This window comes from Bradyrhizobium sp. sGM-13 (assembly GCF_018398875.1).
GTDB lineage: Bacteria > Pseudomonadota > Alphaproteobacteria > Rhizobiales > Xanthobacteraceae > Bradyrhizobium.
Genome location: NZ_JAGWDK010000002.1, coordinates 282,944 through 398,286, shown reverse-complemented (window position 1 = coordinate 398,286; position 115,343 = coordinate 282,944). Strand labels below are relative to the sequence as shown.

92 protein-coding genes and 3 pseudogenes (2 of these 95 running past the window's edge) are annotated in these 115,343 nt (G+C 61.6%); 31 read left to right on the top strand and 64 right to left on the bottom strand.

Translation table 11 applies throughout. From position 1 onward, the window contains the following. From KJQ96_RS04290 to KJQ96_RS04195, 20 genes are all read right to left on the bottom strand, one after another. A protein-coding gene (locus KJQ96_RS04290; RefSeq protein WP_213285445.1) for a filamentous haemagglutinin family protein crosses the window boundary here: on the bottom strand, positions 1-9,437 show its 5' portion. Its footprint begins 2,230 nt before the window's first position; only the first 9,437 of its 11,667 coding nucleotides appear in the window; the start codon lies at positions 9,435-9,437; the stop codon falls past the left edge of the window. Positions 9,438-9,680: 243 nt separating this feature from the next. Beyond that, the gene (locus KJQ96_RS04285) at positions 9,681-10,658 is read right to left on the bottom strand and encodes a FecR family protein (protein WP_213285444.1); all 978 of its coding nucleotides are present in this window, start codon (positions 10,656-10,658) and stop codon (positions 9,681-9,683) included. Positions 10,659-10,699: 41 nt separating this feature from the next. Next, complete coding sequence (locus KJQ96_RS04280; protein ID WP_213285443.1) at positions 10,700-11,266, bottom strand: RNA polymerase sigma factor; 567 nt, start codon at positions 11,264-11,266, stop codon at positions 10,700-10,702. A gap of 20 nt (positions 11,267-11,286) precedes the next feature. After that, positions 11,287-11,700: a hypothetical protein gene (locus KJQ96_RS04275; protein WP_213285442.1), complete on the bottom strand. Its 414-nt coding sequence runs from the start codon at positions 11,698-11,700 to the stop codon at positions 11,287-11,289. A gap of 440 nt (positions 11,701-12,140) precedes the next feature. Beyond that, entirely contained in the window at positions 12,141-12,593 is a 453-nt protein-coding gene (locus tag KJQ96_RS40085) for a hypothetical protein (RefSeq protein ID WP_249733714.1), read from the bottom strand. 12 nt (positions 12,594-12,605) lie between these two features. Then, complete coding sequence (locus KJQ96_RS04265) at positions 12,606-13,331, bottom strand: lytic transglycosylase domain-containing protein (protein ID WP_249733713.1); 726 nt, start codon at positions 13,329-13,331, stop codon at positions 12,606-12,608. Between the two features lie 90 nt (positions 13,332-13,421). Then, positions 13,422-13,925, bottom strand: a complete 504-nt coding sequence (locus tag KJQ96_RS04260) for a hypothetical protein (RefSeq protein WP_213285441.1) — start codon at positions 13,923-13,925, stop codon at positions 13,422-13,424. 59 nt (positions 13,926-13,984) lie between these two features. After that, complete coding sequence (locus KJQ96_RS04255; protein ID WP_213285440.1) at positions 13,985-14,506, bottom strand: YbjN domain-containing protein; 522 nt, start codon at positions 14,504-14,506, stop codon at positions 13,985-13,987. Positions 14,507-14,523: 17 nt separating this feature from the next. Next, on the bottom strand, positions 14,524-15,576 hold the full coding sequence (locus KJQ96_RS04250; RefSeq protein ID WP_213285439.1) for a peptidylprolyl isomerase: 1,053 nt from the start codon (positions 15,574-15,576) through the stop codon (positions 14,524-14,526). Then, positions 15,573-16,169, bottom strand: coding sequence for a hypothetical protein (locus KJQ96_RS04245; protein WP_213285438.1), 597 nt, complete (start codon positions 16,167-16,169; stop codon positions 15,573-15,575). Before KJQ96_RS04245 ends, KJQ96_RS04250 begins: the two co-directional genes overlap by 4 nt. A gap of 2 nt (positions 16,170-16,171) precedes the next feature. After that, on the bottom strand, positions 16,172-18,013 hold the full coding sequence (locus KJQ96_RS04240; protein ID WP_213285437.1) for a putative porin: 1,842 nt from the start codon (positions 18,011-18,013) through the stop codon (positions 16,172-16,174). A gap of 54 nt (positions 18,014-18,067) precedes the next feature. Then, positions 18,068-18,829, bottom strand: a complete 762-nt coding sequence (locus tag KJQ96_RS04235; RefSeq protein ID WP_213285436.1) for an energy transducer TonB — start codon at positions 18,827-18,829, stop codon at positions 18,068-18,070. Beyond that, positions 18,826-19,359, bottom strand: a complete 534-nt coding sequence (locus KJQ96_RS04230) for a hypothetical protein (protein ID WP_249733711.1) — start codon at positions 19,357-19,359, stop codon at positions 18,826-18,828. Before KJQ96_RS04230 ends, KJQ96_RS04235 begins: the two co-directional genes overlap by 4 nt. Positions 19,360-19,367: 8 nt before the next feature. Beyond that, positions 19,368-19,772 (bottom strand): biopolymer transporter ExbD, encoded by a 405-nt coding sequence (locus KJQ96_RS04225; protein ID WP_213285435.1) that lies wholly within the window; start codon positions 19,770-19,772, stop codon positions 19,368-19,370. Between the two features lie 5 nt (positions 19,773-19,777). Beyond that, positions 19,778-21,805, bottom strand: coding sequence for a DUF2341 domain-containing protein (locus KJQ96_RS04220; protein ID WP_213285434.1), 2,028 nt, complete (start codon positions 21,803-21,805; stop codon positions 19,778-19,780). Then, the gene (locus tag KJQ96_RS04215) at positions 21,805-23,514 is read right to left on the bottom strand and encodes a ShlB/FhaC/HecB family hemolysin secretion/activation protein (RefSeq protein WP_213285433.1); all 1,710 of its coding nucleotides are present in this window, start codon (positions 23,512-23,514) and stop codon (positions 21,805-21,807) included. The genes KJQ96_RS04220 and KJQ96_RS04215 overlap by 1 nt, the downstream gene beginning before the upstream one ends. A 291-nt stretch (positions 23,515-23,805) precedes the next feature. After that, entirely contained in the window at positions 23,806-24,792 is a 987-nt protein-coding gene (locus tag KJQ96_RS04210) for a FecR domain-containing protein (protein WP_213285432.1), read from the bottom strand. A 423-nt stretch (positions 24,793-25,215) separates the two neighbouring features. Next, entirely contained in the window at positions 25,216-25,758 is a 543-nt protein-coding gene (locus tag KJQ96_RS04205; RefSeq protein WP_213285431.1) for an RNA polymerase sigma factor, read from the bottom strand. A 187-nt stretch (positions 25,759-25,945) separates the two neighbouring features. Next, positions 25,946-26,680, bottom strand: a complete 735-nt coding sequence (locus tag KJQ96_RS04200) for an energy transducer TonB (RefSeq protein ID WP_213285430.1) — start codon at positions 26,678-26,680, stop codon at positions 25,946-25,948. Beyond that, a complete protein-coding gene (locus KJQ96_RS04195; RefSeq protein ID WP_213285429.1) occupies positions 26,677-27,360 on the bottom strand; it encodes an energy transducer TonB in 684 nt (227 codons plus the stop codon). Before KJQ96_RS04195 ends, KJQ96_RS04200 begins: the two co-directional genes overlap by 4 nt. 622 nt (positions 27,361-27,982) lie before the next feature. On the opposite strand from KJQ96_RS04195, the gene KJQ96_RS04190 reads away from it, so the two are divergent. The 3 genes and pseudogenes from KJQ96_RS04190 to KJQ96_RS04180 all read left to right on the top strand — a co-directional run. After that, a complete protein-coding gene (locus tag KJQ96_RS04190; protein WP_213285428.1) occupies positions 27,983-29,137 on the top strand; it encodes a mannosyltransferase family protein in 1,155 nt (384 codons plus the stop codon). A 92-nt stretch (positions 29,138-29,229) separates the two neighbouring features. After that, positions 29,230-31,686, top strand: coding sequence for a hypothetical protein (locus KJQ96_RS04185; RefSeq protein WP_249733709.1), 2,457 nt, complete (start codon positions 29,230-29,232; stop codon positions 31,684-31,686). Positions 31,687-31,726: 40 nt separating this feature from the next. Continuing rightward, positions 31,727-32,082: pseudogene (locus KJQ96_RS04180) on the top strand (ABC transporter permease); the annotation flags it as partial. 278 nt (positions 32,083-32,360) lie between these two features. Here the strand turns inward: KJQ96_RS04180 and KJQ96_RS04175 are convergent. The 3 genes from KJQ96_RS04175 to KJQ96_RS04165 all read right to left on the bottom strand — a co-directional run bounded on the left by KJQ96_RS04175 (position 32,361) and on the right by KJQ96_RS04165 (position 37,195). Continuing rightward, the gene (locus KJQ96_RS04175; protein ID WP_213285515.1) at positions 32,361-35,471 is read right to left on the bottom strand and encodes an efflux RND transporter permease subunit; all 3,111 of its coding nucleotides are present in this window, start codon (positions 35,469-35,471) and stop codon (positions 32,361-32,363) included. Positions 35,472-35,555: 84 nt separating this feature from the next. Next, a complete protein-coding gene (locus KJQ96_RS04170) occupies positions 35,556-36,044 on the bottom strand; it encodes a nuclear transport factor 2 family protein (protein WP_213285427.1) in 489 nt (162 codons plus the stop codon). A 41-nt stretch (positions 36,045-36,085) separates the two neighbouring features. Further along, positions 36,086-37,195: an efflux RND transporter periplasmic adaptor subunit gene (locus KJQ96_RS04165; protein WP_213285426.1), complete on the bottom strand. Its 1,110-nt coding sequence runs from the start codon at positions 37,193-37,195 to the stop codon at positions 36,086-36,088. A gap of 214 nt (positions 37,196-37,409) precedes the next feature. Between KJQ96_RS04165 and KJQ96_RS04160 the strand changes: the two genes are divergently transcribed. The 3 genes from KJQ96_RS04160 (at position 37,410) to fabF (ending at position 40,364) form a co-directional block, all read left to right on the top strand. Further along, a complete protein-coding gene (locus KJQ96_RS04160) occupies positions 37,410-37,988 on the top strand; it encodes a TetR/AcrR family transcriptional regulator (RefSeq protein WP_213285425.1) in 579 nt (192 codons plus the stop codon). 33 nt (positions 37,989-38,021) lie between these two features. Then, entirely contained in the window at positions 38,022-38,918 is an 897-nt protein-coding gene (locus tag KJQ96_RS04155; RefSeq protein ID WP_213285424.1) for an alpha/beta fold hydrolase, read from the top strand. Between the two features lie 183 nt (positions 38,919-39,101). Next, a complete protein-coding gene (gene fabF, locus KJQ96_RS04150) occupies positions 39,102-40,364 on the top strand; it encodes a beta-ketoacyl-ACP synthase II (RefSeq protein WP_213285423.1) in 1,263 nt (420 codons plus the stop codon). Positions 40,365-40,596: 232 nt separating this feature from the next. Here the strand turns inward: fabF and KJQ96_RS04145 are convergent, their stop codons facing one another. The 3 genes from KJQ96_RS04145 to KJQ96_RS04135 form a co-directional block, all read right to left on the bottom strand. Then, complete coding sequence (locus KJQ96_RS04145; RefSeq protein ID WP_213285422.1) at positions 40,597-41,772, bottom strand: Gfo/Idh/MocA family protein; 1,176 nt, start codon at positions 41,770-41,772, stop codon at positions 40,597-40,599. Positions 41,773-41,785: 13 nt separating this feature from the next. Further along, positions 41,786-42,841 (bottom strand): sugar phosphate isomerase/epimerase, encoded by a 1,056-nt coding sequence (locus KJQ96_RS04140; RefSeq protein WP_213285421.1) that lies wholly within the window; start codon positions 42,839-42,841, stop codon positions 41,786-41,788. Between the two features lie 311 nt (positions 42,842-43,152). Further along, positions 43,153-43,866, bottom strand: a complete 714-nt coding sequence (locus KJQ96_RS04135; protein ID WP_213285514.1) for a dihydrofolate reductase family protein — start codon at positions 43,864-43,866, stop codon at positions 43,153-43,155. A 509-nt stretch (positions 43,867-44,375) separates the two neighbouring features. Here KJQ96_RS04135 and KJQ96_RS04130 point away from each other — a divergent pair. Further along, a complete protein-coding gene (locus KJQ96_RS04130) occupies positions 44,376-46,781 on the top strand; it encodes a phosphoketolase (protein WP_213285420.1) in 2,406 nt (801 codons plus the stop codon). 34 nt (positions 46,782-46,815) lie between these two features. Further along, the gene (locus KJQ96_RS04125; protein WP_309142361.1) at positions 46,816-47,997 is read left to right on the top strand and encodes an acetate/propionate family kinase; all 1,182 of its coding nucleotides are present in this window, start codon (positions 46,816-46,818) and stop codon (positions 47,995-47,997) included. Between the two features lie 138 nt (positions 47,998-48,135). Here KJQ96_RS04125 and KJQ96_RS04120 read toward each other — a convergent pair whose 3' ends face one another. The 12 genes and pseudogenes from KJQ96_RS04120 to KJQ96_RS04070 form a co-directional block, all read right to left on the bottom strand. Next, positions 48,136-49,392 carry an ABC transporter substrate-binding protein gene (locus KJQ96_RS04120; protein ID WP_213285419.1) on the bottom strand — a complete coding sequence of 419 codons (1,257 nt, stop codon included), beginning with the start codon at positions 49,390-49,392 and terminating at the stop codon, positions 48,136-48,138. 52 nt (positions 49,393-49,444) lie between these two features. Continuing rightward, on the bottom strand, positions 49,445-50,287 hold the full coding sequence (locus KJQ96_RS04115) for a carbohydrate ABC transporter permease (RefSeq protein ID WP_213285418.1): 843 nt from the start codon (positions 50,285-50,287) through the stop codon (positions 49,445-49,447). Then, a complete protein-coding gene (locus KJQ96_RS04110) occupies positions 50,284-51,111 on the bottom strand; it encodes a carbohydrate ABC transporter permease (protein ID WP_249733707.1) in 828 nt (275 codons plus the stop codon). The genes KJQ96_RS04115 and KJQ96_RS04110 overlap by 4 nt, the downstream gene beginning before the upstream one ends. Positions 51,112-51,212: 101 nt before the next feature. Next, entirely contained in the window at positions 51,213-52,334 is a 1,122-nt protein-coding gene (locus KJQ96_RS04105; protein ID WP_213285416.1) for an ABC transporter ATP-binding protein, read from the bottom strand. Further along, positions 52,327-53,613, bottom strand: coding sequence for an alkaline phosphatase family protein (locus KJQ96_RS04100; protein ID WP_213285415.1), 1,287 nt, complete (start codon positions 53,611-53,613; stop codon positions 52,327-52,329). Before KJQ96_RS04100 ends, KJQ96_RS04105 begins: the two co-directional genes overlap by 8 nt. 2 nt (positions 53,614-53,615) lie before the next feature. Then, positions 53,616-54,908 carry a phosphonoacetate hydrolase gene (phnA, locus tag KJQ96_RS04095; RefSeq protein WP_213285414.1) on the bottom strand — a complete coding sequence of 431 codons (1,293 nt, stop codon included), beginning with the start codon at positions 54,906-54,908 and terminating at the stop codon, positions 53,616-53,618. Next, positions 54,895-56,244, bottom strand: a complete 1,350-nt coding sequence (locus tag KJQ96_RS04090; RefSeq protein ID WP_213285413.1) for an amidase — start codon at positions 56,242-56,244, stop codon at positions 54,895-54,897. The genes phnA and KJQ96_RS04090 overlap by 14 nt, the downstream gene beginning before the upstream one ends. Beyond that, positions 56,241-57,140: a branched-chain amino acid ABC transporter permease gene (locus tag KJQ96_RS41720; protein WP_309142365.1), complete on the bottom strand. Its 900-nt coding sequence runs from the start codon at positions 57,138-57,140 to the stop codon at positions 56,241-56,243. Before KJQ96_RS41720 ends, KJQ96_RS04090 begins: the two co-directional genes overlap by 4 nt. 162 nt (positions 57,141-57,302) lie before the next feature. Continuing rightward, positions 57,303-58,157 (bottom strand): annotated as a pseudogene (locus KJQ96_RS41715) (branched-chain amino acid ABC transporter permease); the annotation flags it as partial. A 7-nt stretch (positions 58,158-58,164) separates the two neighbouring features. Further along, on the bottom strand, positions 58,165-58,854 hold the full coding sequence (locus KJQ96_RS04080; RefSeq protein WP_249733705.1) for an ABC transporter ATP-binding protein: 690 nt from the start codon (positions 58,852-58,854) through the stop codon (positions 58,165-58,167). Between the two features lie 10 nt (positions 58,855-58,864). Next, on the bottom strand, positions 58,865-59,686 hold the full coding sequence (locus tag KJQ96_RS04075; protein WP_249733703.1) for an ABC transporter ATP-binding protein: 822 nt from the start codon (positions 59,684-59,686) through the stop codon (positions 58,865-58,867). Further along, a complete protein-coding gene (locus KJQ96_RS04070; RefSeq protein ID WP_213285410.1) occupies positions 59,683-60,885 on the bottom strand; it encodes an ABC transporter substrate-binding protein in 1,203 nt (400 codons plus the stop codon). Before KJQ96_RS04070 ends, KJQ96_RS04075 begins: the two co-directional genes overlap by 4 nt. A gap of 240 nt (positions 60,886-61,125) precedes the next feature. On the opposite strand from KJQ96_RS04070, the gene KJQ96_RS04065 reads away from it, so the two are divergent. Next, the gene (locus KJQ96_RS04065; protein WP_309142364.1) at positions 61,126-62,034 is read left to right on the top strand and encodes a sugar-binding domain-containing protein; all 909 of its coding nucleotides are present in this window, start codon (positions 61,126-61,128) and stop codon (positions 62,032-62,034) included. An 8-nt stretch (positions 62,035-62,042) separates the two neighbouring features. On the opposite strand, the gene phnY is transcribed toward KJQ96_RS04065, so the two are convergent. From phnY to aepX, 5 genes are all read right to left on the bottom strand, one after another. Then, positions 62,043-63,449, bottom strand: coding sequence for a phosphonoacetaldehyde dehydrogenase (phnY, locus tag KJQ96_RS04060; protein WP_249733700.1), 1,407 nt, complete (start codon positions 63,447-63,449; stop codon positions 62,043-62,045). A gap of 23 nt (positions 63,450-63,472) precedes the next feature. Beyond that, on the bottom strand, positions 63,473-64,426 hold the full coding sequence (locus KJQ96_RS04055) for a DMT family transporter (protein WP_213285408.1): 954 nt from the start codon (positions 64,424-64,426) through the stop codon (positions 63,473-63,475). An 18-nt stretch (positions 64,427-64,444) separates the two neighbouring features. Beyond that, positions 64,445-65,611, bottom strand: a complete 1,167-nt coding sequence (aepY, locus tag KJQ96_RS04050; RefSeq protein ID WP_213285407.1) for a phosphonopyruvate decarboxylase — start codon at positions 65,609-65,611, stop codon at positions 64,445-64,447. Positions 65,612-65,743: 132 nt separating this feature from the next. Beyond that, positions 65,744-66,817, bottom strand: a complete 1,074-nt coding sequence (locus KJQ96_RS04045) for a methyltransferase (protein ID WP_213285406.1) — start codon at positions 66,815-66,817, stop codon at positions 65,744-65,746. Positions 66,818-66,871: 54 nt separating this feature from the next. Next, positions 66,872-67,822: a phosphoenolpyruvate mutase gene (gene aepX / locus KJQ96_RS04040; protein ID WP_213285405.1), complete on the bottom strand. Its 951-nt coding sequence runs from the start codon at positions 67,820-67,822 to the stop codon at positions 66,872-66,874. A gap of 373 nt (positions 67,823-68,195) precedes the next feature. On the opposite strand from aepX, the gene KJQ96_RS04035 reads away from it, so the two are divergent. Then, entirely contained in the window at positions 68,196-68,732 is a 537-nt protein-coding gene (locus KJQ96_RS04035; protein WP_213285404.1) for a hypothetical protein, read from the top strand. A gap of 308 nt (positions 68,733-69,040) precedes the next feature. On the opposite strand, the gene KJQ96_RS04030 is transcribed toward KJQ96_RS04035, so the two are convergent. Together KJQ96_RS04030 and KJQ96_RS04025 are read right to left on the bottom strand one after the other, a co-directional pair. Further along, positions 69,041-69,415: a nuclear transport factor 2 family protein gene (locus KJQ96_RS04030; protein WP_213285403.1), complete on the bottom strand. Its 375-nt coding sequence runs from the start codon at positions 69,413-69,415 to the stop codon at positions 69,041-69,043. Positions 69,416-69,434: 19 nt separating this feature from the next. Then, positions 69,435-70,217 (bottom strand): hypothetical protein, encoded by a 783-nt coding sequence (locus tag KJQ96_RS04025; RefSeq protein WP_213285402.1) that lies wholly within the window; start codon positions 70,215-70,217, stop codon positions 69,435-69,437. A gap of 165 nt (positions 70,218-70,382) precedes the next feature. On the opposite strand from KJQ96_RS04025, the gene KJQ96_RS04020 reads away from it, so the two are divergent. Continuing rightward, on the top strand, positions 70,383-70,859 hold the full coding sequence (locus KJQ96_RS04020; RefSeq protein ID WP_249733699.1) for a helix-turn-helix domain-containing protein: 477 nt from the start codon (positions 70,383-70,385) through the stop codon (positions 70,857-70,859). A gap of 63 nt (positions 70,860-70,922) precedes the next feature. On the opposite strand, the gene KJQ96_RS04015 is transcribed toward KJQ96_RS04020, so the two are convergent. Both KJQ96_RS04015 and KJQ96_RS04010 read right to left on the bottom strand, forming a co-directional pair. Further along, positions 70,923-72,284 (bottom strand): NAD(P)H-dependent oxidoreductase, encoded by a 1,362-nt coding sequence (locus KJQ96_RS04015; RefSeq protein WP_213285401.1) that lies wholly within the window; start codon positions 72,282-72,284, stop codon positions 70,923-70,925. 36 nt (positions 72,285-72,320) lie between these two features. Beyond that, positions 72,321-73,208, bottom strand: coding sequence for a LysR substrate-binding domain-containing protein (locus KJQ96_RS04010; RefSeq protein ID WP_213285400.1), 888 nt, complete (start codon positions 73,206-73,208; stop codon positions 72,321-72,323). 176 nt (positions 73,209-73,384) lie between these two features. On the opposite strand from KJQ96_RS04010, the pseudogene KJQ96_RS04005 reads away from it, so the two are divergent. From KJQ96_RS04005 to KJQ96_RS03995, 3 genes and pseudogenes are all read left to right on the top strand, one after another. Next, positions 73,385-74,136: pseudogene (locus KJQ96_RS04005) on the top strand (SDR family NAD(P)-dependent oxidoreductase). 47 nt (positions 74,137-74,183) lie between these two features. Continuing rightward, positions 74,184-75,032, top strand: a complete 849-nt coding sequence (locus KJQ96_RS04000) for a transketolase (RefSeq protein ID WP_213285399.1) — start codon at positions 74,184-74,186, stop codon at positions 75,030-75,032. Further along, positions 75,029-76,042: a transketolase family protein gene (locus KJQ96_RS03995; RefSeq protein ID WP_213285398.1), complete on the top strand. Its 1,014-nt coding sequence runs from the start codon at positions 75,029-75,031 to the stop codon at positions 76,040-76,042. Before KJQ96_RS04000 ends, KJQ96_RS03995 begins: the two co-directional genes overlap by 4 nt. A 117-nt stretch (positions 76,043-76,159) precedes the next feature. On the opposite strand, the gene tenA is transcribed toward KJQ96_RS03995, so the two are convergent. Next, complete coding sequence (gene tenA / locus KJQ96_RS03990; protein WP_213285397.1) at positions 76,160-76,831, bottom strand: thiaminase II; 672 nt, start codon at positions 76,829-76,831, stop codon at positions 76,160-76,162. Between the two features lie 100 nt (positions 76,832-76,931). Between tenA and KJQ96_RS03985 the strand changes: the two genes are divergently transcribed. Beyond that, positions 76,932-78,434 (top strand): AMP nucleosidase, encoded by a 1,503-nt coding sequence (locus KJQ96_RS03985; RefSeq protein ID WP_213285396.1) that lies wholly within the window; start codon positions 76,932-76,934, stop codon positions 78,432-78,434. A gap of 23 nt (positions 78,435-78,457) precedes the next feature. Here KJQ96_RS03985 and upp read toward each other — a convergent pair whose 3' ends face one another. From upp to hutI, 6 genes are all read right to left on the bottom strand, one after another. After that, positions 78,458-79,087, bottom strand: a complete 630-nt coding sequence (upp, locus tag KJQ96_RS03980) for a uracil phosphoribosyltransferase (protein ID WP_028350870.1) — start codon at positions 79,085-79,087, stop codon at positions 78,458-78,460. A gap of 32 nt (positions 79,088-79,119) precedes the next feature. Further along, positions 79,120-80,358, bottom strand: a complete 1,239-nt coding sequence (locus KJQ96_RS03975; RefSeq protein WP_309142360.1) for a URC4/urg3 family protein — start codon at positions 80,356-80,358, stop codon at positions 79,120-79,122. 21 nt (positions 80,359-80,379) lie between these two features. Beyond that, positions 80,380-81,630: a GTP cyclohydrolase II gene (locus KJQ96_RS03970; RefSeq protein WP_213285395.1), complete on the bottom strand. Its 1,251-nt coding sequence runs from the start codon at positions 81,628-81,630 to the stop codon at positions 80,380-80,382. Positions 81,631-81,805: 175 nt separating this feature from the next. Beyond that, complete coding sequence (gene hutU, locus KJQ96_RS03965; RefSeq protein ID WP_213285394.1) at positions 81,806-83,476, bottom strand: urocanate hydratase; 1,671 nt, start codon at positions 83,474-83,476, stop codon at positions 81,806-81,808. Further along, the gene (hutH, locus tag KJQ96_RS03960) at positions 83,473-85,050 is read right to left on the bottom strand and encodes a histidine ammonia-lyase (RefSeq protein ID WP_213285393.1); all 1,578 of its coding nucleotides are present in this window, start codon (positions 85,048-85,050) and stop codon (positions 83,473-83,475) included. The genes hutU and hutH overlap by 4 nt, the downstream gene beginning before the upstream one ends. Then, positions 85,047-86,261, bottom strand: coding sequence for an imidazolonepropionase (gene hutI, locus KJQ96_RS03955; protein ID WP_213285392.1), 1,215 nt, complete (start codon positions 86,259-86,261; stop codon positions 85,047-85,049). Before hutI ends, hutH begins: the two co-directional genes overlap by 4 nt. Positions 86,262-86,346: 85 nt before the next feature. On the opposite strand from hutI, the gene KJQ96_RS03950 reads away from it, so the two are divergent. From KJQ96_RS03950 to KJQ96_RS03905, 10 genes are all read left to right on the top strand, one after another. Further along, the gene (locus tag KJQ96_RS03950; RefSeq protein ID WP_213285391.1) at positions 86,347-87,705 is read left to right on the top strand and encodes a formimidoylglutamate deiminase; all 1,359 of its coding nucleotides are present in this window, start codon (positions 86,347-86,349) and stop codon (positions 87,703-87,705) included. Further along, a complete protein-coding gene (gene hutC / locus KJQ96_RS03945; RefSeq protein WP_213285390.1) occupies positions 87,702-88,454 on the top strand; it encodes a histidine utilization repressor in 753 nt (250 codons plus the stop codon). The genes KJQ96_RS03950 and hutC overlap by 4 nt, the downstream gene beginning before the upstream one ends. 103 nt (positions 88,455-88,557) lie before the next feature. Next, entirely contained in the window at positions 88,558-89,502 is a 945-nt protein-coding gene (locus tag KJQ96_RS03940) for an ABC transporter substrate-binding protein (RefSeq protein WP_213285389.1), read from the top strand. An 88-nt stretch (positions 89,503-89,590) separates the two neighbouring features. Then, positions 89,591-90,364 carry an ABC transporter permease gene (locus KJQ96_RS03935; protein ID WP_213285508.1) on the top strand — a complete coding sequence of 258 codons (774 nt, stop codon included), beginning with the start codon at positions 89,591-89,593 and terminating at the stop codon, positions 90,362-90,364. Then, positions 90,361-91,146 (top strand): ABC transporter ATP-binding protein, encoded by a 786-nt coding sequence (locus tag KJQ96_RS03930; protein WP_213285388.1) that lies wholly within the window; start codon positions 90,361-90,363, stop codon positions 91,144-91,146. The genes KJQ96_RS03935 and KJQ96_RS03930 overlap by 4 nt, the downstream gene beginning before the upstream one ends. A 185-nt stretch (positions 91,147-91,331) precedes the next feature. Beyond that, a complete protein-coding gene (locus KJQ96_RS03925) occupies positions 91,332-92,615 on the top strand; it encodes a cystathionine gamma-synthase family protein (RefSeq protein ID WP_213285387.1) in 1,284 nt (427 codons plus the stop codon). Between the two features lie 99 nt (positions 92,616-92,714). Further along, the gene (locus tag KJQ96_RS03920) at positions 92,715-93,803 is read left to right on the top strand and encodes a mandelate racemase/muconate lactonizing enzyme family protein (RefSeq protein WP_213285386.1); all 1,089 of its coding nucleotides are present in this window, start codon (positions 92,715-92,717) and stop codon (positions 93,801-93,803) included. 417 nt (positions 93,804-94,220) lie between these two features. Further along, positions 94,221-94,673 carry a (2Fe-2S)-binding protein gene (locus KJQ96_RS03915; RefSeq protein ID WP_213285385.1) on the top strand — a complete coding sequence of 151 codons (453 nt, stop codon included), beginning with the start codon at positions 94,221-94,223 and terminating at the stop codon, positions 94,671-94,673. Positions 94,674-94,675: 2 nt separating this feature from the next. Further along, positions 94,676-96,994, top strand: coding sequence for a xanthine dehydrogenase family protein molybdopterin-binding subunit (locus KJQ96_RS03910; protein ID WP_213285384.1), 2,319 nt, complete (start codon positions 94,676-94,678; stop codon positions 96,992-96,994). Positions 96,995-97,047: 53 nt separating this feature from the next. Further along, entirely contained in the window at positions 97,048-97,311 is a 264-nt protein-coding gene (locus KJQ96_RS03905) for a hypothetical protein (RefSeq protein ID WP_213285383.1), read from the top strand. A gap of 78 nt (positions 97,312-97,389) precedes the next feature. Here the strand turns inward: KJQ96_RS03905 and KJQ96_RS03900 are convergent, their stop codons facing one another. The 4 genes from KJQ96_RS03900 to KJQ96_RS41335 all read right to left on the bottom strand — a co-directional run bounded on the left by KJQ96_RS03900 (position 97,390) and on the right by KJQ96_RS41335 (position 102,278). After that, positions 97,390-99,117 carry a methanol/ethanol family PQQ-dependent dehydrogenase gene (locus KJQ96_RS03900; RefSeq protein ID WP_213285382.1) on the bottom strand — a complete coding sequence of 576 codons (1,728 nt, stop codon included), beginning with the start codon at positions 99,115-99,117 and terminating at the stop codon, positions 97,390-97,392. Positions 99,118-99,183: 66 nt separating this feature from the next. Further along, positions 99,184-99,777 (bottom strand): ubiquinol-cytochrome c reductase iron-sulfur subunit, encoded by a 594-nt coding sequence (locus KJQ96_RS03895; protein ID WP_213285381.1) that lies wholly within the window; start codon positions 99,775-99,777, stop codon positions 99,184-99,186. A gap of 1,421 nt (positions 99,778-101,198) precedes the next feature. After that, positions 101,199-102,068, bottom strand: coding sequence for a cytochrome c (locus tag KJQ96_RS03890; RefSeq protein WP_213285380.1), 870 nt, complete (start codon positions 102,066-102,068; stop codon positions 101,199-101,201). Positions 102,069-102,143: 75 nt separating this feature from the next. Beyond that, positions 102,144-102,278 carry a hypothetical protein gene (locus KJQ96_RS41335; RefSeq protein WP_256441595.1) on the bottom strand — a complete coding sequence of 45 codons (135 nt, stop codon included), beginning with the start codon at positions 102,276-102,278 and terminating at the stop codon, positions 102,144-102,146. 356 nt (positions 102,279-102,634) lie between these two features. On the opposite strand from KJQ96_RS41335, the gene KJQ96_RS03885 reads away from it, so the two are divergent. After that, positions 102,635-103,945: an ABC transporter substrate-binding protein gene (locus tag KJQ96_RS03885; RefSeq protein WP_213285379.1), complete on the top strand. Its 1,311-nt coding sequence runs from the start codon at positions 102,635-102,637 to the stop codon at positions 103,943-103,945. A 159-nt stretch (positions 103,946-104,104) separates the two neighbouring features. On the opposite strand, the gene KJQ96_RS03880 is transcribed toward KJQ96_RS03885, so the two are convergent. Then, positions 104,105-105,274, bottom strand: a complete 1,170-nt coding sequence (locus KJQ96_RS03880) for a Gfo/Idh/MocA family protein (RefSeq protein WP_213285378.1) — start codon at positions 105,272-105,274, stop codon at positions 104,105-104,107. 183 nt (positions 105,275-105,457) lie between these two features. Then, the gene (locus KJQ96_RS03875; RefSeq protein ID WP_249733697.1) at positions 105,458-105,880 is read right to left on the bottom strand and encodes a DUF6766 family protein; all 423 of its coding nucleotides are present in this window, start codon (positions 105,878-105,880) and stop codon (positions 105,458-105,460) included. 198 nt (positions 105,881-106,078) lie between these two features. On the opposite strand from KJQ96_RS03875, the gene KJQ96_RS03870 reads away from it, so the two are divergent. Genes KJQ96_RS03870 through KJQ96_RS03850 form a run of 5 tightly spaced genes read left to right on the top strand, consistent with a single transcriptional unit; the run spans position 106,079 to position 111,736 of the window. Beyond that, positions 106,079-106,732 carry a cytochrome c oxidase assembly protein gene (locus KJQ96_RS03870; protein ID WP_213285377.1) on the top strand — a complete coding sequence of 218 codons (654 nt, stop codon included), beginning with the start codon at positions 106,079-106,081 and terminating at the stop codon, positions 106,730-106,732. Positions 106,733-106,791: 59 nt separating this feature from the next. Further along, on the top strand, positions 106,792-107,865 hold the full coding sequence (locus tag KJQ96_RS03865; RefSeq protein WP_213285376.1) for a c-type cytochrome: 1,074 nt from the start codon (positions 106,792-106,794) through the stop codon (positions 107,863-107,865). 38 nt (positions 107,866-107,903) lie between these two features. After that, positions 107,904-108,866: a cytochrome c oxidase subunit II gene (gene coxB / locus KJQ96_RS03860; protein ID WP_213285375.1), complete on the top strand. Its 963-nt coding sequence runs from the start codon at positions 107,904-107,906 to the stop codon at positions 108,864-108,866. Further along, positions 108,867-111,389 (top strand): cytochrome c oxidase subunit I, encoded by a 2,523-nt coding sequence (gene ctaD / locus KJQ96_RS03855; RefSeq protein WP_213285374.1) that lies wholly within the window; start codon positions 108,867-108,869, stop codon positions 111,387-111,389. After that, positions 111,386-111,736: a hypothetical protein gene (locus tag KJQ96_RS03850; RefSeq protein ID WP_213285373.1), complete on the top strand. Its 351-nt coding sequence runs from the start codon at positions 111,386-111,388 to the stop codon at positions 111,734-111,736. The genes ctaD and KJQ96_RS03850 overlap by 4 nt, the downstream gene beginning before the upstream one ends. A gap of 15 nt (positions 111,737-111,751) precedes the next feature. Here KJQ96_RS03850 and KJQ96_RS03845 read toward each other — a convergent pair whose 3' ends face one another. The 4 genes from KJQ96_RS03845 to KJQ96_RS03830 all read right to left on the bottom strand — a co-directional run. After that, a complete protein-coding gene (locus KJQ96_RS03845) occupies positions 111,752-112,948 on the bottom strand; it encodes a fumarylacetoacetate hydrolase family protein (RefSeq protein WP_213285372.1) in 1,197 nt (398 codons plus the stop codon). A gap of 462 nt (positions 112,949-113,410) precedes the next feature. Further along, complete coding sequence (gene gfa, locus KJQ96_RS03840) at positions 113,411-113,980, bottom strand: S-(hydroxymethyl)glutathione synthase (RefSeq protein WP_213285371.1); 570 nt, start codon at positions 113,978-113,980, stop codon at positions 113,411-113,413. Positions 113,981-114,014: 34 nt separating this feature from the next. Then, complete coding sequence (locus tag KJQ96_RS03835; RefSeq protein WP_213285370.1) at positions 114,015-115,121, bottom strand: S-(hydroxymethyl)glutathione dehydrogenase/class III alcohol dehydrogenase; 1,107 nt, start codon at positions 115,119-115,121, stop codon at positions 114,015-114,017. 96 nt (positions 115,122-115,217) lie between these two features. After that, on the bottom strand, positions 115,218-115,343 hold the 3' end of the coding sequence (locus tag KJQ96_RS03830; RefSeq protein WP_309142363.1) for a c-type cytochrome, methanol metabolism-related. 336 nt of this gene lie beyond the right edge of the window; the window shows 126 of its 462 coding nt (coding positions 337-462); its start codon lies beyond the right edge, outside the window; the stop codon is at positions 115,218-115,220.

Below are 115,343 nucleotides of genomic sequence, written 5' to 3'. Positions count from 1 at the left end.
GGATCGAGGAATGTCTGCAGCCGCAGATCGCCGGCGGTGCGCACGTTCAACGTGGCGTCGCCGAGCGAGAGGATTGGCGCGATAGGATAGGTCGTCACCCGTCCGCCGCTCGTGATCTTGACCTCGCGTCCGACCGCGAATTCGCCGGCCTCGATCGTGCCGGCTCCGCGCCCGAGGTAGTAGTAGCCGGCGCGCACGGCACCCCCCGCCTCGACCGTCATGGCGCCGCCGTTGCGCAGCTCGAGGATTTTCTGTTCGGTGGCGGTACGCCCGCCGCGCACACGGCCGTTGGTCGGCACGGCAACCGTCAGGTTGTTAAGATCGCCGCCGGCGTTGATGTCCAGATTGCCGCCGCCGAGGGCGGCGACACCGCGCTGGAAGTTGGTATAGTCGATCCACCAGGAGCTTTGTTCGGCGGGACGATCCGGCAGACCGCTCTGCCAGACTGGCGCGAAAAGGTAGGACGAATTGACCGTCCCCTGCCGCTTCAGCCACTCGGTATAGTGCTGCATCTGCGAGCGATCGGTCGGCAGCGTAACATCGATGTTGCCGCCGGCGGCAACGTGAACATGGCCACCGCCCACGCCGTAGCTGGCGGTTGCCGGCGCGGTCGTGAAATCGCTAAAGACCGTGAGATCGCGCCGGCCGGCGGTGTAGATCGACGCGCCACCCTTCAATTGGATATCGCCGCTTGCCGCTATGTTGATGTCGCCCGTTCCTGTGCGCACCATGGTGGCAGCGCTGGCGGTCGTCTGGACCGGCGGGACAGGCGGCGTCGGCAGCGTGTACGTGGCGAGGATAGCGGTCAGATTGGGAACGATCTTCTGATTGTAGAATAACTTGAAGTTCGCCACCGACATGACGAAGCTGTAGCCGGTCGACGAGGATTGGATGATCTTGTAGCCCTCCGCCGGATTCGTCGAATTCCGCACCAGTGATTTCTCGGCGATAAACTCGGCGAAGAGCTGGTCAAACAGCGCGCGCGCCGGGAACGCATCGAGCCTGCCGACCGCGACGACCGCAGTCGCATTGTCGTTTACCCCGCTATAGCTCGTGATCGGGGTCAACCAGCTTTCCGGAGTGGTTGTGCCGGCGTTGGTATTCGGCGCCGACGAGGGGCTGAAGCCGGTATTGAGATCGATCACCACCGAGTTACGAGTCTGCTGGGCGGGATTCGCTGTGTAGGTAAAGCTCGGCTGTTCCTGCAGCAGGATGCTGCCGGACGTGCCGGCCATGCGCTGCAGAGGATCGGCAGCCTGACCGGACGCCGTCGCGCCGGCGACCAGCGTGTAGGACCACGAGGCCGGCGCAACCGTCTGACCGCCGCCCTGGCTAACGCCCGGGAACAGGTCTGCGTACTTCACGGCATCGCCCGCCCCGCCTGCCATCGTTCCTTTGGCCGCTGCTGAGTTGGCAGCGGCGCTATAGGGCACGTGCAGCGACGAGGCGCGGATATCCTGCAAGACAGTCGGGACAAAAGCGGTCTGTGTCGCGCCGAAGCTCAAACCCAGATAGCGGGTGGGCAAAGCTGTCGTGCTGGTGTAAGCGCTCCAACTCGTCAGGGCCGAGTTACCGCCGCCGCTGTTGAAGCCGCCGTTGAGCAACAGGTTGTAGTCGGCAATGTAGGAATTGGCCTTCGCCACGTAATCGGCATCGAGCGGATCAGCGAAATTGAAGAAGCCGTCGCTGATGCTGCCATTGAGGACGAGATTGCCGCCGGCGCGCAAAGTCAGCACGCCCGGTTCGCCGAAGATGCTGCCGCCGGTGCGGTAGATCATCGTGGTGTGATTGGCCAACAGGTCGCCCTGGCGGCCTGCCACCACGTACGGCTTGTTGAGGATCGGATCGATGGCCATAACGCCGGCAGCGATCGCGCCAGCTTGGTCGACAACGCCCGCAGCCAAGTTCCAGTTCGACTTCAACACGATGTCGCCGGGGTGATTCAATTCCATGCCAGCGCGGGCATGGAAATTGGCCTGTCCCGCCAGGCCGCCGAGTGCGCCGTAAGCAGCCGAGATGTCGAAGTCGCGCACGAACTCCACCAGCGTGCCGGCGCCGTAGTCCGCCAGGACATTCAGCTTGCCCGCGGCCGTTGCGGCAAGATCAAGCTCGGCCTGACCGCTGCCGTTGATGATGACACCGACATAGTTGGAATTGCCCGCGAGTTGAGCGAGATCGAAGCGCTTGTAGCCCTCGAGTACGATCTCGCGCGCGCCAGCGATCGTGCCTGTGAAGGAGACGTTGACGGTGTCGGCGCCCGGCTGCTCGATCACCGGCGCGCGCAAGGTAACCTTGCCACCCTCGCCGCCCGCGACGTCGATCACACCGCCCTGGATATTCAGCGCTCCGCCGGAAATGCCGAGCGTCACCCGGCCCGAACCCAAATGATCCACCGTGTCGGTCGCACTGGCCCGCAGCAGGGCGGCGTTGGTCATGACGAGACCTTGGCCGCCATAGATCGCGATCGCGCCCCCATAGCGCGCACGCGCGTCGATCGTGCCGGCAAGGGTGACAATGCCCTGGTCGGCGGAAAGCGAGAACTCTTCGACCACGGTGGTGCCATCGACGGCCACGTCGCCGGAGCGCACGCGGAAGGCGCGTGATTTCGAGAAGCCTGACTCGTTCAGGCGCTGACTGAGCGCGGCAAAATTCGGCAACGTGGCTATGTCGAGCGAGAAGGACGCGCCGCGCTGGCCGGCGGCGGCCGTTGCCCTGATCGTGCCATCCAGAACCACTTGGCTGCCGTCCGATGCGAGCGCGAGCGTACCCGCCCCACCGCCAACCGGACGCCCGTCGGCGTCGCGCGCCGAGCCGAGATCGAGCGTCGCGCCCGCATTGAGCAGCACCGAACCACCGACCGCGCTCAGCGAAATGCGCCCGGCATCGGCATATTCAGCGACGTCGAAGAACTGCTTGCCGAAGCCGCCGACATCGATAAGCGAGCCCCCCGCGAGAACGACGTCACCATTGGTGGAGGCAAGGTCCACCGCGCCGCCAAGCGCGTCAATGCGACCGTCAAGGGCGACGGAGCGGCCGGTCAAGCTCCAGCGTGCGCCGAGGCTGTCGAGATCGCGCGGCCCGGTGGAACCGCTCGCCGCAACCGTGATTGCACCGGTCGTCGTCACAGATTGACTGGCGCCGCCGCGGCCAGTGAGCACCGGTGTCGAGAAGGTCAGCGTCGCTGCTCCCGCATCGAGCCGACCGTTGCCCTCGCCAACGATGCGCGTCGTGCCCACCAGCATGACAGTGTCGAAGCCGCGCAGCGCTTTCGCACCCTCGCCAAAGGCCAATTCCGCTGCCGTAAGGCTCAGACTGCCGTGACCGGCTCCGGCCGGCTCGGCGAAAGTGCTCGCGGTATTCTCCAGGACCAGCCGATTGCCGGCGACCGAAATCGGATTGGCGCCGTAGCCGACCAGCGCCGCCGCATCGAACGTCACGGCCTTGAGGCCGGACAAGTCGACACCACTGTGGAAGTCGATGCTGGAATAGCTGCGCAGTGTCAGATGCTGCGTGTTGGCGAGCGCGGCCAGTGCTGCGGCATCGATCACCAGGCCACTGCCGCCGCCGAATCCGATGCGGCCCGATGCGAGCGACAGCGCCGCGCCCGACAGTGTCGCCTGGGTGACGGCGGTGCTCCTGGTGGCATCGATCAGCAAAGCCTTACCGCCGTCGATCACGGCGCCGGCGCCGATGGTGACCTGCCCGCCGACGGTGATGTCGACGTTGGTGCGGCGGACCCGCACCGCATCACCATTGGAGACTCGGATCAGGGCGCCCCAGTCCCGTGCCGGCACCACGAAGTCATCGCTCGTGTTGGACGTGCCATTATTGTTGATGGATTGCGGCACCTGGGGCGCTATCACGAGATCGCCCGCGCCAGTCGGCGCATCGCCGCGCGCGGCGATGACGCTGCCGGCGCCGACGTCGATCGTCTCGCTTGCGGCCAGGATGATTTCCGATCCTGTTAACGCCGAGTCGCTGCTGTTGCGCACAATAATATTGTCGGCTGTCACATCCACTCGCAGGCCGCCGGTGTCACCGCTGCGGATACCGCCGACGAGCAGGCTGCCCGCGCCAAAGCCGGACAGATTGACCGCATCGATAACCAGATAGCCGTCGGCACGCAGCGCGCCGGCGTCCTGCCCTGTGCCCAGAATCGCGATCTTCTGTGCCGCAATGTCGACAAGGCCGCCGCGCCCGCCGGCTGCGGCCTGCGAGCGCAACAGGCCGTTCAAGATCAGGTCCTGCGTCGCCTTGAACACCACCGAGCCGCCGTCGATCGGCAGGCGCGGCGTGACGATATTCTGACCGGTGAGCCGATACTGAGTCAGCTTGAAGGCGTCGGAGGCGAAGAACGTGTTGGCGAAAGCTTCGTTGTACTCGCTGTACTTGCGGACGACATCGCCCGACATCACGCGCCAGGACGACGGCAACTGATCATGACTGCCGTCAAGCGCATTGCCGCGATAGCCGGCCATCATCGCGGAGCCGTCGGTCAAGCGAACAGACCTCGGAATCGACGCGCCCTGTGAGCCGCTCACCATCTGCACGGCATAGGCGCCCGGCAGCAACGCGTAGCGTGCCGGCAGCAGCGTGTACCAGCCGGCGGGGATGCCACTGCCGCCATCGAGCCAGATACGATCGCCGCTGCGCAGCGTCGCATCCGGCACACCGATTGTATTGTTCAGCGCCGGTACAATTGCATAGAGGCCCGGCCTCGACAGCACGTTGTGTGAGCCGCCCGGCCCGGGCACGTGCTCCGAAGCATGCAAGTCGCCGCCACCACGAATATCGACCACTGATCCGGCCGCGAGATCAACATTTGGCGCATCGAGGGTGATGCGTTTCTCGGGCAGGCTGGCAATGACCGTTGCCTGTCCTCCGTCTGCCGTAACGATGGTCCAGTTCTCATTATTGCTGAGATTGCCATAGGGTAGAATGAGGCTATCGCCACTGACCGACGTGACGCTGCCGGCGCCGAGTGTCAGCTTCTGGCTCGCCTTGAGCGTGATCTGCCCGAAAGGCGCGCGGAGAATGCCGCCCTGTTCGATCACCGGCGCCTCGAGCGTCAAGGAACCGCCGACCGACAAGGCGAGACCCGCCTCGCCGTTCTGCTGAACAGCGATCTTGTCCGAGGCTTTGATCGTCGCGCTGGTCTGCGACGTCGGATAGACCTGCCCGGCCTTCAACACCAACGTGCCGTCGACGTCGAGCGATGCCCCAAGGCCGAGCCGGAGCGGCGTGAGCCGGATGTCGGATGCCTCCAGCACCGACTGTTCGAAGCCGCGAATGGATGCGCTATTGATGTCGATGAGCGAGGCGGCGAGCGTCAGCGTGCCCGCGCGCGTCGGGTCGCTCGATGACACACCCCGCCACGAAATGTATGGAGCCGACAAGCGTGAGCTGGTGCCGTTGCCGTTGACCAGCGCGCCGGCGATCGAGATCGAGCCTCCGAGCGTGAGGTCCACGTTCTCCAATCGTATTGTCGACGAGGAAGAGAGAGTGAGGTCGGCGAAGCCCGCAGATTGGACAAGTGACGGACGCACGACCAATCCAGGCTGCGCCGCCGCCGTGTCGGACAAAATCAAGGACGCCGACAGCGTTCCCGCGGACAGCGTTAGGGCACCGCCGCGTGCGCCGCCACCTCCGGCATGGCCGCGCCATGTTCCCTCCATCAGGCCCTGCCCGGACACCGAGATGCTGCCGCCATTGCTGGCGAGCGCGACCGTCGCGGTGGAATGCGATCCGAGCGCGCCGGAAAGCGGTAGGTCGATCTCGCCGCTGGCGCCGGAGACATCTATCAGCGAGCCCGCTTGCAACGCGAGGGTCGTTGATGTGAGCGTCACCGAGCCGCCGCCGAGCACGACACCCTCGCGCAGTCCGAAGGCACCCGTCTGGATAACCGGCACGCCATTTGCGACGAGCGCGCCAGTGCCGGTGACAGTCACCGTTCCTGCTGAAACGTTGATTTTCCCAGCGAGTGCCTCCAGCCTGCCCGCGATTTCGATCGCGCCACTGCTGGTGCCCGATGACGCAATCGAGATGCTGCCGCCCACATCGGTTTGAACGATGGCCCCGGCACCGATCGAAATATTGTTGCCGGTGAGCGAGAGCGATGTCGGCTTGAGATCTACGCGCTGTGCGAGTGGCAGGACCACGAGCGGCCCCATGTCGGCGAGCTTCGTGCCCGAGCTGAAGCGGGCAGCGTCCGTCAGGTCCACACTGCGCGCGATCTGCGAGACCGTGACCCCCGCCGGAACGATGATGCTGCCGCCCGCGCCGATTTGCACGGAGCGGAAGCCGCGCTCGGTAAACAACGTCTCTGGCAGACGGAAAGTGTCGGCCGCCGTCGGCGCATCGCCCCCGATCTGCAGGTTCCCAGGCGTCAAAAATGCCAGGGAGCCGCCGGAGCCGGCCGCGTAGCCGCGCAGGTCGGCTTTGGCGAATTCAGCCATATCGATCGTGTTGAGCTGGATCGTGCCGCCGTCGCCGGCTTGCGTCTGCAGCTTGCCGCTCCGATTCTTCAGCCAACCGCCGCCCGAGACATCGAGCACGGCGCCCACATCGAACTGCGCGTTCATGAGCGTGATGGCGCCGCCAGCGACCTGCGGCGCGAGTGCGGCCACGCCGTTGGTCAGTTCGCTGACCCAATGGCCGCTGACGTCAATGGCTCCGGTGGCGCCGAGTTTCACGCTCTCCGCGTGGAGCAGGTTGACCGTGCCGCCGGCTGTGCGGATCGTGCCATCGATGCGGAAGTTCTGCCTGTAACTGTCGACTGAATTGGCGAGCACCGAGAACGTGCTGCGCGGCGTCAGATTGAGGGTCGTACCCTGCGTGAGAGTGAAATCGTCGGAGACATAAAGCTCGATGTTGCGTAGCTCGGATGCAGCCAACACGCCGGAGTCGAGATAAGTGGTGCGCTCCGGAAGAAAACTCGCGCTCGGAGGGGGAGAATACCAGGACCCATCGAGCGCCGCCGTCGCGGTGAAATCCTTCGGCAACGTGACTGGATTGTCGGTGATGATCAGCTTGTCGAGCAGCCACCGCCTGTCGCTGTCGTCCTTGCCGCCGAAGGTCAGCGAGCCCGCCTTGGCGTATTTGCCCGTGGCGGCCTGGCGCTCGCCGACGACAACCCCACCCCAGTAGCTGCCTTCAAGCACAATGCCTTCAGCGGCGTAGAGCTGAATCGAGCCGGCATCGCGGCCTTCCGTGTAACCGCGCTCATAGCGAGCGCCCGTCTTGCCGAACCGGCTCGTCCAGGTTTCCGTGATGCCCCAGCGGTCGTGCGAGCGGGTGAAGCCGCCGGCGAAAGCCACGTAGGCCTGATCGGGTCTGGCGTCTCCGATGTCGTAGATGCGCCCATCGGCCCCGAGCAGTTTGGTGGTTTTGACCCAGCCATCTGCGTAACGCACCGACCCGCCCGACACATCGAGGATAGAACCGGTCCGTGTGACGATGGAGCCAGACGACGAGATGAAGATCGAACCGCCGACCGTCGACAATTCGCCCAAATCGGTCTTGCCGACGCCGATCCAAGCCGACACATCCGCCAGCGGCGTTCCGACCCATGAGCCCGCAGCACCTCCCCAGCTTACGCCAGCCATGGGACCATCGGTGAAAGCACCGCTTTCGCGCCGGTCGACCACGATCTTCTGACCGCGCAGCCACGAGTCGCGATAAAGGACCGAGTCACGCAATTCATTGATGCGCAACTCGGCCTCGACGAAGTTGCGTTCCATTGCGATCGCGATGTCATTCAAGCCGGCGACGCTGAGATAAGCCTCCTCGCCGACATAGATCCGGCTGCCATCACGAACCGGCGTTTCCCCGCTGACGGGCTCATCGGCCAATTGCGCCGCACTGCTCGCGACCACACTGATTGTACCGGCGGGAACGACGACGTTGGCCTGCGATTGAATGTCGATGAGATTGCCACGCAGTTCGACGCGGCCTGGCTTGTAACGCGTGGAAAGCGCCGACAGCTCGATTTCGCTCGCGTCCGAGAGGTCCGGCATGGCCGACGTGACGCTTCCGGGCATCAAGTGTAAACTGCCGGTCTGCCAATACAGAAACGCCGGATCGGTGGCCCCGCTCGAGGCCAGCATGCCGTTGCTGTAGGCGAGCAGCCGGATGGAGCCGTCGCGGTTGTTGAGCGCCGTCGAGGCCGAGAGCAGGCCATTCTGGACGATGCCGCGCGCCATCACGGTGATGTTGCCGTGATTGGCCTCGACGATGCCGTTATTCACGACCTGGTAGCCGACCGCCGCCGCGCGCGCCTCCATCAGGGGAAGGATGATGTCGCGGAGGCTCTGGCCATAAGGCGATTCCGAGTAGAGCGGCGGATTGTTCGGGTTGTTGAGCGGCAGACCCGAGAGCGCTCCCCTCAAATGATCGTAGTTGAACAGCCATGGCATCAGCCCCGTGACGGCGACGTCGAGACCGCGCACGGCGGCCGGGACATCGGACTGGGTGCTTACATTGGTTCTCAGATAGATCTGCTCGCCGGCGGCCATGATCACCTGGCCGTCCTGTGCGCTGACCTGCCCGCTATTGATGACCTTGGGCGCGAACAGCATTACCTTGCCGCCGCTCGCCGCCGCAATCTCGGCGCCGGCTTTAACGACGACGTCACCCGGCGCGCTGGCCGGCATCAAAGGCGCAGGCTGGCCTACCGGGTTGGCCGGATCGGCGGATTTGGTCGTATCGGGAAGGTTCGGGTTGTAATCGCCGAACTGCGGCAGATGCATGTAGCCGACGCTCCCATTGCTGAGAACGATGGACGTATTGATCCCGGCCAGGAACTGCTGGTTCGACAGGCTGAGCGAGGAAGCAACCAAGGTGTTGACGTTGATCTGGCTCGCGCCGCCGAAAATGATGCCATTCTGGTTGATCACGTAGACCTGTCCCTCGGCCTTGATGGAGCCGAGGATCTGGCTCGGTGCGGCGCCAGGATTCGTCACGCGGTTCAACGCGATCCAGTTCTTGGCATCAGCACCGCCGGCGCGTTGGTCGAAATAAAGATCCGTCTCGCGGCCGACGTTGAACTCCTTCCAGGTCAGTATCGCCTTCTGTTCGTTCTGCCTGACCGTGACCTGCGTGCGGCCGCCATTTGTGGACTCAGTCGGCAGATTTGCGCCCTGCCATAATCCTGCACCGCCGTTGGTCGCGCCTGGCGTCGCGCCCGGCATCACCACCAGACCACCCGACCGCAAACCGTTTTGCAACGTGCTCGGCGCGGTCCGAGCGAGATTACGGGCGGCCTGCTGCGCCGCCTGCATGGCCTGAATGGACTGCGTGGCCCGTTTCAGCGAATTAGCCGCCTGCTGCGCGGCCTGCGAGGCCGATTGCGCCGCCGATTGCGCTGCCTGCGACGGCATCGGCGTATGTCCACCCAACGGGCGCGCGTAAGCCTGCGGACTGGCCAACAGCGCCGCCATGCTGACACTCGCGAGCAAGGCCCGATGCAGGAACAAGCGAGTGCGGGCGGAAGACGGGTTGTGGGACATCAGGGACTCTCGCGCGGGGACGAAGGGATGGCAGCGGTCGCAATTACCGTTCTGGTGCCGCGACCTCTGCTTAGATCCCTCTCGAGGGCCGGCACCGAAAACAAAATCCAGACCTTCTGCAGATTGGCCTGCTTACTTTCTTCCGTATTTCGAATATCGACCTGCCACACCCGATCAGCCCAGCAGCACGATACCGCCGGGCAGAGAAGTGACAGATGCACCGAAGACCTGCTGGATCTGGGCAACAACACCATCGACGTTTGCAATCGGGAAGCGCGCATTGAACAATCGACGCCCGAGCGCGGTATTGGTCACGATGATCCGACCGGACCGATAGCGGTTGATTTCCGCGACGGCATCCGCGAGCGGCGTCGACCGAAACACCAGAATGCCGTCTTTCCAGGCGGTTACGACACCAACATCCACCGTCGTAGCTGCGCCCAGCCCGCTGCCGGAATATATGACCTGCGTGCGGGGACGAAGATTGACTGAGCGCTTCCCGATCGCAACCTCGACCGCCCCCACGACGCATGTCGTGCAAACGGTGTCGCGTTCATAGCGCATATTGAAGACAGCATCGGTGGCGGTGACGCGGCCACCTCCCGCGATCACCTCGACGGCGCGACGCAAATCGGGACGCGTAACGATGGCCGCTTCGCCGCCAAGCAGCTCTATACGTTCTGCGTCCCCGTCAGACGAGGCTTTGAGGGCGATGCTCGTGCGGGTATTCAGCTCTATCGACGAACCTCCGGCAAGCACGATGCTGCGCTGCTCGCCTGGCGCGGTCCGATAATCGGCCGCAAGCTCGGACAATGACGGCCAAAGGCCGAGCGGCGGCAGTGCGCCAACGTAAGCCGTAGCCGCCGCGGACGCTGCAAGCGCGCCACCCATAAACGCGCGACGCCCAATATATACTTTCCGTTCAGGAGCAGGGGCGCCGGCCATATGCTCGGCTGCCGGTCCGACAGCCTCCCAAAGCCGGCAGGCACGCGCGAATGCCTCGGCATAGCCGGCCTGCGCCGACCATTCCTTGAAAGCATCAAGATCGGCCGGGCCGGCGTTGCCGACAGCGAAACGCACCACCCAATCGTGCGCCTCACGGTCAATCCTTGTCAGGAAAACCGCTGGATGCTCGGGAATATCTCCAGCCATCGCATATCCAATGTCGCCAGGACCGGGTCTTGCGGAACACATCAGTCGGGATCCCCGTCGGTCTGAGATCCTTTCAGCGGCCTGGGACCGAATCTTTTTGTGACATTTCGTCCAACACGCAACGCGCAATGAGCCAGTGCGTGCTTGAGTTCAATCTCGACAAGACGCTGCGAGACGCCAAGACGCTCGGCTATCGCCCAAAGCTGAATCCCCTCGAGGCGCGATGCCAGCAGGATATCGCGGCGGCGCGGTGTCAACTCCGACAATGCCCTTGCAAGCGCTACGACCTCGGAACGCGCCATCGCGGAGCACTCGGGATCAGGCATATCGTCGATGATGCCAATCGCCATCTTGGCATCCGTGAGCGTGACAAAACTTTTCTCTGCTCTCAGACGCTTCAAGGCGACATTCGCCGCCATTTGCAGCAGATAATTCCTTGGACTGCGAACGACGTCGGCTGGAGCTGCATTCTCAAGCCGCAGCCAGGTCTCATGCAGCACATCGCTGGCAAGCTCGACAGATCCAAAACGCCGCGTCAATCGCGCCCGCAGTTCGTCATAACCGAGCAAAAAGAACCGCCGCAGCGTGTCGCGATTCGAACTGTTCATGGGCGACGCATCCGATGCATCTAACGCGCCGCCGTTGTCGTAACACCGCCACAGCCGGTCGGCTCCCCGTTGGTCCGCGCGAAAATCGCCATTGTGATGGGTTGCGGCAGCTCCGCAGGGGGAGCAGCGCCAATGGATACCCCGCGCAACGCCGCGGCAAATGCATTCTCGCGCATGTCACCATTGGGCGCATCGAGCAATTGTGCGCGCTGTACCGTTCCCGTGGACGCTATCCACAGCTGAAGCAGAAGATCAATGCTGCCTGGCCGGGTTTCGGCATGCGCGCACAATGCCTGCGACACCCGCGCCTGGATCGTCGCAAAGTACGACTGATGGCTTGCACTGGCCGGGCGCGAAGGACCAACTGTGATGGTAAAGCTGTTGGGACCGGTCGCTCGTGCAACGAGACCACTGCCGGTCAGCAATTCCCGCAAAGCGACATCCGGTACAAGTCGCCCCTCAACGGCGTGGGAACGCCGTCCAACGGCCAGCTCGCCATCGTAGTAAAGTTCGAGGCCGGATACGACACTGTAGGTATCGAGCGCGGCCGCAAGCGGCTGGGCGGCAATCGCGAACCGGATCGGACTTCGTGTCTGCGAAACCGCATCGTGACCCGGCAGCGCCAGTCCGACTCCAAATAGCAGCGCACGGCATAACCGAACGCTCCGGCTTTGCGCGGCTACTAGCGCATCCGGTATCACAGCGCATCCTTACATTCACAAGACTACGATCATGGTCCGGCTGAGAACCTTATGGAGCGTGTGTTACATTCGCGTGTCACGCCGAAATCGAGAAAGTGAATCGCCATGTGCTCCGATGATGACGACTTGCTTGTGAAAAATCGCTCGACGATGCGATCGAGGATCGGTCTTTCCTATCGATGCAGTCCCCCCGGCGCGCTGAACACCGGCGGCGCGGGCCGATACGGAACAACCGAAACACCAAAATTCCGACCGTATTGTTGCTGAACGGCCGGGATGTTCACGACGCCTGTCTTGATGTCTGGCGAGCGGGCATCGATCGGCGGAAGGTTCATGACCGGATTGACGCGATCCACCTCCCGCTTGAGTTTCTGGTTGAGACAATCCATCGCCCTGCTTGATCCGGTTTCGACTTCGACGCATCTTTCGGGCTTGACCGGCGCATTCCCTGCACCGCCACCAATGACGACTTCCGGACGCACCGTGACGCGTCCTTCGGGCTTGACAAGTGCATTCGCGGCGCCGCCGCCAATGACGATTTCCGGAAGCACCGTGACGCGCTCTTCGGCCAGCCCTGGCGAGACAAGACCCACGGCGGCAACAAGCGAAAGCATGATCAGCCGCATTGAGATCGCCCCCTACCGCCCTGCCCGGGCCTGCACGACGAGCGCACTGAGCCGCGTGTTGAGTGCTGCGATATTCACCGAACCTATGTGCGAAACGCCCAGGCATTTGCGGCCGCAGCCGCCGCCCCGGGCCGGCTCTCCGAACGTTGCGACGGGAACACTACCTGTCACGGGAAAGCCGCGTGCGGCCAGCTTTGCGCGCACGGCGTGACAATAGTTGACGGAGAGAACGGAAAACCGGGTCTCGCCATGCCCGGCCCGATATTTCATGGCGGCCGTGCAAAGATCACCGCCGGCCAGGCGCCACGCCTTCGCAAGATAGGTCACGCCGTATCGAATATTGGTCTCGGGCACTGCAAGCTCGGCGAGCGAACCCCTGAAGCCGAGCATCGCCGCCGTCGACGGCAATATCTGCATCAAGCCGATTTCGCCGACGCCGCCGATGGCATCGGGATTGTATCCGCTTTCCACCGCCATCACCGCTTCGGCGATTTCCGGCGGCAGGCCGGCCTGCGTGGCTTCCCTTTCGATCAAGGCGCGATAGCGCGCACGCCCGTCGGGCACGCTCGACGGCATCCTGGGCTTTGCGATATCGCCGGCAATATCCTTCGGCGGCTCTGTCGCAGGCGTCGATCGCGCCCGCGGCAACTGATCCGGCGATTCGACGGCGGCAAAACGATCGTCAAACGAGATGGCCGCCGAAACGGTGTCCGCCCTCGCAAACCTTGGCGAGGCCATTACGAGCAACCCCAGCGCGACAACGGCCGATGCTAGTGGCCAAAAGCGCGCCGCGTAGGACGATCGAGGTTGCATGCCGCCCGTCATCCGCTACTTCCCCTCCCGGGACCGGTTTTTCGCGCGAAGCGAAAGACGCAGGCGCAGGGGTTGAAGCATTTCCGGTGGCGGTGCGCCGACGCCACCAGCCATCAGCAACGCGCGCAGTTCGACGCGCATCCCGGCATCATCCATTCCGTCGACTTCGATGCGACTGACTCTGCCGTCGGCCAGAACCCAGGCACGAAGCGCCAACTTCAAAGCTGGTGCATCGGCCGCTCCGCCGCGGCGCATCAGATAGTCCTGGATACGGCGTGCTCCGTCGCTGTCGCCGGCGAGCTGCTGTTCGAACTTTTGCTGCAATTGCCTTGCAAATACCTGCCATGCTTCCGGGACCGCCGTTGCAGACCGGTATTCACCGCTGTCCGCGGCAACGGGCGCCGCCTTCGCCTCGATTCCGGCGGCGATCAAACCCGCCATCGCCGCAACGGGACGGAAGATCGTCTTCCACCACGCAACACGGCGCTTGCCAACGGCGCCGGCTGTCGGCGCCGGCATATTACGTTCAGACTGCATGGAAAGCGCCGCCCCATATACCTTATGTTGAGCCACGCGCGCTACTGCACCGTGGTCGGCGCATCGACCTCAGTAGCGCTCTGGTGCCCGGGCGTCTGCGACACGGGTGACGAGGCTGAACCGTTCTTCGCGGACAACTGACGTAGCTCGTCCCGCAGATATGCAATCAGCTCCTGCACCAGGCGATCCCAGATTTCGATCTGGGCGCGGAGGTAGTCCGGCATCACTCCGCCCGCCACCGAGACATCAAGGCAGAAGACGAGAAATGGCTGGCTGAGTTGCAGGCGTCCGAACCGCCGCGTCGCATTCCAGCGATTGACCAGATCGAGCGGAAGCTCGCCCTGAACCTGAAGGATGGCCGTGAATGCAGCATCGACGAAGCTTCCGTCCGCGTCGGAAAGTTGGTTTCCCGGACGGATATCAAAGGCAAGTCCGCCGGTTGCGGACCGCAGGTACGGGAGCCCGGCAACCGGATCCGTCGCCGTCTCCACGCGATAGCCTACCTGTTGAAGACTTTCGCGAAGACCATCGAGAGTGAGTTTGGTGATGCTGACGTCTGACATTTCATTCTCCGCGTGTGTTATTTCCGGACGCCGTCGAGCAGGTTCGAAAGCGCGAGCTCGTTGAGGATGGGCGGATGCTCCTTGAGCAATTCCGCGAGATAGGCGCGCCGCATCATCGCGGCGTGCTCGCTGCGCATCTGCTGGACCAGTTGCTCGCGCACCTCCGGAAGCGTGCGGGTATAGGCCGCCTTGGTGTCGAGCAGTTTGAGGATGTGCCAGCCGTCTTCGAGGCGAATGGGATCGGACACGCCATTCTTGACCAGCCCGATGACCTGCGTCCTGATCTCCGGCCGGATCTGGTTCTCCGCCAGCCAGCCGAGATCGCCACCGTTCTTTGCCTCACCCTCGGCGCGCGCGATTGCGATGAAGTCGGCATTCAGCGCCTTCAGCCTGGCCTGAATGTCATCCAGCTTCTTTTTCGCCTTATCCTCCGACGCCTTATCGGCGTCCTTCGGGGCAGCAACAAAGATCTGCGCGAGCTGGAACTGGCGCGGCACCAGCAGCGCACTGCGGTTCGCCTCATAGACCTTCTGCAGATCTTCCTCGCCCGGATAATTGTTCGCCGGCGTCGAGACCGATTGCAGGTAGAGCTCGACCAGAGCGTTTTCCCGCACGCGATCAAGCTGGGCCGCGATAGTGGGTCGCTGATCCCATTTTTTGGCGGTCAGCTCCTGCAGCACCAGCCGGTTGGCCAGCAGCATGCGCACGGTCTGGCTGAGCAGTGCGGGATCCTTCGCGAGCGCCGCCTGCTCCCGCACTCCAAGCGCGCCCACATAGGCACGCAGTTCTTCGGCCGAGATGTTGGCATTGCCAACCCGCGCAACGATATCGTCACCGCCGGATGCCTTGGCGGCGGCGACTTGTTGTGTCGCAGTGGTCTGGCCGGCCGGTCCCTGGGGCACCGCCGCCAGAGGTGCCGGCTTCGGCTTGGCCGTGGCTGGCACCGTAGCCGTACGCTGAGGCGCGGGCGCCGGCGCCGTCTGCGCGAGCGCCCCGTTCGGCAGCGACAGGATGGCAGCGGCTGCAATGACGCTCGATTGCAACGCTCTGAAAACGCGGGGAATACTCATGGTGTCGCCTTTTGATCGAGGAGCTTGTCGGTGTAGTCCTGGACGAAGTTCTGCGCGTCGACGCCGCCAACGCCGGTCAGCGGCTCGGTCGCGACGAGCGCGCCGCCTAACGTCAGTTTCTTGTATCGGTTCAGAATTTCCTTGCCCTCGCTGATGAGCTGCACATTCTTGGCCTGGCAGCTCTTGGTGCTGGCTTTGTACGCCGTTGCCTCGCCTTCGAACTTTGCCCGCTCCGCGTCCTTGGCACGAGCAACGTTGGCAGCCTCCTCGTAAGCTGACTTCCATTTCTCCAGCGTCTCGTCGCGCTCGGTGAGACGCTGGTTGAATTCGTCGACCGCCTCGCGATGCTGCTTCTCGAGCTTGCGGGTTTCCGCCTTGGCGGCATCGACCTGCGCCTTCAGGGCGGCCTTTTCCTTCTCAGCCTCGGCGAGTTTCGCCTGCGACGCAGCGCGCTGGTCTTCCAGTTGCCTGGTCTGCATGGTGGCGCTGCGCAATGCCTCGCGCAGGCGATCGTGCTCGGTATCGGCGCGAGCCTCGCCGCAGAACACGGCGGCAGCGAAAAGTAGTACAAGACGTGGGATGCGGGTCTGCATGATCAGAACTTCGCGTTCAGGTCGACTTGCAGGACATCGACGGCATAGGGCACGCCTGCAATGTTGTTGGCGCTCATCCAGCGCAGGCTGGCCCACACATTGTCGCTGAGCCCGACATTGCCGCCGACGAAGTAGCCCTTGAGATTGGTGCCGCCGAGCCCAAAGTCAGAGTCGACGAAGGCGTCGATGGTGGCATCGGACTCCAGATATTTGTAGCCGGCGTGCACGTTCCAATCCCAGAGACGCTTGACCACCTTGTCACCGACGGTGATGCGGGCGAGCCAGCCCTGATTGCCGCCGTTGTAGGGGCCGGGCACATTGGTGGCGATGTCCGGCCCACGGTTGTTAATGGCCAATTGATTCATCAGGCCGCGGTCGAACGCGCTGTTCCAGATGTACTCGCCGTCGAGGACGATGTGCGCCGGATGGAAATGGCCGAGATCGAGCTGCGCGCTGGCAACCACTGGCCGATACTGGCTGACCAGGCCGTAGTATTGATACGGCGAAAGCTGCGTAGTACCGACGAACAACGGAATGTTTCGCAACGTCATATAGGTGTTGCCCTTCTGCGCAAACGACGGCCGACGCAAATCGGTATCGCAGATGTCACTGGCGCTGGTGACTATGCATTCGCTTGAGAGCCGACCCTGCACATTAGTGAAATCGTAATATGCGACCGCAAATCGGAAATTCGATTCGGGGGCGAATCTCGCCGCAAAGCCGGCTTGCCCGCCGAACAGCCACTTGTCGTCGCTGGCGAACTTGGTCGGCACCCCACTGAAGTTGGTGTCAAGATTGATCCCGGCATTCAAGTCGGTGTTGTAGATCGGGAACGCGCCGGCCACGACGAATGGCGTAATGCCTTGCGCGATCTCGTACTTGGCCTGCACGGCGGCACCATCGAACCCGAGATCCCTGTGCCAGACGAGATCGGTCGGCGACCAGAACGGATTATCGAAGCGGCCGACGGAAACCGCCAAATCGTTGTTCCACGCCTGGTACTTCAGGTAGGCGCGATCGAGCCAGAGCGAGTATTTGGAGAAGTTGCCGCCGCTCGCTCCGAATGTCTGGTTGGTAGAAACGGGCGAGTTGTTATCGCCGGTGGCGATGCGCAAACCGGCGCTAAATCCGTTGAACAGATCGGCATCGAGGCCAAGACGAGCCCGGAAGCGAAATCTTTCGCGGTCCTGTGTCGTATTGTAACTCGGAGGGAGATAGGGATTGAGCATGTCGTCAAGGAACGGCGAGCCGGTGTTAGTGGCATTGAAATTCTGCAAAGGTCCGTTTCCAGTGGGAAAGAATTGGCCTTCGTAGCGCGCACGCAGGTCGCCGTAGAAGCGGATGCGCTGCGCCCATTCCGGGTAGGCACCCGGCGAGGCCCAGTTTTCCTTATGTGCCCGGTCCATAACCTCCCGCTTAATGTCTTCACGTAACTGCCGTTTGACAATTTCGGGAACGTAGGTCACGTGCCGCGTGCCGGGCGGCGAGGCTGCCGCCGTCGCAGCATTCGCGGCTTTCGCCGCTTCGTCAGCCCTGGCGCTTGCGCCCTTCGCCGCTTCGCGCGCGACATAGGCCTCGTCGTCCGCCTGCTTGATCAGCGCCTGCGCCTGCTCATCCGTCAGCACGCCCTGCTTCACCAACAGGCTCACGAGATTGATCGTGGCGCTGGGCGACGACGGTTTCGTCTGCAACACCGTGGGCCGCTTGGCATCGGGTTTTTTTGCCGGCCCCCGCCCATCATCCGATGCGGTCTGGCCAAACGACTGTCCGCCGCAGGTGAGCGCGCACAGCGATACGGCTAGCGGCATCAAGCGCCGCCGTACGTCGGATTTCTTCTCAAACATGGATTCCCCAGTCCTCTACCAGTCTCTTCACTCAACGAAATCGTTACAAACGCTTCAGCTTGGCCGTCGCGCGGTCACCCGCGTGACCACCGGCATCGGCATGTCCTTGGGCGGCGGCTCACGCAGCATCAGCCTGCCGAGCACTTCGTCGCGGATAATGGCGTCCAATTCTGCATCGCCGGTCGACGGCGAGATGATTACCCGGGTCACGCGTCCCGACGCGTCGGCCCACAACCGGACCTGGATTTGCGTCGCCATATTCCGGGTCTTTGGATTAGCGCGCAGCGCAGCCGTAGCCTGGTCCGTCACGATCGTGCTGTACCAACCCCATCGGCTGCCGCCGCCTCCGCCGCCGCCGTAAGGATTGCCGCCCACCTTGCTGCCGAGATTGAAGAGATCGCCAGGGCCGACCGCCTTCGCATCGAGCGACAGCGGCCCCGGAGGTTCATCGTTCTTGGCATCCTTGACCGGCTCGTCCTTGGGCTTGTCGACCGGCTTCTCCTCCTTGAACTCCGGCTCGGCCATCTTCGGCTGCTCGATCATCTTCTGTTCGGGCATCGGCTGAGGTGGCGGCGGCGGAGGCGGAGGCGGCGGCACGATGTTGACGACGGTCAGTTCCCGCACCAGCCGCGGCGGCGGCAGATCGTCACCGCGGAGGAAGAACACGGCGACACCGACGAACCCGGCGACCGCCAAAAGCGTAGCGCCGTAGCGAAACAATGCGGCGTGTTTTCCGATCGGACGATATGCGGTCGGCGCCTGCACCTTTGCTTCGCGCGCGGCGGAGGGATCCTGATCTCTCACGGGAGCGTTCATGACGCGGCCTCCAGGAGCACCTTCTCCGAGAGACGTTCGGCCACGTACTGTACGACGAATTTCACGACGGTGTCGAAATCCGCCGTTTCCACGGTGACCCTTGTGTCGGGCTGCGCCTCGATCGCCACGTAATACGTGCATCGGTCAGCCAGGAATTCGACATAGGCGGACCGATCGATCGATAGTCGCGATCCCGGGCATCGCGAGATCAACAGGAGCAGCGGATCGCGCTCGAGCCGGCGATCGGCAATGCGGCTTCGCAGGAGGTCCGCGAGCCTGACCAGCAGCGCCTCGCCGCGAACCGGAAACTGCAGCAGGATGCCGCTTTGCGCGGCATGACCGCGCCCGGCGACCGGCGAGACAGGTTGTAGATCGTTCTTGGCGGCGGCAGCCCGCGAGATCACTTCGTCCGAACAGACCTTATTTTCGTTGGCATACCGGCCAATCGTCCATGACGCATCGTGCAGCCAGGACCACAGTTTCCTGATGCCATTCCTGGCGGCGTCACGCATGTTCATGGCGATGTGCATCAGATCGCTCACTTCACAAGCGGCTTGGTGGCGAGACCAACCTGCGTCAGGCCCACCCGCCCCAGGAGATCGAGCACGTCCATGACGCTCTGGTACTGAGCCTGTGCGTCGCCACGCAGCACCACCGGAAATTCGGGCGTGAGCGCTTTCTGCTGCACCAGGCGCTGTTCGAGCTCGGGCAGCGTGACCGGTATGGTGTCGAGAAAGATCTTGCCGTCATTGGCGACCGTAATTGCCTTGGTCGTCTGCGTCGCAAGGCTCGGCGCCGCCGACGCCTTCGGCAGATTGACCTTCTGGCCCTGCACGGTCGCCGTCGTCATGATGATGAAAATCACCAGCAACACGTAAGCGAGATCCAACATCGGCGTGATGTTGATGTCGTCGTAGGGTTTGCCGCTGTCCTGGAGCTGCATCGCCGTTACTCCGCGGCGACGCGGTGTTCGATCCGGTCGGCCGAGTAGAATTCGGCCATCTTCGTCACGAACTCATCGATGAAGACCTGCATGTCATTGGTCAGGTCCTTGATGCGGGAGATCAGGTAGTTGTAGCCAAACAATGCCGGGATCGCGACGCCGAGACCGGCGACGGTTGCGACCAGCGCTGCCGCAATGCCCGGCGCGATGGCGTTGACGTTGACGTCGCCGCTCGCCGCGATGGCGGCGAACGTGATCATGACGCCGACCACGGTGCCGAGCAGGCCGAGGAACGGTCCGCCGGAGATCGCGATGGTCAGCACCACCATCAGCCGGTTGAGCCGCTGGGTCTCCTTGACATAGCCACTGTCGAGCGCCGCGCGGATCGCTGCGATCGATGCGGCCGAGAGAACCGGCAGGCGCGTGCCGTTCTGGGCGAAGCGGTGGCGGATCTCCGAGGCGCCGAGGTGATAGATACGATACAAGGACGATGCCCGCATGATCTTGGCGTCGGACTCATTCATGCGACCGCCCAAAGTTGCGACATCTTCCGCCTCGCCGCTGTCGAGCATCGTGAGATCCGCCGCGATCTCGCGAAAGCTCTTCATGAAGCGGGCATTGGCCTTGGCCTGCTTGTTCAGATAGGAAGCGCGATCGTACATCACGACCCAACTGACGGCGGCCATGATCACGAGGATGCCGATGACGATCCAGCCGTCGAGCGTCACCGATTTCAGGATCACCGCGAAATAGCCGGAGAGCCAGCTTCCGGTTTCTTCATCCAGGCTGAAGGCGACGAGCTTGGCATGCTCCGGTCCCTGCCCGATCGCGGCAAACTTGATGAAGCCGGCGGGGCGGGCAATCTTCGCGATCTGCAACTCGTCGATATCGCCGACAAAGCCGGCCATTGCGGCGACGGGAGCTACGGGAGCTGAAGCCGGCGCGGCCTCGGATGCGGGGGCAGCAGCATCCGGCGCCGTGCTCCCATCCGCAGCCGGCTGAGACGGGGCTGGAGTCTCAGCGGCTGCGGACGGTGCCGCCGCAGGAGCGGCGGCAGCAGCACCTGGCGTCTCGCCGCCGACCAGCGCGATCGCGTTAAGTGCCGGCAAGGTGGCGGCAAGCGATGCGTACGGCGCACCGTCGAGATAAAGTGCGATCTGACCGCCATTGGCCACGACGGCGACGTGATGCCAGCCGCCCGGGGCAACCGGCGCGCCGGCGGCGCTGCGTTGCGCAGTCCCCGCATTGGTGACCTCGGCGAACAGAATGCCGTTATCCAGTCCGATGACGAGACCGTTGGCGCCATCGCGGCGGCTGTACAGGGCCGCGTTCGGCTGCATGGCGCTGGGCTTGATCCAGGCTGACCAGGTGAACGCGGCGTTATCGCTCAAGGCGAGCGATGGCGATGCCGGCAGAGTCAACAGCGTGCGGCCATCCAGGCGCAGGCCCGTTCCGATCAGGGAGCCGTCCGCCGGCTGGCCGACGGTTTGCGCATTGTTGGCCCAGACGGACGAGTCCAATGCCGGCGTCCCACGCTCGTTGAAATGATAGACGAGCTGCGTGTCGGGATCGTAGGTGCCTTTCGGATCGCTGGTCGCAACCGCTTTCTTGTTGCCGGAATAGAGCCAGATATCGGCCTTGGCGCCGGCCTGCAGGTTCGGCACGGCGACCCAGATCAGGGCCTCGCTGAGCAGCGAGTCATACTTTTCGATGTGATGCTTCAGCGGCGTCTTGTCGTCACCGGCAACGAAGCGCAGGTCGCTGCCGTCATCCTTGGCGTGGCTGAAGCGGAAATTCCCGACATGCAGCCGAATTAGAACTTGAGCGGTGCCGATCGGATCGGTGATATTGGCGCCGGACGCGCTGGCGTCGATGGTGATCTTCTTGCGCAATTGCCATTCGTCATTCCACCACGCTTTGGCCGGCGACAGCGAGAGCGACAGCAGCGCAACAAGTCCGAGCAGCAGGCTCGCCAATGTTTTCGTGCCCGTCCGCCGACCCGCGCAGCCTCGTTGGTCCCATCCCCTGATCATCAGAATTCACCCCAGATTCGGAAATTCACGCGCGGATTTCGCGCTTCGGTGTAGGCTTGGCTCACCATCGGCACGGAATAGACGAGCGTGCCGTTGAGATAGTTGAACATCTTGAAGCGGGCGCCGACGCCGTAGCTCCACACGTCGAATTTCGACTGCTGGTCGGGCAGCGGATGCAGGACGGTGACCGTGCCGGCATCGGTAAACCCGAAGAGGCGCCAGTCGTTGAAGATGGTGAAGCGCGCCTGGCCCTTGCCCGTTTCGTCCGTCATCTGCTTCTGCAAGAGCTCGCCGACGTTGGGGCTGCGCAGTTCGAGGTTGCCGACGACGCCGTTGTCGCCGAGCGTCTCGGACTCCAGATAGCCGCGCACAGTATCGAGGCCGCCGGCGCTGAACTGCTCGCTTGACACCAGCGGTCCGTCGGCGACCTGTCCCTGAACCTTGCCGTAGAGCTGGAAGCCCTCGGGCAGTTCGTGGGTGTGGGATACGTCGACGTTGAAATGGGTGAAGCTCGGCGAGGCGTAGTAGCGCTTGTTGTCAAACGCCACCCAGTCATCGCTCAACGGCCGCAGATTATAGGTGACCCCAGCGTTGAGCTGCGTCGTGAATTTTTCGGTCTGGAAAGTCGCGCCGTAACTGGCGACCACCGGGTAGTAGGTGACCGGAGAGGAAAATCCGTCGCCGCCAAGCTTTACGGTCTGGTCGAAGTGCTTGTAGTCGACGCCAACCGAAAGGGTGTGGAACAGGCTTTCTCGCGCCGGCAGGGTCATCACTGCGCGGCCGCCGAAAATCTGTCCGGGCCCGATCACGTTGGTGCCGCCGACAGTCGCGACATCGCTGCTCGATTTCACCGCATAGAACAGGACATTCAGCCAATCGACGTCCTGCAGCCGGGCAAGGTAGGAGCCGGAAAACACTTCCGCGTCGCCGGGGCGCTGCGGCGCCACCTGGTAGGTGAAGCTCAGGGAGTGGCCGAGTTGCCAGAGGTTGTCGTAATGCACCGTGCTGCTGACGCGCAGCGCCGTGGTGTTCGGAGACTGGCGGTTGTTCAGCTCGACGCTGGCATGCACCGGCACCTTGTCTTCGACATTCAGATCGACATCGACGGTGCCCGGCGTCACGCCGGCCCGCAGCGCCGGCGTCACGCGCCGGTCGGGCCACTGGTTCAGTGCGATGATGTCTTTGGTGACGTTGCCGAAGTTCGGGACCGTGCCCTCTTTAAGAGAGCCCGCCTTGTTTGTTATCTTGGCAAGGTCAAAATAGCGCGAGTTCTTGACCCGAAGCCGCCCGACCCTCAATTCCGTTACTTTGAGGGTGATCATCCTGGAGAGCGCGTTCTGCTGCGGAACGGAGACGCTGACCGTCTGATAGCCCTTGTCATGATAGGCCTTCTCGAGCGCCGCCCGCGCCTTCTCGACATCGTCGGCAGTCTTGTTGGGTCCGAGGAACGGATAGATCGCTTCCTCGATTTCGATCTGCGGGAGCGTCTCGGCGCCCTGGACGGCAAAGTCGTCGATATCGAAACGCTGCACGGTCGCAGCCGGCTGTTGCGGCGAAGCTCGCTCGGTCGACGACGAAGCACTCGTTGGGCTCGACGCACGCCCGGCCGACGCTGCCTTGGCCGCGCACGCCGGATCGGCAGCGACCAGTCCGCCTGCCAGGGTCACCGCGCCTGCCGTCAGGCAAAACAACGCCCTTCCCGCCGGCATATGCCGGCGCGGCCCATCATCATCACAACTTTGCACGGATGCCCGCTCGCCTCCTCAAACGAGTATCGCGACCGCCGCTGCACGCCGCGATCACGCCCCCTCGCTCTAAAGACGACTGGCCGATGGCTAACCCGCAAAACTTTGCGGCGCTCCGGAGAAAAATTAACGACTTTTTTGCAAACGGGTTTCGCGCGCATCACCACCGCTGATTCGCGAGTGGTCGGAGGCTCAACTCGGCCCAAGACGACGACAGATCAGTGAAACAGAGATTGCGAGCCGCAGCTCAGTGGATCAGCCGAGCAATACGACCCCGCCCGGCAGCGAGCGCGCCTGGGCCCCGAACAATTGCTGAACCTGGAGGACGAAGTCGCCGAGCTTATTGATCTGAAACGTGCCGTTGACGACCCGTTGCTTCAGATCCGCATTCGTAATGATGATCTTGCCGGATCGATAGCGATTGACCTCATCCACCACGTCGGCAAGCGTCTGGTCGCGAAAAATCAATAGCCCGCTCTGCCAGGCCGTCACCTGCGCCGGATCGACCGGGACCGAGGCTTCTATTCCACCAGGCGTATAGGAGACCTGCTCCGCCTGGCGAAGCTGCACCACGCGGCCGCCCTGGGCGACGTCTACGCTCCCGTTCAGACAGGTCACGCGGACCATGCCGTCAAGGCAACGCGCCACGAAGTCCGCCTGTTTGGCGGTGATGCGTCCGTTCGCAGCCAGCATGACGAATGGCTTCGGCGAAGTTCGCATCGCGGCCACCGAGGCTTCGCCGGAAATCAACTCGATCTGCGTTTCGTCGGGCGCGGAACGCAATGCGATGCTGGTCTGCGTGTTCAGCTCCAGCGATACATCCGGCGTGACCGCGATCTTGCGCTGCTCGCCCTTGCCGGTACGATAGTCGGCGGACAGCTCCTGCAGCGACGGCCAGAGGCCAAGCGGCGGACGGACAACCACATAGCCCGCGGCGGCCGCAGCGATCGCGCCGCCCAAAAAGGCGCGGCGGGCAATAATTCTGGACGGCAGCCGTTGCGGGGCCAGCACCGCGCCTATGGCATCGGGCCGATCGTCCAGTTCGCCCGCTGCGATACCTGCATGGCGGAAGAGCCGCGCGGCCTTTTTGAAAGCCTCCTCATGGGCGGGACTTTGCTGGCGCCAGCGCTGCAGCGCATCGATATCAGCCCTAGTCGGCGCACCCGTTTTGAGCCGGACCACCCAGTCAAGGGCCTCGTCCAAAAGCGCGTCGCGTTCGGATGTATCGCTCGCCGCGGTCACGATTTATCGTCCATCTGCCGCGCTCGCGAGCCAATGTGCTTAATTGATGGGGCCAATGCCGTCCGACCTCGATATATAGCCAATTCCTGTCAATTTCGAGCACCTTGATGCGCGCTTCGACGATCGCACAATCGGTTGCTTCACGATACGCTCGCTGAACAGGAAGCGACGATCCACGCCCCTGCGCTGGCGGCAACAGACCTCGCTTCAACGGCCCGCGTCATTCCTTCGGAACCTCCCATCCAGCTTGCCGCGGCGGTGCCGTTACATGGCATCTACTCGATAGACGACTGGGCAGCGGCTATCCCGAAGAAAAACCGCAACGAAACAACGCGTCACTCAAATTTACTCGCCGCTTGTTGTCCAATGCCGCCCCGGCTCGTCCGGGACGTGCATCGATCGCGGCGTTTCAGCGCCGGTCGGTCATGATCGGGGGCGCGGGCCGCCAAGGCGACGCTGCAAGGTGTGGTCAAGGCTGTCGGCGCAATGGCCAAGGGCCAGCTTCAGATCGCTCTCGACGGTGCGGATACTCACCTGGAGTCGCGCCGCAACCTCGCGCGCCGACTGGCCTTCGATGGAGATGCTGCGGAGCACTTCGCGCGGCCGCGGCGGCAATTCGGCCAGTGCCCGCTTGAAGGCCTCAATCTCCGATCGCGCCTCGACTATTCTCGCCGGATCGGGTTCGTCGTCGCAAACATCCAATAGCGCATCGATCTCCAACGAACTCACGCGATAGTTCTGGGCTTTTTGCCGGTCCTTCGCGATATTGATGGCGGTGCGGAATATGTAGTCGGTCGGGCTGCGAACCGGCACCGCGTCGGTCACGCGATCCAGCCGCAAGAATGTCTCGTGCAGGGCGTCGTGGGCAAAATCCGACGATCCCAGGCGACGTGTCAGCTTCCTGATCAGCCCGTCGTAATTTTCGACCAACTGTCCGCGCAGCCGAATTCGATTGCTGTCAGCCACGTTGCCCAGGCCCCAAACGCGTTACCATCGTTCCGCTCGCCCCCCGACGATCAGCAGGTCGTAGCGGCGCTGAACTACACATTTATGACGGGAGGAATAACACCTACGAGAGAGCATCAGGCGCGCCAGTTCGCAATCAACGGTGATCTCGCCAACAGACCTGTTCAACTCCCCTACCAGGAGTTGGTCAGGGCGGATCGAACACCAGCTGCACGTGAATGTTCAGACGGTCGGGCAATTCGGGAGGTATCGGCGGCAACGGCTGCGCCCGCCGAATCGTCTCCATCGCCTCCTTGTCGAGCAAGGTCTGACCTGAGCTCGTTCTGACCCAGACGCCGAGAACCTTGCCCTCGCGGCTCATCGAGAACTGCGTATCGACGTTTCCCTGCAGACGCCGCGCACTGGCTGCGGCCGGGTAACGCTGATATTGCGCGACATGCCGCAGCAGCGCCTGCTGGAATTTCACGGCGGCGCTGTCTGCGGGCCCGCTTACCGCCGATGGCGCCGACAGAACGTTCGATGGTGGCGCCTCTGCAGGCGAAAAAGCTCTCGGAACAGGAACCGTCTCATCGGAGGTCGATGGGCTCGGCTCCTTCGAGGATGTGTCGGTACGGCCAGTGACGTCTTGTGCGCTCGAATGCGACGTCGAAGCCGTGACGATCGGCGCAGCATCAGGGCGCGGAAGCAGATGAACCTGCACGACGGAGGCCTGCTGCTGGCCCATCGAGCCTGACGGCGTTTGCAGCCTGATCCAGTATACGCCACCGACGAACAGCAGGGTTGCCAAGGCAGGCACGGTGAAAAGCCGCAAGATTTCTCGCGACGACCACGTTCCGGGCTCGTCCTCATAGGGCGGCGATGTGCTCGGCAGCAACGATGCCGCGCCCTTCTGATTTCGTCTCTGAATCTCGTCGAAGTTCATTGCAGCGATCTTACGACGATAACAACGCGGACCGGCTGCGGCGTGTTCGCCGGCGTCGCCCGGCTGACCGTCACCCCGCGCAGCGCCGCTGCAACCGCCGCGTCGCGGTCACGATCGCCTGTCGACCGAAATAGTTCCGTTCGCTCGATCGTCCTTGCGGAATCGATCCAGAGATCAAGCACTGCACGGTAGCTGCCGTCCCGTGTCCGTGGATTTTTTCGAAGGGCGTTCTGAATATCCATCTGCAGCCTTTGGCTGAAGTCCTGCAGCCCGGCGGCGTCGTCGTTCGTCCCGCGTACCCGCAACGTTCCCAAGGACAGGCTTGACGATCCCAGCGGGATTGCCGGCGGCGTATAGCTGACACCCTCCGCAGATGGAAGGGCGAGTGTAATCGCGTCGGGACGGATGTAGCGAACCTTCAGATCGGTTTCTGCCAGGAGCAGGTTGAGTGCGGCATCCGCGGTGAACGTTCCTTCGACGGCGCCCGACGTCCGGCCAACGGCAGAGTTGCTCTCGTAGAGCACTTGAATGCCGGTCGCCTGCCCGTAGGCCTGCAAAGCGCCGGCGAGCGGTTGGCGCGGGATACTGAATGCGATCCGTTCACCCGCTTTGGCGACCTGGCGATCCTCTGCCTCGGCGGCGTAGATGCCAGCCGTCAGCAATGCCGCGTATGCCACCACAAGGAATTTTCGATTTCTCCGATCATTGCCCGATCCGATCGCGCTTCCATATCGCGCCAAACGCCGTCCCAGACGTCGAAACACTGCGACGCGACCATCACCCGGGCAAGAAACTGAACGGGCTTCTCTTGCCTTGACGACATATGATGCAATTGTCTGCATAGCGCTGCTTTAATCGGCCAATACCCGTACCAATGCTCGTCCGGCCCGTCCGATCGATAGAAGGCGACTTTTCGTCGACATGCCTAGATCGTTGCCGGCAGTGGTACAAGCGACAGCGTCCTTTATATCGTTTATGTGACAGCTATCTCATCGCGCGCGTCGACTTGCCTGTCGAGGCCGCTCCGGCGCGAGCGCGTCGCAACCTAGCCACGGCCTCACTGCAATAGCCATTGCCTTGCTTGCGCTCAAAGTGAAGCCGCAATGAATTAGAGCGCCTCGCTCCGCTCGACCTGACGATTGAACCTGTTCCTTGCTGCGCGTCTTCGCCGCTGTCCGCCCCCGCCGACGCGCGGACCTGGGTCGGCACCTAGTCTGCCGCGTCATGCCCGCAAAAATGTCAAGGCGGTACACTTGGGGCAATTGATCTTGGGCTCTTACCGAGCGACAGTATGGAATGGAGATGCGCTATCCCACTTGGAAAGATCCCTCTTGGCTTCCCTATTGTTTGGCCATCCTGATATTCTTTTGTTCGCGGGTGGTGGTCGCACTCGGACTGGTATTCTCCCAAAAATATTTGCCCTCCGGGCCAGATGTCTGGTCTGCGGGACCGATCTGGTACCACCAACTGCTGCAATGGGATTCGGAATGGTATTTCAAGATCGTCACAAATGGCTATCAGTATAACGGCGATCTGACTGTTCAACAGAACATCGTATTTTACCCGCTGTATCCGATGCTCGCACGGGGCTTGGCGACGATTAGCGGTCTCACGCCTGCGGATGCATTGCTGTTGGTATCGAACGTCGCGGGATTCCTCGCGATCATCGTCCTTTTCAAGCTGGTCCGCGAGGAATTTGGTGATCAACTGGCTCTCGCTACAACGGCGCTGCTCAGCTTTTTTCCTGCTTCGGTCTTGCTATCGGCCGGGTATACCGAGCCCTTGGCACTGCTGCTGATCGTCTCGTTTTTTCATGCTTTGAAACGAAAGTACTACTTATCGGCAGCACTGCTTGCAGGCCTGGCAGTCTCTACTCGATCGACGGGCGTCGTCCTATTGCCTGTCCTTCTTTGGGAGATGTGGGCCAATCGCGGTCAGACGAAGTTCCTTCTTGCCCTCCTGCCATGCGTCCTTCTTGCGACGTCGGGCATCTGGCTATTCATGATCTACCTCTGGAGCGCTTTCGGAACTCCGTTTGCTTTTGTGGATGGGCAGGCGGCTTTCCATCAAGGAACGACGCTAGCGACAAGGTTAATTGCAGCACTAAAGCTTGAGCCGTTCACGCGAATGATGCTCAATGACTGGAATCCTTGGGGACAAGCTAGCTGGTTTACATTATTGTTCATTGTCCTGATTGTTTTGGGCTGGTCTCGACTGCGCTCAAGCTGGACACTGTTCGCTATGGCTGTCCTGCTTCTGCCATATCTAACACTCAGCGGTGGGCCAGCAGGCTTCGTCTCCATGAGTCGATTTAATCTCGTTTCATTTCCCCTGTTTGTGACGTTGGCTGATTTAGGATTGCGAGCAAAGTGGCTTTTGGCAGGAGTGATAGGACTCTTCGGCGCGTCCTTGTTCATGAACACCGCCTTGTTTGCTCGTAGAATTTGGATTGGTTGATCGCTACAAGTACTTAAGCAGCGAAGCAGCGCGAGTTGGTCAAAGCGCACCCAATAGAGCCCCCATCAGGGCTCCACTGAGAGGGTAGCTCATTGCAAGCCATATCCAAGATTCACGGTCGCTATTATCTGGCAATCTTTGTGCTGGCGTTCGCGACGCTTTCCTACCAGATCCTGATAACGCGATTCTTCAGCGTTATGCTCCATTATCATTTCGCATTTGCTGCCATTTCACTTGCCATGCTCGGGCTTACGCGCGGAGCGATGAAGGTCTACGGCAAACCCGCCCGTTATGCCGCCGATCGGGTCGGAATCGAATTCGCCCGCCATGCGTCATGGTTCGCGCTCAGCAGCGTTGGCGCAATGATCGTCTTCCTGTGCGTGCCGCTCGCTGTATCCGCAGAAAATGTGCCCCTCGCCCTGGCGCTGGCGATCATCGCCTTTGTGGCTCCGTTCACGGAAGGCGGGATTTGCATCACGCTGTTGCTGACGCGTTTGCCATTTGGCGGCGGGTGGCTCTATGCAGCCGACCTCCTGGGCGCCGCAGTTGGATGTCTCGGGGTGATCTTCATACTGCTGGTGATTGATCCCGTAAGCGCCACGTTATGGATCGGAGCCCTTGCTGCCGGCGTTGGCTGGATCGTCGCGAGACGCAGCGAAGATGTCCGCAGTGTGCGTTTGAGCGGGGCTGTCGCGCTCACACTGGCCGTCGCCGCCACCGTGCACTCCGGCCTTGACCTGACCGGTCGAAGCCATCTCGGTGTGTTCTGGGCGAAGGGTGCCGAGCAGACCGGCACGCTGTTCGAACGCTGGAATACCTATTCGCGGGTAAGGGTGCGCGAATTGGCCGGGAAGGTCCCGTTTGGCTGGGGTCTGGTACGCGCTCCTGATGCCCGGGTCGACCAACACTACCTCGACATCGATGCCGATGCAGGCACGGTCATCACCAGGTATGACGGCGACATCGGAAAGCTCGGCTACCTGAAAGATGATGTCATCAATGCAGCCTACCTCGTGCAGCCGGCGGCCGACGTCGCTGTCGTTGGCGTCGGCGGCGGCCGTGACATCCTTTCCGGTCTGCTCTTCGGCGCCAGCCGGATTCGCGCAATTGAGATCAACCCGGCGATCTTCGAAGTGCTCACCGAAAAATTCGCCGATTTCTCCGGCCATCTCTATCGCCAGCCCGGCGTATCCTTGGTCAATGCCGAGGCGCGAAGCTACATCAACCACTCGCCCGAGCGGTACGACCTGGTGCAGATTTCACTCATCGACACCTGGGCGGCGACGGCGGCCGGTGGCCTGACGCTCACCGAAAATCGTCTCTATACCGTGGAGGCGTGGGATGATTTTTACCGGGCGCTCAAGCCTGGCGGGCTGTTGTCGGTATCACGCTGGTACGATGCCGAGAAGCACCGTGGCGAATTATACCGACTGATCGCGATTGGCGCGAGCGCGCTGCAGCGCAAAGGAGTGTCGGCCGGGGAGCTGCGGCATCACGTCGTCGCGGTCAACGTCGGCGGCATCGTGACGGTCATTACCCGGCCTGACGCGTTCAGCGACGCAGAATGGCAAGGCGCGCGAGAGAGACTTCAGGCGCAGGGCTTCAAGATATTGTTGGGACCGGACATCACCTTCGATGCCGTCACCTCAACCTTGCTGTCCGACAAGGCGGACCAGGCTTTCTTCGATTCGCTTCCGGAAAACATCGCTGCTTCGACGGATGACAATCCGTTCTTCTTCTATACGTCCCGCTTCAGCGATTTCCTGAGCACGCAAAGTTGGGACATCATGAGCAATAATGTAGCGATCGGCATCACCGGCTTGCTCATCATCGCAGCGCTCTGCGCTTGCGGATATTACATCGTGCTGCCCTTCCAACGTCTTGCGAGGCGAATGCCAATGGCGACGCTGGCGCCGCCCGTGGTCTATTTCAGCGCGATCGGGATGGGCTTCATGCTGATCGAGATATCGCAGATGCAGCGCCTCATGGTCTTTCTCGGACATCCCGTCTACGGGCTGAGCGTCGTGCTATTCACAATTCTTCTCTTTAGCGGGATTGGCAGCGCCACGGTCGGTGCGGATACCTCCTCCCGATCACGCGTCACCTTCTTCAGGATTGCCGCCCTGCTCACCACGCTCGTGCTGGCAGCGCTGCTGACGCCGCTGGTCACCACCTGGGCGCGGTCGCTGTCAACCGACATGCGTATTCTGGTGTCCGTGCTGCTGCTGGCTCTTCCTGCATTCTGCATGGGGATGATGTTCCCGCTCGGCCTTGGTGTGTGGCGCCGCCACCATGAACTACTGCCGTTCTTCTGGAGCACCAACGGAATTACGTCGATGCTGGCGTCGGTGCTGGGAGTGGCGTTGTCGATCCAATTCGGCATCGCCAAGACCTATGCGCTGGGGGTGTGCTCTTATGCGATCTGCGCCATCGTGATCATTGCAAGCCGCAGGGTGCAGTCCATCGACTTGTCCGCCGAGGAGGCCGTTGGCCCCGGGGCTTATATCGCAGGAAAGGACGGCGCCACGATTCGGCGGCCACATCAGTAAAGGGAAGTCCGAATACCGCGTCTTCGGCGAGGCAAGACCCGTGTTCGTCGTCGCTTCGGTTGCGCTGTTGCGTGGCGTCGCCGCCGGCCTGATGGCGCTGGCGCGGCGCCTGCCGCGGTCCAGCATCACCATGCTGCGGCTGGCGATCGCCAACATCCATCGGCCCGGCGCGCTGACGCCGTCGGTCGTGCTGCGGCTCGGTCTTGGGCTGGCGGTGCTCGTCACCATCACCCAGATCGACGGCAATCTGCGCCGCCAATTTCTCGCCTCGCTCCCGGGCGGACGCCGGCGTTCTATTTCCTGGACATACCCAGTTCGGAAGCCGACCGGTTCGGCGCGTTCCTCAAGCAGATCATGCCGTCCTCCTCCATCGCATTGCTGGACGTCTTCGCAGGGCTTCCATAGATCCCCTGCTTCGCGTTCAAGGGCGCGCACCCGACCATATCCGACCCAACTAAAATATCGAAAACAACCCCATGCAAAGTAACATCGCAGTTGCAACGACGCTTCGGGCGACGCGAAGACGTTTGAAACTTCGGGTAAATCAACGTCCGAATTCCATGATCGCGCCGCACGACCATAAGGTCCTATGGTAACCGACGCGAAATCCGCACACGCGCCTGGTCGGAATCTTATCCCGTTCGGACCGGACGATTCATGGATCCAACAGAGCCCTACTCGGCAGCCATTGCTGTTTGCAATTCCGATTCCTCCGTCGAATCCTCATGGATCTCATCTGCAGTCGGCTTGACCCGAAACCACGTGGCGTAAAGCGCAGGAAGGAACAGCAGGATCAGCACCGTGCCGACCGCGGTGCCGCCGATCAGCGTATAGGCCATCGATCCCCAGAAGACGGAATGCGTGAGAGGGATGAAGGCCAGCACGGCGGCAAGTGCGGTCAGGATCACCGGCCTCGTGCGTTGCACCGTGGCCTCGATGACGGCGTGATAGTCGTCAAGGCCGGCAGCACGGTTCTCCTTGATTTGTTCGGTCAGGATCAGCGTGTTGCGCATCAGGATGCCGGCCAGTCCTATCAGGCCCAGAATGGCATTGAATCCGAAGGGCTGGTTGAAAGCGAGCAACACGGGCACGACGCCGACAAGTCCAAGCGGTGCTGTCAGCATGACCATGGCCATCGTCGAGAAGGATCGCACCTGCAGCATGATGACGATCAACATGGCGGCGATCATGGCGGGAAAGACCGTCGCCAACGCGTCATTGGCCTTGGTTGCCTCCTCGATCGATCCGCCCAATTCGATGCGATAGCCGGCCGGAAGGGATGCGATCAGCGGCTGAAGGGCCGTCTTGATCTCCTTAGAGACCTCTGGAGGCTGGGTTGCCTCATTGATATCAGACCGAATCGTGACCACGGGTGTGCGATCGCGGCGCTTCATGATCGGCTCTTCCAGACGGATTTGCGAATGGCCGATCTGGTCGAGCGGAATCGGGCGGCCGTCCCTGCTCATCAGAGAGAAATCCGCCAGGCGCGCCGGATCCAGCCGCTCGCCGCCGGCGCTGCGTGCCACGATGGGGACATTGCGGATGTCCTCGCGGACCTGCGTAACGGGGATGCCAGTGAGGAGGAACTGGAGTTGCCGGCCCACCTCCGCTGGCGAGAGGCCGATGAGGTTCAGTCGATCCTGATCCGGGATGAAGCGGAGCACGGGTGTGCGATTGCCCCAATCGCGGTTCGCTTGCCGCACATCGGGAACGCCACGCATGATATCGATGGCTTTTTCAGAGATCGCGTACAATTGCGCCGGATCAGGCCCCATGACCCGAAACTCGACCGGGAACGGCGTGTACGGTCCGAACACAAGCTGAGTGACGCGCACATTGGCCTCAGGTGCAAGCCCCTGTGACACCGCCTGTCGGAGCCGGTGCTTCAAAGCCTCGCGCGCCTCCGCGTCCGGTGTAAGCACGACGATCTTGGCGAAGGCCGGATCAGGCAGCTCCGGCGCCATCGCGAAGAAGAATCGGGGAGCGCCCTGACCGACATAGCTCGTGACGATCTTGGCCTCCGACTGGTGGTTCAGCCACTGTTCGAGCTTCTCGACTGTGGCAGTCGTCGTCCCAATGCTGGTGCCTTCCGGCAGACGAACCTCCACCAGCACTTCGGGGCGGTCGGATGTCGGGAAGAACTGCTGCTTGACCGCGCCCATGCCGACGACGGAAAGCGCGAAGGCGATGGCGACGATGCCGCTGGTTACGAACTTGTGGCGCACGGCGAAGGTGATGAGGCTTCGCAGGCGCCGATAGTTCGGTGTGCCGTAAATCGCGTGGTGACCGCCTTCGACCGGCTTGATCGCGGGCAGCATCTTGACACCTAGGTAGGGCGTGAAGATCACCGCGACGATCCAGGAGACGATGAGGGCGAACCCCACGACCCAGAAGATGTTGCCGGCGTATTCGCCCGCCGTCGAGCGCGCGAAGCCGACCGGCAGGAAGCCGGCGACCGTCACGAGCGTGCCCGACAACATCGGCGCGGCAGTGTGGCTCCACGCGTAGGCCGCCGCCTTGATGCGGTCCATGCCCTCTTCCATTTTCACCACCATTACCTCGATGGCGATGATGGCGTCGTCGACGAGAAGACCAAGCGCCAGGATGAGAGCGCCGAGCGTGATGCGGTCGAAGAACCGGCCGGTTTCCAGCATGATGAGGAACACGACGGCGAGCGTCAGAGGCACGGCAGCCGCCACGACGATGCCGACGCGCCAGCCGAGGCTGAGAAGGCTCACCAGCAACACCACGCCGAGCGCCATCGCGAACTTCATCATGAATTCGTCAACCGCCGAGGTGATGTTGACGGCCTGGTCGCTGACCTTGGCCAGAGTCATCCCGAGTGGCAGCGTCCGGGCGATAGCTGCGGACCTCTCCTCCAGCGCCTTGCCGAGCGCGAGGCCATCCCAGCCCTCTTGCATAACCGCCGCGAGCATGATGGAGGGCTCACCCTGGTGTCGTATGAGATAGGTGGGAGGGTCCTCGTAGCCGCGGCGGACTTCGGCGATGTCGGAGAGTTTCAGCGTCCGCCCCGCAGCGACGATCGGCGTGTCGGCGATCGCCTGGACGCTGTCATAGGCGCCGTCGACCCGGATGAAGACCTGCGGCCCCTTGGTATCGATCGAGCCTGCCGGTGTGACGGTGTTCTGCCGCTGCAAGGCGGCAACAATATCCTGTGCCGACACGCCGAGGGTTGCCAGTTTGGCATAGGAGAACTCGATGAATATCTGTTCGGGGCGTTCACCGAGGATGTTGATCTTCTTGACGCCGGGCACGTGCAGGAGGTCCTGGCGAATGGTCTCGGCTTGCCTCGCAAGTTCCCGCATCGGCATGCCCTTCGCCTTGAGGGCATAAAGGGCGAAGCTCACGTCCGAATATTCGTCGTTGACGAAGGGGCCGAGCACACCAGAGGGCAGCTTGCGCGCTTCATCTCCAAGCTTCTTGCGGGCCTGATAGAACTCATCCTGCACGCTAGATGGCGGTGTGCTGTCCTTCAGCGTAACCGTCATGTAGGCATAACCTGGCCGTGTGGTCGTCTCTACCCGGTCGTACCAGGTCAGCTCCTGAAGCCGCTTCTCCAACGGTTCGGCGACCTGGTCCTGCATCTCGCGCGACGTCGCGCCTGGCCATACCGTCGTAACCGTCAGGGTCTTGATGGTGAAGGAGGGGTCCTCGGCCCGCCCGAGCATTACGAAGGCGTAAGCGCCTGCCGCCGCCAGCAGGACGATGAAGAACAAGGTGACGGCCCGTTCACGAACGGCGATCGCGGAAAGATTGAAATTCATCACTTGGCCACTCCTATTCCTCGACGTTCGTCCTGACGCTCGCGCCGTCCTGCAGCAGGTGGGCGCCGAGTGAACCGCGTTTACCTAAAAAACGCGCGATCTCTGACTGCGCTTCTGCGAGCTCTCAATTGGTTCGGCGACAGCTTCTTTGAGGCCGGCTGCCGCTTGGGCCGCAAGCCCACGGGCCGCCTCCTGTGAATCTTGAAATTCCTCGAGTGCATAAACTCTACCCCACCGCAGGGTGAACACGTGGAGACCACGGTTGACGTACGCGTCGCTGTTGAGCAGCGTTGCGGTGGCGTCCCACTGGGCAAACACGGTGGTGTGCCACGGCCAGCCTTTCACCCAGATGTTGTTGACCGTGATATGGAGAGTGGGCTGGACGCGGCCGAGACGCTCAAACCAACGGCGCAGGGCTTCTTTGTTATGGCGCTCACCAGCAAGCGCGTGGGCGCCGGAAACGCGGTGATGGACATCCGGCGCGACCGCTTTTACCGCGTCATCCCAGCGATGGTTGTTGACGTGGTCGAAGGTCTTTCGGATTTCTTTCTTAACAACGTAGCTGTATAGCATTTGCCGTCCTCCGACGGTGATCGCGGAAAGATTGAAGCTCGTTAGTTTCCCTTGTTTTCAGACGCAGTCCTGACGCGAGCGCCCTCCTGGAGGAGGTGAGCGCCGAGCGAAACAACCCGATCATCAGAGCTCAATCCGGAGATCACGGCGGTTTCGCTGGTCAGACGTGCAAGCTTGACGGGCCGAAAGTGTACGGTCGACGTACCGCTGTCGAAGACCCAAACGCCGGTCGTTCGGCCGTCATCGAGCACAGCTCCCAGCGGCACCTGGACTTCCGGCCGAGTCTCCTGGCTTGCAAGGCGAATGGTGACCGTCGCTCCAAGCGGTGCCGCCGCGGCTTCCGCGTCGAGCACATAGCGGGCCTCATAGGTGCGGGTCTGGGCATCGGCGGAATCCGACAGCTGCCGGAGATGTGCCGTATAGCGGCGCCCATCGTTTCCATACAGGCTGGCCTCGGCCACCGACCCGATCGCCGGTCGGATTGTTTCGGGAAGCGCGACCACCGCTTCGCGGGGACCGGCCTTTGCGATCCGAACGACTGTTTGGCCAGCCGAGACGACCTGCCCGGGCTCGCCAAGCGTTTCGATCACCGTTCCGTCCGCATCCGCCACCAGGACCGAGTAGGTCGCCTCATTCTCGGCGACCCGCGCATCCGCTTCGGCGGTGGCGAGTTGCGCCTCGGCCGTATCCAACGCGGCCTTCGCTTGCTCATAGCGCTGTCGGGAAGCCCATCCGTTGCTCACCAACTTGGCGTATCGCTGTTCATCCGCGTCGGTCTGAACAACAGATGCACGCGCTGCAGCAACGGCATTGCGCTTCGCGGTGACCGCAAGGCGAAGGTCGGTTTCGTCGATCCGCATCAGCGGCTGACCGGCTTTGACCTGCTGACCGGTGTTCACAAGCCGTTCCACGATCTTGCCGGCGACGCGAAACCCGAGGTTGCTCTGCACCCTCGCCCCGATGATGCCCGTGAAGCCGCGTTCGGATCCGCTCACTCGCGCTGCCGTCACCAGGCTGACCATCGGCGGCTCCTGCCTCGGGTCACGAGCCGCGGAAGCTTCTTGGGCGGGAATGGCAAGAGTAGCGAAGACGGCCGCTCCGGACGCCGCGATCGCGATACCTGCCAAGACCAAAAGTCTGCTCTTTCTCATTGCCATCTCCAGGCCACTTAGATTTCGTTCGAACTCTATAATGCAGTTAGATTTCGAGCGCAATCTAAATTGGAACACTGACGGGAATGTGATCTTCAGAAAAACCGCTCTTTTCGACCCAGGAAACGCGAGATTCAGCCGTGCCACTTGATAGATTGCGTCCGCACTCTATCTAAGATATAGAGTTCGACCGAAATCCAAATGGAGGTCCAAGATGCGGGTGAGTCGCATTCAAGCCGCGGAGAACCGCCAGACCGTGATCAATGTGGCGAGTCGCCTCTTCAGGGAGCGCGGCTTTGACGGCATCGGCCTTAAGGATCTGATGAAGGGTGCCGGGCTAACCCAAGGCGGCTTTTACAAGCAGTTCGCGTCAAAAGAGGATTTGGCGGCAGAGGCATCCAGGCGGGCATTGGAGAGCGCCTCCCGCCGATGGTCGGACGCGGCCGCGGAGAATCCTGATGATCCGCTTGGCGCGGTGATCGCGTTCTACCTCAGTGCCGACCATCGCGAAGAAAAAATGGACGGCTGCCCGATCGTGGCGCTCGGCTCAGATGCCGCTAGACAGGGGTCCGACGTGAAAGCGGCATTCGAAGCGGGAATCAAGGCGCATCTCGAAGTCCTCGGCCGCTTCATTGCGGAGACCGACGGCGAGGCGTCCAGTGGCAAGGCCATGGCCATTCTCTCGACGATGGTCGGTGCGGTGACGCTATCGCGCGTCGTCAACGACCCCGATCTGGCTCAGGCTCTTCTGAACGCGGCGGTCGAACAGGTTCGCGAAACCGCTGCCGCTTGAAAGATCGTCGCCTTCAAAGCAGAGAGAGATCGAATGCGTAGCGCGACTGAAGTCAAACCAAGTCTGCTCAAGATATCGGATACGCTAAGCGTACGTTTTCAAAAGATCGGCAGCGGGCCTCCGCTGCTTCTGATACATACCATCCGGACGCAGCTCGAATATTTCCGCAGTCTGGCGCCCCTTCTCGCGAGATCGCACACGGTGTACGCCATTGACCTCCCAGGCCACGGACACTCACCAATAGATCCAGACGCGAGCTTCGACGAGCCCTACTTCAGGCAGACCGTCATTCGTTTCATCGAGGAGCTAAACCTGTCGGCCGTTACGATTGTTGGCGAGTCGATCGGCGGGACATTGGCCCTTACAGTGGCGGCGTCGCTTCCGCAGCGGGTGAAGCGGGTCTATGCGATCAACCCCTACGACTACGAGACCCGCTACGGGGACGGCATTCGACGCGGCAACTGGTTTGCGAATTTTATCATCGGAAGTTTGCAGATCCCGGTGCTCGGCGCGATGAATGCATCGCTCGAAAACAAGATGGTCCTCGGCAAGATCATGGGCGGCGGATATCACGACCCGCGCAAACTGCCGACCGATTTGCTAGCCGAGTTCGATGCAGTAGCTCACCGCCCGGGATACAAGCGGATCGCACGCAAAGTGCTGGCAGGCTGGCGATCCTGGAGCAAGGCACGCGATTACTATCGGCAAATCTCGGCGCCTGTGACCCTCATTTATGGCGATAGCGATTGGTCTCGGCCAAATGAACGCGAACGCACACGGTCGCTGATTCCTGCCTCGCAGGTGGTGACGCTCAAAAATACCGGCCACTTCTCGGCTGTTGAAAATCCGTCGGAGCTGGCTCGCGTGATATTGAGACAGAATGACCGCAATGATCAACACAAGAGCGTGCCATCACGTTCAAGCCCTTGAGAGCTTGAATCACTGGGCGGAAGTCTACGCATAATGATCCGCGCGACGAATACATGTTTGGGCGGGAATAGCGTGTTGCGAACGTCGTTTCGTCCCTGAACGGATGTTCGACAAGAGCCTTCGCAAGCAGATGGGATTGCCGGCTTAAACCGGTAGCCAAGCCGAATTCGAAAGTCATTGATCATGCGTCGCGTCGTCGTTACTGGATTGGGATTAGTATCACCGCTGGGTTGCGGCAGCGAATTGGCATGGTCCCGGCTGCTCTCGGCCCGCTCAGGACTTGCCGCACTCCCGGAGTGGGCGGCCACCCTTCCCGCACGAGTTGCCGGAATCGTCCCAACGAAAGCCGACGACCCATACGGTGGTTTCGATCCGGATGTGATCGTTGCCCCCAAAGATCAACGAAGGATGGATCGCTTCATCCTGTTCGCATTGGCCGCCACGGCTGAGGCCACAGCGCAAGCGGCATGGATGCCTTCCGACGCACATTCGCTGGAGCGCACGGCGACCGTGGTCGCATCGGGCATCGGAGGCTTTCCAGCGATCGTCGAGGCGGTTCGCACCACCGATCAGCGCGGTGTTAAGCGCCTCTCGCCCTTCACCGTGCCGTCCTTTCTGGCAAATCTCGCGGCCGGTCATATCTCCATCCGCTACGGCTTCAAGGGTCCCATCGGTACGCCGGTCACCGCTTGCGCCGCGAGCGTGCAGGCGATCGGCGATGCCGCACGCCTCATCCGAACCGAAGAAGCGGATGTTGCAATTTGCGGTGGCTCGGAAGCCTGCATCGATCTCGTGAGCCTCGGCGGCTTCGCCGCCGCCCGGGCTCTTTCGACGGGCTTCAACGAAACGCCAGCGCGAGCGTCCCGCCCCTTTGACCGCGACCGCGACGGCTTCGTCATGGGCGAAGGCGCCGGTATTCTCGTCATTGAAGAGTTGGAACACGCGCTCCGGCGCGGCGCCCCACCGATCGCCGAAATCGCCGGCTATGGCACGACCGCTGATGCCTACCACATCACGTCAGGGCCCGAGGACGGCGACGGCGCGCGCCGCGCCATGGAAGGCGCCTTGCGGCAGGCCGGCCTTAAGCCCGGTGACATCCAGCATCTCAACGCCCATTCCACTTCGACGCCGGTTGGCGACGTTTCTGAACTGGAAGCGATCAAGACCGTATTCGGCCGCGATGGAAAGGTTGCCGTGAGCGCCACCAAATCGGCAACCGGTCATCTGCTCGGCGCCGCCGGGGGAGCGGAAGCGATCTTCACGATCCTCGCGTTACGCGACCAGGTCGCGCCGCCCACTCTTAATCTCGAAAATGGCGACCCGGCCGCTGATGGCGTCGACCTCGTGGGCCGCGAGACCAGGCGCATATCTATGGAGCATGCGATTTCGAATGGATTCGGCTTCGGGGGCGTCAACGCCAGCGTCATCTTTCGACGTTGGCGATGACCAAGCCTGAGCCGGATTGGTCACCAGCGACCGACCTGCGCTTGGGACGGCCCGATCGTCCGACCTCGGCATCCTCGCGGCCTTAACCGCTTGCTGCGCGTCATTCCCAACGGCTCATTGCGCGTCGCCATGCTGCGGGCGAGTGCTTCACGTCTCCCGCACTATCAAGTGTAGGAAGTCGCCGAAACTCTTAGGCTGGCGTGAAAAATCAGCCCGACAGGCGCCTCGCCATTTACGTGATCCGAACCCAGGCGCCATTGCTCGCGGATGAGTTCACCGCAGCTTCGATGAACTTCACGCCGGCGAGGCCATCCTCGACCGTTGGGAAAATCACCGCCGGATCGGGCGGTTTGCCGGTCTGTGCTGCGCGGATCGCGCGCGCTGCGTCAGTATAGATTGTTGCGAACCCCTCAAGGTAACCCTCGGGATGCCCCGCTGGCACGCGGGTGAGACGGCCCGCCCCGACCAAGGCGCCGGCACCGCCGCGGGTGAGGAGTTGCTTGGGCTGCCCATAGCGGGTGAACCACAGATGGTTCGGATTTTCCTGTACCCATTCGAGGCCGCCCTTGGTCCCATAGACGCGCAGCGTCAGGCCGTTCTCATTGCCGACCGCGACCTGACTCGCCCAGAGCATACCTCTGGCACCTCCCTTCCACTTGAGGAGGATCTGAACGTCGTCATCGAGACGCCGGCCGCCAACAAAGGTCGAGAGTTGGGCGAGAAGTTCGTCAAGCTCAAGTCCGGTGACGAAGCAGGCGAGATTGTAGGCGTGGGTGCCGATGTCGCCGATGCATCCGCCAGGGCCGGATCGGGTCGGGTCCGTGCGCCACGCGGCCTGCTTATGGCCGCTTGCCTCTATTCGCTCCGTCAACCAATCCTGCAGGTATTCGGCCTGCACCAGCCGGATCTCGCCGAGATCGCCGTTCGCGACCATGACGCGGGCCTGTCGGACCATGGGATAGCCCGTGTAGTTGTGGGTCACGACGAAAACCCTGCCCGTCTTCCTGACCAGTTCCACCAATTCCTCTGCCTCGGCGACGGTCGTCGCCAGCGGTTTGTCGCAGATGACGTGGATGCCGGCTTCAAGGAAGGCCTTGGCGACCGGGCCGTGCAGGTGGTTGGGGGTCACGATCGAAACCACGTCGATCCCGTCGGGGCGCGCGGCCTCCGCCTTCGCCATCTCTTCGAAGGAGCTATAGGCGCGGTCGTTGGCGATACCAAGCTCCTTCGCCGAGGCCTTGGCTCGGGCCGGATCCGACGCCAACGCGCCGGCTGTCAACTCGAACTGGTCGTCGATACGCGCGGCAATGCGGTGGACGGCACCAATGAAAGATGCCTGGCCGCCGCCAACCATGCCTAACCGGATACGACCATGACCGCTAGCCTCGCTGCTTGCCTCAATAGCCATTCTTCTTCCTCGCTCAGGAGATGCCAAGCATCTTGCGGTTCATCTGGTCGTCGGTGCTGGAACCTGCGAAATCGTCGAAGGCCTTCTCCGTCACTCGAATGATATTTCTTTTGATAAATTCGGCGCCCTCGCGCGCGCCTTGCTCAGGATGCTTCAGCGCGCATTCCCATTCCATCACCGCCCAACTGCCGTAATCGTACTGCGTGAGCTTGGAGAAGATCGCGCCGAAATCGACTTGACCATCGCCCAGTGAGCGGAATCGGCCGGCACGATCGACCCAATTCTGGAACCCGCCGTAGACTCCCTGGCGGCCCGTCGGGTTGAACTCCGCATCCTTGACGTGGAAGGCTTTGATGCGTTGGTGATAGATATCGATGTAGTCGAGATAGTCGAGCTGCTGCAGCACGAAGTGCGACGGGTCGTAGAGCAGGTTCGCGCGCGTGTGGCCATTCACTCGCTCGAGAAACATCTCATAGGAGACACCGTCGTGCAGGTCCTCGCCTGGATGGATCTCATAAGCGAGATCAATGCCGTGCTCCTCCGCATAATCAAGGATCGGCTGCCAGCGCCTGGCGAGCTCGTCGAAGGCGGCCTCGACGAGGCCTGCCGGACGCTGCGGCCAGGGATAGACATAGGGCCAGGCCAATGCGCCGGAGAAGGTCGCCTGCGCCGTAAGCCCGAGGCGCCGTGAGGCGCGGATCGCGCGCTTGACCTGGTCGACGGCCCACTCGGTGCGCGCCTTCGGATTGTCCCGCACCTCCGGCACGGCGAAGCCGTCGAATACCGCGTCATAGGCCGGATGAACCGCGACGAGCTGCCCCTGGAGATGGGTCGAGAGTTCGGTGATGGAAAGCCCGTGACCGGCTGCAATCCCCTTCACCTCATCGGCATAGTCCTGGGACTCCGAGGCCTTGCCGAGGTCGAAGAGCCGCCCATCCCAGCTCGGGATCTGAATTCCCTCGTAGCCAAGCGAGGCGGCCCATTCGCAGATCGCGTCAAGGGAGTTGAACGGCGCGGCGTCGGCGGTGAACTGAGCGAGGAATATCCCTGGTCCCTTGATCATCTTCATGAAGTGCTCCTTCTTCCCTGGATGCTCCAGTAGCGCGTGCCCGCTGAGCTCGACATCTTACCAAAACTCGAAAACCGCTCCGCAGAGGAGGCATACAAGTGGTCATCTCCCTCGAAGATCACGGCAATCCTTGTGCGGTCTGGGGCAGAGAGTGCCATGAAGGATCAGGATGCGCATGCAGAATAGTGCCCGTCGTTGCCTTTCCGCCCCTTCGAAGGCGAGCAGCGCCGCCACTGAGTCGAAGAGCATCCAGTTGAACGGCGGCGCCCGCTACGACCGTGGTGTGTTTTGCTGCCGGACGGTGCTGGAGATTATTGGTCGGTCGCGGGGGATGGAGCGTTCTCAATCCGGTACCTCAACAGTACTACACCACCTTCTAGGACTTGGTTGCTCTCCAGTGTCATGGCGGTGACGGGAGCGCGTTGATCGCACTCGGCCTCGGTGGAATCGAACACGCTTGGCGCACCTTTCGCGCCATCCACCGCAGTGCGCAGGATCAGATTGAGTTCGTCAACCAATCCGGCTCGCAGAAAGGCGCCATTTGTGCCGCCTCCACCCTCGAGCAGCAGGCGCTTCACGCCGAGTTCGCGATTGAGAATATCCAGCGTGAGAGCAAGGTCGAGTTGGGATTTGCCGGCGAAGATGTAGGACACGCCTTCGCCGCGCAGGCCCGCCAAGTGCGCCTCTGAGATATCTTCCGAGAGGACGACCACGATTGGATCGCCGCCGATGTCAGCACGGCCCCAGGCGATCTTGCCATGGGCATCGAGCACGACCCCATACGTTTTGGCATCGCGCCCTGCGAACCAGGGCTTTCGTGGAAAGGTCTCCTTCGTCGCAGCGGGGTACGGCTTGCCTTTGGCGAATTCCTGCCCTGTCACGCGGCCGATGAGCCAGGCATCACCGGCGAGTTCATCATGCACCCGCTCGAACACGTCCCCGCCCGCTCCCTTCGGGCGCCAGCGGCTTGGCAGCGTCCGACCATCGACGCTCGCGGCCATCAGGCAAATTACGTACGGTTTCATTGACTCGCTCCGCGAGGCTAAGTTCCGGTTTTGCTCGTCACTGATCATCTCCGTCTAAGTCACGGGCTTCCGTTCAGTGAGTCCTGGTCGACCTTGCCGTCCACAATGCGACGCTTCTTCATCGGATGAGATAGATCGTTACTTCGATCGATCCTGGAACGTTCAGTGTTTCCAGGCCTGATTCGATCTTTCCCAGTTGGCCACCATTACAATGGCGGCGCCAAGGCGGTGGTGCCCCATCATATGGGAAAGAAAGATACCGACACGATTACCGGCAAAGCATGGTCCCGCGGCAGCCATCATTACAGCGGCGGCCCAAGGAGCGACCCTCATCACATCGGACCGCAATAACCATCGGGCGTTGACGCGGCGCATGTACGTCGCGGGTTGGCTATTCGCCTTGGCGTCTTGCAACTATTCCCGCGCAACATTGTTGTCACGGGGCGGGATAGACAACTTAGCGTACATGCATCCACTATCTGAGCTTCTTGTTGCCGCGGGAGTTTGGCATGCGAGAAACGTCACCCGAGCTTTCGCTGACGAGCCGAGAACTGGACCTTATCGACCGATACTGGCAGGCGGCGAACTATCTTTCGGTCGGACAAATCTACCTGCTGGATAACCCCCTTCTTCGCGAGCCGCTTCAAGCCAAGCACATCAAGCCGCGATTGCTCGGCCATTGGGGAACAACGCCCGGGCTGAACTTCATTTATATCCATCTCAATCGCTTGATTCGCGCTCACGATCTCAATGTGATCTACGTTTGCGGTCCGGGGCATGGCGGGCCTGGCATGGTTGCAAACACCTATCTGGAAGGCAGCTACAGCGAGATCTATCCCGACATCACCCGCGACGCAGAAGGGATAGCAAAGCTGTTCCGACAGTTCTCTTTTCCGGGTGGCATTCCGAGCCACGCTGCGCCCGAAACACCCGGTTCGATCCACGAAGGCGGCGAACTCGGCTATGCGCTTGTCCACGCCTTTGGCGCGGCATTGGACAATCCAGACCTGATCGTGGCTTGCGTTGTGGGCGACGGTGAAGCGGAGACCGGACCGCTCGCCGCCGCTTGGCACTCCAACACGTTCTTGAATCCCCTGCATGACGGAGCGGTGCTTCCGATCCTGCATCTAAATGGCTACAAGATCGCTAATCCAACTGTGCTTGGCCGGATGACCAACGAGGAAGTGAAGAACCTCTTCTGTGGTTACGGATACGAGCCGTTATTCGTCGAAGGTCATGAACCGGCTGCAATGCATCGGATGATGAGTGAGACGCTGGAGACCGCTCTCGACCGCATCAGGCACATCCAATGGGCGGCGCGTGAAGGCCATACGACCGATCAGCGCCCGCGATGGCCTGTCATCGTGCTGCGAAGTCCCAAAGGCTGGACCGGCCCCAAGGAAGTCGATGGACTGAAGGTCGAGGGCTTCTGGCGTGCCCATCAAGTACCGATTGCCAATCCGCGGGGTAACCCGAAGCATCTGGAACTGCTGGAACAATGGATGCGCAGTTATCAGCCCGAACTGCTTTTCGAGGCTGAGGGCCGCCTGCAATCAGAATTGCAGGCGCTCGCGCCGAGCGGCGATCGCCGGATGGGTGCCAATCCACATGCCAGTGGCGGGCTACTGAGACGCGAACTCAAGCTGCCTGATTACCGCGACTATGCCGTTGACGTTTCGTGTCCCGGCGGTTCACGCGCGGAAGCAACGCGTCAAGCCGGCCAGTTCTTGAGAGACGTCGTTCGGCTAAACAGTGACGCGCGCAACTTCCGCATCATGGGACCTGACGAAACCGCTTCGAACCGCCTCGATGCGGTCTTCGAAGTAACGCATCGCGTCTGGATGGAAAGCATCGAGCCTTACGACACCAATCTCGCGCGTGATGGTCGCGTGATGGAAGTTTTGAGCGAACATCTCTGCCAAGGCTGGTTGGAGGGCTATCTGCTGACCGGCCGGCACGGCCTGTTTTCCTGCTATGAAGCGTTCATCCACATCGTGGATTCAATGTTCAATCAGCACGCCAAATGGCTGAAGGTAGCGCGTGAGCTGCCGTGGCGGCGGCCAATCGCTTCACTCAATTATCTCCTGACCTCGCATGTCTGGCGGCAGGATCATAACGGGTTCAGTCATCAAGATCCCGGCTTCGTCGACCTTGTCGCAAACAAAAAGGCGGATATCGTCCGGATCTATCTCGCGCCGGATGCAAACACGCTTCTATGGGTGGTCGACCACTGTTTACGAACATATGATCGAATCAACGTTATCGTTGCTGGCAAGCAGCCGGCACCGCAATGGTTGACGATCGAGCAAGCTGCTACACATTGCGCGGCCGGCATCGGTATCTGGACATGGGCGGGCAACAAGACCGAGGGAGGCGAACCCGACGTCGTGATGGCCTGCGCAGGCGACGTTCCAACCCTGGAGACGTTGGCTGCCGTCGATCTGTTGCGGAAGGCCCTGCCCGAACTGAGGATCCGCGTTGTCAACGTCATCGACCTGATGACCCTGCAGCCAAAAAGCCAGCATCCGCACGGCCTTGATGATCGGGAATATGACGTCATATTTACCCGCGATAGGCCCGTGATCTTCGCATACCATGGCTATCCCTATCTGATCCATCGACTGACCTATAAGCGGTCAAATCACGATCACATGCACGTTCACGGTTTCGAGGAGGAAGGCACAACGACCACGCCATTCGATATGGCCGTACTCAATCGCCTGGACCGCTTCCATCTCGCCATCAATGTGATCGATCGTGTGCCGGGGCTGAGCATGATGGCCGCACATATACGTCAGCAATTTCGCAACAAGCTGATCGAGCACACGCACTACGTCCGCGAGCATGGTGAGGACATGCCTGAGATCCAGCAGTGGAGCTGGCCCTACAAGACTGCCGCCGAAGCCGGCGACTGACCACGAAAGCGTCTGCTCAACTCCGAGGGCGCCGATGATGTCCGATACCATTCTCGTCTTCAATGCAGGCTCCTCCAGCATCAAGTTTGCGCTGTTCGAAACCTACGACCGGGGCGATCCGCGATTGTTTTGCAAGGGTCTGCTCGACGAAGATCAAGATGAACCGCGATGCGTCGTGAAGGATGCCGGCGGGCACGTCGTGCTCGAAATACACTGCACTCAGTCGGAAGCGGCCGATGGTGGATTATTTGGCTATGTTCTCGACTGGGTAGAAGGCCAAGGAAAGGCGCTCATTGCCATCGGACACCGCATCGTCCATGGCGGCAGCCATTTCACGTATCCCGTCCGGGTATCCCTGGAAGTCATTGAGGCGTTAGACGGACTAACGCCGCTCGCGCCGCTACATCAGCCCCGGTGCCTGACCCCGATACGCAAGATCAGTTCGTTGCGGCCTAACCTGCCGCAGATCGCGTGCTTTGACACCGCCTTCCATCACGGTCTCAAGCCACCGGTCAGCCGCTTCGCCCTTCCCCGAAGTTTGGAGGAGATCGGTATTCGGCGCTATGGCTTCCATGGACTATCCTATGAATATGTAGCGAGCCGACTAGCCGGTCTCTCGCCCTCCCTCGCTGCAGCCCGCACAGTCGTCGCGCATCTTGGTAACGGCGCGAGCCTTTGCGCGATGCAGAACGGACGGAGCGTCGATACCACGATGGGCCTGACTGCCCTGGATGGCGTTGTCATGGGGACGCGTTGCGGGGCGATCGATCCCGGCGTGTTGCTGTATTTGCAGCAGGCGATGCAGATGTCTGCTGCCGACATAGAACGTCTCCTTTATCGGGAATCCGGCCTCCTTGGAGTGTCCGGCATCTCCCACGACGTTCGCACACTGCTTGCCAGCACCGATTGCCGCGCCGCGGAGGCGCTCGATCTCTTCGCATTCAGTATCGCCCGGCAAATATCGACGATGGCCAACAGTCTCGGTGGGATGGATTGTCTGGTATTCACTGGCGGAATCGGTGAACACGCCAGTGCGGTTCGGGCAGCCGTCTGTGTCCGGCTGCGATGGCTGGGTGTCGAACTCGACGGTAAAGCCAATGAGCTTTCCAGGACCCGGATCAGCTCCAAAAATAGCCGAATTGACATCCGCATTATCCCAGCCGACGAGGAGATTGTGATCGCTCGACACTGCTCTACGCTGGTAGCCGGAGCGTAATGACCAAGATGCAGGGCTGAGGCGGCTCGACCTTATGATCCTTGCGGTTCGGCAATCCACTCTACGCTTCCGCCAAGCGAGGTGACCAAGGGCGCAAGCGTGCCCGATTGAGTCCCGCCCCGTTCGTTCGATCGCTGGCTAGCCGCCGCACTTTGGCAGAAGATTGGACACATCTCCAACCAGCGCCGGCATGACCTGCTCCGCCGTACGCTTGCCCGTCACTAGGCCCTCTATATGGTGCTTGATCACCTCGATAATTTTCAGCGAATTGTCACCTGGAAAAGACGCCCATTCCGTCAGCAACGGTAGTTGCTGGATACTGGTCAGGTGATTGGGACTCTTTCTATAGAAAGCGCCGAGCAGGTCCGGCGTCTTCACGGCGATCTCGTTGCCGGGCATATAGCCGGTGGAATTGACCATCGCGGTCTGGCCGACCGGCCCGGTGACGAACTTCACATATTTCCAGGCGGCCTTCTGGCGTTCGGCGTCCTTTGCGAAAACCATAGCGACGTTTCCGCCTGCGGGAAGGCGCCCGCCTGTGACGGCGAGCGGGAAGACGACGGTTTTGAACTGGAACCGACCGCCGATCTGCCGTTCGGCCGCGGCCACATAGGATGTGGAATCCGCGAGTATCGCGATATTGCCGGCGATGAATGATTGCCGGGCCTGACCGAGCCCAAGGTTTGGCATGCCCGATCTGCCGAAAGCTTCGAGCGTCTTCAGCGCCCACATCCCGTTTGCGTCGTCGAAGGCGATACCGCACCCATCGGCCTTGAGAATACGGCCGCCTTTGCTCGTCACCAGCGACTGGAATAACCAGTTGCCGGTTTGCTCCCACTGATAATAGAAGCCGGTAGCCGCAGTACCCGCTTTCGCCTCAATGTTCTTGCCCAGAGCCAGAAGCTCCGGCCAGGTTTTTGGCAGCGCTGACACATCGGTGCCAGACTTTGCGAGCAGATCAGCATTCACATAGAGCACCGGCGTCGAGATAGCGAACGGCAGTCCGTAGAGCTTGCCCTTGTATCTTCCGAGTTCCGCAAGCGTCGGGTAATAGCCAAGTTCGGCAAGCCCACCGTCTGCCGCCGCGAATCCGTCCAGCGGCGCGCCTAATCCTCGATCCACGAACAGGCCAATTTGGTTGATCCCGTTGAAGGCCACATCCGGCAGGCGACCGGTGATCTGGTCACGCAGGATCTGTTGCGCGGCCTCCTCGTAGCCCGCTGCGGGATTGCGGAACTTCACCTTGATGTCGGGGTGCGCCTCGGTGAACCGCCTGGCCAATTCCTGATGAAGCGCATTGAAGGTACCGGGTGTGGTGTAGAGCACGTCGAGCGTGACCTCGGCCCGCGTAGAAGTCGCACCGACTGCCACGAGGGCAGCGGCGCCGGCCAGCATTGGACAAAGTCTGGTTACGATTCGATCAATCACGGACGGTCTCCATTTTGGATTACCTCATGGTCGTTACAGCGAGGCCGTCGATAAGCCGGCGCTGCGCGATCAGGAATGCAACGAGGAGCGGGGCTACGATGATCACGGCGCCGGCCATCAGCGGACCGAAGAATTGCCCGGCTTCGTCGTCACGAAAGAGCAGGATGCCGAGCGCAGGCGTGGAAATTTCCTCGCGGCGCACCGCGATGAGCGGCCAGAACAAGTCATTCCAATGGGCCACGATCGAGAAGATGCCAAACGCGGTCAGCGCCGGGGCGGTCATGGGGATCATGATGCGCCAGATGATCTCGAATTCGCCGAGTCCATCGAGGCGGGCGGCGTGAATGATCTCGTCGGGTATGGATCGAAAGAACTGCCGCAGCAGGAAAATGCCGAAAGTGGAGATCGCCCACGGCAGGATCAGCGCGGCATAGGTGTCCAGGAGCCCAAACACGTTCAACATGAGGAAATGTGGAATGGCGAGCGCTTGAGGCGGCAGCAGCAGGCCGACCAGCACGGCGGAGAACAAGGTGTCCCTGCCGCGAAAGCGCAGCTTCGCAAGTGCATAGGCACAGGGAATGCAGACAAGAAGCTGCAGCGCAAAGATCGCTGCGCATACCAGCAATCCGTTCAACAGGAAGCGGAACATCGGTGCCGCAGTTAGCGCGACGTGATAGTTCTCGACCCCATGAAAGGCCGTCGGCCAAAGGCGGAAATCGACCTGGAAGATCTCTTCCGGCGGTTTGAGCGACAGGCTCACCATCCAGAGGAATGGCAGTAGCGCAAAAGCGACCGTGAGAATCAGAATCGCATGCCGAGCGACCCGGCCAGCAAACCTCCGACCTGGAAAGCCGGCGATCATGAATAATGGACCCGCCCTTCGAGAAGCCGCGCCTGTGTCAGCGTAAGCAGCACAACGATCGCGAGATAGACAACGGTGAGAGCTGCGCCATATCCCATGCGCAGGAAATCGAAGCTCTCGGTGTAGAACCGGTGTAGCAGCACCTCGGATGCATAGTTCGGCCCGCCCTGGGTCAGGACGCGAACGCTGTCGAAGACCTCGAAAGCCCGTGTCGCCGTCAGGATGACGACGAACATGGTGACCGGTCCCAGCATGGGCAACGTCACGAAACGCAGCCGGTCCAGAACGCCGTCGGCGCCGTCAACGGCGGCTGCGTCGTATAGCTGCTGCGGAACGGCCTTCAGGCCGGATATGAACAGCACCATGGCAAAACCAAAGCCTTGCCATATGCCGATCACGGCCAAAGCGAGTAGCGCCGTACGCTCGTCCCTGAGCCAATTCACCCCGGAAATACCCACCGCGCCCAGGGCGCGGTTCACGAGGCCGATCGTGGGATGCAGCATGGTGCCCCAGACGATCGCCATGGCCGACATAGTGGACATCACGGGAAGGAAATGGGCGGCCCTGTAGAAACCACGCAGGTTGGGACTGGCTTCGATGAGCAGAGCGACGACGAGTCCGAGCAGCACCGTGCCCGGCACGACGATGGCCGCATAAATCAGCGTATTGCTCAGGGCCTTCCAGAAGGTCGGGTCCGTGAACAGCGTCTTGAAATTCGCAATCCCGATGAAATGAAAATTAAATGATCCAAGCTGCCAGTCTGTCAGCGAGAAAAGCACCACCGCCGCGACCGGGCCGAACAGAAGTCCGATCAACAGCAGCAATGCCGGCGATACGGCAAGCCAGGCAAGCCCCTGCTCTCTCGATCTCGTTGCGAAGCTTGCTTTCGCGTCGGCCCTGCGCGCGCGATTCTGGTCAAGCGCCGTCATGCTGCGGCCTCTACCTGCTCAGCCTGGCGCTGGCGCATGCCCGCGCTATCAAACTGCAGCAAGTTGGCCGGGTCGATCTGAAGGCCCACCGAACGGACCACTTCGGAACGCGATGCGTCGGGATGCGTACGCACGACGACGGTGCCGTGCCCGTCTGCCAGCGTAACGTTCAAGAAAATATCAGAGCCGAGATTCTCGACGCTGGCGATGACGCCGTTGAGTCTTCCATCCCCGGACGCGACTATTCCGACGGCCTCTGGACGAAACGCGAGGTACATCGAGTTGCGATGAACACCTGCAGGGAGCGATGCACCCAAAGATGTCCAATGCGCGCGAGAAACCACGTTGATTTTCGGGCTGCCGATCATCTCGGCGACCCGCAGGTCCTCTGGGTCGCGATAGAGCCGCTCCGGTCGGTCGACCTGAAGCAGTTCGCCGCCCATCATCACGGCGACGCGGTCGGACATGGTCATCGCTTCTGCCTGATCGTGGGTGACGTACACGAAAGTGACGCCGAGACGGCGATGTAGCGCGATGATTTCCGCACGCATCTGCACCCGCAATTTGGCGTCGAGGTTGGACAGCGGCTCGTCCATCAGAAACACCGCGGGATGCCGCACCATCGCGCGGCCCAGCGCGACGCGCTGGCGCTGACCGCCGGAAAGCTGGCCCGGCTTGCGGTGCAGCAGATGGGCGATATCGAGCAGACAAGCCGCCTGCTCGACATCGGCCCGAATTGTCTTTTCAATGCCGCCGCGTCTTGGAAACGCACGGCCTAAAAATGGAAGCCGCTGTGCGAAGCTCAGCCGCCGAGTCCGCAGCGGCAAGGCGAGGTTGTCGAACACGCTAAGATGAGGATAGAGCGCGTAAGATTGGAATACCATGGCGACATCGCGCTCCTTGGGGCGCATGTCGTCCACGCAGCGGCCACCCACCACGACCTCACCGCTATTCTGCGCCTCCAGCCCGGCGATGATCCGCAGCAAGGTTGATTTCCCACATCCGGAGGGGCCCACCAGGGTAAGAAACTCCCCATCACGAATGCTTAGCGACACTCCTTTTACAACAGCAGCTTCGCCATAGCTCTTCTCGATGCGGCGCAGCTCGATCTCAGCCATCGTGGCCTCCCCGCACTGCCTGGAGCGGACGCCCGTCCATTCCGGAGGCGGGAAGCCCGAGATGCGTAAGAATGGTTGGCGCGATGTCGATGATGCAGGAAGGCTGCTGCCTCGCGGCGCCAGGGCTGAAGCCCGCGCCGTCGATCATGAGAAAGGGCGCTTGCTCGCCTGCGCCGAGGCCACCGTGCTGGCCGCTGCCGAGGATATCTGCCTTGCCACCGGCGCGCTCCGCGACGAGGCTGATGCCAGCCACGCCGTAGGTATTGGGCTCCTCGCTCGCGCGCATTGAGACCGCAAATGCGAGGCCGTGGTCCCGGCCCTGCCCCACCGACGCCAATGCGGCGCCATCGAGAACCGTTTCCGCCCATTCCTGATTGGCGAGGAAATCGCCGACCAACGGCGCGCGCGCGACGAAATCGGGATGGACGTAAAGCAACGCGGAGGTACCGTTCGAGGCGACGACCACGTCGGTTGATTCAAGGCTCTCCTTCAATCCGGCTGTAACCAGTTCTTCGTCGATGTCGATGACGCCGGAGACGGTCTGATGGCCGTGATCTGATCCAATCAGCAGAAGAATATCGTCCCTGTCGGCGAGCGTGGCCACCGCGTCCATGACGCGATCGGCATTGCGATCTGCCTCTTGCAACACCGCAAGATGACCGGGCGATCCCATGGGCAAGGCGTGCTGCGTGGCATCCGGCTCGCCGAGCCACAGCACCGCAAGCGCAGGAGGATCGGACGGAGGCAACACCGCTTCGCGGATGAAGCGCTCGGTCATTGCCCGGTCGCCCTCTACGTCCAGTGTGACGCGAAGTTGCTCATCCTGCGGTAGCGGGACCCGGCCGCGGCCGAACGATCCGGCGCGATGATAGACCCGCCCAAATCCATCCGGATCGTGCGCATAGGCTGCTCCTGGTGAAACGTTGCTAAAGATGATGGCGCCGCCGCTGTCCGTTAAGCGCTCGGCCAAAGTTGGCACGGCCAGCGCGCGGCCGGTGACGCGCCGCTTGTGCTGGAGGAAGTCGGGGCGACCCGCGTCGTGCCGAACGAGGCGCCCGTCTTCCATGAGCGCCATGGTGTTGCCCTGCAAGCCGTGGCGGGCCGGATGGCAACCGGTCGCCAGGCTCGCCGAGACCACCCGCGTGCAGGACGGAAACACCGTGCGATGAGCAGAGAACTGCTCAGCGCGCTCGGCGAAGGCGGCAAGACGAGGTGTGGTCTGCCGCGTCACGAGATCGCGGCGCAGGCCATCGAGGATGACGAGGACGGCGCGACGCATAGTCAGACTTCCACGTCGTTGAGCAGGACTGAGAAAACATCGTAGTTGCGGAGCGGTTTCCCTGCGCTGCCCTCGACCAGTCCGGCCTTGAGCGGATGAGAGAGGATGAACGGCACCACCTGCTCGGCGAGCCCGCCATGAGAACGCAGCCGCTCGCCCGAGAGCTGCGAAATGTCGTGGTCGCGGGCATGGGCGCCAAGGGCGACGCCCGACCTGGCCACCACGGCGATGTCGCCTTCGCGATCTTCCGGCAGCTCGAAGCGCAGGCACGCTTCCTCACGCGGCATGGCCATACAGACGCCGGGAATCTGCCGAATGAAATTCAACACCGTGGCGCTGGAAGGCTCCGTCCGTTGCAGATGGACACGGACAAAGCCGCCCAGGGCGCCGTGGTGACGCACGAAGGGATCTGTTATCGGACAGATGACGCGGGTTGTGCCCTCACCGAAGGCGGCATCCAGCAGGTCGCCGAGATAGACGACGTTTGGCTCGCCGCCCGGGTGGGCCATGTCATTCATGCCATGGTCGGCGACAATCCCGAGGCAGGCGCCGAGCCCGAGCAACCTTGCGAGCCGCTGGTCCACCGCACGCATAAAGGCAATCGCTTCGGGTGCATCCGGCGCATGCTTGTGCTGCACATAATCGGAAAGCGACAGATAAATCAGGTCTGGCCGGCGGATTTCAAGCAGGCGAATTCCGGCGTCGAGCACGAACAAGGAAAGATCGGCGGAATACTGGCCTGGCGCTCCACGCCCCACCAGCGCGCCGATTGCGGAGATGCCGTTCTCCGCATCGGTCGCCTCATCGGCCTTCTCGGCAGAGAAAGCGATGCCGTCGAGCCCATGACCGAGTGCCCTGCGCAGCTTGTCCTTGGCAGTAACGGCGGCAATCTTGGCTCCCGCTTGCGAGAACGCTGCCAGAATAGTCGGCGCGCGCACCGGAGTCGCGTCCACCATCATGATTTCTGCGCCGGTATCGCGGTCGAGATAGAAATTGCCGGAGACGCCGTGAACGGCGGGCGGCACGCCGCAGACGATGGACACGTTGTTGGGATTGGTGAATGTGGGCATTGCCGCGAGCGCGGAGGCTGAGAAGCCTTCGCGCCGCATCCGGTCGATGGCAGGGATGGCCCCGGCGGCGCTGGCAGACTCGATATAGGTCGGATCGCAGCCGTCGAAACAGATGACCACAGCGGGACGTTTCGGCCACGCATAGGCGCGCCCGTTCACTGTCACCAGAGGTCTCTCAGCGAGATAGGACGCGGCATCGGTCAGGGCCAGATTAGACTTGTTCATGAGAAGACCCGTCGTTCAGTACAGCATCCGTGAGCCATGCCGCCACGCGCAAAAGATTGCGATCGCTCCCCTGGCAACCAACGAGCTGAACGCCGATCGGCATGCCATTCATGCCGCGCAGCAGCGGTAAGGACACAGTCGGTAATCCGCACAGGCTCCAGGGCATGGACATGACGCCGGAGCCCGGCCCCTCCTCAAGGCGCGTGGCCTCTCCCGGCGCGGATAGCGTGATCAAGGCGTCATGATCACGAAATAATGCCGCGGCCAGAGCGGTGAGCCGGTCGGCCATGGCCTCGAGTTCGAGATAGCGCGCGGCGCTCAACGCACGCCCGGCAACGATGCCCTCCTGCAGCGGAGGACAGAAGCTGCGGAACGTTTCCTCCGGCAGGGCACCGAAACGGTATGCCAGGTGAGCATTGAGAAGGCCAAGCACAACCTCAAGCGCCGTATCGAATTCGCCCGGAAGATCGACCGCGACCACCGCTGCAGGCAGTCCGGCGACCAAACGATCGAGAGCTTGACGCGCGTCCGGACTTACCATGTGCCAGCCCGGCCCGCGGACCAAACCTAGCCTGGGCGGATGTCGCAGCGCTTCGACCTCCGCGAGCCGACGATCGAATGCTCCGGCAAACAGCGCGAGGTCGTCGACCGAGCGCGCCATCAGACCTACATGCGCCATGCGGGGGACCAGCACGTTCGATGCCCGCATGCTCGTGAAATTCAGCGACGGCTTAAAAGCGAACGCGCCGCAAAACGAAGCTGGTAGTGTCGTGGATGCCGTGTGTTGGGTGCCGAGCGCCAGCGGAACCATGTGATCGACAACGGCCGCCGCGGACCCTGCCGACGACACGCCCGGTGAGCGCGACAGATCCAGGGGATTATGCGTCGGACCGGGATGATACATTCCGAATTCGGACGTGCTGGTCTTGCCAACGATGAGGGCTCCGGCCCGGTGCAACACGGTGACGGCATCCGCGTTTTCGGTCGGCCGACGCCCACGCAAGCTTCCGCTGCCATATTCGGACGGCATGTCGCTGGTATCGAACACATCCTTCACGCCTACCGGCAGACCATGCAACGGGCCGAGCGGGAATCGCGCGGCCTGCCATTCATCCGCCAGCCGCGCGCGTTCCCGCGCCAGATCGACATCCAGGAAGCTCCAGGCCTTCACCTGCGGTTCGCGAACGGCAATCCGCTCCAGGCAGGCTTCCATCACGGATGTCGCCGTTATCAGGCGATCGCGGATCGCACTGACGATCGTGCAAGCCGACAATTCATTCAATCGCTTGCTATTCGAAACGAGCGCCAGCCTCTGGGTGCCTGATACGTCATTCATTGGCCGACAGCCTCCACAGCTTGCGGCGTCCCGCTCGTTTTCGACGTTGCGTCCTGCCGGCGAAGATTTGCGGCGAGTGCAAGGGCATGGGGCAATAACCCGTCGCGAAACAGCAGGACGCACAGAACAAAGACGGCTCCCTGGATTGCCACGATCCAGGCGCCGAACGACGATAGGAAATGCTGCATCGTCACCAACACGGCGGCGCCGACGAGAGGTCCGCCGAATGTTCCGATACCGCCGATCAACGCCATCAGCACGGCTTCGCCCGAGAGATGCCAATGCACGCCGGACAATGTGGCCAACTGAAAGACGATGGCGCTCATCGAGCCGGCAATGCCGGCGCAGAAAGCGGCGATGCCGAATGCAGCGAGTTTGTATGCGTCAACATTGTGCCCCAGCGACAGAGCCCGGCGTTCATTGTCGCGAATGGCGATCAACATCATCCCGAACGGGGAGTTGATCAGACGGCGCAGACCGAAGAGCACACCGAGCATGGCGGCAGCGCAGAGCCAGTAAACATTGGTGTCGTTGCGAAGATCGATCAGCCCCAGCAACATCCCGCGGGGGACTGACTGGATGCCATCCTCGCCATGTGTAAAGCTGGCCTGCACATAGACAAAATAGACCATCTGCGCGATCGCCAGCGTGATCATGGCCTGATAGATGCCCCGGCGTCTGATCGCAAAGACGCCCATGACGAAACCGAGAACGAGCGCCGCCGCTATCCCGACGCCGATCGCGGCTTCCGGTGACAGCGCCCACTCTCTCGCCGCATGCGCTGTGAGATAGGCCGCAGTACCGAACAAGGCCGCCTGGCCAAAGGACATGATGCCGGCAAATCCCAGCAGGAAATTGAATGAGGCGGCGAAGATCGTGAAACAGAAGATCTTCATCAGGTAGACGGGATAGAGCAGCATCGGCAGTGCCAAAAGCGCGGCAACGGCGGCGAGTACCGGCACCATGCCGGTCAAGCGTTCGGCGGCGGTTTCCTTATCCGCAGGCTCAATCCACGGAAGCCGGGCCGCCAGGAATTCGTGGGATCGGACCACCGAAATGCCGAACAGCCCTTGCGGCCGAAGCAGAAGCACAACGCACATGAAGGCGAAGACGATGAAGCTTGCCGCCTGCGGGACCAGCGCCTGTGTAAGGCTCTCGATCAGCGCGAGGGCATAGCTCGAGACGATGGTTCCTCCGATCGAGCCCATGCCGCCGATGACGATGATTGCAAATACGATAAGCAGGATGTCCGAGCCCATCAGAGGGCTGACCTGGTAGATCGGCGCGGCCAGCGCGCCTGCCAGTCCCGCCAGGGCGGCGCCCAGGGCGAAAGTGGCGGCGAAAACATGAGGCACGCCGACGCCGAGCGCTTCGGCAGTAGCTGCATTTTCGGACGACGCGCGCAGAACCGAGCCAAGACGCGTGCGCGCAATTGCGATCCAGACGCTCACACATATGACAAGCGCCACGGCGACGACCCAAAGTCGGTATGCAGGGAAATACAGAAAACCGAGATCCAGCCCGCCGGATAGCCAATCCGGCGCGGCGTAGGGAAGTCCGGTCGAACCGAAATAGGCCTGGAAGCCACCCTGAACGACCATCGCCGCGCCGAACGTCAGCATGAATCCGTAGAGCGGGTCGAGGCCATAGGTTCGACGCAGCAACGAACGTTCGAGGATGATGCCGAAAGCAGCTACGCAGACCGGTGCGAAAATCAGCCCCCCGAAATACCCCAATCCGAGATAACGAGAGCCGGCCCATGCGGCAAAAGCGCCCATCATGTAGAGCACGCCATGCGTCATGTTGAGAATGTTGAGAAGGCCGAAGATAAGCGCTAGCCCGAGACTAAGCAGCGCATAGAACGAGCCGTTGACGAGGCCGATCGTAAGGTAGCCGAGGATGAGATCTGTCATGCAGGAATCACAGCGCTAGACGTTCGAGGAGCCGAGCCCTGACGTACTCGCCACCTCGGGTTTCGAGGTCGTCCACAACCGAACCGTTTTCGATCGCCACCACCCGATCGGCCAGATGCAGGACGAAGTCGAGGTTCTGTTCCACAAGCAGGATCGTGTAGTCGCGTCGCTTGAGTTCGATCAGCACATGCTCGATCTGTTTCACGATGACCGGCGCCAGTCCCTCCGTGGGTTCGTCCAAAAGAAGCGTCTGCGCGCCTGTGCGCAAAATCCTCGCGATGGCGAGCATTTGCTGCTCGCCGCCGCTGAGCTGGTCGCCATAGTGGCGTCCCCTCGTGCGAAGATTCGGGAACAGCGCGAAGATATCGGCCTTGGCCATGCCCGCGGCGCGAACCGCCGGAGGAAGGGCAAGATTCTCCTCGACGGTAAGGCTGGAGAAGATCGCCCGCTCCTCGGGGCAATAGCCGATGCCGAACCGAGTACGCTCATATGGGCGCATTCCGCTTGCTTCGCGCCCCGACAAGATAATGCTGCCGGTTTGTCGCGGCAGTAAACCCATGATGGCGCGAAGGATGGTTGTCTTACCCGCGCCATTGCGGCCAACTAGACAGGTCACCTCGCCTGGCCGAACCGCGAACCCGACGCCGAACAGCGCCTGAGAATCGCCGTACCACGCTTGCACGTTCGATAGGCGCATCGAAACCGCCTCAGGCACGACACTCGGCCCCGATGTAGGCGCTGATCACGCGAGGGTCGCGCGCGACCTCGTCGTAGCTGCCCTCGCAGAGGACCGAGCCTTCCGCGAGCACCGTGACCTTCGCTGCCAGACTTTTCACGACCTGCAGATTGTGTTCGACCAAAAGGACGCCGCAGGTGGCGGCGACCGTCTTGATCAGGGCCGCGACAGGCGCGATGTCTTCCCGGGCGAGACCCGCAGTGGGCTCGTCGAGCAGCAGAAATTTCGGCGCAATGGCGATCGTCGTGACGATTTCAAGCAGTCGCCGGCGACCATAGGGTAGATCCGCGGCGCGGCGTTCGCTTTCGTCTGTCAACCCGCCTTGATCGAGAAGATGCCGGACCGTTGCTTCATTTTCGTTCCGTCTCGAACGGCCGCGCAGGAGCTGCAGACCCCGCACGTTCAGCGCCAGTGCCGTGCGGACATTATCGGCGACGGAGAGATTTGGAAAAATCGAGCATATCTGAAACGATCGGGCCAGCCCGAGCCGCGCAAGACGGTTCGGCGAGACCGCAGTCACATCCACATCGTTGAGATGAACGTGGCCGGCGGTCGGCTTCATAAAGCCGCTGATCACGTTGAATAACGTCGTCTTGCCTGCCCCATTGGGCCCGATCACCGCATGGATCGACCTTGCGTCGAGATCGATCGAGACGCCGCGAAGCGCTTCGAAATCGCCGAAACGAACAGTCAGGTCGCGGGCGCTCAGCAGCGAAGTTGCAGCACGCTTTCGGACAGCCGAGGCAATTGGCGCGGCTGCCCGCTGCGGACGATCAAGAATGAGGGTCGTCATCGAACGCTCGGAGCGGCGCAGCCCGCGGTATCGATCGAGCGAAAGGCGGTGTCGGCCGAAACCGTGGCGATGCGCTCATAGTAGTCCCAGGGAGCTTTGCTCTCGGCCGCGGTCTTCACACGATAAACACCGAGATCGTAGACGACGCGACCGTTTTCCTGAATGTGGACTTGCCGGCCGAATTTATCGACGGGCAGCTTTCGCATTTCCGTATTCACGACCGCGGCATCGTCAGTCTTCGCTTTGCTGGCGGCCTTGAGATAGTGCAGCACACTCGTATAGACGCCGGCTTGTTCACGGGTCGGCATGCGTCCATGAGCTTTGAAAAAGCGCTCAGAAAAGGCGCGAGTCCCATCGGTGTCATTCCAGTAAAAGCCGCTGGTGATGATCAGGCCCTGAGCCGCTTCGAGACCGACACTGTTGATGTCGGTGACGAATGCGTGGAGAGCCGCGACACGCTGGCCACCGCGCATGATACCGAACTGACCAGCCTGCTTGATGGCGTTGACGGTGTCAGCGCCGGCGCTGGCCAGCGCTACTACCTGCGCTTGCGAGGATTTCGCACGGAGCAGAAGCGCGGAGAAATCGGCCGTGCTCAGGGGGTGGCGAGCGCTTCCAACCACCTTACCTCCACGTTCCTCGACGACGCGCGAAGCGTCCTTTTCGAGATCGTGGCCGAATGCGTAATCCGCGGTGAGAAAATACCAGGACTTCAGGTCCTGCTGCATCAGGGCCGCGGCGGTCCCGCGCGCGAGCGAGTAAGTGTCATCAGTCCAGTGCGTGGCAAAGGGGGAGCAGCGCCCTCCGGTTATCTCCACGCTGGCGGCGCCGGATATCATCAGGGAGCGCTTTTTTTCGGTGGCAATCGCCATCAACCCGAAGACCACACCGGAATGCGGCAGGTCGACGACGACGTCGACGCCGCGCCGGTCGAACCATTCGCGGGCAATCGCAGACGCGACGTCGGGCTTATTCTGATGGTCGGCAGTAATGATCTCGATGGGGACACTGCCAGCAGTCCCGCCCGAATCCTCAACCGCCATACGGGCCGCCAGGATCGATCCGGGTCCGCCGACATCAGCGACGACTCCGCTTTGATCACCCATCACACCGATGACGATCTTGTTGTCGGAAAATTGCGCGAGGGCGGACGTTGCCCAGCCGCACAGCAGTGATGACACGATGACCAGCCGACGCATGGATTCTCTCCTGTTTCCAAGCTCGGCGAACTGATAGAGAGAGCCCATTACACATTTGTGACGATGCAGGCACATTTGTGCATAACGATGAATTGTGGAGAAATATGATGGGGTTGCCATCCACCCCCGAAGGAGGCAAACAGCGGTTCCTGAAGCTGATCGGAGTGCGCGTTGATTCGAGGCCCGCAAGCGGCACCAAGCGAAGGCGAAGCCGGCGATGGTCGAGCCGACGCCGCGTTGGTGGCCAAAATCTGCTGGTACTATTTCAGGGAAGGCCAAACCCAGGACGCGATCGCGCAGCGGCTGAAGATGACGCGCAAGCGCGTCAACCGGATCCTCGGTGAGGCACGGGAAAGCGGCTTCGTTCAAATCACGATCGCCGATCCGGCTGGCCACCGCACCGAGATTGAAGAAGAACTCATCCGCAAATTTGACCTGCGTCACGCGATCGTGGTCCCGGTCCCCCTGGGCGGCACCGACGTGCGTTCGTTCATCGGAGCCGCCGCCGCGCGATACGTCGCCGAGTGCCTCCCGCCGTCGGGTTCGCTAGGAATCACCTGGGGAGGCACCATCAATGCCGCAGCTCAAAGCCTGCCGCAGCGATCTGGAGACGGCACCCGCGTGGTGCTGATGTCGGGCGGGTTGGCCGAAAGCGCGCCGATCAATCCGTATGACAATGCAACCATGATAGCCCGGGCGCTTGGCGCGCGATGCTATTATCTGACCGCGCCGATGTTCGCCGAGACGGCGGAGCTGAGGGACATCCTCGTCGCGAGTGAGCCTGTTCGTTCAGTGCTCGCCATGGTGCCCTCCCTCGACGTGGCCCTGTTGAGTGCGATCGACCTCTCCGAGCAATCAAAGGCGCTCGAGTACGAGGTCATTTCTCGCGAAACCTGGGCTTCGTTGCTTGAAGCCGGTGCGGTCGGGGACATTTGCGGTCACTACCTCGACTCAGCCGGTAAGCCGCTTCACCACCCCCTGGTGCAACGAACGATCCATCCGCCGATCGACCATGTGCTCCAAATCAGACATCGGATTCTCGCCGCCGGAGGCGAGCACAAGGTCCCCATCATTCGCGCCGGCCTGCTGGCTGGCTTCTGCCAGGTCCTGGTCACCGATGAAGCGGCCGGGTCCAAACTCCTGGATTGAAGTTTGCCTCACCACGGCAGCGAGTAGGTTTTTATGTTCGTGAAGCTCTTCATGGCCTCCAGCACGCCCTCCTTATGGCCGAGGCCGGAATCCTTGATGCCGCCGAATGGCGTCAGCTCCGTCCGGTATCCTGGAACTTCCCACACGTTGACGCAGCCGACGTCGAGACCATCGACAAAGCGGGTGATGTAGTCGAGCCTGTTTGTGCACAACCCCGCCGAAAGACCGAAGGCCGTTGAATTTGCGATGGCGATGATGTGCTCGACGTCATCCGGGCAGCGAATGATCGGCAGGACGGGACCAAAGGTCTCTTCGCGCACCAACTCGCAATCGTACGCGACATGGTCCAATAGTGTCGGCGGGTAAAGCGCGCCCTTCGGAGTATTGCCGAGCAGCAGGCGGGCGCCGCCCTGAATTGCGGCTTCGACGCGTCGGGCAATTGTCGACGCCGCCTTCGCATTGATGACCGTGCCCACATCCGTGTTGGGATCCATGGGATCTCCTGCCGTGAGGCGCCTCATCAGAGAGAGGGTCGCTTCGGCAAAGCGATCGGCTATGCCCTCGACGACCAAGGCCCGCTTGACGGCGGTACAGCGTTGCCCGGAATTCTTGGTCGCACCCTGCACCGCCAATCGGGCTGCGCGGTCGAGATCAGCGTCACCCATTACGATCAGAGGATCGTTCCCGCCGAGCTCGAGCACCAGCCTTCTATATCCCACCCGTTCGGCAATTTTCTTTCCGGCGCTCACCGATCCGGTAAATGTCACCAGGTCGATATCCGGGTCATTGATCATCTCATCTCCCAGCGAACGCGGATCGCCGGTGACTACCGACAACATTTCCGGCGGCAGTCCCGCCTCATAAAGCAGCTCGGCAAGAGCAAGCGCGGTCAAAGGAGTCGCCTCTGCCGGTTTGAGCACGACCCTATTGTTGGTCGCGATCGCCGGAGCGAGCTTATGGCTCACGAGATTCAGCGGATGGTTGAAGGGAGTAATCGCTGAGATGACACCAAGGAGCGGCGTCCTGGTCGCAAATATGCGTCTGCTTTGCGCATTCCCTCCGATATCGCCCGCGTAAATCGCTCCATCGTCCTGGAGCACTGCATGCGCGGCGAATGACCAGACATCCTTGGCCCGCGCGGTTTCATGTAGCGAGTCTTTCAAGCATAGGCCGCTTTCCGATGTAATCAGGCGCGCAAGCCTGTCTCGGTTTGCTTCGATCGCATCCGCCGTCGCCAGGAGGATCCGCGCCCGCTCACGCCGCGTGAGCCTGGGACGGAATGCCCGCGCAATCGCGAAGGCGCGGCGCGCATGTTCGGGACGCGCCTGCGGCACTACAGCTATTATCTGACCGGTAAACGGGTTCCGCACATCGATGGATGCGTCCGTATGAACATCCTCTCCTGCGATCTTCATTGGATGATAGAGCCGCGTCGAATCTAACATCGCTCGGCTCCGTGTGGCGTTCCGTGCCGATCGTAGGCTTCCGACCGCGCGGGCTCGCACTCACCGGCTCGGCTCCCTTGGCCACCAGCATGCCAGATCGCGATGGAGACACCGACGATGATGAAGACACAGGCGACGACGACGCGTGTCGTGGGAGTCTCCTGTTGCAGGACGGCAGCCGCTACCAGCGCGACGACAGGGATCAGCACGAGACTCTGGGATGCGATCTGCGTGGAAATAGTGCTGAGCGCGCGGTACCAGGCGACGAACGCCAACCCTGTCGCCACGATGCAGTTGAATGCGATAGGCCAGGCAAGAATCGGCAATTGTGTCCAGTCAATCCGACGCTCCAGCAGGAGCGACGCAACGATGACAACTACGCCTGAAGTCGCCAATTGAAAGATGGTACGGCTCCATACGTCGATGTCGCCGGGGGTACGTTTGTGGATCCATGTTCCCAGCGCCCAACTGAAAGCCGCCATCGAGAGCAGCGCGATGCCCAGGATGCCATGAGGTGTCGCAACCGGATTCGCGCCCAACGCCAGTAGGCCGAGACCAAGCATTCCACAGGTCAGTGCGATGACATCGAGGAGCGATTGCTTTTGGCGATCGATCGTCCATTCGATCGCGATGAGCCACAAGGGCATCGTATAGAAAATCAAAGCGCTGGTGCCGACATCGAGATACTGCAAGCCGACCAGGCTCAGCCCAAGGCCTCCAGCCATTTGAAGGAGACCCACCGCGACAAGCCTGCCCTTCCCACCACAACCAAGCTCGAGTGGGTATCCAAGGCACAGCCGGGCGGCTCCGATCGCGATTGCCCCGCCGAGCAAACGGATGCCGGTAAAGAGCAGGGGCGGCGAAGACTGCAAGGCATCCTTGATCACAAGCCAGTTTGTGCCCCAAATGACGACGACGAACGAGAGGCAAAGGAACCCGATCAGCATATTAACCGCCTGATGTTTTCACCGAGCTACTGCTTCCGGCACGGCTTGCAGATGGAAGGCGCGCGGCTGGTTCAACGCGATCTGGAACGCTTCTTTGTTCTCCTCCGGGGTGTGACGGGACGTCACCCGGGGTAGCGAGCGCGCATGTAATTGATTGACCTTGCAGAGCAGGAAGTGCGGCCCGTCGGTCGACAAGCTCCGTGCAACCGCTTCGCCCAATTCGGCACTGGTTACGCATCGGCTGACCGCACCGTACCCACAGGCCTTGGCAACCGCTTCCAGCGAGGAAGTCGCCGAAGTGGATTCCTGCCCCCCGGTTGAGACGTAGCCTTCGTTATCGAGTACGATGTGCAGGAAATTTCGGGGGGATGCGTACCCGATCGTGGACAAGACCCCCATATGCATCAGCACAGCGCCATCGCCATCCAGCGCGATCACGCGACGCGATGGATGCGCGAGCGCGACCCCCGCAGCCACCGCGCTGCAATGGCCCAACGATCCCTGCATGTAGAAATTCCCCGGCCGGTCGCTCGAGCGAAATAACTCCCGGGAAATGAACCCGGTTGTTGAGACAACGAGATCGGTGGGTCGCAGGGCTTCGCTGACGATTTCCAAAGCGCATCCGACGCTGAGTGGATAATTGCTCATTGGTTGCTCGCATTTGACAACGACGCCGAGGCCCGCCGAGAGCTGACCTTTCCGGACAAGAATCGCAAACGAGACTGATCGCTGGAACGCCTCTTCGGCCTTCAGGAGGCACGCCGTGAACCCCTGTGGCGTCCCGTCGAACTCGCCCCATGGAATTGCCAGTTGATCGAGCAATGCGTGGGTATTGGCACCCATGATGCGATGCTGCGGCTCGTCCTTGGGTTCGTCGGTATGTCCCCGCACGGCGATCAGAAGCAGTGTCGGAATGCAGTTAACCTGGACTAGCGATGTCAGCGGATTGATGATGTTTCCCAGTCCGGAATTCTGGAGGGCAACGACGCTTCGTCGCCCCGCCAGAGCCGCGCCGACGGCAAATGACAACGCGCTGCCTTCGCTCGCTGCCGGGACTGACCTAATATCCTTGTCCAAGGATACCTGCTGGAACAGATCAGCGAAATTCGAGCAAGGTACTCCGGAAAAAAACTGATACCTCTGCTGCTTCAGAAGAGCCAAGAGTGTCGTTGTCGACAAAGTCATTAGTTTCCTCCCGACAGGCGGCATTTTTCTCCCGCGCCGGACACGGCGCAGCGTTTGGTGCCGTCAGCATCGACGACACCAGGGGTCGAGCAAAACGCTCAGACAGCGATTATGTTTAGACAGAGTTCTTGTTCACGCAGACCTGTTGGCGAGCTTTCGCGCCGTGATGAGACTTCGGTTGCAAATCGACTTGCGATAGTCGACGTGCTGAAAGCCGACGCCTTCCATGAGGGAACGCATGTCCTCGAAACTGTAGCAGCAGCCCTCATAGCCGGTGGTCAGCAGGACTGAATATTCTGCCTCCGCGACCGGCGCAGGCCCGCCTCGATCGTCCGGGTGGCAACTGTAAACCGCCACCCGACCGCCAGGCAGCAAGCTCTGGTACGATTTTTCCAGCAACAGCCGCACCTTCTCCGGCCCCCAATTGTGCAGGACATGCGAATAGAGATGGAGAGAAGCGGTTTCCGGAAATGGATCGACAAACATATCTCCGGCGATCACACGCGCTCTTGGTGCCGTCAGCTTACGCTCGGCAAGACATCGCGTGGCGAGTTGATCGACTGGGGGACGCTCAAATATCGTCGCCGACAGATTGGGATAGCGGTTGAGCAGGTGCGCCGAGTAGACCCCGGATCCACCTCCCACATCCAGAACGGCCGTGTCCTGTGTACAATCGAGCAGGCGCGCGAGATCGGGAGCAAAAATCCGCCCACGCTCCTCCATTCCGCGCGTATTCAGATCGGCGAAATCGTCCGTTTGCATCAGCGCGTCCCAGTTGGTCGTGTCGCCACGCTCAACATGCCAGGTGTCAGGTGCACCCTGGCGCAACACGTCGTAGATCTCCCGGACAGACGATTTGTACTTCATGGTGGCAATGTAGGAGGAAATGTTCTCGTTTGAGCCGCGGCTCAGGTACCGCCGCGCAGATGCCGTCACGAGAAGTTTGCCATCGATGTTGACGAGGAGCCCCCAGGACTCAAAGAGCCTGATCATCGTTCGCGTCGGCCGCTCCTTGAGCTGAAAATGCCTGCGCAGTTCTGCTTCAGTCGCGGGGCTTTGGTCGAGATAGGTAAAGAGATCTAGCCACGAGACCGCCGCAATATAGAGGTCAGCCGCATAGGAACTATCGCGCCATCGGATCACCTGCGCGATATCCGGTTCAGGCATCTGGATTGACAGTGGCGTCGCTAGTGTTGAATGAAGCATGGCACAATCTCCGCGTTAGGAAGGTTTCTATGCTGTGGGATGGAGGCCGGAGAATCACGCTTTCGCGTGACCGTTTCCGCCGTACGTCGGCAAGTATCGCTCCTCGGCGGCAGCGAGTTCACCGTAGCGCATTAGACCAAAGACCTCGTCGAGCGTGGCGACTTCGCCTTCGATGCCGGCGATGCTCTCCTCGGCGATAATGCGGCCGCAAATGTCTCTCATCCCGGCGATTGCCGCCCGCATCGAGTGGTTGGCCCAGATCACTGTCGAGATGCCGGCTTCGCGATAGGCGGAGACGGGCGTTCGATAGTACTTGGTGGGGACGATCACAACGGGAAGCCGATTCTGCCAGGCGCCGGCAAAAGCGAGGATCTCGTCCGCCGCGCTCTTGCGCGAATGAATGAGGATGGCGTCTGCCCCGGCCTCGGCATAGGCATGGGCGCGCATGAGAGCCTCGTCCATTCCGTGGCCGGCGATCAGCGCCTCGATCCGTGCGACGAGGACCAGATCGTCGCCTACCGTGTCCCTCACCGCGCGCAGCCGGCCCGAGAATTCGCCGGTATCGGCAAGCGGATGCCGATCGCCGACGAACGAATTCATCTTGGGAAAGCCCTTGTCCTCCAGCGCGACGCCGGCAGCGCCACGTTGCTGCAGCTTGCGTGCCAGAAGGCGTGCATTGTTGAAATTGCCGAAGCCGCTATCGCCGTCGACAAGCACCGGAAGGTCAGTCGAGTCCACGATGCGCTCGACGACATCGACGAGCTGGGTCCAGGAGGCTTCGTTGGCGTCGCGGTAGCCCAGCGAGCACGAAATTGACAGGCCGGACGCCCAGAGCCCCTTAAAGCCTGCGCGCTCGGCGATGGCGCCCGACAGAGCGTCGTGGGCTTCCATCAGGAACGAGAGCTCGTGATTGCAGCAGATCTGGTTGCGAAGCTTGTCCGCCGCTCCCGTTGTGGCGTGGTGATGATGACTGTTCGCAACGATGGACTGTTTTTGCGGTTGCATGCCGAACTCCTTGAGCGTTCCCTGACCAACCAATAGTTGTCACCTATTTATGCTGGGCGTCAATATCTAATTCTAGTTGCCAGCAAGAAAATCTAATTCTAGTTGTTTGAGAGAGACCACATGTCGGAGTGACGCAGCCGGTTGCCCGCGCCACTTCATTCATCGCAACCATTAAGCGATTCAGCTTCTGACTTCGCGCGTCCAGATTTGGGACGGCAGAGCGGCGCCGAAGAACGGCGTCACTAAAGCGTGATGCCAATTATCCATCGAATTTTGATGTCTAGCCCAGCGAGTGTGGCTAAGATGGCGCAACTTCGCCAAACAATGAGCGCTGGATGGACGACTTTGCTCCGGGTTGACGGGTGAGGGTCGCATGCAAACTATCGTTCTGGATGACCGCGGTCGCGCATGGGATGCTCGATCCCCGGCCTTAAGAAGCTTCCTGCACTGCTCACTTCCCGACTTCGATTTTCTGACCTACCTCATCGAAAATCTGGGATTTGTGGCTGTCACGAAAATCGCTCCCAATGCGGCGCGCATCCGATTTCGGCCCGAAACGGTGTCCCAGACGAGCATCGCCGCAGCTCTATACTGCCTCGCCGATATGGGGATCGAGCGCACCGTCATTTCCCATCCGGACCAGTTCGTCGAGAAACTGGTCCCGAGCCTCGCGCAGACGATCGCCTACATTGCCGAGCGGATTGCTGCGAGCCATCAGCAACCTTCTTGCGCGTTCACGAGCAGAGAGCTCCCGCTCGAAATACTTGCGAACACGGACGAAGCACTATCAACCCTTTTCGCGCAATGGATTGATTCGAAGCAGGTTTACGATTCTGCGACGCTGGCCGACGTATTGCCTGATCGCTTCGTCCGCGCTTCATGCTTGTCGAGCCTGTGGATGGCCGGCTGACCATTACCGATGTCGGATCTGGCTTTGAAATTTACGGCGAGACCTGGCGGAAGAATTCGCGGGGTCTGCCGATGGAAGAACAACCGGATTACAATTACGGCCGATGGGTGGAAGGCATTTACCGCCGCGTCCAGGAGACGCGACTACCGCGCCTGGACGAGGTGGACGCCACGATCAGACGGCCAGACATGAACGATAGCATTCGCTGCCATTATCGGCGTCTCATCTTGCCGTTCACCTGCAAGGGAAACGGGGGAACATGCCTTCTCGGCGCATCGGTCTTTGACTTCAGGGAGCAACAATCCACCCTAGATCGCCGGGCTGTCGAAGAATGTCCGGCGTAGATCAATCCGCCCTTCCCTGATGCGGTAGACATCTGCAAAACGCATGCTGAGATTGCGCCCATTCTTGGCAACGCCGGAAAAGCTGCCCCAGCACGCAATGTTTGCGCCGTCGCTCAGCACCCTCTCGACGCAGTGCTGGCCGAGCGAAATGATCCGTTTTGTCAGGTAGAAGTCCAGGATGGCCGGCTTTCCGACGAACGGCTCATAACCCGGTCGTTCGTAGATCGCCTCATCGTGGAGAAAATCGGAAAGCCCTGCCCAGTCCCGGCCGTCGATGCAACCGAACATCCCCTTGACAAGTCCTTCTGAATCCTCTGGACGAAAGGTTTGGATAATCATACCGCTTCGCCTTGCGACATCAGTGATTTGCGTCCTCGGCAACGCGGGGCCCAATGACAGGGACACTCGCCCGATCCATGATTGCTGCGAGATCGGCGAGGAGTTCGTCACGCTGCATCCAGGCTAACCCGCAACGCATGTCGCCAAGCGGCGACGCCACAAGTTTGATGCAGCCGAGCTCGACCTTCGTATATCCGGCGCGCTCTGCCAGGCCGCCGGCGATGACGCCATCGCCCAGCATGCCGATCGTGAAATCGCTATTCCAGCGTGTGAAGGCGTATGCCCGCGAAATGCGCGGCAGAATAGTTCCAAGGTCCTTTCCTCTGAAATCACGTCGATACCAGATGCCACCGGAAAAGACGACGCGCCCGGTGATTTTCTTGGCAATCGGCGCGGTGATCTCGCAGCGATCTCCGCGCGCGAAAGCGGCAGCGGAATCGGCATAGAACATTCGCAGCGACGTGGCTTCGTCCTTCAGAGACGTTTCCGGCCAATCATAGATGCGCGCCGCTTGTGTTGCGACGACCTCTCCATGCGTGTTCCGCCCGATCAGAACAAACGCTGTCTCCGGCGTAACGCCGCCCAGAGCCTCGTCAAAAACCGGAACAAGCGGGCGCCAGCTATCGGAGTTGGCCTTATTGGCTTCGACGAGATCCTGCAGGCTGGCAAAGGACAGTGTTACGCCGCGATCCCTTGCAGCGGTGTCGGCCCAGAGGAAGAACCGCCCGAGCAGGTCCACGGGGCCGTATTTGATCTTGAGATGAGCAGGTAGCCGGCCCGATATCGGAAGAGGCTCGTGCATGGATTAATATCCCATCGTTCTCACATCGTGTGGTTGAGCCTAATAATCCGTGCATTTGTAACCCGCGTGACATAATTCTAGTTGATAGTACCGCCCAGGAGTTGATATGCCATTTCCACCATTCCAATTGATTGTGCCGAGCAAGAATTCAACCGGCGGTGCTTGATGCCTTCTGAGCCTTCCGAGAAGAAATCGAAATCCCGCACGCCGACCAGGCGGGGCGGCAAAATGAGGGTGTCGTCGAAGAAGCCGACTCCTGTCGACGAGCACGTGGGGAAGCGGCTGCGTCTCAGGCGCAACCTCCTCGGCCTGAGTCAGGACGAACTGGCAAGGCGTCTTGGCCTGACATCTCAGCTCATCCAAAAATATGAGGCAGGCGAAACCCGGATCAGCGCGTCAAGACTCTACGGCATTGCTGTGCAACTCGCCGTCCCGATCACATGGTTCTTCGACGAGTTGGAAGGCAAGAAACGACCGTCTGTCGAATCGAAGCAAACCTCCGAAGCACAGGATTGGAGTGAATTGGTTACGAAGCGAGAGTCGCGTCAGCTCCTCGAGCTCTACTTCGGCATTGCTGATGAGCGCCTACGTCGAAAAGTAATGGAAGTCGCGCAGCTTCTGAAGGCAACCGACGCGGAATAGGGCAACGATATCGAACTTTGGGCGACATAGATACGGCTTTGCCGCCTGGTGATGGGCGACAAGCTAGGCGCGTTTTCGTGTAGCAGCCGGAGTATAGAGCGCCTCCTGCTCCCGTCGGATACGCACTGCGGGCAGCGTCTCGTCGATCGCTACATCGGCCCAGGTGATGCAGGAGTCTTTGGCCACTGGCCGGATCATTCGCACATTGTGCGCAAGACCTAGCGGCAGATATCCCTTCGCCAGCGACGTGCTGGCGGGCGTCAACTTTCCGAAGACGGTGTAACCTCCTTCCCCGTCGAGTACATCCCCCGCACGCAAATCCTTCTTTGCGGTAGCGGCAACATCGGCATTGAAGCTCGTTGCTACACCTGTCGGTTCGCCGCGAATTGCGATGGCTGCCACCGATATTCCGAGTTCCAGACCGATCAGGTGCCATTTTTTATAGGAGCTCATGTAACGGCCAGTCGGATCCGTGACAACCTTGTACTCCTCGAAACAATTGCGGATGTACTCGCTATCGCCTTCGAAGCAAACCCAGACGCCCTTTCGAATATCGTTGGGGATCTGAACGCCGTCGGCCGTGAGGCAGGACACGACCTCGACTTGACCCTTGGCCTCCAAGACTCCTCCTTCGGAGCGAGGGCGCATCAGCGTAGGAATGTCGTCCACTGATCCCGGAGGGAAGGTAAGCCCCTGCGAGGGCGCCTCCAGGCCGGTCGCGTTCGCTATCGCAGCGGATTCGATCGCCGGCTTCGATCCGTCAAGGAAAGCGTTGAACATCTTCGGGTTCATGCCACCGCGTGCAGCTTGCTCGGTGGTTAGCCCCCAGTGGTCCCACACCGTTTCAGGCGTCGATTCCCGATATTGCGGCAGCCATTTGTGACCACGACCAGCCGCGACCACTGGGAAGCCGCATGCCCTCGCCCAGTCAACGAGATCACAGGCCAAAGCCGGTTGATCGCCATAGGCAAGGCTGTAAATCACACCTGCCTGCCTGGCTTTGTGCGCCAGGATCGGTCCGCAGAACGCATCAGCTTCGACCGTTACGTTGATGATCGGCTTGCCGGCCGAAAATGCCGCTAGACAGTGTTCGACGGCAGCCACCGGATTACCAGTGCATTCGGCAATCACGTCAATGCCGTGGTATTCGACAAGCGCTTCCCAGTTGTCGGTCAGGAAGGTCGTGCCATTCTCAAGGGCATCATCAAGAGAGACTGCGCCATACCGCTCCTCGGTCCATCCGACGCGCTTCAGGTTCTCGGTCGCACGAGATGGCGATAGATCGGCGATGCCGACGAGATGCACACCGGGCGTACGCAGAACCTGATGAAGGTACATCGCGCCGAACTTTCCTGCACCGATCAACCCGACCTTGATCGGGCGTCGCTCTGCTTCGCGTTCGAGGAGTTTTGCGTAGAGGCTCACGATGTCTCTCCAGTCATTAAGTGGCGCTGCCTTGTTTCAGATCTTTGGCGGAGGCAGGCTCAACTCCTGCGTCAGCCAGTGCGTGAACATCCGGACCGCTCGGCGAGCCTTGGCCACACGTGGAAAGACGAGGTAGTGCCCGACATAGCCCACGTCCTTCGCCCGCCCAGCGAGCGGAGCGACGAGCTGGCCGGCCGCAATCTCGCGTTCGGCCAGCCGTGTCGATTCCAGGGCGACGCCGAGCCCGTCGACGGCTGCGGCGATGGCCATGAAGGACCGGTCGAAGCGCGAGCCACGGGGAGCCGGAGGAGCGATCTCGTTCGCATCGAACCAGCTATTCCACCGCACGCGCTTGTTGTCGCTTTCGATGAGCTTCGCGTCGAGGAGATCCTTCGCTGAGGTGATCTGCGCGGCGAGATCCGGCGCGCAGAGCGGGGTGACGGTCTCCTCGCCGAGCGGGATGACGATCAATCCCTCCTGCCGCGGTGGCCCGTAGCAGATGTCGGCGTCGAACTCGTCGTGCTCAAACCGCGGATAGTCGACCCCGGCCGCAAGCCGCACCTCGAGCCAGGGTTGCTTGGCCAAGAGATCTCGCAGGCGCGGCATGAGCCATTGCGCGGCCATGGAGGGCGCGCAATGCAGCCGCAGCAGGTTGCCGGAGCGCGAGCCGACGGTCTCGATGCCTTGCCGCATCTCGTCGAAGCCAGACGCGACGTGGCGCATCAGCGCTTCACCTGCCGTGTTGAGATGGACGGCACGGCTCTGCCTGTCGAACAGCACCGCACCCATCAGACTTTCGAGCTTGCGGACCGCGTGGCTGACCGCGCTCGGCGAAATGCCGAGCTCCTCGCCGGCTGCCCGAAAGGAACCCGTCCGGGCTGCGGCCTCGAAGGCCTGGAGCGCGGAAAGCGGCAAGCGTCTCATGTCTTCCTCAGGAACTCGATTCCCCAACGTTCGATGATTGCGGGATGCCGGCCAACCATCGGAGGAGGCCGGCAGGATGAATCTAATTCATCAAATAGCGCAATTTTTGCGTTTTTCCCATGGGAAAAGGCGAGTCAGTATCATGCAATAAAAATCACACCAGTTCGAGGGATGAGATGCTGCTTCAAAACAAGACCGCCGCGATTTCCGGCGCCGCGAGCGCTCGCGGCATCGGCTTGGCCACGGCGAAGCTTTTCGCGAGCCATGGCGCGCGCATCGCCATTCTCGATATCGACGAGGCGGCCGCGCAAAGACCGCCGCCGAGCTCGGCCCGCAGCATATCGGCCCTGGCTGCGACGTCGCGAACAAGGCGTCCTGTCAGGCCGCCGCGGACAAGGTCATCAAGGCCTTCGGTCAGCTCGATGTCCTGATCAACAATGCGGGCGTCACCCAGCCGGTGAAGACACTGGAGATCGACGAGGCAAGTTGGGATTGGATCCAGGACATCAACTGCAAGGGTGTTCTGTTCCTGAGCCAGGTCTTCATCCCGCATATGCAGGCGCGCAAGCAGGGTTCGATCGCCTGCATGTCCTCCATTTCAGCGCAACGCGGCGGCGGCATCTTCGGCGGACCGCACTATTCCTCGGCGAAGGCGGGCGTGCTCGGACTCGCCAAGGCGATGGCGCGCGAATTCGGGCCGGACGGCATCCGCGTGAACTGCGTGACGCCGGGCCTGATCCAGACCGACATCACCGGCGGCAAACTAACCGACGAGATGCGCAGGGAGATTATCAAGGGGATCCCGCTCAACCGGCTCGGCGACGCGAACGATGTGGCGGGCATCTACCTGTTTCTCGCCTCCGACCTCTCGGCCTACGTCACGGGCGCCGTGATCGACGTCAATGGCGGCATGCTGATCCACGGCTGAGCGCCAATCCTCGTCACTGTTGCTAGTGCTTAAGAAGGCTCGTAGTCATGAGAACCGCTCCACTCGGCCACAACGTTTCGCTTGAACGCCGTGCCTGGAATATCCGGCGCCATGCCATCCTGATGGGCGAGGTCCAAGGGCAAGGATACATCGCGCAGGCGCTGGATGTCGCCGACATCCTGGCCACCGCCTACTTCCACGCCATGCGCTACCGGCCCGACGATCCCGCCTGGGAAGGACGCGACCGCTTCCTGCTGTCGAACGGCCACTATGCGATCGCGCTCTACGCGGCGCTGATCGAGGCCGGGATCATTCCGGAGGAAGAGCTGGAGACTTACGGCTCGGACGAAAGCCGCCTGCCGATGTCCGGCATGGCGAGCTACACGCCCGGCATGGAGATGTCGGGCGGCTCGCTCGGACTCGGCCTGTCGATCGCCGTCGGCAAGTGCCTCGGCCTGAAGCGGAAGGGTTCCGACAGCCGCGTCTATACGCTGTTCTCGGATGGTGAGCTGGACGAGGGCTCGGTCTGGGAGGCGATCATGTCCGCCGCCCATTACAAGCTCGACAACCTTATCGCCATCGTCGACGTCAATAACCAGCAGGCCGACGGTCCCTCGACCACGGTCATGGGCTTCGAGCCGCTGAAGGAGAAGCTCGATGCTTTCGGCTGGTTCGTCCAGCGCATCGACGGCAACGATCTCGCGGCGGTGCGCACAGCCTTCGATGCGGCCAAGGCGCAGCACGGCCAAGGCAAGCCCAGCATGATCATCGCCGACACGCTGATGGGCAAGGGCGTGCCCTTCCTGGAGGCGCGCGAGAAGAACCATTTCATCCGCGTGGAAGCACATGAATGGCGGCTTGCGCTCGATGCACTCGACGAGAGGAAGCCTTCATGAAGCCCGCAGCTCCGAAGACCGACACCGGCAAGCCGCGCCTCACCACCTCCGCGATGATCGCCTCGATCGCAAGCGAAGGGCAGCGAACGAAGCCAGCTCCATTCGGCCACGCGCTCGTCGAGTTGGCGAAAGAGGACGGCTCGATCGTCGGCATGACCGCGGATCTCGGCAAGTACACCGACTTGCACATCTTCGCGCAGGCCTTTCCCGATCGCTACTACCAGATGGGGATGGCAGAGCAGTTGCTGTTCGGTGCCGCCTCCGGACTGGCCGCGGAAGGCTTCACGCCCGTCGCGACGACCTATGCGGTGTTCGCCTCGCGCCGCGCCTACGACTTCATCCACCAGACGATCGCGGAGGAAGACCGCAATGTGAAGATCGCCTGCGCACTGCCGGGACTCACCTCAGGCTACGGTCCCTCCCATCAGGCGACCGAAGACCTCGCCCTGTTCCGCGCCATGCCGAACATGGTGGTGATCGATCCTTGCGATGCACACGAGATCGAGCAGGTCGTGCCGGCAATGGTGCGCCACAGGGGCCCGGTCTACATGCGCCTGCTGCGTGGGCAGGTTCCGCTCGTGCTCGACGAATACGGTTACAGCTTCGAGCTCGGCAAGGCCAAGCTGCTGCGGGACGGGTACGAGGTCCTCTTCATCTCCTCGGGCATCATGACAATGCGTGCGCTGGAAGCCGCGAAGGCGCTGGTGAGCGACCGGATCGACGCCGGTGTCCTGCACGTGCCGACAATCAAGCCGCTCGATGCCGCGACGATCCTCGCCTGCTGCGCAAAGCCCGGCCGACTCGTCGTGGTTGCCGAGAACCACACGGTCAATGGCGGCCTGGGCGAGGCCGTCGCCGGCCTGCTGATGCGCGAGGGCGTGCATCCGGCCTTTCGCATGATCGGTCTGCCGGACGAATTCCTGGCGGCGGGCGCGCTGCCAACGCTGCACGACCGCTACGGCATATCGACGGAAGCGCTCTGCGCCCGGGTCAAAGGGTGGCTGAAATAGCCTCAGAACGCTGCAGCTCCCGGCAAGTGGAGCGCAGGATCGGGAGGGCAGCCCGCTTTCGACGATCGTCGTACTCGCTCAATTTGGCAGCCAAACAGCAGTACGCGTCACGGACTATTATGCACGCTGGCCTGCGCGCCAACCCATTTCCCAGAAGTCCGCCTCGAGTCGGGTAGCTTCCTTGAAGATCGCGATCAGCTCGGCCTCGCGGGCCGGCGTGGCGTAGAGATCGGCGAGATTCTCCAAATGAGCCCGCGCTTTCGCCGCGACCTCCTGATATGGCGCGCCGGCATACTCGGCGATCCAAACGCGATATGGGTTCGTTGCAGCGAGCGCATCGGGTCGCGACGCAAGCCGCGTCGCAATCTCCGCGTAGCCAATCACGCAAGGCGCAAGCGCTACCTTGAGTGCCAACAGATCGCCGCGCATGCCAGCGTCAAGTACGTAGCGTGTATAGGCCAGCATCTCGACGGCAGGCGGGGCTTGTTCGAGATCGGTGGGCGACAGGCCCCAGCCGGCGCAGAGCTTCACATGCAGGTTCATCTCGACGTCGAGGATGGCTGAGAGGCCGGCGGCCGCTTCACGCATGTCGGCAAGCTTGGGTGACTTGTAGACGGCGAGCGCGTAGGCCCGGGCAAACTCGATCAGGAAAAGGTAGTCCTGGACGAGGTAGTGACGAAACGCCGCCTCGGCGAGCGAACCGTCCGCTAACCCGTTCGTGAAGGGATGTTCGGTGTAGGCCCGCCACTCGGCGGATGCTGCTGTCTTTAGGCGCTCGAAGAAACTCATGATCTCCTACCGGGTTGTCGCTACTGCTGACGCGCCGTGGGTCGGGAAGGTTCCCTTACCAAGCCTCCCCAAGGCGGGTCCAAGATACTACGTTAGGGTCATGAAGAATCACGGCCGTCCCCAAGCCATCGGGCCAATAGCCACACCAGAGCCCTTCGTGCGGCAAAGCTTCGACGACGCGCGCAAGGCGGTCGCGGCTTTGCGATCACTTTATGCCCGAAACACCCAGTTCCTGCGCGATTCCTTCGCCGCGCTCGCGGCTGGCAGCGACAGTAACCGGCGATACCGGGCGTTCTACCCGGAAATCAGCGTCACTACGAGTTCATACACCCAGGTCGATTCTCGTCAGTCCTATGGCCACATGCCGACGCCCGGACACTACTCGACCACGATTACCCAGCCCGACCTGTTCGAAACCTATCTCATCGAGCAGCTCGATTTGATCATGCGCAACCATGGCGTTCCGGTCGTCGTATCGGAATCGGAAACCCCCATCCCGCTGCATTTTGCTTTTCGGGAAGGCACCTACGTTGACGGCGGCGCCGCCAGGAACATCAAGCGACCGATCCGAGACCTGTTCGACGTTCCAGATCTTGATGGAACCGACGATCAGATCGCCAATGGCACATACGAAGCACCGGTCGGCCGGCCGAGGCCGCTGGCGCAATTCACCGCGCAGCGCGTCGACTATTCACTGCATCGCCTGCAGCACTACACGGCCACCAGCCCAAATCACTTTCAGAACTTCGTGCTGTTCACCAACTACCAATTCTACGTCGACGAGTTCTGTGCTCGCGCCAGGGACCTGATGGCGAACGGCGATACCGGTTATGCCGAATTCGTCGAGCCCGGCAACGTCATCATCAGGCGCGGGGAACAGCGACCGGCCGCCGGCGTCACAACGGCGCGTCTGCCGCAGATGCCGGCATATCATCTGAAGAGGCCGGACTACGCAGGCATCACCATGGTCAATATCGGTGTCGGGCCCGCGAACGCCAAGACGATTACCGACCATATTGCCGTGCTCAGATCACACGCGTGGCTTATGCTCGGGCACTGTGCCGGATTGCGCGACACCCAGGCGCTGGGCGACTACGTGCTGGCGCATGCTTACATGCGGGAGGACCATGTCCTCGACGACGATCTCCCGCTATGGGTGCCCCTTCCCGCGCTGGCCGAAATCCAGGTCGCGCTCGAGGAGGCCGTGGCGGAAGTGACCGGGCTATCGGGATATGACTTAAAGCGCGTCATGCGCACCGGCACCGTTGCTTCGATCGACAATCGCAATTGGGAATTGCGCGACCGGCGTGGTCCGATCCAGCGGCTCTCGCAGTCGCGCGCCATTGCGCTCGACATGGAATCGGCGACCATCGCCGCCAACGGATTCCGCTTCCGCGTACCCTACGGCACCTTGCTGTGCGTGTCCGACAAGCCGTTGCATGGAGAACTGAAGCTGCCCGGCATGGCCACCGAATTCTACAAGCGGCAGGTCGCTCAGCATCTGACCATCGGCATCCGCACGATGGAGAAGTTGGCGGACATGCCATTGGAAAGGCTGCACTCGCGTAAGCTCAGAAACTTCTCGGAAACGGCGTTCCAGTAGGCGTGCCGAGACCTGTCGGGGCCTTATCGCGTCCCGTAGGCGCGGTCGCCTGCATCACCGAGACCTGGCAGGATAAAGGCGTTTGCATCGAGCCCCTCGTCGATACCGGCCGTCCACAATCGCACATCGGGATGCAGGCCTCGGAAGCGCTCTACACCTTCCGGCGCGGCGAGCAGGCATACCAGCCGAATATCCTTCGCGCCGCGCTCCTTCAGCCGGTCCACCGCCGCCACAGCCGTGTTCGCCGTCGCAAGTACCGGTGACACCACGATTGCCAGTCGCTCGTGAAGATCGGACGGCGATTTGAAGAAATATTCGACCGCCACGAACGAATGCGGTTCGCGGTAGAGCCCGATATGCGCGACGCGGGCGGTCGGAACGAGGTCCAGCATTCCGTCGACAAAGGTCACCCCTGCCCGCAACACCGGCACGAAAACCAGTTTCTTACCCGCGATCTTGGCCGAGTGCATTCGTGCAAGCGGCGTCTCGACCTCCACATCGGTTAACGGCAGGTCGCGAGTCACCTCGTAACAAAGCAGCATGCCGATCTCCTTGAGGAGCTCGCGAAAAGACTTGGTCGAAATCGTCTTGTCGCGGATCAGCGTAAGCTTGTGCTGGACCAGCGGGTGATCCACAATCGTAACGCCTTCCATGCTCTTGCTCCCAGAAATCGCCAAAACCAGCCCTAGAAAACCGTACCGTCGCTATTGACCTTGAGGGGCGGCGAACCGTCGGGCCGGCGCGCGAACGCCAGCGCCCTGCCCGCCGCCCAGGTGCCGCCTTCCAGAATCTTCGCCAGTGGAAGCGAGACCGCGTCAACACCAATGCGTTGCCGCAGCAGATCGGCCAGCCGGTCCAGCAGCGCGACGGTCAGCGCCCTCCACTCGACCACGAGCGTAGAGGCGACATCATGTTCGCGTTGCGCGTCCGTGGAGTCGCGCAGCACCAGTACCCCGGCGTCGACGAACAATCCGCCGTTGCGGTATTCCGCGAGGCCCGTCAGATCGTCGATATCCGTCACTTGCAGCCCCGCCCGCTGTATCGGCTCGATCAGCGAATACGACAGCCACTGCGAGAGCTTGTGCAGCGGCACCAGTCCACTGGTCGCATCCTCGGTCTTGAGCGCCGGATGATGCCAGCAATCCCCTAACGGAATTCCGCCGAGCGTTATGCGCGACGGCCAGATCGGCCCTAGTTGGCGCAAAAGCTCCGACAAAATCGTCGAGGCCGCGATCACCCCCGCGTCGGCCGTCCCTGTGAGGTGATCGAACAACCCGCCGGGCCGAGCCGTGTCGCCGCGGGCGAATATCTGCGGCGACGCCGATGCTACTTCGCCGAGCCGGCGAAGAAGGCTGATGCGGCCCTCGAGGCCAACCAGCGGATTATCGTCCGCAACCTGAAAGCCAGTCTGCAGATCGGCAACTGTCAGCCGCTGAAGCACAGCGGCATCCGCTCGCAACGGTTCGTCAACTTTCGCTGAAAAGACGCCGCGCGCAAACATGTCCAGACTGGCAAGCGCCAGCCCCTCCGAACGGCCGATACTTGCGCCCGTCAAGAGATCGCGATAGCGCCACGACGGACCTGCTCCGGCGTCAAGCAGCACGCTGATCATGGCAAGGTCAAACTCGGCGCGGGCGCGCTCTTTCCTGTCGCGCCAGTTCCTGGCGTCGGCAAGTGCTGCCCAGCGATCGATGCCGCCGACGACAAAATGGCGCCAGCGCGAATGAAAGGGAACATCGAATGTCGGATAGGCCTTGCGCGTTACTGCAAGCACGAGATCAACCGCTTCGTCGAGCCGGCCAAGATCGACTTGGAAATGCTGAAGCTGGTCGTTCAAGCCGATTTCCAGCATCCGGTGCGCGCGACTGCGCACCGCTTCCGCACTTAAAAGAGATAGGCCGTCTGCCGTTGCGTCTGCTGTCACGATCAATGGCCCTGATCCGCCCTAGTATTTTTCGAGCGGTCGACCGGAGGCGATCAGGTCCTCAGGCTTCGTGTCAGGTGAAAAATATCCCGCGGCTTTCTTCGCGGCCATTTCCACATGGGCGTCGGCGGGAATCATGTAATCGGGAATGGCGACGCGCTCGACAATGTCGATACCCTGCCCCGTCAGCGCATCATACTTCATGTCGCTCATCGAGATGAAGCGATCGATGCGCTTCAATCCCAGCCAGTGAATGACATCCGGCATCAGTTGCTGGAAACGCGCATCCTGCACTCCGGCAACGCATTCCGTTCGTTCGAAATATGCGGATGCATCGTCGCCATCTTCCTGACGCTTGCGCGCATTGTAGACCAGAAATTTCGTGACCTCGCCGAGCGCCCGGCCTTCCTTGCGGTTGTAGACGATAACGCCCAGACCACCGGATTGTCCGGCGCGCGCGCATTCCTCGATGCCCTGAATGAGATATGGACGGCAGGTGCAAATGTCCGAGCCGAAAACATCCGAACCGTTGCACTCGTCATGAACGCGACAGGTGATTTTGGTCCGATGGTCCGGAAGCTTCGTGACATCGCCGAACAGATAGACGGTCGTGCCGCCAATCGGCGGAAGAAAGACTTTCAGATCCGGACGCGTGACAAGCTCGGGAAACATGCCCGCGGTCTGTTCGAACAGCGCGCGCCGCAGACTAGTCACGCTCGTGCCGAAGCGTTGCGCGATCCCGGGCAGGTGCCAGACCGGATCGATCGCGATCTTGACGACGGAGACGGAGCCGCTGGCGTGAACGAATTGGCCATCAGCTACCAACCGCTTGGCGGCCAGAGCCGCCTGAATTTCCGGCAGATCGAGACGGGCGCGCGTGATCGCGATGCTCGGCCGGATATCGATGCCTTCCGTGATTTCGGCGCGAAAGTTCTCCGCGACGAGATGTCCCCACGGATCGAGCGCAACAATGCGTTCCGGATTCATCCATTGCGAGAACGGCCCAATGGTCGCGGCCGGGTGTGTGTTGGTCAGGTCGGGCCGACGGATCGGATCCAGCGCACCCGAAGAAACGGCAAGTGCGCGGTAGACCGCATAGGAGCCCCCGTGACTGCCAATCACGTTGCGATCCTGCGGACGCGATACCGTCCCGATGATCGGACCACGTTCACGCGCGGTCGGCGCTCCCCACAGGATCGGGAATTCATGCGTCGCACCAGGCACCGGATGCGATGTCAGCCGAATATGGTCGATACGATTGGAATTGCTCATCGTTCGGTAGTCCCAAAACGGCAACGGCCCGCCTGAATGACGGGCCTGACCGGAGAACCAAATGAATTATGCGGGTCAGCGACCCCTGCGGTACTATATAGGTAAACTCTGTGTATTTACAACAAGGAAGGAAATCCTCCCCTCTGGGAATACCCGCGCAGGAAAGTCCGGAGCGCTACAACGTCAGACCGGGCAGATCGAGCCCGTTGGCGCGGGCACATGCAATCGCGCTTTCGTAGCCGGCGTCGGCATGACGCATGACTCCCGATGCCGGATCATTCCACAACACGCGTTCAAGTCGACGCGCCGCCTCCGGCGTTCCGTCGGCGACAATGACCATGCCGGCGTGTTGCGAATAGCCGATCCCGACGCCGCCGCCATGATGTATCGAGACCCAGGTGGCCCCGCTGGCACAATTGAGCAGCGCATTGAGCAGCGGCCAGTCCGACACTGCATCCGAGCCGTCGCGCATCGCTTCGGTTTCGCGGTTTGGGCTCGCAACCGAGCCGCTGTCGAGATGATCGCGGCCGATGACGATCGGCGCCTTCAGTTCGCCGCGCGCCACCATGTCATTGAACGCCATGCCGAGCCGGTGGCGATCGCCAAGGCCGACCCAGCAGATTCGTGCCGGCAGGCCCTGGAACTTGATCCGTGCTTTCGCCATGTCGAGCCAGTTGCGCAGATGCTTGTCATCAGGCATCAGCTCCTTGACCTTGGCGTCGGTCCGGAAAATGTCTTCGGGATCGCCCGAGAGCGCCGCCCACCGGAACGGGCCGACGCCGCGGCAAAACAGCGGACGGATGTAGGCCGGTACGAAGCCAGGGAAATCGAACGCGTTCTTCAATCCCATGTCCTTCGCCATCTGGCGGATGTTGTTGCCATAGTCGAGCGTGGGAATGCCTTGCGCGTGGAAATCCAGCATGGCCTGGACATGGCCGACCATGGAGGTCTTGGCCGCAACTTCAACTGCTTTCGGGTCGGCCTCGCGTTTCGACTCCCACTCGGCAAGCGTCCATCCCTTCGGCAAATAGCCGTTGATCGGATCGTGCGCGCTGGTCTGGTCGGTAACGATGTCCGGCCTGACGCCGCGGCGCACCAGCTCGGGAAAGAGTTCGGCGGCATTGCCGAGCAGGCCGACTGAAACTGGCTTCTTGTTCTGCGTCGCCTCCGTCATGATCGCGAGCGCCTCGTCAAGCGAGCTTGCCTGTCGATCGAGGTAACCCGTGCGCAACCGCATCTCGATGCGGCTCGGCTGGCATTCGATCGCGAGCATCGACGCCCCGGCCATGGTCGCGGCGAGCGGCTGCGCGCCGCCCATGCCGCCGAGACCCGCCGTCAAGATCCACTTGCCCGCGAGGTTGCCGCCGTAGTGACGCCGCCCGACCTCGACAAACGTTTCGTACGTCCCCTGCACGATGCCCTGGCTGCCGATGTAGATCCACGATCCGGCCGTCATCTGGCCGAACATCATCAGCCCGGCCTTGTCGAGCTCATTGAAGTGATCGAGCGTCGCCCAGTGAGGCACCAGATTCGAGTTCGCGATCAGCACGCGCGGTGCATCGGCATGGGTGCGGAAAATTCCGACCGGCTTGCCCGACTGCACCACCAGCGTCTGGTCGCCTTCGAGCTTGCGCAGCGAGGCGACGATCCGGTCAAAACTGTCCCAGTCGCGGGCGGCACGGCCGATTCCGCCATAGACGACGAGTTCGCTCGGCCGTTCGGCAACGTCGGGATCGAGATTGTTCATCAGCATTCGAAGCGGCGCTTCCGTCAGCCAGCTCTTGGCGCTGATCTCGGGCCCGTGGGGCGCCCGGATGATGCGGTCGTTGTCCAGTCGGCGGTTCATGACAAAGAGCCTCTCTCGGCAAGGATTGGAAACGGGTTACTCTCAAGCACCGACATAGCGGCCGTCGGCAACGCGCCGGTTTCAACCAGCGCCGTTGCCGTCGCGAGGTCATCGGCCATGTAGCGATCGCCGCCGAGCGCCGGCACCTGCTCGCGCAATACAGCAATCACGGCAGCCAGTGCGGGACTGGTCGAATGCGGTGCGCGCAGCCCAATGCCTTGTGCCGCAACCAATAGCTCGATGCCGAGGATGGTGGCGAGATTGTCCGCCATGTCAGACAACCGCCGCGCCGCGTGTGCGGCCATCGACACGTGATCTTCCTGGTTGGCGCTGGTCGGCGTGGAGTCGATCGAGCAGGCCGTGGCGCGCTGTTTATTCTCCGCATAGAGCGCGGCTGCCGTCACTTCGGCGATCATGAATCCGGAGTTGAGGCCGGGATCGGGAGTCAGGAACGGCGGCAGACCGAAATTGAGCGCGGGATCGACTAGAGTAGCGATGCGTCGTTCGCTGATCGCCCCGATCTCGGAGAGTGCCAGCGCAATCTGGTCGGCGGCAAAAGCGACCGGCTCCGCGTGAAAATTGCCGCCCGAGACGATCTCTTCGGTCTCGACCAGCACCAGCGGGTTATCGGTGACGGCGTTGGCTTCGATCGTCAGCGTGCGGGCGGCTTGCCTCAGCAAATCGAGCGCGGCGCCGGCCACCTGCGGCTGACAGCGCAGGCAATAGGGATCCTGCACGCGCTCGTCGCCCTCCAAATGCGACATGCGGATATCGCTACCCTCAAGCAACGCCGTGAGTGCCGCGCCGGCGGCGATTTGCCCGGCATGCCCGCGCAGTTGTTGGATTTCGGGACGAAACGGCGCCGTCGAAGCCATCGCGGCGTCGACCGACAACGCGCCCGTCACTAGCGCCGCACGGGCCAGGCCATGGGCGCGCAGCAATCCGGAAATGGCGTAGGCCGTCGAAAACTGCGTTCCGTTGATCAGCGCGAGGCCTTCCTTCGGACCGAGTGCCACCGGCGCAAGACCGGCGGCGGCCAGTGCATCGCGGGCCGGCACAACGCTTCCGCCGACCAGCGCCTGCCCCTCGCCGATCATGACCGCCGTCATATGCGCGAGCGGCGCCAGATCGCCGGAGGCTCCGACCGACCCCTGCTGCGGCACCAGCGGACAAATGCCCTTCGCCAGCATGGCCTGGAGCTGCTCGATGATTTCGCGGCGCACGCCCGATGCGCCTCGCCCGAGCGAGACGATCTTCAGCGCCATCATCAGGCGAACGATCGGCTCCGGCGTCGGCGGCCCCACCCCGCAGCAATGCGACACAATGAGATTGTGCTGCAGCAGCGCCGTCTGGTCGGCAGCAATCCGTTTCGACGCAAGTTTTCCGAATCCGGTATTGATGCCGTACGCTGGGGCTTCCGCGCGCGCGGCCGCCGCAACAATCGAAGATGCTGCTTCAACGCGCGGCCAGAACGATGGATCGAGCACGACCGGAGCGCCGGCAAGGACTTGCGCCAGATCGTCGAGGCTGACCCTTCCAGGCGAAACCACAATGGGGGCGTCGGGGCGGCTCACTGTCCCCTCCACACCCGGCTATGCAACGGATTAAAGCCGATCCGGTAAACGAGCTCGGCCGGCCACTCGATCTCCCAGATCGCAAGATCACACCATTTGCCCGCCTGGAGCGTACCGGTCTCGCCGAGAATTCCGAGCGCGCGCGCGCCTTCCCGCGTTACGCCAGCGAGGCATTCGGCAACGGTTATCCGGAACAGCGTTGCGCCCATGTTCATGACAAGCAACAGCGACGTCAGCGGCGAACTGCCGGGATTGCAGTCGGTCGCAAGTGCCATGTTGACGCCGTGGGCGCGGAATAGTTCGACCGGCGGCTTCGTCGTCTCGCGAATAAAATAGAACGCGCCCGGCAGCAGCACGGCCACCGTCCCTGCTCGCGCCATTGCCGCGGCGCCGGCATCATCTGTGTGTTCCAGATGATCGGCCGACAACGCCGAAAATTCCGCGGCAAGCGCGGCGCCGCCGAGGTTCGACAGTTGATCCGCATGCAGCTTGACCGGCAATCCAAGCCCCTTTGCCGCGCGAAATACCCGCGCCGTTTGCTCTCCCGAAAACGCGATGCCTTCCATGAAGGCATCGACGGCGTCGGCCAATCCGGCCTTCGCCACCGCCGGCAGCATCTCGCGGCAGACAAGGTCGATGTACCGATCCTTGTCACCGTCAGCTTCCGGGGGCGTCGCATGCGCGCCGAGAAATGACGTCTTGATGGCGACCGGCCGCTTATCACCCAGCGCACGCGCCGCCGATAGCTGACGCATCTCCGTTTCGGTATCGAGCCCGTAGCCGGACTTGATCTCGAGCGTCGTCACGCCCTCGCCGATCAGGGCATCGAGCCTTGGGAGGGCGCCGGCAACAAGCTCGGCCTCGCTGGACGCCCGCGTCGCCGCGACCGTGGAGACAATGCCGCCGCCGGCGCGCGCGATCTCTTCGTAGCTCGCTCCCTGCAGCCGCAGCTCGAACTCATGCGCGCGGTTTCCGCCAAAGACTAGATGGGTATGACAATCCACCAGTCCCGGCGTGATCCAGCGCCCCGCGCAATCGATCCGCTCTACCGCATCGGCATCAAATGGAAAGTCGGAACGGCAGCCGGCGAACGCGATGCGTCCGTCGCGCGCGGCGATCAGGCCGTCCTCGATCACACCGAGCCCGGGCAGATCCTCCCGGACCGTGGCGAGCCGGGCGTTGAGCCAGATTCGATCGAAGCGCTCGGCCATGCAGCTCTCCTTCAGCGGCAGGAGCTTGACGTATCTATATGTCTATACATAAAATGTTGGTGTTCTGTCCAGCCGGTTTCGAAACATGTCGACACTGCATTTCGCATCAGCGCTGCTCCCCTCGGGGTGGGCTGATGACGTGCAGGTGGTGGTGAGAGATCAGACCATCACCAAGGTTACGGCCGGCGTGGCGCCGGGACCGCAGGACGAACGCTACAAGCTGGCGATTCCGGGCATAGCGAGCCTGCATAGCCATGCGTTCCAGCGTGGCATGGCGGGGCTCGCCGAAACGCGCGGCAATTCCGCGGATACGTTCTGGACATGGCGCGAGACGATGTATCGCTTCGCGCTCGAAATGACGCCGGAAGACACCGAAGCCGTCGCCACGCTGCTCTATGTCGAGATGCTCGAGCAAGGCTATACGCGCGTCGGCGAATTCCACTATCTCCATCACGACCACGACGGCGCGCCCTACGCCAACCCCGCGGAGATGGCGACGCGAATTGCGCGGGCCGCCGAAATCTCCGGCATCGGGCTGACGCTGCTGCCGAGTTTCTATGCACACGGCTCGTTCGGCGGAGCGGCACCACATGCCAGCCAGCGCCGGTTCATCTGCTCGGTCGATCAGTTTGCTAAACTAACTGACGCCACACGGACAGCCGTCCGCACGCTGCCCGGAGCCAATATCGGCATCGCCCCGCACAGCCTGCGCGCCGTGACGCCTGACGAATTAGCGGCCATCGCGCCATTGGCCGAAGCCGGGCCGATGCATATCCATGCCGCCGAACAGGCCAGGGAAGTCGAGGAATGCATCGCCTGGTCGGGCCGGCGGCCGGTTGAGTGGCTGCTCGAACATGCGCCCGTCGATCAGCGCTGGTGCCTGGTCCATGCGACCCATATGACCGAAGCGGAAACCACCGCACTGGCAAGAAGCGGCGCGGTCGCCGGACTCTGCCCGATTACGGAAGCCAGTCTTGGCGACGGCATTCTTCCGGCCCGAGAATTCCTCGATGCCGGCGGGCGGTTCGGCATCGGGACGGACTCCAACGTGCTGGTGGGCGTCACCGACGAACTGCGTCAGCTCGAATATGGCCAGCGCTTGAAACACCATGAGCGCAATGTGCTGTCCGGCGGTCCCGGCCTGTCGACCGGCCGTGCACTGTTCGACGCTGCACTCACCGGCGGCGCCCGGGCGCTCGCACAGCCAGCTCCCGGCCTCCAGGCCGGTGCACGCGCCGACATCGTGTCTCTCGACACCACCCATCCCTCGCTCGCCGGGCGTCGGGGGGATGCCGTCCTCGACGGCTGGATTTTTGCAGCGGGCGCAGGTGCCGTCGACACGGTCTGGGCTGGCGGCGCCAAAGTCGTCGCGCATGGATGTCACCGGCTCCGCAAGAGCGCGCGTGAGACGTTCAACGCAGCGGTGCGGAGGCTCGTGGCATGAGCCTCGCCACTGATCGCGGCAAACTCCAATCGGCCGACAAGCCGACGCTGTACAAGCGGATCCGGATCGACATCGAGCGCCGCATCCTCACCGGAGAATGGCCGCCCGGTCACCGCATCCCGTTCGAGCACGAGCTGATGTTGCGCTATGGCTGCTCGCGCATGACAGTGAGCAAGGCGCTGTCGGAACTTGCGCAAGCCGATCTCATCGAGCGGCGGCGCAAGGCCGGCAGCTTTGTCCGGCGTCCCACATTTCTGTCGGCGGTGCTCAAGATCGCCGATATCCGCGCGGAGATAAACGCGCTCGGCCGCAGTTACGGCTACGAGTTGATCCAGTGCTCGCGGCGCACTGCAAACGCCACCGACCGCGCCCGCCTAGGCGCAGGCAAAACCGGAAAGGTGATCGCGATTGCATGCCGTCACAGCGCCGACGGCGTGCCATTCGCCATCGAGGACAGGCTGATCGATCTCGACGCCGTGCCCGAAGCGGCTGCGGCGGATTTTGCGACGGAGCCGCCCGGCTCGTGGCTGCTGCACCATGTGCCATGGACGGAAGCCGAGCATTCGATCAGTGCCATCGTGGCTGACGAACAGGCCGCGGCGGCGCTGGATATCGCGATCGGCGCCCCCTGCCTGGTGATCGACCGGCACACCTGGCGCAGCGCCCGGCCGCTCACGGCCGTGCGCCTGCTCTATCCGGGCGAGTCCCATAAACTGATTGCTCGCTTCAAAGGCGGCTTGGAGGGATAGCAATGCGCGCGATATCTGGCACAAGCTATGCAGCAGTTTTGGTAACAGCTTCGCCGCAACCAGTCTGAAAACCAGTCGATGAACCAGCAAAAGGGATACAGCCATGCGTAGTTTTGGAATTTTCGCGGCAACAGCCGCTCTCCTGGTGGCCGCACCGGCCGCCGCCCAGGACGTCAAGGTCGGCATCGGCATTTCCGGATGGACCGGTTTCGCACCGCTCACGCTCGCCAATCAGGCGGGCATCTTCAAGAAGAACGGCCTCGATGTGACGATCAAGAAGATTCCGCAGAAAGACCGCCATCTCGCAATCGCGTCGGGTGACATCCAATGCGCGGCGACCACTGTCGAGACCTGGATATCCTGGAATGCCAATGGCGTCGCCACCAAGCAGATCTTCCAGCTCGACAAGAGCTACGGCGCCGATGGCATGGCCGTGCGAAACGATATCGCCTCGATCAAGGATCTGAAAGGTAAGACGGTTGCCGCGTCGGCACCCGGCACCTCGCCCTACTTTGCGCTGGCTTGGATGCTCAAGAAGAACGGGCTTTCGGTCAAGGATGTAACGATCGTGAATCTGGAGCCGGCAGCGGCAGCGCAGGCATTCGTCTCGGGCCAGAACGATGCGGCCATGACCTATGAGCCTTACCTCTCGACGGTGCGCGCAGCACCCGACAAGGGCAAGATCATCGCCACCACACTCGACTATCCGATGGTGATGGACACGTTCGGCTGCACGCCGAAATTCTTGACTGAAAACCCGAAAGCCGCCAAGGCGCTGGCTGACAGCTATTTCGAGGCGATCGCCTTGATCGAAAAGGATCAGGCCAAGTCGTATGAGATCATGGGTGCCGACGTAAAACAGTCCGGCGAGCAATTCGGCAACTCGGCCAAATTCCTGCGCTGGCAGGACAAAGCCGCGAACCAGAAATTCTTCGCGGGCGAATTCCTGACGTTCAACAAGGAAGCTGCAGACCTGTTGCTCGAGATCGGCATCATCAAATCGGTTCCGAAGATCGACGACCTCTACGACGCGAGCTTCATCAAGTAGTTTTGTGCGTGGGCCGCGCCAGTCCCGCTTTCGGTCACGAGAGCGGGACGCCGGCGATCACCGCACAGCCTTTTAGGATATGCCTGTGATACGTCCCCTGGATCCCGTGACATCGAGGCAGCGCGCGGCCTATGGCCTGGCGTTCTTCGTGCTTTTCGTTGCCGTGTGGGCTTGGGCGACCTTCGGCGGCTACGTCTCCAAGACGTTTCTCGCCAACCCGCTGACGATGCTCCAGGAAGGTTGGGAGCTGCTGACAAAGCACGGCTTCCTGTTTGACATCGGCATGACGATCTGGCGTGTCGTCGGCGGCTTTGTGCTGGCGGCCATCGTCGCAGTGCCGCTCGGCGTTCTGATGGGGGCCTACAAGCCGATCGAAGCTTTCCTGGAGCCGTTCGTCTCGTTCGCACGTTACCTGCCCGCCTCGGCCTTTATCCCGCTGCTGATCCTGTGGGCGGGCATCGGCGAACTGCAGAAGCTCCTGGTCATTTTCATCGGTTCGGTCTTCCAGATCATCCTGATGGTCACCGTGACAGTCGGAAATACCAGGCGCGACCTCGTTGAAGCCGCCTACACGCTAGGCGCCAGTGACCGCGGCATCATCAACCGTGTGCTGCTGCCCTCCTCTGCACCCGAGGTCGCGGAGATCCTTCGGCTCGTGCTCGGCTGGGCGTGGACCTACGTCATCGTAGCCGAGTTGATCGGCTCGTCGTCGGGCATCGGCCATATGATCACGGACAGCCAGGCCCTGCTCAACACCGGCCAGATTATCTTCGGCATCATCGTCATCGGTCTGATCGGGCTGGTGTCGGACTTCCTGTTCAAGGCCTTCAACGCCTGGCTGTTTCCGTGGAAACTGGCATGACCGAGCTGAAAATCGATCAGGTCGCCCGCACCTTCCCCGCGCGCCAGGGGCATGCGCCGACACGCGCGCTGGAGCCGATCGACCTCAACGTCCGCAATAATGACTTCGTCACCATCCTCGGCCCGTCAGGCTGCGGAAAATCGACGTTGCTGCGCATCGTCGCAGGGCTTGACCGGCCGACCAGCGGCCGCGTCATTCTTGATGGGCAAGAGGTGACTGGCCCTGGCGCCGATCGTGGCATGGTGTTTCAGTCCTACACGCTGTTTCCATGGCTGACCGTGCGCGAAAACATCGCGTTTGGCCTGCGCGAGCGCGGGATTTCCGAAGCTGATCGCGGCAAGATCGCCGACGGCTTCATCCAACGGGTCGGCCTGTCGGGCTTTGAGAATCATTGGCCGAAGCAACTCTCCGGCGGCATGCAGCAACGGACGGCGATCGCGCGGGCGCTGGCCAACGATCCAAAAATCCTGTTGCTCGACGAGCCGTTCGGCGCGCTCGATAATCAAACCCGCGTGCTGATGCAGGAAATGCTGCTCGGCATCTGGGAGCGAGAGCAGAAAACCGTGCTGTTCGTCACCCATGATATCGAGGAAGCGATCTTTCTCGGCAGCCGCGTGATCGTCATGAGCGCTCGTCCGGGCCGTATCAAGGCCGAGATCGCGGTCGATCTACCGCACCCGCGATCCTACAAGATCAAGACCACGCCCGAATTCGTCAGCCTAAAGGAACGGCTCGTCGAAGAGATCCGCGCCGAGGCGTTGAAGGTTGCGGTTCATGCCTGACGATCGAGCACAGCGAAATCCGCCCCGGATGCGGTGAAATCAGTCCAGAATTTTGCTACGCTGATCCCAGCTTAACAACCTCAACTGGAGTCGTTGGATGCGATCGCATCCATCACTCCTGATCGCCTCGCGATGCGTACCACCAACGCAGTGCGACGTTCCGCATCCCGACAGGGGGACAGCCCATGGTGAAACCGTTTCCGTCGAAAACCCACATCGGCAACCATATGCTGCATCCGGAAACGCTGATGCTGAACTACGGCTACGATCCGCAACTGTCGGAAGGAGCCGTCAAACCACCGGTCTTCCTGACCTCGACCTTCGTCTTCAGGACCGCCGAAGACGGACAGGATTTCTTCGATTACGTTGCGGGCCGGCGCGAGCCGCCCGAGGGGATGGGCGCGGGTCTGGTTTACTCGCGGTTCAATCACCCTAACAGCGAGATCGTTGAGGACAGGTTGTCAGTGTACGAGCGCACCGAGAATTGCGCGCTGTTCTCTTCGGGCATGGCCGCGATTTCGACCACAATCCTCGCCTTCGTCCGCCCTGGCGACGTCATTCTACACTCTCAGCCGCTGTATGGCGGGACGGAAACCCTGTTTGCGAAGACGCTTGCGAACCTCTCCATCGGCGCGGTGGGCTTCTCCGACGGCATTGACGAAGCGGCGGTCAGAGCGGCAGCGGGTGACGCCATGCGCAAAGGCCGGCTTGCGATGATTTTCATTGAGACGCCGGCCAATCCGACCAATGGCCTGGTCGACATAGCGATGGTCCGCCGGATCGCCGAGATGATCGGCCAAACCCAGGGGAGTACGCCGATCATTGCATGCGATAATACGTTGCTCGGACCGGTGTTTCAGCGACCGATCGAACACGGCGCAGATCTTTCGCTGTACTCGCTGACCAAATATATCGGCGGTCATTCCGATTTGATCGCAGGCGCTGCGCTTGGCTCAAAGGCGCTCATGAAAGACGTCAAAGCGTTGCGCGGCGCGATTGGCACCCAACTGGACCCTCATTCCTGCTGGATGATCAGCCGGTCGCTCGAAACACTGGGCATCCGCATGGAGAAAGCTGATGCAAACGCGCGCCTCGTCGCAGATTATCTGCGCGACCACCCAAAAGTGGCAAAGGTCCACTACCTCGGTCACCACGATGAGGCATCTCCCGCCGGCCGCCTGTTTGCGAGGCAATGCACCGGTGCAGGCTCCACATTCTCGTTCGACATCATCGGCGGCCAAGCTGCCGCATTCAAATTCCTGAACGCGCTGCAGATCTTCAAGCTGGCCGTGAGCCTTGGCGGCACCGAGTCGCTTGCGAGCCTGCCCGCAAGCATGACCCACTCCGGCGTTCCGGCTGACATCCGCCAAAAAATAGGCGTTCTCGATTGCACGATCCGGCTGTCGATCGGCATCGAGCACCCATCCGATCTGATCGCTGATATCGCGCAGGCCTTGAACGCGACCTAGCCGCACGTCGGGAAGCGGTTCCCGCCTGAGAGCCGCAGCAAGCAATTGCTCTGCCGACAAGATCGAATTAGCGTGCAATGAAAAGACCGGGTGGAAACAATGGCGCTCATCAAGACAACCGAGGCCGGACTCTACCGGATCCCCCTGCCCGTTACCCTCTCCGACAGCACGCACGGCGAACTCAAAGCCTTCGAACTGGTGACATGCCGTGTTCACGATTCCGACGGGGCCGAAGGTGTCGGCTATACATACACCGTCGGCCGCAATGGCGGCGCGATTGCCGACATCCTCCGGCGGGAGATTCCCGAACTGATCGAGGGCCGCGAAGCCGATGACACCGAAGCCATCTGGCATCACGTCTGGTGGAACTTGCATTACGGCGGGCGCGGCGGACCGCCGGTGCTTGCGCTCTCGGCGCTCGACATAGCCCTGTGGGACCTGAAGGCGCGCCGCGCCAATCTGCCGCTGTTTCGTATGTTAGGCGGCTTCGACGCCCGCGTGCCCTGCTACGCCGGCGGCATCGACCTCGATTTGTCCATCGAGGGGCTTTTGAAGCAAACCGACGATAATCTCGCCAAGGGCTTTCGCGCCATCAAGATGAAGGTGGGCCGCCCCGATCTTGCATCCGACGTCGCGCGCGTTCAGGCGATGCGCCAACATCTTGGCAACGGCTTTCCCCTGATGGCGGATGCCAACATGAAATGGACGGTCGAGGAAGCCATTCGCGCGGCACGCGCGCTGCAAGCATACGATCTCACCTGGCTTGAAGAGCCGATCATTCCCGACGATATTGCCGGTCACGCCCGCATCATGGCTGCCGGCGGCGTCCCGATCGCGGCCGGCGAAAACCTGCGCACGCTCTGGGAGTTCAAGAACTATATCGCGGCCGGCGCGGTGTCCTATCCGGAGCCCGACGTCACTAATTGCGGCGGGGTTACAGCTTTCATGAAGATCGCGCGGCTGGCGGAAGCGTTCAATCTACCGGTGACCAGCCACGGCGCACATGACGTTACCGTGCATTTGCTCGCGGCATGTCCGAACCGCTCCTATCTCGAAGCGCACGGATTTGGGCTCGATAGTTACATCGAGCACCCGCTTGTCCTCCAGGAAGGCATGGCATTGGCGCCGAAGCGGCCCGGCCATGGAATCGCATTCGACTGGAAAGGGTTGGCGCAGCTCGCAAGCTAGCGGGAGAGCCTGGCGGGCGACGCAGTGCTGATCGCACCGGTCCGCCGCGAATCCTCGCAAAGCGGGTTTGTATGACGGCCGCCGGGAAAGGTTGGCAGTCCGTGAGCGGCAGCCCAGCTTTCGTCCAAATAGAGTGCAAAGACAACACGTTGTGAATTCGATCCGGCGTGCTTTCTGATAGCGTCCTCACGGCGCCCGTCTCGCCGCGCTGTCCTGTAAACCCGACGAATGTTTAGGCAGGAGGATGGCCCACCAAAATTCAAAGCAAATCGTACAATTCAGCCAGCGGTTGCCAAGCAAGGCCGGCTCTCCGGCCACGCGATCAAACTCGTAAAGCAACGGCGTTGAGCGGTTAGGAAATATGTTCTCGCTCACGCCGAAGAAACATCAGCAGCTTATGAAGAGCGAGGAACGATCATGATCAAGGTGAAGATCAATAGCCAAGAGCATAGCTGGGACGGCGACCCGGACCTTCCATTACTCTGGTTTCTCCGCGATGAGGCCGGCTTGACGGGCACGAAATATGGCTGCGGCCAGGCGCTTTGCGGCGCCTGCACCGTCATTGTCGACAAGCAGGCCGTTCGCGCCTGCATCACCTCGGTTTCCGACGTGGTCGGCCGGGAAGTCACCACCATCGAAGGCCTTCATCCCACCGGGGATCACGCCGTCCAGAAGGCCTGGCGTCAGGTTAATGTTCCGCAATGCGGCTTTTGCCAGGCCGGTCAGATCATGCAGGCGGCCGCACTGCTGATGGAAAATCCGAAACCCACGCACGACCAAATACGCGAAGGGATGGCAGGCAATATCTGCCGTTGCGGCACTTACCAACGCATCGAAAACGCCGTGCGTCTCGCATCGACGGGGGTGTGATCATGAATATCCTCACCAATCCCAAAAAGCTCCGTGGTTTTGAACGCCATATCAAGGTCGATAACGTCTCGCGTCGCAGTATCCTCAAGGGCCTCGGGCTGGCCGGCGGCTTTGTACTCGCCGCGCCTGTGATGTCACGCCCAGGCTTTGCCGCGTACCAGACCGGCGCGGACAAGATGCCGCACGGTGTCGTGGTGGACCCGCGCGTCTTCGTTTCTGTTGCATCCGACGGAACAGTGACGATCGTCGCACATCGCGCCGAGATGGGAACGGGTGTCCGCACCAGCCTGCCGATGATCGTCGCCGAAGAAATGGAAGCCGACTGGTCGCGCGTTCGCGTCCAGCAGGCACCTGGCGATGAGGTCAAGTTCGGCAACCAGGATACCGACGGATCGCGCAGCACGCGGCACTACCTGATGCCGATGCGTCAGATCGGCGCCTCGGCCCGCACGATGCTCGAAACAGCCGCGGCGAAACGCTGGGGCGTGCCGGCAACCGAGGTGAAGGCCGTCAATCACGAGGTCGTCCATAGTGCAAGCGGACGCCGCATTGGCTTCGGAGACTTGGCGGCCGATGCCGCTAAGGGGTCGGTGCCGAGTGTCGAAGGCCTGAAGCTGAAAGATCCGAAGGACTTCCGCTATCTCGGCAAGGGCGCGATCGGCATCGTCGACCTTCGCGACATCACGGTGGGCACCGCGCGATACGGCGCCGACGTCCGCCTGCCCGGCATGAAATATGCCGTCATTGCCCGCCCGCCGGTGACCGGCGGCAAAGTCGTGTCGTTCGAGGGGGCGGATGCGATGAAAGTTTCCGGCGTCGAGAAGGTTATGGAGGTCAAGGGCTGGCCGTGGCCCTCAAAATTCCAGCCGCTCGGCGGGGTCGCCGTAATCGCGCGCAACACCGGCGCGGCCATCAAGGGACGTGACGCGTTGAAGATCGTCTGGGATGACGGGGCAAACGGCAAATACGAATCGCTCGCCTACCGGGCTCAACTCGAGGGAGCGGCGCGCAAGCCCGGCCTAGTCGTGCGCAAGGAAGGCGACGTGGACGCCGCCTTGAAGAGCGCCGACAAGGTGATCGTGGGTGAGTACTACCTGCCGCATCATGCCCACGTCGCCATGGAGCCGCCGGTCGCGGTCGCGGACGTCAAGGGCGACAGGGCCGAGATCTGGGCGCCGGTGCAAAGCGCGGGCGGAACGCGCGAAGACGTCGCCAAAACGCTTGGCATTCCCCAGGAGAACGTCACCGTCAATGTCACGCTGCTCGGCGGCGGATTCGGTCGCAAGTCGAAATGCGATTTCGCCCTCGAAGCCGCCCTGCTTTCCAAGGAGGTTGGCGCGCCGGTCAAGGTGCAATGGACGCGGGAAGACGACATTCGCAACGGTTTCCTGCACACCGTCTCGGTCGAGCGTATCGAAGCCGGCCTCGACAAGAGCGGCAAAGTGACCGCCTGGCGGCATCGCAGCGTCGCACCGAGCATCGCCTCGACATTTGCCGCCGGTGCGCTGCATCAGGCGCCGTTCGAACTCGGCATGGGGCTGGTCGACATGCCCTTCGAGATCGCCAACGTCCAGTGCGAAAATCCGGAAGCGGCCGCGCATACCCGCATCGGCTGGTTCCGCTCAGTGTCGAACATTCCCCGCGCGTTTGCGGTGCAGTCCATGGTCGCTGAAATCGCCCATGCCACCAAACGAGATCAAAAGGACATGCTGCTGGAGCTGATCGGCTCTCCGCGTATCGTTAAGCTCGATTCCGTGAAAGACCTCTGGAACTACGGCGAGCCCTATGACAGCTATCCGATCGATACCGCGCGTCTTCGCAAGGTGGTCGAGTTCGTCGCGGACAAGGGCGGCTGGGGACGGTCCGTACCCAAGGGCCACGGGCTCGGCATTGCCGTGCACCGCAGCTTCGTCAGCTATATCGCGACCATTGTCGAGGTAGCCATCGACGATAAGGGCAAGCTCACCGTGCCCCGCGTGGATACCGCGATCGATTGCGGAACCTACGTCAATCCCGAACGGATCCAGGCGCAGATGGAAGGCGCTGTGATCATGGGCATGAGCTTCGCCAAAACTGGCGAGATCACTTTCAAGGACGGCAAGGTACAACAGGGCAATTTCGACGATTTCCCGGTGCTCCGGATCGACGAAGCCCCTGGCGTGACCAACGTCTATATCGTGCCTCCCGGACCCGACACCCCGCCCAGCGGCGTCGGTGAGCCGGGGGTGCCGCCCGTTGCGCCGGCGCTGATCAACGCGATCTTCGCCGCGACCGGCAAGCGCATCCGCGCACTGCCGATCGGCAAGCAATTGGAGGCGTAAAGGAACGTTAGGCCGCACGGGCCGTTTTCGTTGATCTAAGAGGAGCTAGATCGATGAAACCGAACCCAACCGCGCTCGCGGTGTCGTTGCTGTCGAGCGTGCTCTTGTTGACTGCACAGGCGGCGACCGCTCAAACCACGTCGCCGCCGCCCGCGACCGCAACTCGGCCGGCAACGACACCGCCGGGGCAAACCTCCATGCCAAACGAAAGCCCGCCGGCCACGACAACTCAGACCACCGGCGAGGCCAGCCGGGATCCGACGATCAAGCAAATGAACGAAGACGAAAAACGGAAGGTCGAGACCAAGGGCAAATAAAAACAAGCCAAACTGAAAGCGGCGGACTTTCGTCCGCCGCTTTTTTCTTCCGTTGCCGTCTCGCGCAATTACCGCCAGTTACTTCTTTAGGGCAAACACCCAGACGACGCCGCCCTGCGGCACGTTGTTCTCAATGCCGATGTTGTTGGTCGTCAGGGCATCCTGGATGCGCTGGGCGTCTACACCCCACCCGGACTGAACGGCAATGTACTGTGTCCCGTCCACTTCATACGCGACCGGCATGCCCATGATGCCGGAATTGGTCTTCTGCTCCCAAAGCAGTTCGCCTGTCTTGGCATGAAAGGCGCGGAACATCCGGTCGTTGGTACCTCCGACAAAGATCAGGTCGCCCGCGGTCGCCGTCACCGAACCAAACAGGTGCGATCTGGGGAAAAGATGCTGCCAGACCTTCTTTCCCGTGGCCGGATCCCACGCCTGCAGTTCACCAAAATGAGTAGCGCCGGCGCGAACCTTCAGTCCGATATCTTCGGGCTTGGTCCCGAGCCAAAGCTGACCGGGAACCAACGGCACCTTCTCGCCGGTAAAGCCGCCACAGAAATTCTCGTTGGCGGGAATGTAGACCAAGCGGGTCTTCGGACTATAGGCCGCCGACGGCCAGTCCTTGCCGCCCCATAACGACGGACAGAACTCAACCCGCTTGCCCATAACTGGTTTGTGAGCCGGATCGACGATCGGCTTGCCGGTCTCGGGCTCAATACCCTTCCAGACGTCGGTATAGACATAAGGCCAGCCGGCTACATACTTGATGCTGTCCGGCTTGCGCTCGAGTACCCAGAAGATCGCGTTGCGCCCCGGGTGGATGAGGCTCTTGAAGATGCGACCATCCCTGTGCAGGTCGATCAGCATTGGCGCATCCACCTCGTCCCAATCCCAGGAATCGTTCTGATGGTACTGGAAATAGGTTTTGATTTTGCCGCTATCCGGGTCGAGCGCTAGCACCGAGGTTGTATAAAGATTGTCGCCCGGGTGAGTATCTCCCGGCCACGGTGCGGCGTTGCCGGTGCCCCAGTAAATGGTCCTGGTGTCTGGATCGTAGTTGCCCGTCATCCACGCAGAGCCGCCACCCGTTTTCCAGTCGTCGCCGCTCCAGGTCTCGTGGCCCGGTTCACCTGGGCCGGGAATGGTGAAGGTCCGCCACAATTCTTTACCGTTATTGGCATCATACGCGACGACATAGCCCCGCACGCCGAATTCACCGCCGGCGGCACCGACGATAACCTTTCCGTCGACAATCAATGGCATCAGGGTCAGGTACTGACCCTTCTTGTAGTCCTGGACTTTGGTATCCCACAGGACTTTGCCGGTTTTGGCATCGAGCGCGACCACATGGTCATCCGTTGTAGCCAGGTACAGCTTGTCTTGCCACAATCCCACCCCGCGGTTGGTCGGGTGCAATTGGAAGAGATCGTCGGGGAGCTGGCGTTTGTAACGCCAGTACTCATCGCCTGTCTTGGCGTTGAGGGCGATCACCTGGCCCTGTGGGGTCGCAACGAACATCACGCCATTGTTTACGATCGGCGGAGCCTCGTGCCCCTCAATCACGCCGGTCGAGAAGGTCCACACCGGTACCAGATCTTTCACGTTCGAGGTGTTGATCTGGTCGAGCGGGCTGTATCCCTGTCCGTCATAGGTTCGGCGATAGAGCATCCAATTGCCGGGTTCCGGGTTCTTCAGGCGGTCGGCTGTCACTGGAGTGTATTTCTCAATCGGGCCGGCGATGGCAGTGATTGAAAACAGGCACGTGGACGCGACAAAGCTCGATAATAGCCATTGCTTCATGGTCATAGACGCTACCTCCCTGTTTGTTTTCTTCATCTTTTTTAGTGGTGCGGCATCTGATGCGGGCGGCCGTCACCCTCCTTGCTGTGCTCCTACCTTTCCAATGAATGTTCCAACGACGGTGAGCGTACCGTCGGCCACCGCCAGGGGAAGTGCTGCAAGGCGCCGCGGCGCTGGTCCAAACACCACTTGCGCGCTTTGCCGGGGGTCGAACTCGGAATTATGGCAAACGCACTTCAGGACGTCCTTGTCGCCCTGCGCTTCCTTCCCCCACGCCGTGATGGGGCACCCGGCGTGGGAACAAATAACCGAATACGCTACGATGCCGTCAGCCGACCGCGCGCGCGTGTCGTCATCAAGTTCGGCCGGATCAAGCTTTATGACCACGACCTCATTCAACCGCGAGCCTTTGCGGATCACCGAGGTCTTGGGATCCTTTGGCCAGGCGCGCACGAACGGTCCGCCCGCCTTCAGATCCTGCGGCTTGATCACTTCACCCGCGTGATCCCCTTCGGCGAACACCAGGACGTCGGCTTTTTGAGGTCGCAGGTCGCTGCCAGGGGCGTCCTCCTCGGCAGCGGCCGATCGAGGCGCCGATGCGTGCACCGCAGTTGCGAGGGCGGTCAGGATGATCGTGCGCCGAGTCTGATCTGAAGGCGATGACATTTTCGTCTCGCTTTCTGCACTGATGCCATCGGGCGATGGTGTAGTGCGTGCGTGGATTCAGATATCACAAACTGAAAGGCCGAACCCGGCCAAAAAGAGGCAGCGGACAAATTGTCACGTGCGGCCTCCACCTTTTCTATGAAGATCATTGGGATTCTGTCTGACGCAATTGCAGCAAATTGCATCACGCTCGTTTCAGGCACTGCGCGAGGTCCGCCCGAGAGCCGCGTCCTGGGACGCCTTGCTGGCGCGTTGCCGCTGCGGGTGCGGGACCTTGGTCTCGTCCCACCCGGTCAGATTCCGAGGCAGCCTACAAAATCGACCTGCCCCACGCGCAGCGCCGTCTGCGCAATTGAAGGGTCGCTCCTCGCCAGCAGTGGCGTTGCCATTGCTACGTGACGCCCATGAATGAACTTCCCGCGGCGTCGCCCGGTCATTGCACTGAATGCGCGGTGGAAGCGGCCTTTCGGAGAGCTGTGCAAGATCGGCAAGTTCGGCAATCCGTATCGCCGAGCTCAAATGCGTGTCGATGAATTCGGTGACCCGCCGCAACCGCCATGCCGACGGTCTAATCGACGATATCTTTACTTTCGCACTCCCGTATCGGCGTGCAAGGTACAGAATGAGCGCGAGACTGTTGCCGACCGTCAGGGCGCTTTCGTTGCGCAGCCTGAGGCCGCGCTTCAGCGAGATGTTCACAATTCTCCCGGGAAACCATCGCTGTCTCGCGCGTTGTGCGGAGGGGAAACCACAGGAGGAAGCTCATGCGAAGCTCAATTCTCGCCATGACGGTCGCTTTTGGAACCGTCATCGCCGTGCCGGCGCTCGCGCAGCAGTCGACGACGCCTGGCCAGCAGCAGATGCAATCTGACAAACAGATGCAGGAGGAAGCGGATAAAGGCGTCAAGACCCGCGACTCCGGAGAATCCGGATTTGTGGGGCAACAGGAAAGACCGGGTGCTTCCGCGCATCCGCCCGGGCAACCTAGCACCCAGACAACCGGTTCTGGCGCTGGGACGAGTGGCGACCGGAGTTCGGAGCCTAGCGGCACTCCGCGCTAGCTCTGAGTTTCAGCACGCGACGGTGCAAACGAAGGCCGGCTTCGCCGTTTCCGTTGCAGGTGCGAGCGTAGCGAGCCTCGAAAGACACGGCTCTCACACTGGGCCATCGTCCTTGGAGAAGCTCCTTGCGGCCTTCCAGGGACGACGGAGACAGATTTGGGATAACCGCCTTTATTGCCTCTGCTCCGCGGCACGCCGAATGCACGATGATCGGCGCAATTGCTTAAGGACGCTGAGCAAGTTGAAGCGAACCGAACCAGTCACGGTCAGCCGGCCCGTGGCAGGTCTGCAAGAGCCGACGACGCATGTCGGCGGGGCGACCACGTCCGCATCGAACCGTAGTCGATTTTCGCGATTTACTTAGCGTTTGCCGCTTCCGCCTTCGGTTGCTCGGCTCTTCCTATCCGCCATGTGACTCAAATACGCCAAGATCAGCCCGAGTTCCTCATCGCTCAGGTCCTCTTTGGCAAAGCTGGGCATCCGCTGCTCGGGCCAAACCCGAACCGAGCGAGGATCTCGGATCAGCGCGCGCAAACCGGCATCAGTGAAGTACTCCGTCGGGTTCATCGGCAAATTCAGATCTGGGCCAGCCGACGCCGATCCTGCCTGGTTCATCTTATGACAAATGAAGCATTTGTTCACAAAGACGGTTTGCCCGACTCGCGCCGGATGAAGCGCAGGGAGCATGGGATCAACCGCGAGCGAGGGCCACCGCGTGGCTGGCGCTTCTTGCACCGACAAACTCACAACTTGGTAGGGCCACTTCATGCTTGGGACGGATGACGCTTGATCGCCGAGCCATACGATATAGAAGGGGCCGGCGCTCTTCTCCTTACCTGGAATAGGCGGCCACGGCGTGTCGGCGATTTCGATTGCCAAATACGCGATTGCGCCATGGTTGGCGTAGATCAGATCGCGGGGAAGTTGCGTCACGAAGCCGTCTTGCGATGCCGCTTCCACCACGGTATCTGGCGGAATGGCAACTCCTTCAAGTAATTTCGCGAGCGCCACGGCTCGATACGTCCGAGGACTACCGTATGCGACATCACGCGATGTCGTTATCTCAACGACGTCCGTGCGGGCAAGCAGCGCGTCCCGATCGAAGATGCGGACGGCGCCATCGGCTGATACCGTCAATGTCGGACCGGCTGCCCAAACCGATGTTGGCGTTGTGAAGGCAACCAGCGAGAAAGCTAACGCGACAGCGAGCGCGATTATCGTTGTAGGCATATCCGAAGCGTCCCTCGACGCGCTGCCATGGTAGGGTTGCACCTATATTCCCAACTCCTCACGCTTGGTTCAAATTTATAAGCTGCCGCCGAGCACCACCGCAACGCGGCCGGCGATGACACCGCCGGGGCAAACCTCCGTTCCAAGCGACAGCCCGCCGGCCACGACGACGCAGACCACCGGCGAAGCCAGCCGGGATCGGATGATCAAGCAAATGAACGAAGACGAAAAGCGGAAGGTCGAGACCAAAGGCAAATAAGCCAACCACGCTGAGCTCCCCTGGACCGGTCCCTGGATCGAGGCCGCGCTCGCACCAGCATCGTGTTAGTGATCAGTGGACCTTCGCGGATGCAACTCTATTTCTGCGGTCCGGCTACACCCTTCCCCCTCAGACCTTGGTCGGTGAACCCTGCACTCGCGCCTGCCCAACCGCTCGTTTGCACTGCCATAAGCGCGCCATGACGAGCGTGCGCGCAGGTTGACTTCTCGCCGTATTCTCCAAATACTTGACTGAAAACCCGGAAGAACCAGTCCCGGCGATAATAATAATTCAGTGGGAGGAGACGATGCCGACTTCACGCAGAACACTGCTGAAGACTTCTGCGGCGGCCGCCGCTGCATTCAGCTTCGATTGGACCCGCGCGCAGGCACAAGCCGAAACGGTACGCATCGGCCTGATCTACGACTTGACCGGGCCTTTTGCCGCGGGCGGGTCGGTCGCCTCCTCGATCGGCGCGCAGATTGCCATTGATCTCGTCAACGAAAAGGGCGGCATCGGCGGCAAGTACAAGGTTGTCCCTGTCGCTGCCGATTCCCAGAGCAAGCCGGATGTGGCGATCAATGAGGCCAATCGCCTGATCGACCAGGAGAAGATCGACATCATCAACGGTGTCTATGCGAGTTCGCACGCGGTTCCGCTCTCGGCCAAGGTCGAACAGCAGAAAAAGATTCTTTGGATCACGACTGCAGTTTCGACCGCCGTGTTCAAGGACAAGAACCTGCAATACGTCTTCCGCGCACAGATTCATTCCGACCAGTATGGCCAGGCCTTTGCGAGCTTCATCAGCGAGCACGCCAAAGCCAAGCTCGGCATGGAGCCCAAGGACGTCAAGGTCGCGCTGATTCACGAGGATGGCCCTTACGGGGTCGGTGTTGCCGTGGCCGACGAAGCCTACGCGAAGGAGGCCGGCCTGCAAGTCGTGCTCAAGGAAGGCTATTCTGCGTCCGCCCCCGACCTCTCGGTGCTGGTGACCAAGATCAAGCGCGCCAGGGCTGACGTGATTTCCCATGCCGGATACAATCCGGATATCACTCTGTTCCTGCGACAGGCGCGCGAGAACGGCCTCAAATTTAAGATGCTGTTCGGCGCCGGCGCAGGCTACAGCCAGCTCGACAAGTTGCGCGCGACCTTCGGCGCGGACATCGACAATTTCTGCAACATCGATCCGGTGCCGGCGCAATTGCTCGATCCCTCGAAACTCGCGCCCGGGATCGGCGATCTGACCAAGGTCATGGTCGCCCGCTACAAGGAAAAAACCAGCGCGACCGACGTTCCGCCGCATTGCTCGATGGGTTTCAACCAGACCTGGATCCTGCTCAACAACGTGCTGCCCGCGGCCAAGGAGAAATACGGCGGCTTCGATCCCGAAGCGGTTCGCAAGGCGGCACTTGATGTGGACATCCCGCCGGGCGGCACTATCCAAGGCTACGGCGTGAAATTCTATCGGCCCGGCACGCCGCTTTCCGGCCAGAACGAGCGCTCGACGCCGGTCGTGATGCAAAATGCCGGCGAGCATATCTCGGTGGTCTGGCCCACCAACATCAGGACGCGGGATCCAGTGTTCCCGCTGCCGAAGTCATCGGTCTACGCCGCGTAGAATGTTCGGGGCTTTATCCTTCGAGACGCGCGCGTTGCGCGCTCCTCAGGATGAGGTCTCGCATCGCGCAAGCTCCCAGACCCTAATGGTGAGGAGCCGCCAAGCGGCGTCTCGAACCATGTGGCCGGACGCGCCACGATCGGATCATTCGCCAGCGGCTCACAGCGTGACGCGCCGTCCCTCCTCCGCCGCCCAATAGCCGGCGTAGTTGACTTTGATCGTCTCGAAGGCCAGCGCCAGATCGGAGAGAGGTTGCCGGCCGCTGGCGACGCACTCCATGAAGTCCTGGATTTCCTGCGTGTAGCCGCGCGTCCATTCCTCCTCGAGGCAGACATATTGCCAGCCGGTCTTGCGGTCGACCTTTTCGGTGATATAGACGCCGGCGAGCTTCTCCTCGCTGGTCTGGTAACTCATCATGTGGGTGTTCGGCGTGATGTTGGCGAACAGCGAGCCGCCGCTGGTATAGGTCTCGATCAGGTTGCGGACGCCACCCATGATCATGTCGCCGGAAAACACCGTCGCCTTGGTGCCGTCGGAGAAGGTTACCGTGAGCGTGCCCCAATCCTCGACGTCGACCGGATTAGCTTTGATGTAGGTGCGCTCCTCCGGTTTGAGGATAGCCGTGACATTGCCGACGTCACAGGTCACGCTCGCAACGCCGATCGTCTCGCCGCGAGCCTTCGCCTCAACCTGCTTGAGATAAAGCACCGCCGAGAGCGGATGACATCCCATCCGGATCAGCGAGCCGCCGCCGGTCATCGCCCATTGTGCGGCGTGCACCGCGTGCGAGCCGGAGTGACTCTCCTCCCCCTTCATGAACAGGATCTTGTCTTTCGTGGCCTTGAGGATCTCGGCGGTCTTGGTCACCGCCGGCGCGTAAATCCAGTCCTCCGCATACATGAAGAGCTTGCCGGTCCTGTTGATCGCCGCACGGGTCTTCGCCATCTCGTCCAGCACGCGCTCATACATTAGTGCCTTCGGCACGTGCTTGCCGATCGGCGCCTTGTCACCATCCCGACCGAAATAGCCGGCGAACGGCTTTTCGCAGATAACGTGTTTGCCAGCCTGCATCGCATCGACAATCATTGAAGTGTGCAAGTTGGGCGGCGTGCAGATGTCGATCACATCGATCTCGCTGTCGGCGATCAGATCGCCAAAGCTGCGGTACACCGCCGGGATCTGGTGACGATTGGCAAACTCGAGGACATAACTGCCCCTCGCTGCAACAGCCCTGACCTCGACATCCACGCCATAAACGCGCCGATAGGCATGCATGTGCAGCTCGGACACGAAGCCGCAGCCGGCCAGACCGATCCTGATTTTTGCCATTGCGGATACATCCCAGGTTGTCGTTGATCAGGATCGTACAACACGGAATCAGGGCACGTCACTCTCACCGAGAGCGATGCCGCTCACATGAGCCGGCCCGCGGCAGACCTGATAGGCTCACGAACATCAAACCGCTATGCGAGCTCGACATGCACCAAAACGTGCGGCCGCTCGACGGCGGGCTCAGCTATGTCGGCGCTCCAGCATCCGTACAAAGCGGGCGTCCGTATGACGCCCTTCGTACTCGTCGTCGATATCCTTCAGGAGGCTATCGCCTTTCTTCGGCTCCACAGCAAGCAATATAGCGTCGATCTTGGCCTCGATCCGGTCGTCGCCCTCCTTTGATTGCGGCGAGCCGACGTGCAACAGAATGGCCAAGCCCGCGACCTGCCAAAGCAACTGCAAGAACTCAGATTGCCAATTCTCCAGCGTGTCGCGCATCATCTGCATCGTGTAGCTGCCGATTTCAACCGGCTGTTGCAGAGCAAGCTGCTCATTCGCGTACGCATACCAACCGAATATCCAGTGACCGGTCAGCGTGATCAGAAATAAAGCCAGAGTAACCCAGGCGAATCCGTACCGCGTCCAGATCGATTTCCGGGCCATATCCATGCTCCCTGCTTCGCGCCTGCGAACCATGAACGCCTCATCTTGAATGCCATTTTCAATGCCGTTTTGTTCCGTAAGTTCCCTTAAGTGCACTGCTGTGCCAAGCGAGGCCGCGCGAAAGGGAACATCTTTGGGAACTTAGACTTGATGTTTGGTGCCCGTTGAGGGCGATAAGCCAGACCGTTGAACGTCCGGATGATCAGTCCCGCCATCGCGAGCGCTACGGCCGTTCTCTTGACTGGGACGGCGGTGCTTTTGGTTTACGATCTTGGTCATTTCTCGACCCATATGGTGCTGCATATCGCGTCGATGAATATCGTCGCGCCCTCGATCGCCGCGCTGATCGTTATTCGCCGGCACATCGGCGGCACCCGGCCAACCTGGCTCTGGACCGCGACTTTCCTTCAGGTTGTTCTGCTCTGGACATGGCATTCCCCCGCGGTCCATGACCTCCTCCTCCGGTCTCCGGCCGCTGGTTTGACGTTCCACGCAGCTCTATTTCTAGCCTCACTCTTCTTCTGGTTGTCCCTGCTGACCACTTCCGCCGCATCGCGGTGGCAGACAATTCCGGCGCTCCTGCTTACTGGAAAACTGATATGTCTGCTTGCGGCGCTACTCATCTTCGCACCGAGAGCGCTCTATGGGTTCGCGGGCCATCTTGCTGACGCTCCTGGACATTTCTCATTACATCACGCGCTGGAGGATCAACATCTAGCCGGCCTGCTCATGATCACAGCCTGTCCACTCAGCTATCTGGTCGCCGCCGTGATCATCACCATGCAGTTAATAACACGCGCGGAAATATCGGCGGCTCCCATGCCGGACGGCAGGCTCCCCATCGGCCGCTAGCGATGCCCCTTGTTTCACGCCCACGCCTGATACGAACCATCCGCTTCATTCTCTATGGCATGATCGCGATCGTGCTCGGCGGCTTTCTCTTCGCATGGTCCGGTCTTTACAGCGTTGCGGCAAGTCGTGGCCACTTCGCGCTGACCAACGCCATTCTTACATTCGGAATGCGTAATTCCGTAAAGACTCATGCGCTTGGCATCGAGGCCCCGCAAACCTACAGCGACGATCTCTCGGCACTCGGCGCCGCTCATTTCCACGATGGATGCGCCTATTGCCACGGCGCACCAGGCGTTCCGACCGACCCGATCGCGCAAAGCATGTTGCCCTCCCCACCCGACCTTTCGAAGGCGGTGCGGGATTGGCGCGATCGGGAGCTGTTCTGGATTGTCAAACATGGCATCAAGTACACCGGCATGCCGGCCTGGGTCGCGGCGCAGCGCGACGACGAAGTGTGGGCGATAGTCGCATTTCTCAGGCGACTGCCCACGCTTGATGCGGCGGGCTATCGCGAATTGGCGCTTGGCGGCTTATCAATTCGACCGCAGATTGGGAGAGAGATCGCCACCACTGAGGATACGTCGGGGGCGATGAGCGCCTGCGCGCGTTGTCATGGCGCGGACGGCCGCGGACCCAAGAGCCACCTGGTACCGGTGCTGCACGGCCAGCCCGCCGAGTTTCTGATTGCGGCGCTGGAAGACTTCGCCGCGGGCCGCCGTGCGAGCGGCATCATGCAACCGGTGGCGAGCGGACTCTCCCCCGGCGAACGCGAGCGAGTAGCACGCTATTACGCGGGACTTGCGCGGCCGGGCGCGCCGAACCGATTAGAAAACGCTGCGGCCGTCGAGCGTGGGCGCGAACTCGCGACGCAGGGGGATCCGAACGCAAAAATTCCTGCGTGTGTGGATTGTCACAACACCGCAGCGCTCAACGCCTATCCGCGTCTTTCGGAACAGCATGCTGCCTACATCATCAACAGGCTGCGGAATTGGCGGAAGGGAATCACATCCTCCTCAGCAACCGATCCGATCATGGCGCCTATCGCCCAGTCTCTAAACGAGCAACAGATCGACGATGTTGCCGCCTATTTTGCATCAACAACCGCGTCGACTTCGAAAGAAGAGAAGCAATGATACGGGCCCGACCATGCTGGTACCTGTTCGGCGCCTCGATGCTTCTCGGCGGCTGTACCAGCGATGTTCAATCGGTGATGAATCCGAGCAGTCTCCAGGCAGTGCAGATTGCTGAAGTAGCCTGGTTTCTGTTCGGGTTCGGGACATTCGTGCTCGTCCTGGTGATCGTGACGTTGTTGCTCGCCATCCGCGGGCCATTGCGAATACGCCAAGCGCTGGCGCGAGAGAGCACCGTGATCTGGCTCGGCATCGCATTTCCTGCCGTGACGCTGACGGTGCTTCTAGTCTACGGCGTTTGGGTGATGCGTTCGCACCTCAACCTGCCCCGCGGTGGCAGCCCCGTCAGCATCGAGGTGGTCGGAGAGCAATGGTGGTGGCGCGTCCTGTACCACGCTCCTGCTGGTCCACAGATTGCCAGCGCCAATGAAATTCGTATTCCGGTTGGATCTCCGGTCACATTGAAACTCAAGGCCGCTGACGTCATTCACAGTTTCTGGGTGCCGAGCCTCGGTGGAAAGGTCGACATGATCCCGGGGCGCACGACCCAATTGCAGCTCACTGTCGATCGCCCAGGAATCTATCGCGGACAATGTGCCGAATATTGCGGCGGGGCCCATGCTCTCATGGCCATGGACGTGATCGCTATGTCTTCATCCGATTATGCGGCCTGGCTCGAGCGCGCGGCGACGGCGCCCGCGACGCCTGAGACTGACATCGGGTTGCACGGAAGATCGATCTTCCTCGCGGCCGGCTGCGGCGCATGTCACACGGTGCGCGGCACCGCTGCCGCAGGTTCGGTCGGTCCGGATCTGACGCACATCGGCGCGAGACGCTCAGTCGGCATCGATACCCTGCCGCTGACCCGCGAAAATCTGATGCGCTTCATTGTCGATGGCCAGCACGTCAAACCCGGAAATGTGATGCCTGAGTTTCGCGTCCTGCAGCCACAGCAACTGGAGGCGCTTGCCTTCTACCTTCTGAGCCTCAAGGCAGCAGACTAGATGGTTGACGCCGCCTCCCACCCAAACACATTACCCCGGCCAAGCGAGGAACTGGCTCAGCTCGAAGCAATATGGGCTTCGCCTAGAGGCTGGCGTATTGTCACTGACGTCAACAACACAGTGATCGGCTTCTTTTATACCGCTACTGCGGTTCTGTTCTTCCTGCTGGCGGGCATTCTCGCATTGCTGATGCGCCTTCAGCTCGCGGTGCCCAGCAATACCTTTCTCAGCCAGGAAGTCTACAATCAGATCTTCACGATGCATGGCACCGTGATGATGTTTCTGTTCGCCGTTCCCGTCGTCGAGGCAATGGGTATACTTTTGCTTCCGCAGATGCTCGGTGCCCGCGACCTGCCCTTTCCGCGACTCGGCGCTTATGCGTTCTGGGCCTATCTGGTCGGCGGGCTGATCTTCTTCAGCACGTTGTTCTTCGACCTCGCGCCATCGGGCGGCTGGTTCATGTATCCGCCGCTGACCAGTTCGCAGTTCTCGCCCGGACCGGGGGCGGACTTCTGGCTCCTGGGTATTGGATTTATCGAGATCTCAGCGATCGCCGGTGCGATAGAAATCATCGTCGGCGTGCTGCGTACCCGGGCACCCGGCATGACCCTCGACCAGATGCCGATGTTTGCTTGGACGATGCTGATCTTCGCCGGCATGATCGTCTTCGCCTTCCCGGCCGTGATCCTGGCCACGCTGCTGCTCGAACTGGAACGCGCGTTCAACTGGCCTTTCTTCATCGCCGCGAGGGGCGGCGATGCGTTGCTCTGGCAGCATCTTTTCTGGTTCTTCGGACATCCGGAAGTATACATCATCTTTCTGCCGGCTGCCGGCATGGTGTCGATGATCGTGCCGACTATGTGCGGTACACCGCTTGTGGGCTACCGGCTTATCGTCGTGGCGCTGATCGCAACCGGCTTTTTCAGCTTCGGCCTGTGGGTCCACCACATGTTCACCACCGGAATTCCGGCGCTGTCGCTTAGTTTCTTTTCGGCCGCCAGTATGGCGGTGGCGCTACCCAGTGGAATTCAGGTTTTTGCGTGGATCGCGACAATCGCGTCAGGCCGCTTACGGTGGACAACGCCGTCCCTCTTCGTGCTGGGCTTCCTCGTTATTTTCAGCCTCGGCGGCCTCACTGGCGTAATGGTCGCGATGGTCCCGTTCGACTGGCAGGCGCACGACACCTATTTCGTGGTCGCGCATTTCCATTACGTGCTGGTCGGCGGAATGGTGTTTCCGCTGTTCGCCGCATTTTACTACTGGGTGCCGGCATTCAGCCGTCTGGCACTGTCCGAGCGACTTGGAAAGTGGATCTTCTGGCTGATGTTCGCGGGCTTCAACGTCGCGTTCTTTCCGATGCACCTCACCGGCCTGATGGGGATGCCGCGGCGCGTCTATACCTATCCGGCAGTTATGCAATGGGACGTGCTGAACATGATCTCCACGATCGGCGCCTTTCTGCTTGCCGCCGGCATTGCCATGTTTCTGGTCGACATGATTCGAAGCTTGCGTCCCGCCATGTCGAAAACAGCCGGCAATATTTGGGGAGCAGCAACCCTCGAATGGCTGCCCAATAATGTCTATGGGCTGCGCAGCATTCCGGCCGTAACCAGTGCATACCCGCTGTGGCATCATCCGCAGCTAACCAAGGAGATCGAAGACGGACGGCATTTCTTGCCCGGCTCGATCACCGGTCTGCGCGAAACCATCGTCACCTCGCCCTTCGATGCGACACCGCAGTACCTGCTCCGCCTTCCCGGCCCGGGCTGGACGCCGTTCTTCGCGGCGGTATTCACGGCTGCCTTCTTCATGCTGCTCACCGTCAAGGCGGTGGTGCTTGCGCTGATCTGCGGGCTGCTCGGAATTGCGATGACCGTCGTGTGGATGTGGGGTAGCGACTTGAAGCCGCTGCCGTCAGTCGATATCGGAGCGAACCTCAAGCTCCCAACCTATGCAAACGGTCCATTGTCGCATGCCTGGTGGGCCATGGTCGTCCTGTTATTGGTCGCCGGTTCGCTTTACCTCTCCTATGTGTTTTCCTACCTCTATTTGTGGACTGTCTCACCGCAGGTTTGGCCGAGGCTTTCAGCGCTTGCGCCGATCGCATACCCTGCCGTATCGGCTTTGCTGCTTGTTGTTGGCAGTACAACACTCGAAATCGCCCGACGTGTTTTGCCCGGAAGGTCTCGCGGCAGTGGCGCTTTCGTAGGACTTGCCGGTCTCGCCGCGGCCGCGTTGACCTGCGCACTGGTGATCGACGTGTTCGCGCAATGGCGGGCCGGCCTACGCCCGGAATCCGATGCGCATGGTGCGATGGTCTATATGGCCGCCTTCCTGCAGGGGCAGCTAGCCCTTGCGGTTCTGGCCATGACGGGATTTGCGATGGCGCGAAGCTTTGCTGGCCGGCTTGATCGGAAACGACGCGTGGTCTTCGACAATCTGGGCCTGCTATATCACTACACGGTCGGCCAAGGCCTGCTGGGGCTTCTCCTCGTGCACGGATTTCCGAGGCTTGCAGGATGAGCGACGCTATCAAGCCATCCCTTGGCAATCTTCTGCAGGTGCTTGCTCCGCCCCTTATCTGGTTTCTGCATCTGACCACCGTCTACGCCGCCGAAGCGCTGATCTGCATTGGACCAGCGGGCGCAGCGGCTACCATGATGGCCTGGACGAATAGTCTCGCCACTGCCGCAGCTTTAGCCGCCCTCCTCCTCACGGCATGGACGCTCCATCGCGGTAATGCCCGGCACACCCAGAGCCTCGGCAGCTCTCGGTTCCTGCATGGCGTATCGCACCTCCTGATCGTGCTTTCGCTTCTTGGGATCGCATGGACGATCCTGCCGACTATCTTCCTGCCGACTTGCGCATAGATTCCCAATGCGTTTCTATCCGCTATTGCTGCTTCGGCCGACGCCCTTACGGCGCATCAATGCGGCGAAGAGATCGGCCAAGCCGAACTGCCAGGGCTCGCAATCGCCGCTGTGACGCATCCGGTTGGTGAGCCGGCCGAGTTTCGGCGTGGCGACCGTCACCAAATCGCCTTCGACATGCGTGAACCCCTGCCCCTTCGCGACACGATCCTGGATCGGCGCGAACATCGTGCCGAGGAACAGCACAAAGCCGTCGGGATATTGATGGTTCTCGTTAATCGTCTGCCCGACGATGTCGGCCGGGTCGCGGCTGATCTGGGTCAATGAGGATGCGCCGTGCAGGACGAAGCCTTCCGGCCCCTTCACCTCCAGCGATATCTCCATACTCCGCACGTCATCGAGCGTGAAGCTCGCGTCGAAGAACCGCACGAAAGGCCCGATCGCACAGGAGGCGTTGTTGTCCTTTGCCTTGGACAGGAGCAGCGCCGAACGCCCCTCGAAGTCGCGCAAATTGACATCGTTGCCAAGCGTGGCGCCAACGATGCGCCCATCGCTCGCCACCACCAGCACGACCTCCGGCTCCGGATTATTCCAGGTCGATTTCGGATGCAGGCCCGCATCCACGCATGTACCGACCGCCGACAGCACGGGCGCCTTGGTAAACACCTCGGCGTCCGGCCCGATGCCGACCTCGAGATACTGGCTCCAGGCGTTCTGGGAAACCAGCACGTCCTTCACATGCTGCGCTTCGGCCGAGCCCGGCTTCAGTTGCGACAGGTCGGTGCCGACGATCCGCGTCACCTCGGCCCGGATCGCCTCGGCCGAATCCGGATTGCCGCGCGCCCGCTCCTCGATCACCCGCTCCAGCATTGACACGGCGAACGTGACGCCGGCAGCCTTGATCACCTGCAAATCGATCGGCGCGAGCAGCCATGGCCTGGTCGGATCGCGGGTGTCGGGCGGCGTGTTGTCTAGGAGATCCTGCAGTGCGCCAAGGCGCTCGCCACGCGCGGCGCGCAGCGCTCCGGCCGGATCGGCAGCGGCGGCAAGCTGGCTGGCGGTGGGGAAGTCCTCGGTGATGTCGAACACGCCGTCCTGGCGGATCGCGACCACCGACGGGCCGGCAAGATCGGGACGCCAGACGCGCCCCATCAGCGCAGCACCGGCGAAATCGTCGGGCAAAATGAAGGCGGCGTCTGTGACGATCGGCATCGTGGGAATCCTCGCGAGCATCTATGGCGGTCAGCACCGTCCATAGAAGGGAACCGCTCAATGGGTCAACACCTCCCGGGGAAAGTCCGTCTCCCAGCATCGCCGCCGCCATGACAAGCCACCGCACCGCAGCATGCAAATTCAGACGATCGGTCAAGTGCAGCCGATTGCACGGCCTGCAACAACCATGGCGGCGCGGCGACTGCGCAAAGACTAAGGGCTTCGATTTCCGGGAATTAGGCGCGGGACGCACCCGCCAGCCCGATCGCTGAAGGCTGGAGGCCGGCAGGCCCGCTCACCCGTCGGCCCAACGGAAAGACAAAGGCATGGAACCGCGTCGCCGTACTTTTAGGGCGCGGTTGCGCTGACGGCGACGGCGACCGCCATCAGCGCAACTTTGGTGTCGCACGAGCTCAGGCCGGTGCCCGCTCCAAGCCGCCCGCCTTGTTCAAGCTGTCTGGTTCAAGCCGCCCTGGCCCTGGACTTGGCCACGTGGCTTGAGATCGCATCCATCAAGGGCGGCGACAGGCAATCATACGGCTCCAGTCCGAGCTCCTTCAGCCGGGCCCTGATGCCATCCATCTCATTCGGCTGAACACCGGACTCCAGCACGGACGACACGAACGCGGCAAACCCAGGAGCTGCCCATCCGCCTTCCTGGAACAGTTCGGGATGGATGAAGTCGAGCCCGTAGAACGGATGCCCTGTGTTCTCGATACGGCCGTACATATGCGTACCGCAGTCCTTGCAGGCGTAGCGCTGAATTGCCGCCGCCTGGTCGACGATCTGCAGCTTGTCGCCGTTCTCGATGACGTTCACATTGTCGCGCGGGACGACGGCGACGACAGAGAAGATCGCCCCTTCGGGCTTCCAGCATTTGGTACAGCCGCAGGCGTGGTTGTGGGCCACGTCGCCCTTGATGGCGACCTTGACCGGCCTGTCCGCGCATTTGCAGACCAGGGTGCCGCCGGCGAAGTTGCCCGTCCCCTGCTTTACGCCGCTATCAATCGATGGGTGGATATGAACAGTCATAGGCCTATCCTCCTTGTGCTTGAAGTTCCCCGATTCAGAACACGACAACCGAACGGATCGACTTGCCTTCGTGCATGAGGTCGAATCCCTTGTTGATCTCCTCAAGCTTGAGGACATGCGTGATCATCGGATCGATCTCGATTTTTCCGTTCATGTACCAGTCGACGATTTTCGGCACGTCCGTGCGGCCGCGCGCGCCGCCAAACGCCGTGCCCTTCCAGACGCGGCCGGTCACGAGTTGGAACGGCCGGGTGGCGATTTCCTTGCCGGCCTCCGCGACCCCGATAACGACCGAGACGCCCCAGCCGCGATGGCACGCTTCGAGCGCTTGCCGCATCACGGTGGTGTTTCCGGTGCAGTCGAAAGTGTAATCGGCGCCGCCGTCGGTGAGCCCGACCAGATGCTGGACGATATCGCTGACCTTGGTCGGGTTGACGAAATGGGTCATGCCGAAACGACGGCCCCAATCCTCCTTGGAATCGTTGACGTCGACGCCGACGATCTTGTCGGCGCCCACCATCTTCGCACCCTGGATGACGTTGAGCCCGATGCCGCCGAGACCGAACACGACGACGTTGGCGCCCGGCGTCACCTTGGCAGTATTGACCACGGCGCCAACGCCCGTCGTCACCCCGCAACCGATGTAGCAGCTCTTGTCGAAGGGCGCGTCCTCGCGGATCTTTGCCACCGCGATTTCCGGCAGCACGGTAAAGTTCGAAAAGGTCGAGCAACCCATGTAGTGGAAGATCGGCTTGCCCTGATAGCTGAAGCGCGAGGTGCCGTCAGGCATCACGCCCTTCCCCTGCGTTGCGCGAATGGCAGTACAAAGATTGGTCTTGCCGCTCAGGCAGCTTTTGCACTGGCGACATTCCGGCGTGTAGAGCGGAATCACGTGATCGCCGGGCTTGACCGACGTTACGCCCGGCCCGACTTCGCGGACGATGCCCGCGCCCTCATGACCGAGTATCGAAGGAAAGATTCCTTCGCTGTCGAATCCATCAAGCGTGTAAGCGTCGGTGTGACAGATTCCCGTCGCCTTGATCTCGACGAGAACCTCGCCAGCTTTTGGGCCCTCAAGATCAACCTCAACGATTTCAAGAGGCTTTTTGGCTTCGAACGCGACAGCGGCGCGGGTCTTCATCTTAAGCTCCACATTGCTTTTATCTTAGGCTCCACATTTGCTTTTCAAATCGCTGCACGGACGTACCAGGACGTGAACCTCGCACGTTCGGCATGATCACTTGCTTCCCATGCAGGACTTTTCTGTCTCGGTGTACGCCTCGGGCTTGTCTTCCTTCTTGGCGGGACGAACGCGCCCGACGGCGTCATGGGCGCGGGCACGCAGATACACATAAAGGTCGTC

Bases quoted from the DNA above. Each gene is read 5' to 3' on its own strand.
- KJQ96_RS04230 (WP_249733711.1), bottom strand. From the start codon at position 19,359: ATGCACATCGCCATGAACATGCGTGACGCCGCCAGGAATGGCATCAGG.
- KJQ96_RS03900 (WP_213285382.1), bottom strand. From the start codon at position 99,117: ATGACCATGAAGCAATGGCTATTATCGAGCTTTGTCGCGTCCACGTGC.
- KJQ96_RS04125 (WP_309142361.1), top strand. From the start codon at position 46,816: ATGATGTCCGATACCATTCTCGTCTTCAATGCAGGCTCCTCCAGCATC.
- KJQ96_RS03910 (WP_213285384.1), top strand. From the start codon at position 94,676: ATGAATATCCTCACCAATCCCAAAAAGCTCCGTGGTTTTGAACGCCAT.
- hutI (WP_213285392.1), bottom strand. From the start codon at position 86,261: ATGGCCGAGCGCTTCGATCGAATCTGGCTCAACGCCCGGCTCGCCACG.
- upp (WP_028350870.1), bottom strand. From the start codon at position 79,087: ATGGAAGGCGTTACGATTGTGGATCACCCGCTGGTCCAGCACAAGCTT.
- KJQ96_RS04225 (WP_213285435.1), bottom strand. From the start codon at position 19,772: ATGCAGCTCCAGGACAGCGGCAAACCCTACGACGACATCAACATCACG.
- KJQ96_RS04280 (WP_213285443.1), bottom strand. From the start codon at position 11,266: ATGAACAGTTCGAATCGCGACACGCTGCGGCGGTTCTTTTTGCTCGGT.
- KJQ96_RS03995 (WP_213285398.1), top strand. From the start codon at position 75,029: ATGAAGCCCGCAGCTCCGAAGACCGACACCGGCAAGCCGCGCCTCACC.
- KJQ96_RS03925 (WP_213285387.1), top strand. From the start codon at position 91,332: ATGGTGAAACCGTTTCCGTCGAAAACCCACATCGGCAACCATATGCTG.
- KJQ96_RS04190 (WP_213285428.1), top strand. From the start codon at position 27,983: ATGCGCTATCCCACTTGGAAAGATCCCTCTTGGCTTCCCTATTGTTTG.
- KJQ96_RS04220 (WP_213285434.1), bottom strand. From the start codon at position 21,805: ATGATCAGGGGATGGGACCAACGAGGCTGCGCGGGTCGGCGGACGGGC.
- KJQ96_RS03850 (WP_213285373.1), top strand. From the start codon at position 111,386: ATGAGCGACGCTATCAAGCCATCCCTTGGCAATCTTCTGCAGGTGCTT.
- KJQ96_RS04090 (WP_213285413.1), bottom strand. From the start codon at position 56,244: ATGAATGACGTATCAGGCACCCAGAGGCTGGCGCTCGTTTCGAATAGC.
- KJQ96_RS04120 (WP_213285419.1), bottom strand. From the start codon at position 49,392: ATGCTGGCCGGCGCCGCTGCCCTCGTGGCAGTCGGTGCGACTTCTACG.
- KJQ96_RS03920 (WP_213285386.1), top strand. From the start codon at position 92,715: ATGGCGCTCATCAAGACAACCGAGGCCGGACTCTACCGGATCCCCCTG.
- KJQ96_RS03905 (WP_213285383.1), top strand. From the start codon at position 97,048: ATGAAACCGAACCCAACCGCGCTCGCGGTGTCGTTGCTGTCGAGCGTG.
- KJQ96_RS04035 (WP_213285404.1), top strand. From the start codon at position 68,196: ATGCAAACTATCGTTCTGGATGACCGCGGTCGCGCATGGGATGCTCGA.
- KJQ96_RS04165 (WP_213285426.1), bottom strand. From the start codon at position 37,195: ATGAGAAAGAGCAGACTTTTGGTCTTGGCAGGTATCGCGATCGCGGCG.
- KJQ96_RS03885 (WP_213285379.1), top strand. From the start codon at position 102,635: ATGCCGACTTCACGCAGAACACTGCTGAAGACTTCTGCGGCGGCCGCC.
- phnY (WP_249733700.1), bottom strand. From the start codon at position 63,449: ATGAAGATCGCAGGAGAGGATGTTCATACGGACGCATCCATCGATGTG.
- KJQ96_RS04155 (WP_213285424.1), top strand. From the start codon at position 38,022: ATGCGTAGCGCGACTGAAGTCAAACCAAGTCTGCTCAAGATATCGGAT.
- KJQ96_RS04000 (WP_213285399.1), top strand. From the start codon at position 74,184: ATGAGAACCGCTCCACTCGGCCACAACGTTTCGCTTGAACGCCGTGCC.
- KJQ96_RS04160 (WP_213285425.1), top strand. From the start codon at position 37,410: ATGCGGGTGAGTCGCATTCAAGCCGCGGAGAACCGCCAGACCGTGATC.
- KJQ96_RS04215 (WP_213285433.1), bottom strand. From the start codon at position 23,514: ATGCCGGCGGGAAGGGCGTTGTTTTGCCTGACGGCAGGCGCGGTGACC.
- KJQ96_RS04235 (WP_213285436.1), bottom strand. From the start codon at position 18,829: ATGAACGCTCCCGTGAGAGATCAGGATCCCTCCGCCGCGCGCGAAGCA.
- KJQ96_RS04170 (WP_213285427.1), bottom strand. From the start codon at position 36,044: ATGCTATACAGCTACGTTGTTAAGAAAGAAATCCGAAAGACCTTCGAC.
- KJQ96_RS04145 (WP_213285422.1), bottom strand. From the start codon at position 41,772: ATGGCTATTGAGGCAAGCAGCGAGGCTAGCGGTCATGGTCGTATCCGG.
- KJQ96_RS04100 (WP_213285415.1), bottom strand. From the start codon at position 53,613: ATGCGTCGCGCCGTCCTCGTCATCCTCGATGGCCTGCGCCGCGATCTC.
- KJQ96_RS03835 (WP_213285370.1), bottom strand. From the start codon at position 115,121: ATGAAGACCCGCGCCGCTGTCGCGTTCGAAGCCAAAAAGCCTCTTGAA.
- KJQ96_RS04255 (WP_213285440.1), bottom strand. From the start codon at position 14,506: ATGTCAGACGTCAGCATCACCAAACTCACTCTCGATGGTCTTCGCGAA.
- KJQ96_RS40085 (WP_249733714.1), bottom strand. From the start codon at position 12,593: ATGCGGCTGATCATGCTTTCGCTTGTTGCCGCCGTGGGTCTTGTCTCG.
- hutC (WP_213285390.1), top strand. From the start codon at position 87,702: ATGAGCCTCGCCACTGATCGCGGCAAACTCCAATCGGCCGACAAGCCG.
- KJQ96_RS04075 (WP_249733703.1), bottom strand. From the start codon at position 59,686: ATGACGACCCTCATTCTTGATCGTCCGCAGCGGGCAGCCGCGCCAATT.
- KJQ96_RS03915 (WP_213285385.1), top strand. From the start codon at position 94,221: ATGATCAAGGTGAAGATCAATAGCCAAGAGCATAGCTGGGACGGCGAC.
- KJQ96_RS04175 (WP_213285515.1), bottom strand. From the start codon at position 35,471: ATGAATTTCAATCTTTCCGCGATCGCCGTTCGTGAACGGGCCGTCACC.
- KJQ96_RS04115 (WP_213285418.1), bottom strand. From the start codon at position 50,287: ATGATCGCCGGCTTTCCAGGTCGGAGGTTTGCTGGCCGGGTCGCTCGG.
- KJQ96_RS04010 (WP_213285400.1), bottom strand. From the start codon at position 73,208: ATGAGACGCTTGCCGCTTTCCGCGCTCCAGGCCTTCGAGGCCGCAGCC.
- KJQ96_RS04265 (WP_249733713.1), bottom strand. From the start codon at position 13,331: ATGGCCTCGCCAAGGTTTGCGAGGGCGGACACCGTTTCGGCGGCCATC.
- KJQ96_RS03845 (WP_213285372.1), bottom strand. From the start codon at position 112,948: ATGCCGATCGTCACAGACGCCGCCTTCATTTTGCCCGACGATTTCGCC.
- KJQ96_RS04025 (WP_213285402.1), bottom strand. From the start codon at position 70,217: ATGCACGAGCCTCTTCCGATATCGGGCCGGCTACCTGCTCATCTCAAG.
- KJQ96_RS04030 (WP_213285403.1), bottom strand. From the start codon at position 69,415: ATGATTATCCAAACCTTTCGTCCAGAGGATTCAGAAGGACTTGTCAAG.
- KJQ96_RS04245 (WP_213285438.1), bottom strand. From the start codon at position 16,169: ATGCAGACCCGCATCCCACGTCTTGTACTACTTTTCGCTGCCGCCGTG.
- KJQ96_RS03890 (WP_213285380.1), bottom strand. From the start codon at position 102,068: ATGCCTACAACGATAATCGCGCTCGCTGTCGCGTTAGCTTTCTCGCTG.
- KJQ96_RS04200 (WP_213285430.1), bottom strand. From the start codon at position 26,680: ATGAACTTCGACGAGATTCAGAGACGAAATCAGAAGGGCGCGGCATCG.
- ctaD (WP_213285374.1), top strand. From the start codon at position 108,867: ATGGTTGACGCCGCCTCCCACCCAAACACATTACCCCGGCCAAGCGAG.
- KJQ96_RS04250 (WP_213285439.1), bottom strand. From the start codon at position 15,576: ATGAGTATTCCCCGCGTTTTCAGAGCGTTGCAATCGAGCGTCATTGCA.
- coxB (WP_213285375.1), top strand. From the start codon at position 107,904: ATGCTTCTCGGCGGCTGTACCAGCGATGTTCAATCGGTGATGAATCCG.
- phnA (WP_213285414.1), bottom strand. From the start codon at position 54,908: ATGAACAAGTCTAATCTGGCCCTGACCGATGCCGCGTCCTATCTCGCT.
- KJQ96_RS04105 (WP_213285416.1), bottom strand. From the start codon at position 52,334: ATGGCTGAGATCGAGCTGCGCCGCATCGAGAAGAGCTATGGCGAAGCT.
- KJQ96_RS03985 (WP_213285396.1), top strand. From the start codon at position 76,932: ATGAAGAATCACGGCCGTCCCCAAGCCATCGGGCCAATAGCCACACCA.
- KJQ96_RS03950 (WP_213285391.1), top strand. From the start codon at position 86,347: ATGTCGACACTGCATTTCGCATCAGCGCTGCTCCCCTCGGGGTGGGCT.
- KJQ96_RS04130 (WP_213285420.1), top strand. From the start codon at position 44,376: ATGCGAGAAACGTCACCCGAGCTTTCGCTGACGAGCCGAGAACTGGAC.
- aepX (WP_213285405.1), bottom strand. From the start codon at position 67,822: ATGCAACCGCAAAAACAGTCCATCGTTGCGAACAGTCATCATCACCAC.
- KJQ96_RS04055 (WP_213285408.1), bottom strand. From the start codon at position 64,426: ATGCTGATCGGGTTCCTTTGCCTCTCGTTCGTCGTCGTCATTTGGGGC.
- aepY (WP_213285407.1), bottom strand. From the start codon at position 65,611: ATGACTTTGTCGACAACGACACTCTTGGCTCTTCTGAAGCAGCAGAGG.
- hutU (WP_213285394.1), bottom strand. From the start codon at position 83,476: ATGAACCGCCGACTGGACAACGACCGCATCATCCGGGCGCCCCACGGG.
- KJQ96_RS04070 (WP_213285410.1), bottom strand. From the start codon at position 60,885: ATGCGTCGGCTGGTCATCGTGTCATCACTGCTGTGCGGCTGGGCAACG.
- gfa (WP_213285371.1), bottom strand. From the start codon at position 113,980: ATGACTGTTCATATCCACCCATCGATTGATAGCGGCGTAAAGCAGGGG.
- KJQ96_RS03870 (WP_213285377.1), top strand. From the start codon at position 106,079: ATGATCAGTCCCGCCATCGCGAGCGCTACGGCCGTTCTCTTGACTGGG.
- KJQ96_RS04240 (WP_213285437.1), bottom strand. From the start codon at position 18,013: ATGTTTGAGAAGAAATCCGACGTACGGCGGCGCTTGATGCCGCTAGCC.
- KJQ96_RS04135 (WP_213285514.1), bottom strand. From the start codon at position 43,866: ATGAAACCGTACGTAATTTGCCTGATGGCCGCGAGCGTCGATGGTCGG.
- KJQ96_RS04260 (WP_213285441.1), bottom strand. From the start codon at position 13,925: ATGCCGGCGCCGACAGCCGGCGCCGTTGGCAAGCGCCGTGTTGCGTGG.
- KJQ96_RS41720 (WP_309142365.1), bottom strand. From the start codon at position 57,140: ATGAAGATCTTCTGTTTCACGATCTTCGCCGCCTCATTCAATTTCCTG.
- fabF (WP_213285423.1), top strand. From the start codon at position 39,102: ATGCGTCGCGTCGTCGTTACTGGATTGGGATTAGTATCACCGCTGGGT.
- KJQ96_RS04080 (WP_249733705.1), bottom strand. From the start codon at position 58,854: ATGCGCCTATCGAACGTGCAAGCGTGGTACGGCGATTCTCAGGCGCTG.
- KJQ96_RS03875 (WP_249733697.1), bottom strand. From the start codon at position 105,880: ATGGCCCGGAAATCGATCTGGACGCGGTACGGATTCGCCTGGGTTACT.
- KJQ96_RS03865 (WP_213285376.1), top strand. From the start codon at position 106,792: ATGATCGCGATCGTGCTCGGCGGCTTTCTCTTCGCATGGTCCGGTCTT.
- KJQ96_RS04020 (WP_249733699.1), top strand. From the start codon at position 70,383: ATGCCTTCTGAGCCTTCCGAGAAGAAATCGAAATCCCGCACGCCGACC.
- KJQ96_RS04045 (WP_213285406.1), bottom strand. From the start codon at position 66,817: ATGCTTCATTCAACACTAGCGACGCCACTGTCAATCCAGATGCCTGAA.
- KJQ96_RS04140 (WP_213285421.1), bottom strand. From the start codon at position 42,841: ATGAAGATGATCAAGGGACCAGGGATATTCCTCGCTCAGTTCACCGCC.
- KJQ96_RS03880 (WP_213285378.1), bottom strand. From the start codon at position 105,274: ATGGCAAAAATCAGGATCGGTCTGGCCGGCTGCGGCTTCGTGTCCGAG.
- KJQ96_RS04285 (WP_213285444.1), bottom strand. From the start codon at position 10,658: ATGGCTGGAGATATTCCCGAGCATCCAGCGGTTTTCCTGACAAGGATT.
- KJQ96_RS03970 (WP_213285395.1), bottom strand. From the start codon at position 81,630: ATGAGCAATTCCAATCGTATCGACCATATTCGGCTGACATCGCATCCG.
- KJQ96_RS03930 (WP_213285388.1), top strand. From the start codon at position 90,361: ATGACCGAGCTGAAAATCGATCAGGTCGCCCGCACCTTCCCCGCGCGC.
- KJQ96_RS03940 (WP_213285389.1), top strand. From the start codon at position 88,558: ATGCGTAGTTTTGGAATTTTCGCGGCAACAGCCGCTCTCCTGGTGGCC.
- KJQ96_RS03895 (WP_213285381.1), bottom strand. From the start codon at position 99,777: ATGTCATCGCCTTCAGATCAGACTCGGCGCACGATCATCCTGACCGCC.
- tenA (WP_213285397.1), bottom strand. From the start codon at position 76,831: ATGAGTTTCTTCGAGCGCCTAAAGACAGCAGCATCCGCCGAGTGGCGG.